The organism is Saccharococcus sp. Marseille-Q5394 (assembly GCF_946901335.1).
Taxonomy (GTDB): domain Bacteria; phylum Bacillota; class Bacilli; order Bacillales_A; family Planococcaceae; genus Sporosarcina; species Sporosarcina luteola_C.
Map to the genome: position 1 here is coordinate 1,295,001 of NZ_CAMPPQ010000002.1, position 115,343 is coordinate 1,410,343.

Annotated in this window: 125 protein-coding genes, 20 tRNA genes, 2 rRNA genes, 1 pseudogene and 1 riboswitch (2 of these 149 cut by a window edge); of the genes and pseudogenes, 110 read left to right on the plus strand and 38 right to left on the minus strand. The window is 43.6% G+C overall.

The genetic code is table 11. The features are described from left to right. The 22 genes from OC538_RS17095 to OC538_RS17200 all read left to right on the plus strand — a co-directional run. Positions 1-544 (plus strand): 23S ribosomal RNA (locus OC538_RS17095) (it extends 2,390 nt beyond the left edge of the window). 160 nt (positions 545-704) lie between these two features. Next, a 5S ribosomal RNA gene (rrf, locus tag OC538_RS17100) occupies positions 705-820 on the plus strand. A gap of 155 nt (positions 821-975) precedes the next feature. Beyond that, positions 976-1,051 (plus strand) — tRNA-Val (locus OC538_RS17105). A 21-nt stretch (positions 1,052-1,072) separates the two neighbouring features. Then, positions 1,073-1,148 (plus strand) — tRNA-Thr (locus tag OC538_RS17110). 6 nt (positions 1,149-1,154) lie between these two features. After that, positions 1,155-1,230, plus strand: a tRNA-Lys gene (locus tag OC538_RS17115). Positions 1,231-1,260: 30 nt separating this feature from the next. Beyond that, positions 1,261-1,342 (plus strand) — tRNA-Leu (locus OC538_RS17120). An 8-nt stretch (positions 1,343-1,350) separates the two neighbouring features. Continuing rightward, positions 1,351-1,425: transfer RNA gene (locus OC538_RS17125), tRNA-Gly, on the plus strand. Between the two features lie 8 nt (positions 1,426-1,433). Next, a tRNA-Leu gene (locus tag OC538_RS17130) sits at positions 1,434-1,522 on the plus strand. A 14-nt stretch (positions 1,523-1,536) separates the two neighbouring features. Then, positions 1,537-1,613, plus strand: a tRNA-Arg gene (locus OC538_RS17135). 15 nt (positions 1,614-1,628) lie between these two features. Further along, a tRNA-Pro gene (locus tag OC538_RS17140) sits at positions 1,629-1,705 on the plus strand. A gap of 8 nt (positions 1,706-1,713) precedes the next feature. Next, positions 1,714-1,789: transfer RNA gene (locus OC538_RS17145), tRNA-Ala, on the plus strand. 24 nt (positions 1,790-1,813) lie between these two features. After that, positions 1,814-1,887, plus strand: a tRNA-Met gene (locus OC538_RS17150). A gap of 7 nt (positions 1,888-1,894) precedes the next feature. Next, positions 1,895-1,971 (plus strand) — tRNA-Ile (locus OC538_RS17155). A gap of 19 nt (positions 1,972-1,990) precedes the next feature. Then, positions 1,991-2,083, plus strand: a tRNA-Ser gene (locus OC538_RS17160). A 117-nt stretch (positions 2,084-2,200) separates the two neighbouring features. Continuing rightward, positions 2,201-2,275 (plus strand) — tRNA-Met (locus OC538_RS17165). Positions 2,276-2,278: 3 nt separating this feature from the next. Then, positions 2,279-2,354: transfer RNA gene (locus OC538_RS17170), tRNA-Asp, on the plus strand. A gap of 88 nt (positions 2,355-2,442) precedes the next feature. Continuing rightward, a tRNA-Phe gene (locus OC538_RS17175) sits at positions 2,443-2,518 on the plus strand. Between the two features lie 6 nt (positions 2,519-2,524). Next, a tRNA-Gly gene (locus OC538_RS17180) sits at positions 2,525-2,598 on the plus strand. 1 nt (position 2,599) lies between these two features. Further along, positions 2,600-2,673: transfer RNA gene (locus OC538_RS17185), tRNA-Ile, on the plus strand. Between the two features lie 6 nt (positions 2,674-2,679). Next, positions 2,680-2,754 (plus strand) — tRNA-Asn (locus tag OC538_RS17190). A gap of 9 nt (positions 2,755-2,763) precedes the next feature. Further along, positions 2,764-2,854, plus strand: a tRNA-Ser gene (locus tag OC538_RS17195). Positions 2,855-2,863: 9 nt separating this feature from the next. Beyond that, positions 2,864-2,935, plus strand: a tRNA-Glu gene (locus OC538_RS17200). 438 nt (positions 2,936-3,373) lie between these two features. Here OC538_RS17200 and OC538_RS17205 read toward each other — a convergent pair. Together OC538_RS17205 and OC538_RS17210 are read right to left on the minus strand one after the other, a co-directional pair. Then, positions 3,374-4,123 carry a TraR/DksA C4-type zinc finger protein gene (locus OC538_RS17205; RefSeq protein WP_262177574.1) on the minus strand — a complete coding sequence of 250 codons (750 nt, stop codon included), beginning with the start codon at positions 4,121-4,123 and terminating at the stop codon, positions 3,374-3,376. 169 nt (positions 4,124-4,292) lie between these two features. Then, positions 4,293-5,204, minus strand: coding sequence for a 1,4-dihydroxy-2-naphthoate polyprenyltransferase (locus tag OC538_RS17210; RefSeq protein WP_262177576.1), 912 nt, complete (start codon positions 5,202-5,204; stop codon positions 4,293-4,295). 194 nt (positions 5,205-5,398) lie between these two features. On the opposite strand from OC538_RS17210, the gene OC538_RS17215 reads away from it, so the two are divergent. The 5 genes from OC538_RS17215 (at position 5,399) to OC538_RS17235 (ending at position 11,662) form a co-directional block, all read left to right on the plus strand. Next, positions 5,399-6,784 carry an isochorismate synthase MenF gene (locus OC538_RS17215; protein ID WP_262177578.1) on the plus strand — a complete coding sequence of 462 codons (1,386 nt, stop codon included), beginning with the start codon at positions 5,399-5,401 and terminating at the stop codon, positions 6,782-6,784. After that, on the plus strand, positions 6,777-8,489 hold the full coding sequence (gene menD / locus OC538_RS17220; protein ID WP_262177579.1) for a 2-succinyl-5-enolpyruvyl-6-hydroxy-3-cyclohexene-1-carboxylic-acid synthase: 1,713 nt from the start codon (positions 6,777-6,779) through the stop codon (positions 8,487-8,489). The genes OC538_RS17215 and menD overlap by 8 nt, the downstream gene beginning before the upstream one ends. Then, positions 8,464-9,357: a 2-succinyl-6-hydroxy-2,4-cyclohexadiene-1-carboxylate synthase gene (gene menH, locus OC538_RS17225; protein ID WP_251695197.1), complete on the plus strand. Its 894-nt coding sequence runs from the start codon at positions 8,464-8,466 to the stop codon at positions 9,355-9,357. Before menD ends, menH begins: the two co-directional genes overlap by 26 nt. Further along, positions 9,323-10,141 (plus strand): 1,4-dihydroxy-2-naphthoyl-CoA synthase, encoded by an 819-nt coding sequence (menB, locus tag OC538_RS17230; RefSeq protein WP_251623560.1) that lies wholly within the window; start codon positions 9,323-9,325, stop codon positions 10,139-10,141. The genes menH and menB overlap by 35 nt, the downstream gene beginning before the upstream one ends. A 75-nt stretch (positions 10,142-10,216) precedes the next feature. Then, positions 10,217-11,662, plus strand: a complete 1,446-nt coding sequence (locus OC538_RS17235) for an o-succinylbenzoate--CoA ligase (RefSeq protein ID WP_262177583.1) — start codon at positions 10,217-10,219, stop codon at positions 11,660-11,662. A gap of 49 nt (positions 11,663-11,711) precedes the next feature. On the opposite strand, the gene OC538_RS17240 is transcribed toward OC538_RS17235, so the two are convergent. Both OC538_RS17240 and yidD read right to left on the minus strand, forming a co-directional pair. Then, on the minus strand, positions 11,712-12,683 hold the full coding sequence (locus OC538_RS17240) for a metal ABC transporter solute-binding protein, Zn/Mn family (RefSeq protein ID WP_262177585.1): 972 nt from the start codon (positions 12,681-12,683) through the stop codon (positions 11,712-11,714). Positions 12,684-12,802: 119 nt separating this feature from the next. Further along, positions 12,803-13,033, minus strand: coding sequence for a membrane protein insertion efficiency factor YidD (gene yidD / locus OC538_RS17245; protein WP_262177586.1), 231 nt, complete (start codon positions 13,031-13,033; stop codon positions 12,803-12,805). Positions 13,034-13,133: 100 nt separating this feature from the next. Between yidD and OC538_RS17250 the strand changes: the two genes are divergently transcribed. From OC538_RS17250 to OC538_RS17275, 6 genes are all read left to right on the plus strand, one after another. Then, entirely contained in the window at positions 13,134-13,583 is a 450-nt protein-coding gene (locus OC538_RS17250; protein ID WP_251695084.1) for a Dps family protein, read from the plus strand. Between the two features lie 62 nt (positions 13,584-13,645). Then, positions 13,646-13,825: a putative motility protein gene (locus OC538_RS17255; RefSeq protein WP_251699252.1), complete on the plus strand. Its 180-nt coding sequence runs from the start codon at positions 13,646-13,648 to the stop codon at positions 13,823-13,825. Between the two features lie 119 nt (positions 13,826-13,944). After that, positions 13,945-15,270 carry an NAD-dependent malic enzyme gene (locus OC538_RS17260; protein ID WP_262177590.1) on the plus strand — a complete coding sequence of 442 codons (1,326 nt, stop codon included), beginning with the start codon at positions 13,945-13,947 and terminating at the stop codon, positions 15,268-15,270. A gap of 58 nt (positions 15,271-15,328) precedes the next feature. Then, entirely contained in the window at positions 15,329-15,688 is a 360-nt protein-coding gene (locus OC538_RS17265) for a transposase (RefSeq protein ID WP_251695081.1), read from the plus strand. 91 nt (positions 15,689-15,779) lie between these two features. Continuing rightward, on the plus strand, positions 15,780-16,175 hold the full coding sequence (locus OC538_RS17270) for an NUDIX hydrolase (RefSeq protein ID WP_251695080.1): 396 nt from the start codon (positions 15,780-15,782) through the stop codon (positions 16,173-16,175). Further along, positions 16,165-16,959 carry an alpha/beta hydrolase family protein gene (locus OC538_RS17275; protein WP_251695079.1) on the plus strand — a complete coding sequence of 265 codons (795 nt, stop codon included), beginning with the start codon at positions 16,165-16,167 and terminating at the stop codon, positions 16,957-16,959. Before OC538_RS17270 ends, OC538_RS17275 begins: the two co-directional genes overlap by 11 nt. Before the next feature lie 48 nt (positions 16,960-17,007). Here OC538_RS17275 and OC538_RS17280 read toward each other — a convergent pair whose 3' ends face one another. Continuing rightward, a complete protein-coding gene (locus tag OC538_RS17280; RefSeq protein WP_262177593.1) occupies positions 17,008-18,393 on the minus strand; it encodes an MFS transporter in 1,386 nt (461 codons plus the stop codon). Between the two features lie 170 nt (positions 18,394-18,563). Continuing rightward, positions 18,564-20,150, minus strand: a complete 1,587-nt coding sequence (pckA, locus tag OC538_RS17285; protein ID WP_251695077.1) for a phosphoenolpyruvate carboxykinase (ATP) — start codon at positions 20,148-20,150, stop codon at positions 18,564-18,566. 172 nt (positions 20,151-20,322) lie between these two features. Then, positions 20,323-20,442, plus strand: a riboswitch (SAM riboswitch). A gap of 186 nt (positions 20,443-20,628) precedes the next feature. Here pckA and metK point away from each other — a divergent pair. Next, complete coding sequence (gene metK, locus OC538_RS17290) at positions 20,629-21,831, plus strand: methionine adenosyltransferase (protein WP_251695076.1); 1,203 nt, start codon at positions 20,629-20,631, stop codon at positions 21,829-21,831. 380 nt (positions 21,832-22,211) lie between these two features. Here the strand turns inward: metK and OC538_RS17295 are convergent, their stop codons facing one another. After that, positions 22,212-22,724: a gamma carbonic anhydrase family protein gene (locus tag OC538_RS17295; RefSeq protein WP_251695075.1), complete on the minus strand. Its 513-nt coding sequence runs from the start codon at positions 22,722-22,724 to the stop codon at positions 22,212-22,214. Positions 22,725-22,805: 81 nt separating this feature from the next. Between OC538_RS17295 and OC538_RS17300 the strand changes: the two genes are divergently transcribed. From OC538_RS17300 to nhaC, 8 genes are all read left to right on the plus strand, one after another. After that, positions 22,806-23,594 carry an alpha/beta hydrolase gene (locus tag OC538_RS17300; protein WP_251695074.1) on the plus strand — a complete coding sequence of 263 codons (789 nt, stop codon included), beginning with the start codon at positions 22,806-22,808 and terminating at the stop codon, positions 23,592-23,594. Between the two features lie 19 nt (positions 23,595-23,613). Then, positions 23,614-24,213 (plus strand): histidine phosphatase family protein, encoded by a 600-nt coding sequence (locus OC538_RS17305; RefSeq protein ID WP_316044321.1) that lies wholly within the window; start codon positions 23,614-23,616, stop codon positions 24,211-24,213. 93 nt (positions 24,214-24,306) lie between these two features. Next, positions 24,307-24,834, plus strand: a complete 528-nt coding sequence (gene lepB / locus OC538_RS17310) for a signal peptidase I (RefSeq protein ID WP_262177600.1) — start codon at positions 24,307-24,309, stop codon at positions 24,832-24,834. Between the two features lie 66 nt (positions 24,835-24,900). Further along, the gene (locus tag OC538_RS17315) at positions 24,901-25,086 is read left to right on the plus strand and encodes a hypothetical protein (protein WP_251695071.1); all 186 of its coding nucleotides are present in this window, start codon (positions 24,901-24,903) and stop codon (positions 25,084-25,086) included. 114 nt (positions 25,087-25,200) lie between these two features. Then, positions 25,201-27,351: an ATP-dependent helicase gene (locus OC538_RS17320; RefSeq protein WP_262177603.1), complete on the plus strand. Its 2,151-nt coding sequence runs from the start codon at positions 25,201-25,203 to the stop codon at positions 27,349-27,351. Beyond that, on the plus strand, positions 27,348-27,725 hold the full coding sequence (locus OC538_RS17325) for a fluoride efflux transporter FluC (RefSeq protein WP_251695069.1): 378 nt from the start codon (positions 27,348-27,350) through the stop codon (positions 27,723-27,725). The genes OC538_RS17320 and OC538_RS17325 overlap by 4 nt, the downstream gene beginning before the upstream one ends. Then, positions 27,722-28,081 (plus strand): fluoride efflux transporter CrcB, encoded by a 360-nt coding sequence (gene crcB, locus OC538_RS17330; protein WP_251695068.1) that lies wholly within the window; start codon positions 27,722-27,724, stop codon positions 28,079-28,081. Before OC538_RS17325 ends, crcB begins: the two co-directional genes overlap by 4 nt. A 562-nt stretch (positions 28,082-28,643) precedes the next feature. After that, positions 28,644-30,023, plus strand: a complete 1,380-nt coding sequence (nhaC, locus tag OC538_RS17335; RefSeq protein ID WP_262177608.1) for a Na+/H+ antiporter NhaC — start codon at positions 28,644-28,646, stop codon at positions 30,021-30,023. A gap of 37 nt (positions 30,024-30,060) precedes the next feature. On the opposite strand, the gene OC538_RS17340 is transcribed toward nhaC, so the two are convergent. From OC538_RS17340 to OC538_RS17350, 3 genes are all read right to left on the minus strand, one after another. After that, complete coding sequence (locus OC538_RS17340) at positions 30,061-30,594, minus strand: isoprenylcysteine carboxyl methyltransferase family protein (protein ID WP_262177610.1); 534 nt, start codon at positions 30,592-30,594, stop codon at positions 30,061-30,063. A gap of 10 nt (positions 30,595-30,604) precedes the next feature. Beyond that, a complete protein-coding gene (locus tag OC538_RS17345) occupies positions 30,605-31,684 on the minus strand; it encodes a type III polyketide synthase (RefSeq protein WP_251695065.1) in 1,080 nt (359 codons plus the stop codon). 150 nt (positions 31,685-31,834) lie between these two features. Next, positions 31,835-32,284 carry a YaiI/YqxD family protein gene (locus OC538_RS17350; RefSeq protein ID WP_251695320.1) on the minus strand — a complete coding sequence of 150 codons (450 nt, stop codon included), beginning with the start codon at positions 32,282-32,284 and terminating at the stop codon, positions 31,835-31,837. A gap of 148 nt (positions 32,285-32,432) precedes the next feature. Here OC538_RS17350 and OC538_RS17355 point away from each other — a divergent pair, with 148 nt between their 5' ends. Next, positions 32,433-32,666, plus strand: a complete 234-nt coding sequence (locus OC538_RS17355; RefSeq protein WP_262177612.1) for a hypothetical protein — start codon at positions 32,433-32,435, stop codon at positions 32,664-32,666. 191 nt (positions 32,667-32,857) lie between these two features. Here the strand turns inward: OC538_RS17355 and OC538_RS17360 are convergent, their stop codons facing one another. Both OC538_RS17360 and OC538_RS17365 read right to left on the minus strand, forming a co-directional pair. Then, positions 32,858-33,889 (minus strand): DUF4097 family beta strand repeat-containing protein, encoded by a 1,032-nt coding sequence (locus OC538_RS17360; protein ID WP_262177614.1) that lies wholly within the window; start codon positions 33,887-33,889, stop codon positions 32,858-32,860. Beyond that, complete coding sequence (locus OC538_RS17365) at positions 33,882-34,205, minus strand: PadR family transcriptional regulator (protein WP_251699216.1); 324 nt, start codon at positions 34,203-34,205, stop codon at positions 33,882-33,884. Before OC538_RS17365 ends, OC538_RS17360 begins: the two co-directional genes overlap by 8 nt. 175 nt (positions 34,206-34,380) lie before the next feature. On the opposite strand from OC538_RS17365, the gene OC538_RS17370 reads away from it, so the two are divergent. The 9 genes from OC538_RS17370 (at position 34,381) to OC538_RS17410 (ending at position 40,496) form a co-directional block, all read left to right on the plus strand. Next, positions 34,381-34,827 (plus strand): hypothetical protein, encoded by a 447-nt coding sequence (locus OC538_RS17370; protein WP_262177618.1) that lies wholly within the window; start codon positions 34,381-34,383, stop codon positions 34,825-34,827. Between the two features lie 20 nt (positions 34,828-34,847). Next, positions 34,848-35,003, plus strand: a complete 156-nt coding sequence (locus OC538_RS17375) for a hypothetical protein (RefSeq protein WP_251623609.1) — start codon at positions 34,848-34,850, stop codon at positions 35,001-35,003. A 72-nt stretch (positions 35,004-35,075) separates the two neighbouring features. After that, complete coding sequence (locus tag OC538_RS17380) at positions 35,076-36,452, plus strand: leucyl aminopeptidase family protein (protein ID WP_262177622.1); 1,377 nt, start codon at positions 35,076-35,078, stop codon at positions 36,450-36,452. A gap of 300 nt (positions 36,453-36,752) precedes the next feature. Further along, positions 36,753-37,706: a phosphotransferase enzyme family protein gene (locus OC538_RS17385; protein WP_262177624.1), complete on the plus strand. Its 954-nt coding sequence runs from the start codon at positions 36,753-36,755 to the stop codon at positions 37,704-37,706. A 32-nt stretch (positions 37,707-37,738) separates the two neighbouring features. Further along, entirely contained in the window at positions 37,739-38,170 is a 432-nt protein-coding gene (locus tag OC538_RS17390; protein WP_262177626.1) for an NUDIX hydrolase, read from the plus strand. Positions 38,171-38,193: 23 nt separating this feature from the next. After that, positions 38,194-38,709, plus strand: coding sequence for a GrpB family protein (locus tag OC538_RS17395; protein ID WP_262177629.1), 516 nt, complete (start codon positions 38,194-38,196; stop codon positions 38,707-38,709). Positions 38,710-38,778: 69 nt separating this feature from the next. Then, a complete protein-coding gene (locus OC538_RS17400) occupies positions 38,779-39,270 on the plus strand; it encodes a GyrI-like domain-containing protein (protein WP_262177631.1) in 492 nt (163 codons plus the stop codon). Between the two features lie 11 nt (positions 39,271-39,281). After that, the gene (locus tag OC538_RS17405) at positions 39,282-40,241 is read left to right on the plus strand and encodes a threonine/serine dehydratase (protein ID WP_262177633.1); all 960 of its coding nucleotides are present in this window, start codon (positions 39,282-39,284) and stop codon (positions 40,239-40,241) included. Between the two features lie 66 nt (positions 40,242-40,307). Then, positions 40,308-40,496, plus strand: coding sequence for a hypothetical protein (locus tag OC538_RS17410; RefSeq protein ID WP_251695054.1), 189 nt, complete (start codon positions 40,308-40,310; stop codon positions 40,494-40,496). A gap of 86 nt (positions 40,497-40,582) precedes the next feature. Here OC538_RS17410 and OC538_RS17415 read toward each other — a convergent pair whose 3' ends face one another. The 5 genes from OC538_RS17415 to OC538_RS17435 are packed head-to-tail and all read right to left on the minus strand — an operon-like array spanning position 40,583 to position 43,661. Then, positions 40,583-40,729 carry a hypothetical protein gene (locus OC538_RS17415; protein WP_262177637.1) on the minus strand — a complete coding sequence of 49 codons (147 nt, stop codon included), beginning with the start codon at positions 40,727-40,729 and terminating at the stop codon, positions 40,583-40,585. A 42-nt stretch (positions 40,730-40,771) separates the two neighbouring features. After that, complete coding sequence (locus tag OC538_RS17420; RefSeq protein ID WP_262177639.1) at positions 40,772-41,149, minus strand: hypothetical protein; 378 nt, start codon at positions 41,147-41,149, stop codon at positions 40,772-40,774. Positions 41,150-41,185: 36 nt separating this feature from the next. After that, positions 41,186-42,142: a TRM11 family SAM-dependent methyltransferase gene (locus OC538_RS17425; RefSeq protein WP_262177641.1), complete on the minus strand. Its 957-nt coding sequence runs from the start codon at positions 42,140-42,142 to the stop codon at positions 41,186-41,188. Beyond that, positions 42,139-42,702, minus strand: a complete 564-nt coding sequence (locus OC538_RS17430) for a branched-chain amino acid aminotransferase (RefSeq protein ID WP_262177643.1) — start codon at positions 42,700-42,702, stop codon at positions 42,139-42,141. The genes OC538_RS17425 and OC538_RS17430 overlap by 4 nt, the downstream gene beginning before the upstream one ends. Positions 42,703-42,758: 56 nt before the next feature. Beyond that, positions 42,759-43,661, minus strand: coding sequence for a cation diffusion facilitator family transporter (locus OC538_RS17435; RefSeq protein WP_262177645.1), 903 nt, complete (start codon positions 43,659-43,661; stop codon positions 42,759-42,761). Positions 43,662-43,950: 289 nt separating this feature from the next. Here OC538_RS17435 and argH point away from each other — a divergent pair, with 289 nt between their 5' ends. After that, positions 43,951-45,279 carry an argininosuccinate lyase gene (argH, locus tag OC538_RS17440; RefSeq protein WP_262177648.1) on the plus strand — a complete coding sequence of 443 codons (1,329 nt, stop codon included), beginning with the start codon at positions 43,951-43,953 and terminating at the stop codon, positions 45,277-45,279. Positions 45,280-45,366: 87 nt separating this feature from the next. On the opposite strand, the gene OC538_RS17445 is transcribed toward argH, so the two are convergent. The 4 genes from OC538_RS17445 to OC538_RS17460 form a co-directional block, all read right to left on the minus strand. After that, complete coding sequence (locus tag OC538_RS17445; protein WP_262177651.1) at positions 45,367-46,929, minus strand: YndJ family protein; 1,563 nt, start codon at positions 46,927-46,929, stop codon at positions 45,367-45,369. Continuing rightward, entirely contained in the window at positions 46,922-47,530 is a 609-nt protein-coding gene (locus OC538_RS17450) for a DUF4166 domain-containing protein (protein ID WP_251695047.1), read from the minus strand. Before OC538_RS17450 ends, OC538_RS17445 begins: the two co-directional genes overlap by 8 nt. A gap of 8 nt (positions 47,531-47,538) precedes the next feature. Then, entirely contained in the window at positions 47,539-48,441 is a 903-nt protein-coding gene (locus OC538_RS17455) for a DoxX-like family protein (protein WP_262177655.1), read from the minus strand. A 259-nt stretch (positions 48,442-48,700) separates the two neighbouring features. After that, the gene (locus OC538_RS17460; RefSeq protein WP_262177658.1) at positions 48,701-49,480 is read right to left on the minus strand and encodes an enoyl-ACP reductase; all 780 of its coding nucleotides are present in this window, start codon (positions 49,478-49,480) and stop codon (positions 48,701-48,703) included. 199 nt (positions 49,481-49,679) lie between these two features. On the opposite strand from OC538_RS17460, the gene argC reads away from it, so the two are divergent. The 7 genes from argC to OC538_RS17495 all read left to right on the plus strand — a co-directional run bounded on the left by argC (position 49,680) and on the right by OC538_RS17495 (position 56,766). Beyond that, positions 49,680-50,714, plus strand: a complete 1,035-nt coding sequence (argC, locus tag OC538_RS17465; protein WP_262177661.1) for an N-acetyl-gamma-glutamyl-phosphate reductase — start codon at positions 49,680-49,682, stop codon at positions 50,712-50,714. 15 nt (positions 50,715-50,729) lie between these two features. After that, complete coding sequence (gene argJ / locus OC538_RS17470; RefSeq protein WP_262177663.1) at positions 50,730-51,956, plus strand: bifunctional ornithine acetyltransferase/N-acetylglutamate synthase; 1,227 nt, start codon at positions 50,730-50,732, stop codon at positions 51,954-51,956. After that, positions 51,919-52,698 (plus strand): acetylglutamate kinase, encoded by a 780-nt coding sequence (gene argB / locus OC538_RS17475; protein ID WP_262177665.1) that lies wholly within the window; start codon positions 51,919-51,921, stop codon positions 52,696-52,698. The genes argJ and argB overlap by 38 nt, the downstream gene beginning before the upstream one ends. Continuing rightward, entirely contained in the window at positions 52,695-53,840 is a 1,146-nt protein-coding gene (locus tag OC538_RS17480) for an acetylornithine transaminase (protein ID WP_262177667.1), read from the plus strand. Before argB ends, OC538_RS17480 begins: the two co-directional genes overlap by 4 nt. A gap of 226 nt (positions 53,841-54,066) precedes the next feature. Beyond that, positions 54,067-55,284: a CynX/NimT family MFS transporter gene (locus OC538_RS17485; RefSeq protein ID WP_262177669.1), complete on the plus strand. Its 1,218-nt coding sequence runs from the start codon at positions 54,067-54,069 to the stop codon at positions 55,282-55,284. A gap of 69 nt (positions 55,285-55,353) precedes the next feature. Then, on the plus strand, positions 55,354-56,316 hold the full coding sequence (locus OC538_RS17490; protein WP_262177670.1) for a copper amine oxidase N-terminal domain-containing protein: 963 nt from the start codon (positions 55,354-55,356) through the stop codon (positions 56,314-56,316). 159 nt (positions 56,317-56,475) lie between these two features. Continuing rightward, the gene (locus OC538_RS17495; RefSeq protein ID WP_251695039.1) at positions 56,476-56,766 is read left to right on the plus strand and encodes a hypothetical protein; all 291 of its coding nucleotides are present in this window, start codon (positions 56,476-56,478) and stop codon (positions 56,764-56,766) included. A 225-nt stretch (positions 56,767-56,991) separates the two neighbouring features. Here OC538_RS17495 and nspC read toward each other — a convergent pair whose 3' ends face one another. The 6 genes from nspC to speD are packed head-to-tail and all read right to left on the minus strand — an operon-like array spanning position 56,992 to position 63,342. Then, on the minus strand, positions 56,992-58,128 hold the full coding sequence (gene nspC / locus OC538_RS17500; RefSeq protein WP_410055891.1) for a carboxynorspermidine decarboxylase: 1,137 nt from the start codon (positions 58,126-58,128) through the stop codon (positions 56,992-56,994). Positions 58,129-58,151: 23 nt separating this feature from the next. Continuing rightward, entirely contained in the window at positions 58,152-59,351 is a 1,200-nt protein-coding gene (locus OC538_RS17505; protein WP_262177673.1) for a saccharopine dehydrogenase family protein, read from the minus strand. An 18-nt stretch (positions 59,352-59,369) separates the two neighbouring features. Further along, positions 59,370-60,221: an agmatinase gene (gene speB / locus OC538_RS17510; RefSeq protein WP_262177675.1), complete on the minus strand. Its 852-nt coding sequence runs from the start codon at positions 60,219-60,221 to the stop codon at positions 59,370-59,372. Beyond that, on the minus strand, positions 60,211-61,062 hold the full coding sequence (gene speE / locus OC538_RS17515; protein ID WP_262177678.1) for a polyamine aminopropyltransferase: 852 nt from the start codon (positions 61,060-61,062) through the stop codon (positions 60,211-60,213). Before speE ends, speB begins: the two co-directional genes overlap by 11 nt. Further along, the gene (locus OC538_RS17520) at positions 61,059-62,540 is read right to left on the minus strand and encodes an aminotransferase class I/II-fold pyridoxal phosphate-dependent enzyme (RefSeq protein ID WP_262177680.1); all 1,482 of its coding nucleotides are present in this window, start codon (positions 62,538-62,540) and stop codon (positions 61,059-61,061) included. Before OC538_RS17520 ends, speE begins: the two co-directional genes overlap by 4 nt. Then, entirely contained in the window at positions 62,530-63,342 is an 813-nt protein-coding gene (gene speD, locus OC538_RS17525) for an adenosylmethionine decarboxylase (RefSeq protein ID WP_251695032.1), read from the minus strand. Before speD ends, OC538_RS17520 begins: the two co-directional genes overlap by 11 nt. Positions 63,343-63,563: 221 nt before the next feature. On the opposite strand from speD, the gene OC538_RS17530 reads away from it, so the two are divergent. From OC538_RS17530 to nadX, 10 genes are all read left to right on the plus strand, one after another. Further along, positions 63,564-63,986, plus strand: a complete 423-nt coding sequence (locus OC538_RS17530; RefSeq protein ID WP_251695031.1) for a DUF1801 domain-containing protein — start codon at positions 63,564-63,566, stop codon at positions 63,984-63,986. Positions 63,987-64,296: 310 nt separating this feature from the next. Beyond that, positions 64,297-66,192, plus strand: coding sequence for a PrkA family serine protein kinase (locus tag OC538_RS17535; RefSeq protein WP_262177683.1), 1,896 nt, complete (start codon positions 64,297-64,299; stop codon positions 66,190-66,192). Between the two features lie 77 nt (positions 66,193-66,269). Then, positions 66,270-67,427, plus strand: coding sequence for a sporulation protein YhbH (gene yhbH, locus OC538_RS17540; protein WP_262177685.1), 1,158 nt, complete (start codon positions 66,270-66,272; stop codon positions 67,425-67,427). Then, a complete protein-coding gene (locus tag OC538_RS17545; protein WP_285847028.1) occupies positions 67,424-68,827 on the plus strand; it encodes a SpoVR family protein in 1,404 nt (467 codons plus the stop codon). The genes yhbH and OC538_RS17545 overlap by 4 nt, the downstream gene beginning before the upstream one ends. 61 nt (positions 68,828-68,888) lie before the next feature. Next, positions 68,889-69,092: a hypothetical protein gene (locus tag OC538_RS17550; protein WP_251695028.1), complete on the plus strand. Its 204-nt coding sequence runs from the start codon at positions 68,889-68,891 to the stop codon at positions 69,090-69,092. Between the two features lie 34 nt (positions 69,093-69,126). Beyond that, the gene (locus OC538_RS17555) at positions 69,127-69,636 is read left to right on the plus strand and encodes a GNAT family N-acetyltransferase (protein WP_251695027.1); all 510 of its coding nucleotides are present in this window, start codon (positions 69,127-69,129) and stop codon (positions 69,634-69,636) included. A 93-nt stretch (positions 69,637-69,729) separates the two neighbouring features. Further along, on the plus strand, positions 69,730-70,224 hold the full coding sequence (locus OC538_RS17560) for a GNAT family N-acetyltransferase (protein WP_251695026.1): 495 nt from the start codon (positions 69,730-69,732) through the stop codon (positions 70,222-70,224). Between the two features lie 12 nt (positions 70,225-70,236). After that, positions 70,237-71,145: an aminoglycoside phosphotransferase family protein gene (locus OC538_RS17565; protein ID WP_262177689.1), complete on the plus strand. Its 909-nt coding sequence runs from the start codon at positions 70,237-70,239 to the stop codon at positions 71,143-71,145. A gap of 179 nt (positions 71,146-71,324) precedes the next feature. Continuing rightward, complete coding sequence (locus OC538_RS17570; RefSeq protein WP_262177691.1) at positions 71,325-72,338, plus strand: YcjF family protein; 1,014 nt, start codon at positions 71,325-71,327, stop codon at positions 72,336-72,338. Between the two features lie 216 nt (positions 72,339-72,554). Further along, a complete protein-coding gene (nadX, locus tag OC538_RS17575) occupies positions 72,555-73,340 on the plus strand; it encodes an aspartate dehydrogenase (protein ID WP_262177861.1) in 786 nt (261 codons plus the stop codon). A 7-nt stretch (positions 73,341-73,347) separates the two neighbouring features. On the opposite strand, the gene OC538_RS17580 is transcribed toward nadX, so the two are convergent. Next, the gene (locus OC538_RS17580) at positions 73,348-74,157 is read right to left on the minus strand and encodes a DUF2935 domain-containing protein (RefSeq protein WP_262177694.1); all 810 of its coding nucleotides are present in this window, start codon (positions 74,155-74,157) and stop codon (positions 73,348-73,350) included. Between the two features lie 179 nt (positions 74,158-74,336). Between OC538_RS17580 and OC538_RS17940 the strand changes: the two genes are divergently transcribed. Beyond that, the gene (locus OC538_RS17940) at positions 74,337-75,245 is read left to right on the plus strand and encodes a PAS domain-containing methyl-accepting chemotaxis protein (RefSeq protein WP_316044322.1); all 909 of its coding nucleotides are present in this window, start codon (positions 74,337-74,339) and stop codon (positions 75,243-75,245) included. Between the two features lie 209 nt (positions 75,246-75,454). Here OC538_RS17940 and OC538_RS17595 read toward each other — a convergent pair whose 3' ends face one another. Then, positions 75,455-76,291, minus strand: coding sequence for a neutral zinc metallopeptidase (locus OC538_RS17595; RefSeq protein ID WP_262177696.1), 837 nt, complete (start codon positions 76,289-76,291; stop codon positions 75,455-75,457). A 127-nt stretch (positions 76,292-76,418) separates the two neighbouring features. Further along, positions 76,419-76,841 carry a YusW family protein gene (locus OC538_RS17600; protein WP_251695021.1) on the minus strand — a complete coding sequence of 141 codons (423 nt, stop codon included), beginning with the start codon at positions 76,839-76,841 and terminating at the stop codon, positions 76,419-76,421. A gap of 124 nt (positions 76,842-76,965) precedes the next feature. Between OC538_RS17600 and OC538_RS17605 the strand changes: the two genes are divergently transcribed. The 24 genes and pseudogenes from OC538_RS17605 to OC538_RS17725 all read left to right on the plus strand — a co-directional run bounded on the left by OC538_RS17605 (position 76,966) and on the right by OC538_RS17725 (position 94,472). Then, a complete protein-coding gene (locus OC538_RS17605; RefSeq protein WP_251695020.1) occupies positions 76,966-77,199 on the plus strand; it encodes a hypothetical protein in 234 nt (77 codons plus the stop codon). 171 nt (positions 77,200-77,370) lie between these two features. Beyond that, a complete protein-coding gene (cyoE, locus tag OC538_RS17610; protein ID WP_251695019.1) occupies positions 77,371-78,303 on the plus strand; it encodes a heme o synthase in 933 nt (310 codons plus the stop codon). A gap of 174 nt (positions 78,304-78,477) precedes the next feature. Then, a complete protein-coding gene (locus tag OC538_RS17615) occupies positions 78,478-79,275 on the plus strand; it encodes a basic amino acid ABC transporter substrate-binding protein (RefSeq protein ID WP_262177701.1) in 798 nt (265 codons plus the stop codon). Positions 79,276-79,322: 47 nt separating this feature from the next. Continuing rightward, positions 79,323-80,066 (plus strand): amino acid ABC transporter permease, encoded by a 744-nt coding sequence (locus OC538_RS17620; RefSeq protein ID WP_262177703.1) that lies wholly within the window; start codon positions 79,323-79,325, stop codon positions 80,064-80,066. After that, on the plus strand, positions 80,063-80,785 hold the full coding sequence (locus tag OC538_RS17625) for an amino acid ABC transporter ATP-binding protein (protein WP_262177705.1): 723 nt from the start codon (positions 80,063-80,065) through the stop codon (positions 80,783-80,785). The genes OC538_RS17620 and OC538_RS17625 overlap by 4 nt, the downstream gene beginning before the upstream one ends. 79 nt (positions 80,786-80,864) lie before the next feature. After that, on the plus strand, positions 80,865-81,515 hold the full coding sequence (locus tag OC538_RS17630) for an SIMPL domain-containing protein (protein ID WP_262177708.1): 651 nt from the start codon (positions 80,865-80,867) through the stop codon (positions 81,513-81,515). 111 nt (positions 81,516-81,626) lie between these two features. Then, positions 81,627-82,076, plus strand: a complete 450-nt coding sequence (locus OC538_RS17635; RefSeq protein WP_262177710.1) for a GNAT family N-acetyltransferase — start codon at positions 81,627-81,629, stop codon at positions 82,074-82,076. Positions 82,077-82,088: 12 nt separating this feature from the next. Further along, a complete protein-coding gene (locus tag OC538_RS17640; RefSeq protein ID WP_262177712.1) occupies positions 82,089-82,853 on the plus strand; it encodes an alpha/beta fold hydrolase in 765 nt (254 codons plus the stop codon). Between the two features lie 14 nt (positions 82,854-82,867). After that, positions 82,868-83,425: an NUDIX hydrolase gene (locus OC538_RS17645; RefSeq protein ID WP_262177713.1), complete on the plus strand. Its 558-nt coding sequence runs from the start codon at positions 82,868-82,870 to the stop codon at positions 83,423-83,425. Continuing rightward, positions 83,422-83,964: a short-chain dehydrogenase gene (locus tag OC538_RS17650; protein WP_262177715.1), complete on the plus strand. Its 543-nt coding sequence runs from the start codon at positions 83,422-83,424 to the stop codon at positions 83,962-83,964. Before OC538_RS17645 ends, OC538_RS17650 begins: the two co-directional genes overlap by 4 nt. Positions 83,965-83,981: 17 nt before the next feature. After that, positions 83,982-84,536 (plus strand): DUF402 domain-containing protein, encoded by a 555-nt coding sequence (locus OC538_RS17655; protein ID WP_262177717.1) that lies wholly within the window; start codon positions 83,982-83,984, stop codon positions 84,534-84,536. 3 nt (positions 84,537-84,539) lie between these two features. Further along, the gene (locus OC538_RS17660) at positions 84,540-84,908 is read left to right on the plus strand and encodes a hypothetical protein (protein WP_262177719.1); all 369 of its coding nucleotides are present in this window, start codon (positions 84,540-84,542) and stop codon (positions 84,906-84,908) included. 15 nt (positions 84,909-84,923) lie between these two features. Further along, on the plus strand, positions 84,924-85,403 hold the full coding sequence (locus OC538_RS17665) for a tetratricopeptide repeat protein (RefSeq protein ID WP_262177720.1): 480 nt from the start codon (positions 84,924-84,926) through the stop codon (positions 85,401-85,403). A 20-nt stretch (positions 85,404-85,423) separates the two neighbouring features. Next, positions 85,424-85,738: a DUF2087 domain-containing protein gene (locus tag OC538_RS17670; RefSeq protein ID WP_262177721.1), complete on the plus strand. Its 315-nt coding sequence runs from the start codon at positions 85,424-85,426 to the stop codon at positions 85,736-85,738. Between the two features lie 4 nt (positions 85,739-85,742). Continuing rightward, positions 85,743-86,315 (plus strand): nucleotidyltransferase family protein, encoded by a 573-nt coding sequence (locus tag OC538_RS17675; RefSeq protein WP_262177863.1) that lies wholly within the window; start codon positions 85,743-85,745, stop codon positions 86,313-86,315. Positions 86,316-86,330: 15 nt separating this feature from the next. Continuing rightward, the gene (gene dnaN, locus OC538_RS17680; protein ID WP_262177722.1) at positions 86,331-87,461 is read left to right on the plus strand and encodes a DNA polymerase III subunit beta; all 1,131 of its coding nucleotides are present in this window, start codon (positions 86,331-86,333) and stop codon (positions 87,459-87,461) included. A 16-nt stretch (positions 87,462-87,477) separates the two neighbouring features. Then, positions 87,478-87,954, plus strand: coding sequence for an NUDIX hydrolase (locus tag OC538_RS17685; RefSeq protein ID WP_251695005.1), 477 nt, complete (start codon positions 87,478-87,480; stop codon positions 87,952-87,954). A gap of 20 nt (positions 87,955-87,974) precedes the next feature. Further along, positions 87,975-88,430: an SRPBCC family protein gene (locus OC538_RS17690; RefSeq protein ID WP_262177723.1), complete on the plus strand. Its 456-nt coding sequence runs from the start codon at positions 87,975-87,977 to the stop codon at positions 88,428-88,430. Further along, a pseudogene (locus OC538_RS17695) lies at positions 88,430-88,870 on the plus strand (ASCH domain-containing protein); the annotation flags it as partial. The gene OC538_RS17690 and the pseudogene OC538_RS17695, both read left to right, overlap by 1 nt. 9 nt (positions 88,871-88,879) lie before the next feature. Further along, complete coding sequence (locus OC538_RS17700) at positions 88,880-89,287, plus strand: VOC family protein (RefSeq protein ID WP_262177865.1); 408 nt, start codon at positions 88,880-88,882, stop codon at positions 89,285-89,287. A 5-nt stretch (positions 89,288-89,292) separates the two neighbouring features. Continuing rightward, positions 89,293-89,751, plus strand: coding sequence for an NUDIX hydrolase (locus OC538_RS17705; protein ID WP_262177724.1), 459 nt, complete (start codon positions 89,293-89,295; stop codon positions 89,749-89,751). 32 nt (positions 89,752-89,783) lie between these two features. After that, a complete protein-coding gene (locus OC538_RS17710) occupies positions 89,784-90,233 on the plus strand; it encodes an HIT family protein (RefSeq protein ID WP_262177725.1) in 450 nt (149 codons plus the stop codon). Then, complete coding sequence (locus OC538_RS17715; protein ID WP_262177726.1) at positions 90,223-91,017, plus strand: protein phosphatase 2C domain-containing protein; 795 nt, start codon at positions 90,223-90,225, stop codon at positions 91,015-91,017. The genes OC538_RS17710 and OC538_RS17715 overlap by 11 nt, the downstream gene beginning before the upstream one ends. Positions 91,018-91,301: 284 nt before the next feature. Further along, entirely contained in the window at positions 91,302-94,472 is a 3,171-nt protein-coding gene (locus OC538_RS17725) for an ATP-binding cassette domain-containing protein (protein WP_262177727.1), read from the plus strand. A gap of 68 nt (positions 94,473-94,540) precedes the next feature. Here the strand turns inward: OC538_RS17725 and OC538_RS17730 are convergent, their stop codons facing one another. After that, a complete protein-coding gene (locus tag OC538_RS17730) occupies positions 94,541-94,699 on the minus strand; it encodes a YfhD family protein (RefSeq protein WP_251695000.1) in 159 nt (52 codons plus the stop codon). Positions 94,700-94,844: 145 nt separating this feature from the next. On the opposite strand from OC538_RS17730, the gene OC538_RS17735 reads away from it, so the two are divergent. The 4 genes from OC538_RS17735 to OC538_RS17750 all read left to right on the plus strand — a co-directional run bounded on the left by OC538_RS17735 (position 94,845) and on the right by OC538_RS17750 (position 97,303). Next, positions 94,845-95,081: a PepSY domain-containing protein gene (locus OC538_RS17735; protein ID WP_262177867.1), complete on the plus strand. Its 237-nt coding sequence runs from the start codon at positions 94,845-94,847 to the stop codon at positions 95,079-95,081. Between the two features lie 92 nt (positions 95,082-95,173). Next, a complete protein-coding gene (locus OC538_RS17740) occupies positions 95,174-95,968 on the plus strand; it encodes a VLRF1 family aeRF1-type release factor (RefSeq protein WP_262177728.1) in 795 nt (264 codons plus the stop codon). A 105-nt stretch (positions 95,969-96,073) separates the two neighbouring features. Further along, positions 96,074-96,784, plus strand: a complete 711-nt coding sequence (locus OC538_RS17745; protein WP_262177729.1) for a hypothetical protein — start codon at positions 96,074-96,076, stop codon at positions 96,782-96,784. 114 nt (positions 96,785-96,898) lie between these two features. Continuing rightward, the gene (locus tag OC538_RS17750) at positions 96,899-97,303 is read left to right on the plus strand and encodes a DUF4870 domain-containing protein (protein WP_262177730.1); all 405 of its coding nucleotides are present in this window, start codon (positions 96,899-96,901) and stop codon (positions 97,301-97,303) included. 50 nt (positions 97,304-97,353) lie between these two features. Here OC538_RS17750 and OC538_RS17755 read toward each other — a convergent pair whose 3' ends face one another. After that, positions 97,354-97,614, minus strand: coding sequence for a DUF4190 domain-containing protein (locus OC538_RS17755; RefSeq protein ID WP_262177731.1), 261 nt, complete (start codon positions 97,612-97,614; stop codon positions 97,354-97,356). Positions 97,615-97,782: 168 nt separating this feature from the next. Here OC538_RS17755 and OC538_RS17760 point away from each other — a divergent pair, with 168 nt between their 5' ends. Further along, the gene (locus OC538_RS17760; RefSeq protein WP_262177732.1) at positions 97,783-99,573 is read left to right on the plus strand and encodes an alpha/beta hydrolase family protein; all 1,791 of its coding nucleotides are present in this window, start codon (positions 97,783-97,785) and stop codon (positions 99,571-99,573) included. 474 nt (positions 99,574-100,047) lie between these two features. On the opposite strand, the gene OC538_RS17765 is transcribed toward OC538_RS17760, so the two are convergent. Both OC538_RS17765 and OC538_RS17770 read right to left on the minus strand, forming a co-directional pair. Next, positions 100,048-100,605, minus strand: a complete 558-nt coding sequence (locus OC538_RS17765; protein ID WP_262177733.1) for a DUF1273 domain-containing protein — start codon at positions 100,603-100,605, stop codon at positions 100,048-100,050. Beyond that, on the minus strand, positions 100,602-101,762 hold the full coding sequence (locus OC538_RS17770; protein ID WP_262177734.1) for an acyl-CoA dehydrogenase family protein: 1,161 nt from the start codon (positions 101,760-101,762) through the stop codon (positions 100,602-100,604). The genes OC538_RS17765 and OC538_RS17770 overlap by 4 nt, the downstream gene beginning before the upstream one ends. A 156-nt stretch (positions 101,763-101,918) precedes the next feature. On the opposite strand from OC538_RS17770, the gene OC538_RS17775 reads away from it, so the two are divergent. From OC538_RS17775 to qoxD, 10 genes are all read left to right on the plus strand, one after another. Then, positions 101,919-102,332, plus strand: a complete 414-nt coding sequence (locus OC538_RS17775; protein ID WP_251694991.1) for a pyridoxamine 5'-phosphate oxidase family protein — start codon at positions 101,919-101,921, stop codon at positions 102,330-102,332. A 380-nt stretch (positions 102,333-102,712) separates the two neighbouring features. Further along, positions 102,713-104,032: a sodium-dependent transporter gene (locus OC538_RS17780; protein WP_262177735.1), complete on the plus strand. Its 1,320-nt coding sequence runs from the start codon at positions 102,713-102,715 to the stop codon at positions 104,030-104,032. A 205-nt stretch (positions 104,033-104,237) separates the two neighbouring features. Next, the gene (locus tag OC538_RS17785; RefSeq protein ID WP_251694989.1) at positions 104,238-104,711 is read left to right on the plus strand and encodes a GyrI-like domain-containing protein; all 474 of its coding nucleotides are present in this window, start codon (positions 104,238-104,240) and stop codon (positions 104,709-104,711) included. 92 nt (positions 104,712-104,803) lie between these two features. Further along, positions 104,804-105,151: an ArsR/SmtB family transcription factor gene (locus OC538_RS17790; RefSeq protein ID WP_251694988.1), complete on the plus strand. Its 348-nt coding sequence runs from the start codon at positions 104,804-104,806 to the stop codon at positions 105,149-105,151. A 12-nt stretch (positions 105,152-105,163) separates the two neighbouring features. Continuing rightward, positions 105,164-106,459 carry an arsenic transporter gene (locus OC538_RS17795; RefSeq protein WP_262177736.1) on the plus strand — a complete coding sequence of 432 codons (1,296 nt, stop codon included), beginning with the start codon at positions 105,164-105,166 and terminating at the stop codon, positions 106,457-106,459. A 24-nt stretch (positions 106,460-106,483) separates the two neighbouring features. Beyond that, positions 106,484-106,903, plus strand: a complete 420-nt coding sequence (arsC, locus tag OC538_RS17800; protein ID WP_262177737.1) for an arsenate reductase (thioredoxin) — start codon at positions 106,484-106,486, stop codon at positions 106,901-106,903. 563 nt (positions 106,904-107,466) lie between these two features. Then, complete coding sequence (gene qoxA / locus OC538_RS17805) at positions 107,467-108,381, plus strand: cytochrome aa3 quinol oxidase subunit II (RefSeq protein ID WP_251699033.1); 915 nt, start codon at positions 107,467-107,469, stop codon at positions 108,379-108,381. Positions 108,382-108,447: 66 nt separating this feature from the next. Next, entirely contained in the window at positions 108,448-110,406 is a 1,959-nt protein-coding gene (gene qoxB / locus OC538_RS17810; protein ID WP_262177740.1) for a cytochrome aa3 quinol oxidase subunit I, read from the plus strand. Then, positions 110,393-110,989, plus strand: coding sequence for a cytochrome aa3 quinol oxidase subunit III (qoxC, locus tag OC538_RS17815; protein ID WP_262177741.1), 597 nt, complete (start codon positions 110,393-110,395; stop codon positions 110,987-110,989). Before qoxB ends, qoxC begins: the two co-directional genes overlap by 14 nt. Position 110,990: 1 nt before the next feature. Further along, positions 110,991-111,272: a cytochrome aa3 quinol oxidase subunit IV gene (gene qoxD, locus OC538_RS17820; RefSeq protein WP_251623711.1), complete on the plus strand. Its 282-nt coding sequence runs from the start codon at positions 110,991-110,993 to the stop codon at positions 111,270-111,272. Positions 111,273-111,438: 166 nt separating this feature from the next. On the opposite strand, the gene OC538_RS17825 is transcribed toward qoxD, so the two are convergent. The 4 genes from OC538_RS17825 to OC538_RS17840 form a co-directional block, all read right to left on the minus strand. Continuing rightward, on the minus strand, positions 111,439-111,672 hold the full coding sequence (locus tag OC538_RS17825; RefSeq protein WP_251694982.1) for a hypothetical protein: 234 nt from the start codon (positions 111,670-111,672) through the stop codon (positions 111,439-111,441). 370 nt (positions 111,673-112,042) lie between these two features. Then, positions 112,043-114,103: a catalase gene (locus tag OC538_RS17830; protein WP_262177744.1), complete on the minus strand. Its 2,061-nt coding sequence runs from the start codon at positions 114,101-114,103 to the stop codon at positions 112,043-112,045. Between the two features lie 411 nt (positions 114,104-114,514). Continuing rightward, a complete protein-coding gene (locus tag OC538_RS17835; protein ID WP_262177745.1) occupies positions 114,515-115,198 on the minus strand; it encodes a hypothetical protein in 684 nt (227 codons plus the stop codon). Positions 115,199-115,336: 138 nt separating this feature from the next. Next, positions 115,337-115,343: the 3' portion of a hypothetical protein gene (locus OC538_RS17840; RefSeq protein WP_262177747.1), read on the minus strand. It continues 638 nt past the right edge of the window; 7 of the gene's 645 nt are visible here — the last part of the coding sequence; its start codon lies off the right edge, out of view; the stop codon is at positions 115,337-115,339.

The following is a 115,343-nucleotide window of genomic DNA, read 5'->3' on the forward strand; positions in this document are numbered from 1 at the left end:
CTACAAGTCGAGCAGGGTCGAAAGACGGGCTTAGTGATCCGGTGGTTCCGCATGGAAGGGCCATCGCTCAACGGATAAAAGCTACCCCGGGGATAACAGGCTTATCTCCCCCAAGAGTCCACATCGACGGGGAGGTTTGGCACCTCGATGTCGGCTCATCGCATCCTGGGGCTGTAGTCGGTCCCAAGGGTTGGGCTGTTCGCCCATTAAAGCGGTACGCGAGCTGGGTTCAGAACGTCGTGAGACAGTTCGGTCCCTATCCGTCGCGGGCGCAGGAAATTTGAGAGGAGCTGTCCTTAGTACGAGAGGACCGGGATGGACATACCGCTGGTGTACCAGTTGTCTTGCCAAAGGCATCGCTGGGTAGCTATGTATGGACGGGATAAATGCTGAAAGCATCTAAGCATGAAGCCCCCCTCAAGATGAGATTTCCCATTACGCAAGTAAGTAAGATCCCTCAAAGAAGATGAGGTGGATAGGTCCGGGGTGGAAGCGTGGCGACACGTGCAGCTGACGGATACTAATCGATCGAGGACTTAACCTTAAGTTATAAAGTACGGTTGAACTTGAAGTTCAGCAACAATGTTGGTTTTATCCGGTTTTGAACGAATAAGTATCGTTCAAATAAGTTTTTTTAAAAAAAGACTTGTAAATATCATCAGAGTTGGTATAATCAATATTGTCTTCATTGAAAGGCGATATAGTCTGGTGACGATGGCGAAGAGGTCACACCCGTTCCCATACCGAACACGGAAGTTAAGCTCTTCAGCGCCGATGGTAGTAGGGGGCTTCCCCCTGTGAGAGTAGGACGTCGCCGGGCCAACCAAATCATTACATAGTAAGCAGACAACGATAAAAAATGTACAAGCTACATAATTGGTCGAGTGAAGCTGACGTAGTAGTGAAAAGTTTATTGCAGCTCTTGGTATAAAGCGAGAGAAGCAAGCAGGTTGCAGAATAGCGCGATTTAAAAACGGAGGATTAGCTCAGCTGGGAGAGCACCTGCCTTACAAGCAGGGGGTCGGCGGTTCGAACCCGTCATCCTCCACCATATATATAAAATTAATGAATTGCCGGTGTAGCTCAGTTGGTAGAGCAACTGACTTGTAATCAGTAGGTCGTGGGTTCGACTCCTATCGCCGGCACCACTTTTTGAGCCATTAGCTCAGTTGGTAGAGCATCTGACTTTTAATCAGAGGGTCGCAGGTTCGAATCCTGCATGGCTCACCATTTCTTGACTCTCTGTCTTGATCTGAATATGCGGGTGTGGTGGAACTGGCAGACACGCTAGACTTAGGATCTAGTGCCGTAAGGCGTGGGGGTTCGACTCCCTTCACCCGCACTTTCAATGCGGAAGTAGTTCAGTGGTAGAATACGACCTTGCCAAGGTCGGGGTCGCGGGTTCGAATCCCGTCTTCCGCTCCATATCATTTGCCGGGGTGGCGGAACTGGCAGACGCACAGGACTTAAAATCCTGCGGTAGGTGACTACCGTACCGGTTCGATTCCGGTTCTCGGCACCAAACAAATATATATTGCGCCCGTAGCTCAATTGGATAGAGCGTCTGACTACGGATCAGAAGGTTGTGGATTCGAATTCTTCCGGGCGCGCCATTACTTTAAAAATATCGGGAAGTAGCTCAGCTTGGTAGAGCACTTGGTTTGGGACCAAGGGGTCGCAGGTTCGAATCCTGTCTTCCCGACCACTTCTTATGGGGCCTTAGCTCAGCTGGGAGAGCGCCTGCCTTGCACGCAGGAGGTCAGCGGTTCGATCCCGCTAGGCTCCACCAATTTACTACTTTAATGCTTTTCCTGGCGGCGTAGCTCAGCTGGCTAGAGCGTACGGTTCATACCCGTAAGGTCGGGGGTTCGATCCCCTCTGCCGCCATCCTAAAGGACCTTTAGCTCAGTTGGTTAGAGCAGACGGCTCATAACCGTCCGGTCGCAGGTTCGAGTCCTGCAAGGTCCACCACTATTTGAATAGTCATCACGGAGGAATACCCAAGCCTGGCTGAAGGGATCGGTCTTGAAAACCGACAGGGGTGTTAAAGCCCGCGGGGGTTCGAATCCCTCTTCCTCCGCCATATATATTTAAAACAGCAATAGTGGTTATCTAGGACAACTGAATTTGAAGAAATTATAACAAAGTCACAAAGCAAAACTGAATGCGTAGGATTTAAACTTCCTACAACTATTATTATCGCGGGGTGGAGCAGTGGCAGCTCGTCGGGCTCATAACCCGAAGGTCGCAGGTTCAAATCCTGCCCCCGCAACCAAATGGTCCCGTGGTGTAGCGGTTAACATGCCTGCCTGTCACGCAGGAGATCGCCGGTTCGATCCCGGTCGGGACCGCCATTTTCTTTAATTACATATCAGTTACGATTTGATGATTGCAGATTTCTAAGTGACTCAACAGAAATTATCAGCTATTCAAGTCAAATGTGGCTCAGTAGCTCAGTCGGTAGAGCAAAGGACTGAAAATCCTTGTGTCGGCGGTTCGATTCCGTCCTGAGCCACCATTCTTTGCGGGTGTAGTTTAGTGGTAAAACCTCAGCCTTCCAAGCTGATGATGAGGGTTCGATTCCCTTCACCCGCTCCATGGGCCTATAGCTCAGCTGGTTAGAGCGCACGCCTGATAAGCGTGAGGTCGGTGGTTCGAGTCCACTTAGGCCCATCATATTCCGCAGTAGCTCAGTGGTAGAGCAATCGGCTGTTAACCGATCGGTCGTAGGTTCGAGTCCTACCTGCGGAGCCAATTTTATACGGGGAAGTACTCAAGTGGCTCAAGAGGCGCCCCTGCTAAGGGCGTAGATCGCGAAAGCGGTGCGAGGGTTCGAATCCCTCCTTCTCCGCCATATTTTATTGGCCCCTTGGTCAAGCGGTTAAGACACCGCCCTTTCACGGCGGTAACACGGGTTCGAATCCCGTAGGGGTCATACTAGTAAGCAAGTGTAGAAGAGAATTTTTTCTTCTACACTTGCTTTTTTATTTGATTAGAATACTCTTGCTGTATAGGTTGAGAAGCGCATAAATGCTATGAACTGCGCATAAATGCTGTTAAAAGTCCATAAACGCCAAGTAAGACGCATAAAAGCAGCCATAGACGCATAAATCCCTGTAAACACGCATAACTCCGTAAAAGCCCGCGTAAAATGCTTTATGCGGGCTTCACTGGATTTATGCGCCGTTCAACTAGACTTATGCGTATATAATGCGATTTATGCGCACTATCCAGACTTTATGCGTCAATCTAAGCGTTTATGCGTGAATTTTCGATTTTATGAGCATTTCCGAATCAATAGGTCGAAAATCTTTAAAAAGGACTGTTGCAGGAAGTCGATTATCTCCGACATCATGCAACAGTCCTTGTTTTCTTATTTATCGTCTGTGTAGCCGTCACTTAGATGATACGGGATATCCCCGATAGGTGATTCCAAGCCTACATCATCTAACTCCTCTTCATATTCCTCTGATATCTCCGACCTTACAAATCCTCTTGTTTCGCCTGTGATATCTGTACTGATGAATTCCTCCACTTCTTCCACCGCGCCGTCCAATATTTTATCATCATAAAGAGTATTATAGTCATCATGATCTCCTATAAAATCGGAAGGTGTTTCCGAAGTGCCCGATTTGGCTATTTCTTGAAAGCTGTCTTCACTGTCTCTTTCATTGCTTTCCCTTCCAGTGCTTTCTCTTCTATCTGCGAAGGTGTTGGGATTGGCCATAATGAGAATATCCTCTTCCGATGGTCGATCGTTCGGAATATCCCTCTCAGGCGTATGATCTATACAGTACGTCGTGTAGGGAAGTGCCTCCAGCCTTTCAAAGGGAATTTCATTTTTACATACTTCACAATATCCGTATGTTCCATTTGTTAAAGCATTCAAAGCATGCTCGACTTTATCTGATTCGTCTCCTGCATGGACATGCAGGGCTAGGTCCTTTTCTCTTTCAAAAAGTTCAGTTCCCATGTCTCCCGGGTGATTATCATAAGTTGATAACTCTCCGACTTCTTCCCGGGCAGAATCTCTAATGTCGGTTGTACTTTCCGTTTTCTGCAATTGTGATTTCATTTCAAGCAAACTTTCTTTAAGTTCGGCTTTCTGTTCATTCGTTAACATGATCAGCACATCCTTTTATGTTAGTTGCATTAGTATGGTCATAGCCCGATGACTTCATAGCAATGAAAGCATTTGTACCTTCTCAATTCCTTTTGAATCGATGAATTAAACATGGAAGACAAATACAGACAAAAAAAGGACTTGCTATAGCGCAAGTCCATCCAAAAAATTATAGATAATGTCCAATTAGGATGCCGATACCTAATAATAAACCGAATAACGTATTTGTGACAGCTGTGTTCTTCATGGCAGGCATGACCTGCAATGGCAGCAGATGTGTGCGGAAGGTGACAACCGCATCTATCGGTTTACGGACACTAAGAAATACGAGCAAAGCCCACGGGGTGAGATAACCTAAAGCTATCAGTATGATTATCCAACAATAAGAGACGATAAAGAATGAAGCAAGGATTGTAATCGCATTGGATCTTCCGACTAGAATGGCTAACGTCTTCCTGCCGCCTTCTTTATCACCTTCCAGGTCACGGATGTTGTTTGCCAACATGATAGCAGCGACAAGGAGCATGCTTGGAATGGAAATGAGCACTGCGTCTGTCGTTACTATGCCCGTTTGGATATAGAAGGCAATCAGAATCAGCAGCATTCCCATGACCACACCTGAAACTAGCTCTCCAAAAGGTGTGTAGGCGATTGGCAGTGGTCCGCCGGTATACAAATAACCGATCAACATTGAGATGGCCCCAACTAAGGCTAGCGTCCAGGAAGTTTCCATGCAAATATAAATCCCGATGAGAACTGAAACTACATATAACGCTAGAGCAATGAGCAATACCGTTATCGGCTTGACGCCATTCCGAACGATTGTCCCGCCGATGCCAACAGAGTTTTCATTGTCCAATCCGCGTTTGAAATCGTAATATTCATTGAACATATTGGTAGCCATCTGTATGAAAAGGCTCGCAATCAGCATGGCGAAAAATAACGGAAAATGCAGTTTTCCGTGAGTCAAAGCAATCATTGTACCTAGAAATACCGGAGCGAAAGCCGCAGTCAACGTATGTGGCCTCGTAAGCTGCCACCATATTCGCCACCCGGAATCAACTTTAATAGTATGTTGCACTGTATTCTCTCCTATCCTCATGTTTCCGATATCCATTGTACTCCAAAACGTCTGAAAGAGGTATCCTTGTTTGCATTATCTATGCGAGGATGACGAATTTCCGGTATAATGGAAGTAAGAAATTCATTCTTCGATAAAAAAATAATTAGCGTCTAATTGCAAGATGATGGTTTGAAGATAAAGGAGAGAAAATGATGGGTCACAAGATGACGGATGTTCGTGAAATGCAAAAAGTGATGATATCTCCAAGTACTCGCTTCTTCACGGAAACTGTCGAAGTTGGAAGGATATCACCTTTGTCTTTTTTTGAAGCAGGCGCTTCGCAATACAAAGACAGTCGGTTCTATTGGCAAAACGCCGATAAGACATTGACAATTGTCGGAATTGGACAAGCTTATACGTTGGCAACCGGGAGAACCGACGGCCGTTATAAAGACATATCAGAGCAATGGAAACAACTTTGCTCCATTCTAATAAAAGAGGAAAAAGATATTGATCCAGTCCTATTTGGAGGATTTTCATTTGATGAGGAAAACAGAAAGGAGTCGGAGTGGAATGAATTCCCGTCCGGGTATTTCGTTGTGCCTTCTTTCCAATTGAGGATCGAGGAAGGAAAGACTTTCATTTCCATCAATATGATTACGGATCATAAAGAAGCCGCTTTGGATTTTGAAAGACTTCGGGAAGAGCGTGACAAACTTATCCATATCGCTCAGGTAGAGGAGTTTGACTTTGCCAATCATAATAAGGTCATCGCAACTACGGAGCGGGGCAAAGAGCAGTATTTGAAAGCCGTCGAAAATGCCACAGAATCAATACAGCAAGGCAATGCGGACAAAGTCGTCATCGCTCGGGCGCTTGAACTTCAATTTGAGCAGGAAGTAAATAGCGTCAAAGCATTGCATGCAATTACAAATGAACAGCAGGAGAGCTATCATTTCGGCCTTCAAAAAGGGGAGTCGCTGTTTTTTGGTGCGACGCCTGAACGTCTAATTGAAATTAAGAATGGGAAAGCCTACTCGGCATGTGTAGCCGGATCGATCCGTCGCGGGAAATCGGCACAGGAAGACCGGGAACTTGGTGAAGCACTATTGGGTGATCGAAAGAACCGCGAAGAGCATCAGCATGTTGTCAGCATGATCTCGAATATCTTTAATAAATACTGCACTGAAGTGCTCATCCCGAAAACGCCAAAACTAATGAAAATCAGGGATATACAACACCTCTATACGTCTGTGGAAGGGGCGCTTGGAGAGGAAAATGATATCTTCTCATTCGTAGAAGCATTGCATCCGACGCCGGCATTGGGAGGAGTCCCAACAGATGTTGCATTGGAAATCATTCGGCACGAGGAAGAAATGGATAGAGGATATTATGCTGCTCCTATAGGTTGGACAGATGCTGCAGGCAACGGAGAATTTGCAGTTGCCATCCGTTCCGGTTTACTCAATTCGGATCGGGCATATTTGTATGCGGGCGGAGGAATCGTTGCGGATTCCGTTCCCGAACTGGAATATGACGAGACGTGGGTGAAATTCAGACCGGTATTGCGGGCGCTAGGGGGAAAGTTGAATGGATGAACAACGAGTGTTGACAGACCATGTTTTACGAATGACTGATACGTTGCTGCAGGCGGGCGTGAAAGAGGCGGTCATAAGTCCGGGTTCCCGTTCAACGCCTCTCGCTTATGCTTTTGCTGCTTCGGATAAAATGGAGACATTTATGCAAGTGGATGAAAGGTCAGCAGCATATTTCGCACTCGGCTTGGCTAAGGCATCCGGCAGACCGGTTATCCTTCTATGCACATCGGGAACGGCAGCGTCAAACTACCACCCTGCAATCACTGAGGCGTTTTACGCTCGCATCCCGCTGATAGTCCTAACGGCTGACCGGCCGCATGAACTGAGGGGCGTGGGCGCGCCACAAGCGATCGATCAATTGAATATGTACGGCAAGCATGTGAAATTCAGTGTCGACCTTCCACTTGCGGAGGACAGTGAAGAGCTGGATTGGTTTTTGGAAAGGCACGTCAATCGTGCCGTTTCCGTTGCGATGACCAAACCGATGGGACCGATTCATTTGAACATTCCATTGCGAGAGCCTTTATTGATTGATTTCGACAGAAAACCGAGGGCATCGACTTTCGTTGAAAGGATCCATGGTGATATTGAACTTTCAATGATCCAGAAACAATCGCTTGCCGCTCTATTTTCGAAGACTGAACATGGGTTGATTGTCGTTGGGGAGTTGCCTATCGGATTTGATAAGGATGCATTCTGGAAGTTTGCAAGTCGATTAAAATGGCCTGTGTTATGTGATCCTTTATCCAACTTGAGATCGGAAGTGCCTGAAGATTGTAGATCATTATGTATCGTTCATTATGATGCCCTGTTGAAAAGTGAAACGTTCCAGTCGAAGGCGGTGCCTGACACGGTCATCCGTTTCGGAGCACAGCCGGTTTCGAAGCCATTGTCTTTATTCTTGAAGAAACACCGGCCGGAAGTGTTCGCCGCTGTGGATGAATCACCAGAATTCCGGGATTCGCTCGGTGTAGTCACACATCACCTGCAGTCATCACCGGAGGCGGTGTATGACGTGCCGGGACAGCAGGAAACGACCGTCTACAGTGAGATGTGGGCTTCAGCGGATAAATTCGCCGAGACCGCAACAAAACGGTATGAAGGCATTGCGGGGGATGAAGGTGTCATTGTAAAAACATTATTCGACATGCTTCCGGACGGCAGTGATTTGATAAGCGGCAGCAGCATGCCAATCCGTGACGTAGACACATTTTTCTGCAAGACTGAGAAAGATGTTGCCATATTTTCCAATAGGGGAACAAACGGCATTGACGGAGTTGTCTCCACGGCGTTCGGTATCGAAGCAGCACGAAAAAGACCTACGTATTTGCTAATTGGCGATTTGTCCTTTTTGCACGATGTCAATGGATTAATCGTATCCAGGTTCCATAAAACGAATTTGACGATTGTTATATTGAATAACGACGGTGGAGGCATTTTTTCATATCTTCCCCAAGCAGGCGTCGCCAACCATTTTGAAGAATTATTTGGGACACCTACAGGTTTGACATTCGAACATATCGGCGCCATGTATGACGCACAATATGCTGCCATACACACAGTTGAAGAGTTCAAGGCTGAAATGGAACTAGAAAAGACGAAAGACGTCCGAATCATTGAAGTGTTTACAAGCAGACCGGTGAATGTAAAGGCCCATCGAGCTTATTGGGCAGACATCATTGAAGGGCTTGAAGGAAATGATTGACCTCCAAGTCCCGGTGCGTGGTCTTTCTATCCATGTCGAGATGGAAGGGGATCCTCATTTGCCCGCCATCGTTTTTCTACACGGTTTTACAGGAACTGCATCCACTTGGAATGAAGTTCGGAAAGAATTAGAAGGAAAGTATCGGACGATTGCTATAGATTTGACGGGGCACGGTAAAACAAGCATTCCTGACAAACCAGAGCGCTACTCAATGGAGGAGCAGATTAAAGACCTGGAAGCCCTTTTTGGGCATTTGAAATTGGACTCCTTTTATTTGGTTGGCTACTCGATGGGCGGGCGCATTTCTCTGGCGTACACAATCAATTATCCCGAACGAGTGAAGGCTTTGATTCTTGAAAGCTCGTCTCCGGGCTTGTCGGAAGAACAAGATAGAGCCGCACGGAAGGCGGCTGACAAGTTGCTCGCAAGTAAGATAATTGAGGAAGGCATCACTACTTTTGTCGATAAATGGGAGAACATTCCCCTGTTTGATTCCCAAAAAAGTCTTCCTGCAGAAAAAAGGAGAGCGATTAGGAAGGAAAGACTGCAGCAAAATGAAATCGGATTGGCCAACAGTCTGTTAGGGATCGGAACGGGCAGCCAGGATTCTTATTGGAAAGCCCTTCATTCGATATCAAATCCTGTATTTCTTACTACGGGTGAATTGGATGCGAAATTTGTAGCAATTGCCCGGGAAATGAACTTACTTTCTCCTACTTGGCGACATGCTGTCGTTCCGGGGGCGGGACATGCAATTCACGTGGAAAAACCACGATTGTTTGCTACAATGGTTATGGAGTATTTGCAAGATCTATATTTGGAGGAGGAAGAAAATGACACGTCAATGGGAAACGATCCGTACATATGAAGATATCAAATATGAGAAGTACAACGGCATTGCAAAAGTGACGATTAACCGTCCTGAAGTGCGTAATGCATTCCGCCCTAAAACTGTAATGGAGTTGATCGATGCGTTTTCTCGTGCGCGAGATGATGAAAGCATCGGCGTCATCATTTTGACAGGAGAAGGCGAGAAAGCATTTTGTTCAGGCGGTGACCAATCCGTACGCGGACATGGAGGATATGTTGGGGATGACGAAATTCCACGTTTGAATGTCCTTGACCTGCAAAGATTGATCCGTGTCATTCCGAAGCCAGTAGTCGCAATGGTTGCAGGATATGCAATCGGTGGCGGGCATGTATTGCATGTCGTATGTGACTTGACGATTGCAGCAGATAATGCTCGTTTCGGACAAACAGGACCGAAAGTCGGTTCATTTGACGCTGGATATGGATCGGGTTATTTGGCTCGTATCATCGGTCATAAGAAAGCAAGGGAAATTTGGTATCTATGCCGCCAATACGATGCACAACAAGCATTGGATATGGGCCTCGTCAACACAGTTGTCCCTTATGAGCAATTGGAAGACGAAACGGTCCAATGGTGTGAAGAAATGCTCGCAATGAGCCCGACTGCGCTTCGTTTCATCAAAGCGGCAATGAATGCCGATACGGACGGACTAGCTGGTCTTCAACAACTGGCTGGAGACGCAACATTGCTTTACTACACAACGGAAGAAGCGAAAGAGGGACGTGACGCTTTCAAAGAGAAGCGTAAGCCTGACTTCGGCCAATTCCCACGTTTCCCTTAATATTGTTAGCATAGTAAATCTCCAAGCTGCCTGTTTAATTAGGCAGCTTTTCTATTCGAGAGGGAGGGTGAGTAAGTGATTCCTAATTGGTTATTGCAAAGGGCGTATTTGACGCCTGATCGGATGGCTCTTTCCTTTGGGGAGAATCAGTGGACATTCAGGCAACTCTCGGAAAAGGCGGCTACTATTGCCAGGAAATTACGATGGAATGGTCTTAACGAAGGGGACCGGATTGCCTTGTTGGGCCGATCGACACCCGAGATGGTTTTTGTCATCCATGGATGTCTGTTGGCGGGGCTCGAAATCGTCATGTTGAACAGCAGGCTATCCTCAAAAGAAATTTCATGGCAATTGAATGATTGCGGTGCCTCGACTTTGATAGCCGATGATGAATTTATTGATCATATTAGAGAGGTCAGCACTCCTAAGCTCTTATTTTCCGCAATTGAAATAAGTGAGACGAAACCTGTCACGTTTACGGAAATGTGGGAACCGTCAAGGACGATTACAATCATGTATACATCAGGGACGACAGGCTTTCCGAAAGGTGTTCGACAGACGGCTGGCAACCATACATCGAGTGCATTATCCTCAGTATTGAATTTAGGATTGTCGGAGGATGATATTTGGCTATGTACGATGCCGTTGTTCCATATAAGCGGGTTTTCAATACTCGCAAGGTCCGTTATTTATGGAATGGGTGTACGGTTGTATGAAAAATTTGATGCGGAATCGATTGTAGAGGAAATTGAAAAGGGGACTGTTACTAGGATTTCCGTTGTTGCGACAGGGCTTCATAGGATCCTGGATGAATTCGAGAAAAATAGGTCGGTTGCTCATCCTTCATTTCAGTCGATGTTAGCGGGCGGCGGCCCAGTACCGGATGATTATTTGCGTCGAGCTGTTCTTTATAGGCTGCCTGTTCTGCAAACATATGGAATGACGGAAACGAGTTCCCAAACTGCAACACTTTCATCTGAGGATGCCTTACGGAAGTCCGGCTCTGCAGGCAAGCCTTTATTCTTCAATCGAATCACGATCAGAGATGCAGAACAACCTGGAGAGTTTGGCGAGGTGCTCGTTATGGGGCCTCACGTTACACCGGGGTATATCGGGCATGCATCCGACAGGGAGCCGTTGGAAGACGGCTGGCTGTCGACGGGGGATATCGGCTATATCGATGAAGAGGGCTATTTATTCATTGTCGATAGACGATCAGATCTGATCATTTCCGGTGGTGAAAATATATATCCTGCTGAAATTGAAAATGTACTTATGTCGCATCCAGACGTAAAAGAAGCAGGTGTATGTGGAGTAACTCATCCTGAATGGGGCAGTGTGCCAGTCGCGTTCATTGTAGGCGACGAACATCTGACAGAATTGGATTTGGAAGAGTATTGTAACCAACAGCTTGGCAGATATAAAGTTCCAAAAGCATTCCATTTTGTAGACGAGCTGCCGCGCAATGCATCAAATAAATTGCTTCGTCGTGAACTGAAAGAATGGGCCTTGGACAAATGAAAAAGTAGGGTTGGAATCCCTCCTGGGAATTCCAACCCTACTTTTTGTATTAGTTACTAAGCGCTTTTTCAAGCACATTCAGATTGCGTTCCATCAATGTAAAGTACGTTTCATTATTTTTAATATCCTCCTGCGTGAGGACTCCCAAATTATGGAGCATCAGAGATTCTGCACCGATTTCCTTTCTAATGACTTCAGTCAACTTTGAGGAAACATTTTGTTCGAACAAAATATAGTTCACATTTTTCTCTTTTGCCTCTTCGACAATGGTAGCAAGCTGCTTTTGGGACGGTTCGCTTTGGGAATTCAATCCGGCAATCGCCACTTGATGTAAACCATATTCATCCGCAATGTAGCCGAACGCTGCATGCGATACGAAGAAGGTCTTAGAACTGGCCCTGTTTGCCATTTCCTTAAATCGCTCATCCAATTCCATCAAATCATCTTCCAAAAGATCGAAATTCTTTTCGAATGCTTCTTGCTGATCGGGCATATTTGAAATGAGCGCTTCTTTTATAGAGGTAGCGAGTTCGATGCTTAATTTTGGAGAAATCCACACATGGGGGTCGAATTGGCCATGGTCATGCCCGTCATGTCCTTCTTCGTCATTCTCTTCAAGCCCCTCTTCATCATGCCCTGCTTCCAGTTGATCTTCCGAAATGGCTTCCCCAGTAGCTACGAATTCCACTTGTTGGTTCTTCAATGTCTTTTGGGCATTTTCCACGAACCCTTCAAGCCCAAGTCCTATGTAAAAGAACAGGTCCGCATCAGAGAGCGCAATCATGTCCTTCTGTGTCGGATCGAATGAATGCTCATCCGCACCTGCCGGGTAGATGGACGTAACATTAATAAAATCCCCGCCGATCCGCTCCGTAAAATATTGTAGGGGATATACCGTAGTGAAGACGGTCAACTTCCCATCATTGCCGGTCTCTATTTTGCTTTTATCATTCTTGTTCCCACAAGCACTAATGAGTAACATCATGATGAGTGCGAGAAGAACGAGTGATTTTTTTTTCATAAGTAAATCCTCCGCTAACTTAATAGTAATGATTACGATTTGAATGCTTTTTAATAATACAAGATATGAACAGTTTCCGCAACTTACAAGTAAAAAAACCGGCCAAGGCCGGGAAGAGTTCATTTTTTTATATCGTTTTTATCAGGAACTGGATCAAAGCCACCTTCATGGAAAGGATGGCATTTCGAAATCCGGCGAATTGTCAGCCATGTCCCTTTTAGCGCGCCATGTTTCTGTAGCGCCTCCACACCGTAATGCGAGCATGTAGGGTAAAACCGGCATGATGGCGGGGTGAGTGGAGAGATGATTTTTTGATATGTTTTTATAATGTAGATCAGTATAGATTTCAATGTAAGAACTCCTTGCTTCCTCTTATATGTTTAGTTTATTGGTTCCAGTGGTAAATTAACAGAGAGAAGCATTATTAAAAAGGTGAAGAGGGGTTTTTTTATGTCCAAGGAATTGATGGAAGAACTAAATGTACAAGTATCCACATGGTCAGTCATGTATGCGAAATTGCATAATTATCATTGGTATGTAAAAGGGAAGCAGTTTTTCACGCTCCATGCAAAATTTGAAGAGCTTTACAATGAGGCGACAGCACATATGGATGAAATCGCTGAAAGAATCTTGACGCTTGGAGGAAATCCGACGGCGACTTTAAAAGAGCATTTGGAGCAATCGGTCGTAAAAGAAGCAAAAGGTGATGAAAAAGCCGAGGATATGGTGAAGACAATCGCCGATGATTTCGATAAAATTATGAAATCCTTGAAAAAAGGAATGGATGCTGCCGCTGAAGACGGCGATGATATGACGGAAGATATATTGAATGCAACGTATCAAAGCATTGAAAAGCACCAATGGATGTTGAATGCATTCCTTGGTGAAGATAATAAATGATGACCTGGTCTTGAATCATTGTTTTTTATTCCGATAAAAGCATTGTAGAGGAGGAATGGGTTATGGACATGAACTCCATTATGGCAAGTCAATTGAGAAGTTTGCAATCTACTGTTCAATTGAGTGTCATGAACAAGGCATTATCGGTGAATGCAAATGCAGTGACGGATATGCTGCAAAGTATGCAGGACCAACCGGCAGCCCATCCTTATAAAGGCTCCGCTGTCGATATGAAAGCATGAAGAATAGAGTGTGGATTTCCTGTTAACCTAGGAAATCCGCACTTTATTTTTGTTGACTCCACTTATTATGTGTAAAATGGGGTACGGGAAGGATAGGGATCATAATAGGAGGCGACATCATGTCACATATCCAATTCATACGGAATTTAATTATTGAAACGCCATCAAAACCTGGAAATTTCGCAAAGGTGGCACTAGCCATCGGTGAATTGAAGGGTGATATTGGAGATATCCAAACAATCAAAGTTGGTACGTTGTCGACAATAAGGGATGTTTCCGTTCAGTGCACGAGCGAGGAGCAGTTGGAGAAAATTGTAGAAGCCATTAATACAATCGGGGATGGAATTCAAGTACATGCTGTAACGGATGATGTTTTGCATGCACATGAAGGCGGCAAGATTGCGATGAAGAGCAGGGTGGAAGTCCGTTCCCTTGGAGATCTCCGAAGAATTTACACGCCAGGAGTCGCTAATGTATGTAAAGTGATTCAAAACGATCCGGTGCAGGCAGAGTATTTCACTGGCATTTCAAACACGGTCGCCATTGTGACGGACGGGACGGCAATTTTAGGTCTTGGAAATATTGGTCCTGTCGCAGGAATGCCTGTCATGGAAGGAAAGGCGGTCCTGTTCGATCAATTCGCAGGTATCAGCGGTATTCCAATATTACTTAACACGAGTGATCCCGATGAAGTTGTGGAAACCGTCAAGCATATCCACCAAAGCTTCGGAGGGATTCTATTGGAGGATATCGGGTCGCCGCATTGTTTCGAAATTGAAGAGCGTCTAAAATCGGAACTACCTATTCCGGTCATGCATGACGACCAACACGGAACAGCTGTCGTCACGCTGGCTTCAGCACTTTCGGCATGCCGACAATCGGGAGTGGAATTATCTCAATCCGTCGTCGGCCAAATTGGATTGGGTGCGGCGGGCCTTGCAATTAGCAGGATGTTCATGGCATATGGTGTGAAGGAAATGCGCGGTGTTGATCCGAATCCTGAAGCCATTGAAAGACTGAAACAGCATGGCGGAACCGCTTTGGGATCAGTCGAAGAGATTATGCAAACTTGTGATATTGTTATTGCAACGACTGGCGTGCAAGGGTTAATCAAACCCGATATGGTCCGTAAAGGTCAAATTATTTTGGCGCTGTCCAATCCGAATGCGGAAATTGATCCGGAAGCTGCATTAGAAGCAGGAGCTGCATTTGCCGCGGATGGCAGGCAAGTGAATAATATACTAGGTTTTCCTGGAATTTTCAGGGGTGCTTTGAATGCGCATGCGAAAGAGATCACATATCCGATGCTCATCACTGCTGCGCTCGCAATTCTGGATAGTACGAAACCGGGTGACCTCGTTCCGCATCCATTGGATCCAGCAGTGCATGAAAATGTCGCGAACGCTGTGGAACGCGTCGCAAATGAAAACGTGAGTTCAATCTAAAGTGCTGTATCGTTTATCCAAAGTGATCCATACTACGACAAAAAAGGATGGGTCACTTATGGAAAACGACAAAGTCAGAATGTACGTATCAATCGCCAATCAACAAATCTATCCACATAAATATGCTTCACCATGGGAATACGAGGTGGAGATGAGCCGGGAGTTTCTGCCGGTTTTCCAACAACTATTCAGTCAGATGGATCGACTGGAATTCCGCAACTTCCTGCGATCCCATTTGCCATACATCCCTTATCATTATGATCGGGACAATCATGATGTCGATCGCAGGACGATGATGCTCTATGCATTGATCCATGAATTTACGGATGTTGAAACGAAGAAGTTCATTGAACAGCTGCCGTATTTCGCAAAAGGCAGGCCCTTGATCACTTCAGCTCCCGTTCAACCATCCAATTGAGCGAGAAAGGACGTGAAGTCAAATAGCAACTACATTTAAGGATTTACGAGGAGCACAAGTTGAGCTGACTTTCGGGGAGAATCGCTTAGGCATGGAAGCTAGACATGTGCTCGTTGTATTGAAGCATGAAGGGAGATGGCTCGTTACTCGCCACTCCATCCGCGGTATCGAATTCCCCGGCGGCAAGGCGGAAGACGGTGAAACGATTTCCGAAGCCGCAATTCGAGAAACGATTGAAGAAACAGGCGTGACAATTACGGATCTTGTCAAATTTGCCGAGTACGTCGTCATGAGCAATGTGACTTTTTGCAAGGCGGTATTTACAGGGAAAGTTTCCAGCATTGATGAAAATCCAAAGTTATTCGAAACGGAAGGCGCATTGTGGATGACCGATGAAGAATTGGCAAATTGCAATGAGCTGAGTTTCCATATGAAAGATGCCGGAATGGTAAAAATCCGAAAGTGGGTGGATGCATATGTTTCCTAACGGGGCGATTTTCCACCGGAGAGCGTATCCATCGCCGAATCCAAGTATCCGTCTTGAAGAAATAACGTATTGGTCGGATGGGCTGAAGGTGAAGGGTTTGCTTGCTGAACCGATAAGTGGAGGCAACTATGAAGGGATCATCTATTTACGCGGGGGCATGCAGCATATCGGCATGGTCCGTCCTGCCCGGATAGCCCAGTTCGCTTCCCAAGGTTTTGTCGTATTTGCTCCTTATTACCGTGGCAACAGGGGCGGAGAAGGGCGTGATGAGTTCGCAGGGGACGATCGCCAAGATGCGGTCTATGCAGTTGAAGTCCTAAAGCAGAGTCCGAAGTTGAACAAGGATCGTATTCATCTGTATGCTTTCTCCCGTGGCGGTATCATGGCACTATGGACAGCGATTTTGCGCGAGGATATCACGTCTGTTGTGACATGGGCGGGTGTCTCGGATGTCATCTTTACATATAATGAACGCGAGGATATGCGCCGGATGATGAAGCGTGTCATTGGCGGCACTCCGAATAGCATGCCCGATGCCTATCGGGAACGGACGGCATTATTCAGGGTGGATGAAATCAATGCTCCTGTTTTGATTATCCACGGGATGAAAGATGAAAATGTTTCTTTTGAGCAGGCGATACTGCTTGAGGATGCATTGCGTGAGAAGGAGAAGCAGTACGAAACTTGGTATTTTCCCGACTATACCCATTATTTCCCGACCGCACATAATGCACAGATCGTACGGGATTTATGTGATTGGATGAGACAGCAAGGGAATGAATAAAATTAATAAAAAAACAACCGTTAATGGTTGTTTTTTTATTTGACATGATTAAGCTTCGCTTTTTTTACCAGCATTATTTGGAACAAGGAAGATAATTGATAACAATGCAATCGCTGCGAAAATGACGTTAGCGATGATACCTCCAGTTGCTGCTGCATGTACCCCGTTATTTTCTGAAATCACAGCATAGACAGTAGCTGAAATTGAGACTCCAAAAGCTCCACCGAGGGAACTTGCCATTTTATAAATTCCTGAAGCGGCCCCTATTTTTTCATCGGGTGCATTCGATACGGCAGTGTCGGTGGAAGGGGTCGCATAAATACCCAACCCAAATCCGAACAAAGCAAAACCTATGAATACTACGACAGTATAGGGGAGATCCGGTAAAAACGTGAGACCCATCACACCAACACCGATGAGTGTAAATATAGTACCCCATACCATCGGTTTTTTTGCACCGACTTTTTGAAGAATCTTTTCACCGACGCGAATCATGGATAGGACAACAACTAAATAACCAATGGAAAGCATACCAGATTGGAAAGATGTAAATCCCCGTCCTTGTTGTACGTACGTATTTGCAACGACAAGCGTTCCAGCCACAGCATTAAGCAAGAAGTTTGAAATAGTTGCCCCTGTATAGGGCATGTTTCTAAATAATTTAAAATCGATTAATGCGTTCTCCTTGCCACTCTCAACTTTAATAAAGGCCAAGGCACCAATAACAGCAACGGCTATCAAAACAATTGTGATCCAGTTAGTCCAACCAAGTTCATCACCTTGTGTGATGAAAATATTCAATGCCAACATTGTGATAACGAATACAATCAGACCGCTCACATCAAACTTGGAAGTACCGGTTTGTTTTGCTTTACTTTCAGGAGTGTCTTTAAGTAACCATAAGGCAAGAATTGCAAAAATGATGGAGAAAATGAAAATCCATTTCCACCCCAAGTATGTTGCAACAGCTCCCCCAAATAATGAACAAACGCCAGAACCACCCCAAGAACCGATTGACCAGTAACTAAGTGCCCGTTGACGTTCTGCCCCTTCAAAATATGCTTTCATCAAGGCAATCGTTGAAGGCATAATACACGCAGCCGATAAACCTTGAATAATCCGGCCAATAATGAGTAAGATTGCTCCATTTGCAAAGACAAGACAAAGGGAGCCAATAATACTTAGAATAAGACCAATATTTGTTATTTTCTTCCGTCCGACTTTATCAGCAAGGCCACCTGCTGCAACAATGAATATTCCTGAAAAAAGTGCGGTTAAACTAATTGCAATGTTTAAAGTCCCAGAAGATACACCTAAATCTTTCTGAACTGCAGGTACAACGTTTACCATTGCCTGCGCAAATAACCAGAATGTCAATACACCAAATACGATCCCTATAATCAATTTGTCTGTCCCTTTGTAGGCAGTTGTCATAAGTTACTCTCCCTCTTTACTCACTTAATTCATTGTCTGCAGAATTAGTGGTTCTATACAAACATATAGTTGAGCAAACTTTATGGGAGAAAATCCACTTGCAGAATGCCGAAATACAAAAAGATCCAGGTGCGGTAACTGCACCTGGATCTTTATCTTTTTTATATTGATTAGGCGATTGGACCGCCTTTTTGAATAATATCTTCAGAAACATGACCGAATTTCGTGAAGTTTTCGCGGAAGAGGTCTGCCAGTTCTTTCGCTTTTTGATCATAAGCCGCTGGATCGCTCCATGCATTGCGAGGGTTCAACACTTCAGTCGGTACACCGGCAATAACTTTTGGCATTGAAAGACCGAAAATAGCATTTTTCTCGAATTCTGTATTGTTCAATTCGCCAGCAAGCGCTGCGCGGACCATAGTGCGGGTATGCTTCAATGCCATACGCTGACCTACGCCGTAAACTCCGCCAGTCCAACCTGTGTTGACGAGGAATACTTGTGCATCATGTTCGTCGATTTTCTTCCCTAGCATTTCTGCGTAAACCGTTGCAGGCAATGGAAGGAAAGGAGCACCAAAGCATGTAGAGAACGTTGCTTCCGGTGAAGTGACGCCGCGTTCAGTTCCTGCAAGCTTCGAAGTGAAGCCGCTAAGGAAGTGATACATCGCTTGTTCCTTCGTCAATTTAGAGATTGGAGGCAATACCCCGAATGCATCCGCAGTCAAGAAGATGATTGTTTTTGGATGTCCCGCCGCCGAAGGCACTGCGATGTTGTCGATATAATGAATTGGATATGCTGCACGCGTGTTTTCAGTCAATGAATTATTATCATAATCTGGCTTGCGCGTCTTTTCATCCAAAACGACGTTTTCCAAGACCGAACCGAAACGGATCGCTCCGTAAATTTCAGGTTCTTTCTCTTGTGAAAGATTGATCGTTTTTGCATAGCAGCCGCCTTCGATATTGAATACACCGTTTTCGGACCAGCCGTGCTCGTCATCACCGATCAGCTTGCGGTCAGCATCTGCGGAAAGCGTCGTTTTTCCTGTGCCGGAAAGGCCGAAGAACAAAGCGACATCCCCTTCTTCACCAACGTTAGCTGAGCAGTGCATTGGAAGAATTCCTCGCTCAGGAAGCAAGTAGTTCATGACGGAGAAAATGGATTTTTTCATTTCTCCTGCATATTCCGTACCGCCGATCAACACAATGCGCTTTTCAAGTGATACAATGATGAAGGTTTCGGATTTCGTTCCGTCCACTTTAGGATCAGCCTTGAACGTCGGAGCAGCAATAACTGTGAATTGTGCTTCATGCGTTTTCAACTCTTCTGCAGTAGGGCGGATGAAGAGATTATGGACAAATAGGTTTTGCCATGCAAATTCGTTAATGACTTGGATGGATAGCTGAGAGTTTTTATCAGCTCCTGCAAAGCCTTTGAATACGAAGAGTTCTTCCTTCGCTTTTAAGTGGGTAAGAACTTTATTATATAATGAATCAAAGATCTCAGATGAAATCGGTCGGTTCACTTTGCCCCAGTCGATTTTGTCTTTTGAAGAGTCTTCTTCGACAATGTATTTGTCCTGAGGAGAACGACCAGTATACTTTCCTGTCTCGGCAGTAAGGGCGCCGTCTGCGGAAAGTTTCGCTTCTCCACGGGAAGTAGCTTTTTCAACCAGTTCCGCCACTGAAGGCTGTATGTTTACGTTGTTGCCTGAAAGTAACTCGTGTAATCCGTTTTCAATTTTAGCTGAAATCATTTTTTGGTACCGTCCTTTGCATGTAATCCCATTAGATGGGTATCATCACATTTCGTAAATAGTATAACACATTTAGAATAATAATCTATACTAATGAAAAACTCAAGTATATATGTGTAAAAATGTTTGACAAAGTGCATACTTTTTCGTAGGATTGTTTATTGAACGGATACTCTTATCCCGAGCTGGCGGAGGGACAGGCCCTATGAAGCCCGGCAACCTGCGTGGACCTTTAGTGGCCGCGAGAAGGTGCCAAACCTGGAGCAAGGTTGAATTCCTTGGACGATAAGAGTGAAAGGTGCTGCTATTGAAATTATGCCTTTCCTCATGTGTATTTACGTGAGAGAAGGGCTTTTTTATTGATTCTAACAGGCCCTTAATCCTTGTGTATGTTGACGTCGACTCTCTAGGCGCTGAACTTACTGGGACAATTAGAGTACCGTATCAATATTTGCAAGACGTTAAGGAGGAAACCACAATGACAAATCGCCGATTATTCACTTCTGAATCGGTAACAGAAGGACATCCGGACAAAATGTGCGATCAGATTTCCGACGCTATATTGGATGCCATTTTAGAGGAAGACCCGAATGCACGCGTAGCCTGTGAAACGACAATCACAACAGGACTCGTACTCGTCATCGGGGAAATCACGACAACAACGTATGTAGACATCCCGAAAGTCGTACGGGATACAGTGAAGGAAATCGGCTATACACGCGCGAAATTCGGCTTCGACTGGGAGACGTCATCCGTATTGACATCCATCGATGAACAGTCCCCAGATATCGCTGCGAGTGTCGACCAGGCACTGGAAGCACGCGAAGGGACAATGAGTGATGAAGAGCTTGAAGCAATCGGAGCGGGTGACCAAGGGCTTATGTTCGGTTACGCTTGCAATGAAACACCTGAGTTAATGCCGATGCCAATTAGCTTATCCCATAAGCTTTCACGCAGACTTGCTGAAGTAAGGAAAGACGACACACTTGACTATTTGCGTCCTGACGGAAAAACACAAGTTACGGTGGAATACGATGAGGATAATAAACCGGTACGGATTGACACCATTGTCATTTCCACTCAACACCATCCTGATATCACTTTGGAGCAAATTCAAAATGACATAAAGGAACATGTAATTTATCCGGTCGTTCCTTCCGAGCTATTGGATGAAGAGACAAAATACTTCATCAACCCATCTGGCCGTTTCGTTATCGGAGGTCCACAAGGGGATGCCGGCTTGACGGGTAGAAAGATTATCGTCGATACATACGGCGGCTATGCGCGTCATGGCGGCGGTGCGTTTTCCGGTAAAGATGCGACAAAAGTCGACCGGTCGGCATCATACGCTGCACGTTATGTAGCGAAGAACATCGTTGCTGCTGGTCTCGCAGATCGTTGTGAAGTCCAGCTTGCATATGCAATCGGTGTTGCAAAACCGGTATCGATTTCTATCGATACATTCGGAACAGGCAAAGTCGAGGAAAGCAAGCTTGTGGAAATTGTGCGCGAGCTGTTCGATCTACGCCCGGCAGGCATTATTAAGATGCTCGACCTGCGCCGTCCAATTTATAAGCAGACTGCGGCATACGGACATTTCGGACGTACCGACGTTGAACTCCCTTGGGAGCAGACGGACAAAGCAGCTGAATTGATTGAAAAAGCTGGAATGACTGTTTAATAATTGAAATATGGAAGCAAAGGAGAAATCCTTGCTTCCTTTTTTATTGTAGAATGAGAAGTTTTTGGGGAGAACGAGAACTATTTGCCGTGGAATGAGAAGTTATTGGCGGAAAACGAGAACTCTTTCGAGAAGAACGAGAAGTTAGCGGGGGAGAACGAGAACTCAGAGAATGGTGGATACAAAGGGAACCTAACTAGATTCATAGCGTTTATATTATAGCAAGAAAAGTGAGGCAGGCGATTCCAAAATGGCGTTCAGCTTATTATTAATTGTGGCTCTCATAGGTATAGTGGCTTTTGTTGCGTTGGTGAGTATTATCATCTTAGTCGTTTCTAAAAATAAATAAAGGTGCCGCTCGACATCGAGCAGCACCAATTTTATTTCTCCATTTCCTTATAAACCTGTCCTTTTTCAACATAGCTGTTCAAGATACGATCCATATCTGCACGGTCCTCGTCATTCAACTCGCGGACCACTTTTGCGGGTGAACCGAGAGCGAGGCAGCCAGGCGGAATTTTCTTACCGGGCGGGACAAGGCTGCCCGCGCCGATGAACGCTCCCTCACCGATTTCCGCACCATCCAAAATGATCGAGCCCATTCCGATGAGCGCACCTTTACGTACAACACAACTATGTAAGAGTGCCTTATGGCCAACTGTCACGTCGTCCTCAATTACTAACGTCTTTCCAGGGCTTTGATGCAAACAGCTTAAATCTTGGATGCTGACCCGTTCACCGATTATCGTCGGGGCGACATCTCCCCTAATGACGGTATTGAACCAGATGGAACTGTCTGCCCCGATTGTTACATCGCCCGTAATCGTCACATAATCCGCGACATAGACAGATGGATCGATTTGCGGCGTCTTTCCGTTGTATGAATAAATCATGAAACGTCTCCTCTTTTCTTAAAATCATGTATAATTTATCGTAACATAAAATTTTCATTTACATAAAGGGGAGGTGAGTCCATGTGGAAATGGGAAGCGGAAGGACAGCCGAAAGCAGTGATTGTGATTGTCCATAATGCTTACGAACATCATCGTAGGTATGCGTGGCTCATTCAAAAGCTGCGGAACGGCGGTTTCCATGTCGTAACAAGCGACTTGCCGGGGCATGGTTCTGAAAGCGGAAGAAGAACCCATGATGAACCGTTCGAGTCGTATGTGGACCATGTGAAGAAAATGATCGACATTGCGCTAGAGGATAACTTGCCGTTATTCGTGCTTGGCCACGGACTTGGCGCCACGATTGTCATGCATATCCTGCAACGTGAAAAGCTGGAGTGCGCAGGCTTTGTGTTCAGCTCCCCTTGGCTCTCCTTGAAGCACCAACCCTCCAAGTTTTCAGGAGTGCTGACGAAGCTTTCAAGTTCCATGAAATTGAATCATGACATTACAATTGAATTACTGACGCAGAACTATGACATGTACATAGAGTTCCAGAACGATCGGGATTATAGCTCCGCGATCGTCGCGTCTTGGTATCGTGAGCTGCATGCTATGATGAAATCGATCATATATCATGAAGAAAGTATATTCGATACACCTGTCCTGATTCACACGGGAGAACATGATAAAATCACTGATACTTCATTTGCAAAAAGATGGCTGTTGAACCAGCATCTATCGGAATTTCAATACAAGGAATGGAAAAGACTGTACCATGATCTTTATCAAGAACCTGAGAGAGAGGAAGTATATTTGTACATTGAATCATTCATGAACAATGTCCTTCGCTCACTCGGTTATATTGTATAACTCAAAACCATAAAGGGGAGTGGTTATTTTGACGGTTATCGGGTTTGTCAGGCACGGCGTTACGGCGTGGAATAAGGAAGGAAGAGCGCAAGGCAATTCGGACGTGCCTTTGGACGATGAAGGAATCGAAATGGCGAAGAGTGTGGCCGAAAGATTGTCCAAGGAGCAGTGGGATGTCATTTACACAAGCCATTTAATCAGAGCAAAGAAGACGGCAGAAATTATTGCGGAACAAATGCCTGATGTTGAGCTTGTGGAGGATGCCCGATTACGTGAATTCAGCGGTGGGCTAATTGAGGGGACGACCGAGGCGGAGCGCATCGAGAAGTGGGGGAAGGATTGGAAAGAACAGGACATGGGCTTTGAACCGCATGAATCCATCGTTTTCCGCGGAATGGAATCCATTGCGGACATCAAAAACAAGCATGCAGGCAAACGGGTATTGGTCGTCAGCCATGGTGGATTAATCAAAAGGCTTTTAAATGAGCTGATTACGGATACGATATATGAAACGCATCTGGACAACACCTCACTGACAATCGTCGAACTGAATGACGACAAAAATCTTTGCCAACTATTCAACTGCACTGCCCATTTGCAACAGAAGGTTGAGTCTTAATCAAAGCACATCAGGTTCTTTGAAAATAAACCATTCATACCTTCACTGGTCTATACTATATACTAAATAAATAGTGAAATCGGGGGCTTTCATATGAAAAAAGAAACCACTACTGAAATCTTGTCTTGGATAAAAGCCATTGTAGTCGCTTGCGTACTCGTATACGCGATCAGGCACTTCCTATTTTCACCGGTCATTGTATCCGGTCAATCGATGGAGCCGACATTCGAATCGGAAAACCGAGTCATCATTTCAAAAATCCACAAGCTAGATCATTTTGATTTGGTCGTCTTCCATGCACCGGGATCGCAAGAGGATTATATTAAACGGGTGATCGGCTTGCCGGGCGACACGGTTGTCATGAAGGACGACAAGCTCTTCATCAACGGAATAGAGTATGAAGAAAACTATATTCAAGAGAATAAGGAAAGACTTTTCGAGGATCAAAAATTAACGGAGGACTTTGAAGTTACCGTCCCGGATGGGCAGCTTTTTGTGTTGGGTGATAATCGCAGGAACAGCACTGATAGCCGCATAATTGGCTGTATCGATCAAGATTCTGTTGTCGGCAAGGTCGGCTTCAGATTTTATCCACTCAACTCAATCGGCATTCCAAAGTAAATGATGAGTAACACTCCTTCTTTCGGGTATTCCTATATATAGACTACCTATAAAGGAGCGATGACAATGTCCAAAGAAAATATGAAAAAAGAAACCGGCAACAGAGAACATACGAACAGGGCCCAATTGGCGGGAACCGAGTATACTGATGAACAACGGCATACGAACGAAGTCGCCTCCACAGCTTATCAAGGCAGCAAGAAGGAGAAAGTGGATATTCAAAACGATAAACTAGAATCAGGCGGCTTTTAGTCAACAACCTCTGCGGAAATGCAGAGGTTGTTTCTTTTTCAAGGACACCGACTCTACAAAAAAGCGCTCGTATGGTAAATTAAGTTCATCGTAAGAAGAAGGAGTACGTATGCAATGACTGATTTTTTTACAAGAAAAAAGAATGAACTACAAATAGAACTAAACGATATACAAAAAAATGCCGTTTTGCAGACGGAAGGTCCGCTGCTGTTATTAGCATGTCCCGGATCGGGGAAAACAACAACAATGATCATGCGGATCGGCTATCTGATCGAGGAGAAGAATGTTAACCCGAATCGCATTAAAGCAATCACATTCAGCCGGGCATCAGCACGCGATATGACAGAGCGCTTTCAACGTTTTTTCCCGCAGTATCCTCCAGTTGATTTCTCGACCATTCATAGCCTCGCATTCACAATCACACGCACATACTTGCAAAAGACGGGCGTCGCATTCGAATTGATTGAAGGCGGCGGGAAAGGGAAACAGGTGCTCACAAAAACGGCTTTGCTGAAACGCCTCTACAAAGAAGCGCTTCGGGAAGACGGCACGGAAGAGGAAATGGCCTCGTTATCAACATTCATCAGTTATTTGAAAAACAGGATGATTCCTTTCAACGAGTGGGATCAAGTAGAGGCACCGTTTGAGAAGGCGGGCAACATCGCACTGAACTATGAACAATTCAAATCGAAGACGGAAGGGCATCTCCTCCTCGATTTTGATGATATGTTGTCCATCGCGGAACAGGCGCTGCGTATGGATGAACAACTTGCCGAACAGTTCCGCTCGCGATATGACTATATTTTGACAGATGAGAGCCAGGACACATCGCTCGTTCAACATCGGATAGTCGAACATCTCGTTGCGCACCACGGCAATCTTTGCGTCGTGGCGGATGACGATCAATCCATCTACACATGGCGCGGAGCGGATCCCGCTTATTTACTGAACTTTAAACTAGTATATCCGGATGCAAAATTGCTCAGGATGGAGCAGAATTACCGCTCCTCCAAAGAGATAGTTGATACGGCGGCCCAATTCATTACTCGCAATAAGCAAAGATATATAAAAGAGATGAGGACGGAAAATAAAGAGTCGGGACCGATTGTCATAAAGCAATTCGAAGACCCGAAACGGCTTCTGGAGTATGTCACATATGAATTATTGGATGAGCAGAATCTTGAGGAAGTCGCTATTTTATTCAGGAACAATTCTTCTTCCACTATGTATGTCAACGAACTGCATAGAAGGGGGATCCCTTTCTATATGAAAGATGCGGATGACCGATTCTTTTCCCATTGGGTTGTAGAAGATATTTTAAATTTCATGCGCCTCAGCTTCAATACGGAACGAAAGGATATCTTCGCAAAAGTCGCCATGAAAATGAACTTGTTCATTTCACGCGATATGTTGTCGAAGTTCATGAATCAATCGACATCTGGAAATGTTTTTGAGGCATTTGTCCAAACTGTCCAATTAAAAGGGAGTCAAATCGAAAAATTGGATACTTGCATTGATGTCTATAAACGGATCCCTGACATGCGTCCAGTTCAAATAATCCGGATGATCCGATATGAGCTCGAATATGAAGAAGCTTTAAAAAGCCGGGCAGCAAAATTCGGTTACCGGATCGATCATCTTCTAGGCATCCTTGATACACTCGAAGGAATCGCTTCACAAGTGCGAACAATGGTCGATTTCGCGAATCGTTTGAAGGAATTGGAACAAGCTGTCCAACAGGCAAAATTTAATCCCCCTGAAAATGCCTTGACGTTGTCTACATTTCATAGTGCCAAAGGATTGGAATTCAGGCGCGTATTCATGATTGATTTAGTGAAAGGGATCATTCCTTCTGAAGAGGATGAAATGGACCTGCCGATGCTAGAAGAGGCAAGACGATTATTTTATGTCGGGATGACACGTGCAAAGGAACGGTTGGAATTGCTTTCCTACAGGGAGGCGAACGGGAAATCTAAAGAGGATTCAAGATTTATGAATGAAGTGCGGGGGATCTTGATGAAGCCTGAAGAACGGAAATTGGAGAAATTCAAACAACCCGATTTGTCGACACTGCCCGATCCGGATGGCATCAGCGATAGAACTGCATTATCGGTAGGAATGCACGTCACGCATCGCGTGTTTGGCAGAGGGGTCATCAACGGAATCGGCGAGGAAAATATCCGTATTCAATTCGGAGAGACTGAAAAGCAGCTATTGCTGGAGACAATTTTATCTCGCCGTTTATTGAAAGAGGTTGAGCTATGAAGCAGGCCCTTTATGTCGGAATTGCAGGAGCGATCGGAGCGATTTGCCGTATAGGGATCGGACAACTGCTTGAAGGGTCAACGGATTTTCCGATAAAGACGTTGTCAGTCAATTTGCTCGGAACATTCATCCTTTGTCTTCTTAGTGCAGGCGTCATTCACCGCCTCACCACTGATGAGCGACTTCAGACTTCGATAACGACTGGATTTTTAGGTTCCTTTACAACGTTTTCCGCGTTCAGCATGGAAACGGTCAGCCTTTTTCAAAATGGACAATTGGTGCTATCCATCCTGTATTTCAGTAGCAGCATTATTGGAGGACTTGTCGTCGGAATCATCGGCTTACGAATTGGTAACAGGATGGTGAGTGTATGACAGCAGCTGAAGCGGTTGTCATCGGGCTAGGAGGATTTGTAGGGGCAGTTCTACGATATTTCATTTCGACAAAGATGAACAAAGAGAATAGACTTCCGATGGGGACATTAGCTGTCAATTTGATGGGCTCCTTTCTGATCGGTCTTATTTTCGGCTTGGAATTACCGAAGCTATGGACGGTCTTTCTGGCGTCGGGAGTGATGGGTGCTCTTACGACTTTTTCAACTCTACTAAAAGAATTGCTACAGTTATGGAGGAGCGGCCACAGAAGGGAAGCCTTGTTGTATAGCATGTGGACATTCGGATTTGGAGCCGTGTTAGCGTATGCAGGTTTTACCATCGGCCAATTATCGTAATATCGGACTGAAGGACTGTTGACTTCTCCGACAGGACTGGTAATATACAAACATAATCATTCAACATTTGAAACGAATATATACGGAGAGTCGACATAGTAATCCTGTTGTGGGCAGCAAGTAGAGACTGAATGGATAGTGCAAATTCAGGCAGCAGCAGGCATGAAGTACACCGACAGTTTTTCTCCGATTGAAATGAAGTGGACTGCAGGTTTGCCTGTCGTCAATCAGGGTGGTATCGCGGAGAACTCCTTCGTCCCTTATCCAAGGGATGGAAGGGGTTTTTTTCGTCTAGACTTCGGGTGGCAGAAAGGCTGCCTTAATTTCTGCAAAAACCGCAGAAATACGGCAAAGCGAACCCTTCGCAGTTCGATTTGCTCGGGACATAAGTCAGCTCCGCTGCACGGCAAAAGGCGCCGTTTCGCAGATCCGCCTTATGCCTGTCGCAGTGAAAGCCGTCACGAAGCACGGCTTTTGCGAGTAAAAGCGTAGCGTTAGGAGCAACGGTCCCGCCACCCTCCGCTTTTGTAGTGTTTATGCTAGTTACTAGGAGGAGTTCAATATGTTTCAAATAAAAGCGATTCATTCGCCAAAGATCTGGGAATCGGCACTGCTCGTATTCGGCATCGTGGCGATGATCAGTGTCAGTATAATAAAATTCGATTCCGTTCCCCATTTGCCAATTCTATTTTCGATTTTATTATTAATCGGATATGGACTTTTGAGGGGGATCTCTTTCCGTAAACTTGAGAAGGGATTGGTGGAAGGGGCTGGAGCAGGCATGGGGGCAGTCTTCCTCTTTTTCTTCATCGGCATTCTCATCAGCAGCTGGATGATGAGTGGAACGATTCCTTCATTGATTTACGCAGGGTTCCATTTAATAACCCCTACATTCTTTTTTGCAATCGTCTTCGCCGTCACAGCCATCGTCGGCATCTCGATCGGCAGTTCCTTGACAACAGTGGCAACGGTCGGCGTGGCGTTCATCGGAATGGCGAGTGTACTTGAACTGTCACTGCCGATTGCGGCGGGAGCTATCGTTTCAGGTGCGTTCTTTGGCGATAAAATGTCGCCGTTGTCGGACACGACGAACCTCGCGTCTTCGATAGTGGGGGTCGATCTGTTTGAGCATATCCGCAACATGGGGTGGACGACGGTGCCTGCATTCATCTTGTCATTTGTTTTGTTTGGAGTGATATCACCGGACGTGACGACAGGGGAGTTCGATAAGATTGCAATGTTCCAGGAAACGTTGCTGGAAACAGGGATGATCCATTGGTATACAGTCATTCCGCTCGTTGCTTTATTTATCTTGACGATTTTAAAGGTTCCTGCATTCCTTACATTGGCAATCAGCTCCGCAGTGGCGGTCGTACTTTCTTTTCTCCATCAAAGCATTGGATTTTCACAAGTGCTTGGAATCCTGTTTAGCGGATACGTCTCCACTACCGGAGTTGGGGACGTTGATGCCTTACTGACGCGAGGCGGCATGGAGAGCATGATGTTCACAGTTGCTCTCGTATTGCTAGCGTTAAGCATGGGCGGCTTGCTGTTCACGTTAGGGATTGTCCAAAGTTTGTTGGCGCAGGTTGAAATGCTGTTGAAGAAAGTGTCTTCTGTCATCATGGCATCCGCGATGACAGCGATCGGCATAAATGTATTGATCGGTGAACAGTATTTATCTATATTATTGACGGGGCAGGCGTTCCGAACTCAATACGAGAAGGTCGGCCTTGCAAATAAAAACTTGAGTCGCGTCATGGAAGATGCGGGAACAGTTGTGAATCCACTCGTACCATGGAGTGTATGCGGGATTTTCATAACGAATGTATTAGGTGTTTCGACAGTCGACTATTTGCCTTTCGCATTCTTCTGCCTGTTATCGCCGATATTGACAATTCTATTCGGGTATATGGGGAAGACGTTGACACGCACGACATGATAAAAGAAACACCGAGGTTGTAGACCTCGGTGTTTTGTCATTTATACAACTGAAATTCCTCGGTATAATTCGTCGCTTTCCGAAGTGCTCGTTCCTCGGCTGGAATCCGGACTGACATCATCCAAATGTTGAGTAAGGAAAAGACCACTGCAGTAATAAAGGCATTGAATAATAACGGCAATACAAGCAGCTCTGTAGCGACGATGATGTAATTTGGATGTCGAAGCCATTTGTACGGTCCTTTCCGCACGACCTGCGCATTTGGGAGGACAATGATTTTTGTGTTCCAGAACTTCCCTAATGTAGCGAGGCACCAAACTCTCAGGATTTGCGCCGCCAAGAATATCGCCAACCACATCGGCCATATTGCAGAGAGCTGGCGTTGGAACAATAAAACCTCGGAAATGAGTGCGATAAAAAAGAATACATGCATAGCTACCATAAATGGATAATGGGATGCGCCTGCTTCAAAGGCGCCTTGGTCTTTCATCCATTTTTCGTTTCGCTTCGCAATGAACAATTCAAGAATCCGCTGCAAAATGATCAAGGATACGATAATACCGATCATCATCTATGACACCTCAATCCCATTTCAACAACAGCAATTCACCGCAAAATCCTGGGCCGAGCGCGGCCATCAATCCATAATCGCCTGCCGCCGGTTCGGATTCCATGAATTGCTTGAGTACGTAAAGGACTGTAGGGGAGGACATATTTCCGTGATTCCTTAGAACGTCTCTCGAAATATCGGTTTTAGAACTGTCGAATCCCAAGGAATCCTCGTACGCCGTCAACACTTTTTTGCCGCCAGGATGTGCGACGAAATGAGTGACATCATCTTTATCAAGATTATAGGAACCAAGAAATTCATGCACGAATGGCCCGAGCCAATTGGTAATAATGGATGGAATGCTCTTCGAGAAGATGACATATAAGCCATTGTTTTTAATGTCCCAGCCCATGACATCTTCAGAGTCAGGCATCCACTTTGAAGTGGTGCCGATGATGGACGGTACAGGGATGGATGCAGCAATTTCGGATTGATCCCCCGAAATGAGCGCACAGGCGACGCCGTCAGAGAATAAGGACACCCCGACGAGATTGCTCTTCGAATAGTCATCCTTTTGGAATGTCAAACTGCAAAGCTCTACGGAAAGCACCAATACGTTAGCTTTAGGAAAGGCTTTGCAATATTCGAAAGCCCGGCTTACTCCCGCAGCCCCTCCAGCGCAACCGAGTCCCCAAATCGGAATCCGCTTTACATCGTCGCGAAAAGGCAGCCTGTTCATAATGCGGGCATCTATGCTCGGTGTAGCAATGCCTGTACTGGAAATGAAGAAAATTGCATCGATCTCCGAAGGGGCCACAGCTTCAGCCAATGTAGTGGATTCTTGCAGGCAAGCTTGTACAGCCTGCACACCGAAATCGATTGCTTGGCGGATGTATAAATCATTCCGCTCTTCAAAATCATGCGGCTGTCCATACCACTCAAGTGGCATGCAAACATCCCGCTTCTCGATATCTCCGTTTTGAAAGACTTTCAACAGCCGTTCGATATCTTTAAATTCTCGGCTGAAAAGGGAGCGTGTCAATTGGACAGCTTCCTCCTGTTTCACCTCATGAGGAGGCAGGACAGTACTGACGGAAAGTATTTTTGGCATGGATAGACCTCCGATATCTTTATCAATCTGTTACCTAGAAAGCTAGTTACTAAACATTATCTAATTGTGATGGATGGAAAATGGAATTGCAGTTACAGTAGTTTATGAAGAGGGGGAAACGAATATGAAAGCCCGGCTGACATGCGGGCTTCAATCGGTTGGAGATAGTAGTTTGCACAACCTACGGAAATTCAATTTAAATTTGTCATTGCTTTCTTTCGATCGCTTCTTAGGACCGCGAAGACGTCCTCCCGCCATCCTGATTTTCTGTGCTGCATGTCGCGCGTATAATAGTTGATCGATATTTTCATTTGTATACAGTCTGCCGTTCTGATCAATTGGATGTCCTTGCTTCGCCAACACCATGGCGGCTAATCCATAATCCTGGGTTACGACAATATCCCCTTTTTGAACCTTATTGACGAGAACAAAGTCGACAGCGTCCGCCCCTTTGGAAACGATTATCGTCTCCGCCCCTTCACGATGCATTTCATGGGCTGTGTCGCAAATGAGCGTGCAGGGCAGATTGAATTGCTTTGCAATGGAAATTGTTTCATTGACGACTGGACAGCCATCTGCATCCACAAAAATCATCATGATTGTCTTGACCTCTTTTCAATTGATATGTAAGCGGTTTTAATCATCATACTATATATGAATAGATGCCTCACTATATCATATTCATTCGTTTTCATTTCATTCAATAAGGGTATGTGAATGGAAATATGGGAGAAGGAGCGGGGTAAGCATGAAGAAAGAAGAAGAAGTCAGAATGACGATCGAGGAGTCAGAAAGCTATGGTCGAGCGATAAACGCCCGAAATGCAGCAGTTGAAAGAATTCAAGTGTATGAAGAGGAAGAGATTATTCCTGCCGATCAGCTTCCGCCGCCATTGAGTGAGGACGAAATTAAAAAACGTGTCGGTGAATCAAATTATAACTATATGAAAGACGATAATGTGATGAATTCCATAAACAGTTGAAGAGGGCGGAGGATCGCCCTCTATTTTTATGTTGTTGATTAGTTTTCGGTTGGATTCGAATAGTTATCTATTGAATATGGAAAGTTATCTATTGAAAAACTTGAGTTATCTATTGAATAATAAGTTATCTATTGAATAGCAGGAGTTATCTATCGAATCCGTTCATTTATCACCAAATAGGGACTAACGAATCATTTAACAGTTATTCTTCCGTTATCCGATTTCAGCCGGATTTGGTGCAATTCCTCGCCGAAGCGGCTGCGTGAATTCCGCTCGCCGTAAATATCGATTCGTCCGTGCCCGGTTTTCGCTAGGATGGTCGCATTCGTCGCCTTGTGCGTCGTCGCAATTTCAATGCTTCCATTATCGGTCTGGAAATCGATGTTGCGATCCAAATTTTCACCTGCAAGAACGATTCGGCCATTGTCCGTAATTGCTGTCAGCTCTCCATCGACTTGGTCGAACTCTATACGTCCATTATCAGATTCGGCATAGATCGATTCTGCTTCGACATGTCTCATCGTCACCCGGCCGTTATCGGTTTTTGCCTTCAAGCGGTCCGTTTGCACTTTCAAAATTTCAATGCGGCCGTTATCCGTCTCCGCTTCGAGCGAAGTGGCTGCAAGTTCTGTCAATTCAATGCGTCCGTTATCTGTGCGGCACTCGATTTGTTTCCCAATCAGTTTTTCGGCTTGGATCCTTCCATTATCCGATTTCATGGAAATGGATTGATACAATTTCTTTGGAATGAACACTTTCAATGCCACACCCTTCGTATTGAAATTGAACATGAACAACCAATGCGCTTTGTTTTTCAATTTGATCTTAAGTGTATCTCCGAGGACTTCCGCGGTGAGCTCCAGTTTTTCTTTCGTCCCTGTCAGCTCGATTCTCGTACCAGCCGAGTCGGAAGGGAGGACGGTAAGTGAGCCATGCTGGACTTCGATATCCACCTTTGTGAAACTGTCATCCTGGATCGTGATTACTTCACTCGTTGGACTCGCACTACTATCATCTGCTTCTGCAAATGGATAGGCTTCCAACAGCTCAGCTGCGATCTTTGCAGGCGAGCCAAGGGATGCTGCAATTTCCTCTTCCGCTTTTCCATCATCGCGGCCATTCAAGAAGTATTCACGGATATCCTGGAGAATATCGTTTCTTTCATCTGCAGGCAAACGTTTTAAAGCTTGTTCCAGCTCACTAATAAATCGGTTTTCAGTCATGGCGAACGCCCTCCTCAATCAAAGTATTAACCCCTTCAGTAAAACTGCGCCATTCATCCAATTGTTCGTGCAAATAGTCCCGCCCTACATCTGTCAGTTTGTAATACTTGCGGGGAGGTCCTTCTGTCGATTCCTGAAGGTAAGTCGTGAAATAACCTTCTTTCGTCAGGCGCCGCAGCAATGGATAGACAGAGCCTTCGGAAATGGAAATCTGGTCCGAAATCTTCTGTACAAGTTCATAGCCGTATCGATCTTGTTTATCCAATAGAACGAGGACACACAAATTCAACACGCCTTTTTTGAATTGGATATTCATGAATCATTCTCCTTTCCGGTATTGTTCATTGAACACTACTGACTAATCAAATATACTGATTGGGTACAATATAGCACACGGTATTATTCATTGCAAGGTACTGTGGAAAAATAATTTATCCGAAACTTTTTCATTGACCGCACGTATAGGAGTTATGAAGTAGGAGGTGCACAACATGTTCGGAAGAAAAAAGTCGAAAACAGAAGAAGCAAGGACAACGTATTTCAGCGTCGGCATCATTTCGGTCAATGAACTGAACGATGACCAGTATGAAGCGTGGACAGACGAGTTGATGGATGCCGCTGAGAATGTAGGATCTACGACTTCTCTAATTCAAGCCAGCTGGGATGAAGAGCAATTGAAGATTCTTATAAAGCGTTTTCCGGAAGTAGAAATGAACGAGACATTTTTTATAATAAATGAAATTATTCATGAAGATATTGAGAAGGAAATCAAATTACTCGAGCAAAAGCATAAATGGAAGAAGTTCTTTAATACGATTCCGCTGACGGATTATATTGACGCGGAGGATCGTGTAGTGTTGGACGCAAGTAAAACGCTTTTCTGTACAAATGATGTGCAGGAAGCAGCGAGATTCTTAAAAAACAGGCTGGAAGGGTAGTCAACTAAGGAGGAAACGGTATGGAAGGAAGTTATTTCGTTGGATGGGGAACGCTTGCGTTAATTAATGCGGGGATTGCACAAGGGAAAAATAGGAGCGGGCTGAATTGGTTTTTCCTATCATTGCTGTTAGGTCCATTCGCAACATTCTGCCTCGTCATTGCTGATAAAAGATAACTTTTTCAAAAATGTTGACATATGGTAAACTATTTTTGTACTCGAAATAAATAGTTGTAGGGGGAATTGGTAATGGCAGAAGTGAAGATCATCTTTGCAAAGGATGAATTGATTAGCGGAAGCGAAGCACGGAAAAATTTCGTTGAGCAGCAGAAGGCTGGTTATTGTTCGGTCTTGATTGAAGACACGCATTACGTCGTCATCAAGGAAGCCGAAAAGGCAAATGTTGAAAAAGTCCGGGTGATGGCAGGAAACATTGCACGTGATTTGGCGACGCAAAAAGTGGATAAGGCGACTGTACAGCAAGGCGTCTTAGGGAATGTGTTTGCAGGATTGCAAAAAGAGGATGTCCATACTGCTTTCGCGGAAGGTTGGGATCTAGGTTCCTACCAATTCCTGTCTTATAAATCAGAGGCGGAACGATTCAACACAGAACTTGAAGTCGATGAAAGCGATATGCAAGCAGCCATTCAAACAGGCAAAATACGTGCAGCTGCAACCGCCTTCTCACGTGACTTGATGAATGAATTGTCGGACGTCTTGAACCCTGAAACGTATCCTGAAGTATTGAAGCAAAAGTTCGAAGGCAAAGATGTTGAAGTAACAGTACACGGCAAAGAGCAGCTAGAAGAGATGGAAATGAACGGTCTACTGACGGTTTGCCGGGGAAGCAAATACAACCCATCATTTGTGGAAATCCGATATGAAGGGGATGCCACTAAACCGCTTGTCGCGCTCGTCGGAAAAGGCGTTACATTCGATACAGGTGGCATCAGCCTGAAGAGCGGCAAAGATTTAAGTGATATGCGTATGGATATGGGCGGTTCCGCGGCAGTTGCTGGAGCAATGCAGCTGCTCGTCGATTCACAGGCGAAAGTGAATGTCATCGCGTTGATTCCGATGGTTGAAAACACGCCGGATGCCAATTCCGTATTCCCTGGCGAAGTCATCCGTTTTAAAAACGGCAAAACAGTCCAAGTTGGGAATACAGACGCAGAAGGACGCCTCATCTTAGTAGACGCACTAATCCGTGCGGGCGAACTGAATGCTGAATATATTGTTGACATTGCGACGTTAACAGGTGCCATTGTTAATGCATTAGGCTCGGAAATTGGCGGCGTTTTCGGCGATGAAGAATTGTCCTTCATCATGAAAAAAGTAGGCGATCAAAACGGTGACTTCGTCTGGCCAATGCCATTGGTCGAAGCATACGACAAGTCGCTGGCAAGCGATTATGCGGACATGAATAATATCAGTTCATTGAACTTTGCAGGTTCCATTACAGCAGGCCTATTCCTACGCCGCTTCGTGCCTGAAAACAGCAAATGGCTTCACGTTGACATGGCGGGCATGATGAGCAAGTCAAGTGCATCCGGGTATTATGCAAAATCTGCAACCGGCTATGGTGCTAGATTGCTGGCCGACTACACTGTTGAAATTTCGAAGTAATATAGCGCGAAGAGGGAGCTGTCCAGGATAAGCCAGGACAGCTCTTTTTATTACGCTTGGAAAGAAGTCGGCCAGCACCCAAAACAGGGCATCCCGCGTCCAAAGTGGGGTGTTGCGCGTCCAAAACCAGCCTCGCTACGTCCAAAGTACGTTGTTCAGTGTCCCAAGCCAGACATCCTATCTTATTAGATTCTCTTCCTTTATCATGTTCGTTAAAAATTTTGACTATAATTTGGTAATGTAGTGTAATATATTGTGTATATAAAGAAATATCTGTTTTCAGGGAAGGTGATCTCTCAAATGATTAATAACGAAAACCCGATACAATTACTTCCTATACTCAACGAATTATACCCAGTAGAGTTACTTACGGTTCAAGCAGTAACAAATGAGATATTCCGATGTACTGCCAAACAGGATGTTTACTTCGCCAGAATCACCAATTACAAGTCTTACGAAGAACAGCTTGAAGAAGTTACATATACAAACTTCTTGAAAAAAGAAGGATTGGCAGTATCGCCAACAATTTCTTCATTGAATCGGAATGTAGTAGAAAAAATAATACTTGGCAGCAAAGAAGCATTAACCGTTCTATATAAAGCAGCCCCTGGTATCCATTTACCAAGAGATCAGTGGAACGCCGATGTATTAAAAGAATTTGGCCGACAAATCGGTAGATTACATTGTTTTTCAAAGAAATTTGAAGAGATCCATCCAGTGAAGCATATTAAAAATTGGTATGAGAATGAGGAATATGCTTTTCACAAATATATCCCTGAAGGGGAAAGTGCGATTAGGGATATTGCGCAAGACGTTTTATCATCGATTAAAGCGTTGCCACAAAACCGTTCGAACTACGGATTGCTCCATGGAGATTTGTGGTTAGAAAACGTATTGGTTGATGAAGGTTCGAAATTATCAATAGTCGATTTTCAAGACTGCGAGAAAAATTTCTATATTTTCGATTTGGTTGTCCCCATTTACAGCGCGATTGAATATTCTTTCGTAGGGGGAGGCAATATAGTCGATTATGGACGAGACGTCGCAAAAGCGGTTATTGACGGATACCAAGAGGAGAATGACCTTCCTGCTGAAATGCTTGAACACCTTCCATTGTTCATTAAACTAAAGGAAGTCTTCGAATACAGCATGATGCATATGTACTGGAATAAAGAAAAGCTAACAGAAGAGCAAATTCGAATCATGAACCATTATAGGATGAGAATTGAACGGAATCAGTCGCTACTAAGTTAAAACTACTGGTGAGTTGTAGAGGGGGAATATCTATGGAACAAAATACTACACAAGCTTACACACCACCTAAACATTTCGTTTCAGCAGCAACAATAGTACTTAATGACAAAAATGAAATTTTATTAATTAAAGGACCTTTGAGAGGCTGGGAGATGCCAGGTGGAATCGTTGAAGAAGGTGAGTCTTTGAAAGAGGCAGCAATTAGGGAAACAAAGGAGGAGTCAGGTATTGAAATTGAAGTTCTTAAATTCTGTGGAATATTTCAGAATGTGAACAAATCAATTTGTAATACGCTATTTTTAGCTAAGCCAATCGGAGGCGAATTAACAACTTCACCAGAGAGTTTGGAAGTTGGTTTCTATCCTGTCAAACAAGCTTTGGAAATGGTGACCCTGGGGAATTTCAGGCAAAGAATAGAATACTGTCTTGATAACAGTATTCAACCATTTTATGTGGAATTTTAGGACCTATGGCTAGGGGGATTAATTTGAAAATCAGGCTGTCGAAATACGATGAAAATTGGGTTCAAATGTTCAATGCTGAAGCTCTAATTTTAAGAGGAATATTCGGGGATGAAATCATCAAATTCGAACATTTTGGGAGTACCGCTGTTCCGGGGATGAAGGCAAAGCCTGTCATCGATATGATGTGTCTCGTGAAAGACATCAAGAAGATCGATTCGTTTAATGAACAGATGCTTTCGCTTGGATATAACGTTGTTGGTGAATGGGGAATCGAAGGCAGACGATTATTTCGCAAAGGTGGGGAAAAGAGAACCCATCATATTCATGTCTATCAGCAGGATAACATACATATTCAAAGACATCTGGTATTGCGAGATTATTTGAGAGCGCACCCTGACGAAGCCGCACGATATACATATTTAAAAGAAGAATTGGCTCAACGATATGATGACACAGCTTTTTACAGCAAAGCAAAAAAGCCTTTCGTAGAGGAATTGGAACAGCTTGCGTTGAATTGGAATAATAACCTGCAAGTATGAGCCCTCCATAATGAGGGATGGGATACATGAGTTGGTTGGGATGTAACGAAACTACAAAGGGGATTATTAATGAAAAACTTCCGCTATGAAATAGTAAAGATACCTGCGTATCGAGGAGTCGGATTAAAGTGGGATGGTCCGTACACAGAAATTACTATTCTGAAAGAACTTATTGCTAATGTGAGTAGTAGAGTTCACGAGTTAGATCATACAATCAATCCAAAAGTGCAATTAGGATTGTCCTATCATCTTAGACCCGATGGATTTGTACATTATTCTGTATATGAAGTTAGTGAAGAACAAGAGTTCCCTGAAGGAATGATGGAAATAAACGTACCAGAAATGACATATTTAATGACACATCATACAAGAGAGCAAGACATCGGTCAAACTTATGGGAAAATATTGGAGTGGCTAAAAATAAGTGATTATGAACCTTACATTGAGCCGAATGTTGATTATTATGATGATTTACCAATAAAGCACGAAAGGTATCCGAGTGATCGTGATGTAAATAACCCCCATTTTGATATTTATATACCTATACAGCGTAATAAGTGAGGGATAGAACAATGATTTCATTAAAAGATGTAAAGGATGCCAAAGAACGAATTAGCGCTATAGCGCATGTTACGCCGATTCTACAATCAGAGCAACTCTCCAAAATATGTGGAAATCAGATGTTTTTAAAATCGGAGCATTTCCAAAAGACAGGTTCATTTAAAATACGAGGAGCAAGCAACAAAGTCATACATGCTATTGAAAATGGAGCGAAGTATGTAACAGCGGCATCATCAGGCAATCACGGCCAAGCCGTCGCCTATATTGCAAATAAATATGGAGTTCCGGCAACAATTGTCGTTCCTGAAAACGTCAGTACGTGTAAAGTTAACGCAATACAAGCATACAATGGCAAGGTGGAAATGTGCGGTACTACTTCTGGAGAGCGATTGCCAAGAGCACAGGCGATTGCCGATCAAGAAAAAGGCGTATTCATTCCTCCGTATGACGACCCATTCATAATGGCAGGGCAAGGAACGATTGGATTGGAAATTTTAAACCAGGTGGAAAATGTCGACGTAATCATTGTCCCCATCGGAGGCGGGGGGCTCATATCCGGAATTCTGACTGCAATTAAAGAAACGAATCCGAACATCAAAGTGATTGGTGTAGAGCCTGAGCTTGCCAATGATACATACCTTTCTTTGCAAAATAAGAAAATTACCGCAATCAATGCTGCCGCTACCATTGCAGATGGATTAAGAACCAACCAGCCAGGTGACCTAACCTTCCCTGTTCTTGAGAAATATCTGGACGATATGGTCGTTGTTAGCGAAGACGAAATCCGTCAGGCATTCAGTTTCATTTTGGAACGCACGAAGCAACTAATAGAACCGTCAAGCGCCACAACAGTAGCAGCCGCTATGTTCAATAAACTGAACATCCAAGGTAAAAACATTGTAACCGTCATCTCTGGTGGAAACGTAGATTTAGATAAAGTTCATCAGTATATTGTTACTACTACGAGGTGACTGATTCTAATACATTGTCCGTTTCGTAAAGGGTTTTAGGAAGTAGCTAAATTGGGGGTGAGTTATATGTTATTGGTATATATTGTTATTGGACTATTTATTTTGTATTTAGTCATCTTTGCAGCAGTAAAGGATGCGATTGATAAGTCGGAAGTTGGAAAGTTACTAATAATGAAGTATAGAGTTAACAATAAAACTCTTCCGGTCAGTGACGAGGAAATAGAAAAGGAGTTAGAAGACGATTTTAAGGATTAGAAATAGGGGATGATAAATAGTAAACTAAAGGTCACGTTAGTAGGGAAATAAAGGACATAACGCTAAATACGTTATGTCCTTTATTGCTAGTTAATGAATTTCTCAATTTCATCCTTATGATCATCCACGAACGTATCTAACAACTGATTTATTTTTTTGTCGAATTCTTCTACTTCATCAGCTTCAACAGATTCAAATGTCTGCCCAAGCATCTCTTCAATGTAAGCAATCATATAAACGCTTGTTTCACTCATTATTTCATAATGTTTAACGAGCTACTCATTTAGATCCATTCCCAGTTTTTTAGCTTGGGATTCTGGGAATTGACGTCTTTCTTTTGCCATTTCACTGTCGTCGTCCTTTGGTGGATAAAGCTCTACTACTGAACTTTTCGTTTCCTGAATTTCTTGGAGTTTGTCAGACACATCGAGATTCAATCTCTTTGCTTCTTGGACGGCTAATTTCGCTTTTATCATCCCATCTAGATTCTCTAAAACTTTATCATCCTCATATAAAAAGCGCAGTTCACCGACTGTAATTTCATCCCCTCTTACAATGGCCGCAACGTCGTCATCCTCATACTTGGAAATAGAATTGCATCCAGCCAGGATTAGTATACAGCTAAGAAACATGACACTTGTAATTCTTTTCATTCATCCCACCCCTTTGTTTACATGAACACTCCTCATTCATTCACAAACAATAATTTGCCGCTCGAAGGTCCCCTTTTTCGCAACACAGCGATCAACGATTTCGAAGCCTGCTTCAGTAATCATATGATCCATTGGTTCAATCGTGACAACGACCAGTCTCGAAGTAATTCGTCTAGCGTCTTTTAAGATTTCCTGTTGTCCTTCAGCGGTGATGTGCGTGAAGAGATTATAGGGCATGTCAATAATCGCAGCATCATATGTATCCGTCACATCGGAAATAGGGCCGATGACAACTTCCCCCTCCAACCCGAAGTGGGCGAGGTTCTTCCTCGAGCCGAGACAGACGAGAGGGTTGATGTCTCTGCCGACAATGTCAATGCCCATGGAGCGCGCTTCTACCAAGACCGTGCCGATTCCGCAACAAGGATCGATTGCCCGAATCCCTTCCGGATGCGGTACGGCGATGTTTGCGACAGCCCGGGCAACGCGTGTACTCAGCGCAGTGGAATACATATGAGGCTTTTGCATATGAAACCGCCAGATCGGCTCGCTCTCCACTAAAATGCCGAAATGCCAAATTTCATCCAGTGAGACAATCCCGAAATTGACCTTCGGCTCCAGTAAATCCGCTTCCCCTTGGATAACTTCACCGATCTTCCGCTCAATGCTGCGCCGCTCCGGATGATGGAGTTTTGCAGTCGTGTCAAGGGCGATCGAGTTCAGGCAAGTCACTTTGAATGATTTATGGGTGACAAATTCAGATGCCTGCTCGATTAGTTCGTCCAAATTGTTCCCGGAGAATAGTACTTCAAGTCGCTCCTTCATGAAAGGGCTCCTGCTCGGATCGATCTTTACACTGCTCTTGATGAGATTCGATGGCCCGTCAAAACCGAAAAAGGCCCTCATTTCCAACCGACAAAGATCATGTTCGTCAGTTTGCCTTACATATGTGTAGATGAATTCTTTGTTTTCAACTTCAAATGCATGTTTCAATTTGCCGCCTCGATCCCTTCAAGCAATTTGAAGAGGAACTGATAGGCGAGGTCAATGGCATCTTTTATTGCCATGTCCTTTTGGAAGCCGTCAAGTTGGTCGAGAGGAATATTTACATCCCAAAGACCGTCCTTGTCTGAGAACATTGCGCTATAAGTTTTTAAACCGAGATTTTCATCCAAATAGTCCTTCAGGAAAGCACCCCATTTTTTCTGGACTTTCAAACCGAAGAGGACAGTGAACGTCCTGAAGACATCATCCATTTCAATAGCGATACCATCGATACCGATTGTTTCGAATGCATCCGATTCAACATACAAGAATTCCTCGGCATTTTTGGAGAAATAAGAGACAGGCTCTTGCATGAATGAATCCTGTTCTTCCTTGAGCACATCTTCTGTCTCTTTCAAGCATCTTTCAATGACTGGAAAACTCCATTCTTTATTTTCAACTTCAATGTTTTCAGTAAGTAAACCTTGTTTAACAGCGTACTCTCTTTCAATCGGGAACAATGAAGTACCGTCTTGAGCGACTAATTTTGCGATTTTATCTTTCAACATGGAAGACACTCCTTTTCACTCACAAGTATACATCACTTCATAACTCTTATGCCGGGTTATTCATCCGGATACCAAGGATTCAAATGGATGAGCACTTCATCCACATCTGCATGTTCATTGATGATTAAATTTCGGATTTCACTCGAAATGTCATGGCCTTCCTGGATCGTCAACGTTCCGGAAATGCCGATCCGTAAATCGACAAGTACATAATGCCCGTGCTCGCGCGCACGTAGTCTGTCAATCCTTTTCACTTCAGGGACCGTACGAATCAACGCGGCAAATTCCCGGAGCCGCTCTTCGGACACATTTTTTTCCATCAGGATGTCCATCGAGTCTTTCCCTATCTCATAAGCAAGTCTGAGGACAAGCACAGAGACGATTACCCCTGCAAAAGGGTCTCCGTATAACAGGAAAGGGATATGATAAGCGTCGCCGATCAATGCCAAGCCGATACCGACAACAGCTGCGAGCGATGCATAGACGTCTGCCAAATGGTCATACGCCGTAGCAATCAAACCTTTACTGTTCACTTTCTTGCCAATGCGCATCGTGTAGATATAGAGGGCCTGCTTCCAGATGAGGGATATGATGGCTGTGAGTAGGGCGATGACACTCGCTTTCGCCGGCTCCTCAAAAAAAGCTTTGACAGCTTCGTATCCGATATAAATGGCTGCAATCCCTAAAATGATCGCAACAATGCCAGACCCAATGACTTCAGCTTTTCCATGACCGTAAGGATGATCGTCATCAGCAGGACGTTGTGAATATCGCATGGACGTCAATGCGGCAGCTGATGCGACGACATCTCCCGCGTTATGGAAGCCATCCGCCAGTAAAACGGGACTGTTGAACAGCACCCCAACGAGGATTTTCAGGACGGTTAATACGATATTACTCATCAAGCTGATCCATATCGCAAAAACTGAAGCGATGGAATGGTTTTGGTTAGTTGACATTAATCTGGCCTCCAAGCATTTTTTCCCTAGGGAAACAAAAACCCTTGACATATTGTTGTCAAGGGTTGGGCAAAATATAATCTATTGGTGCAATCATCATATACATTTATCATGGTCATCACTCTTTTTTCGTCAGTCAATAAAGCATAGCACTAACCACCAGTGTGGGCAAGGAATCGGCAAAGAATGACAAAGGTTGCAACCTGAATCGGATTTCATTGCAATTGCTAGATCGATTTATTATAATACAATATAATGAATAAAAATACATATGAGAGGTTGATACTATATGAAACTTTGGGGAGGCCGTTTTACAAGCCGCGCTGATGAAATTATGGAGCAGTTCAACACGTCATTGCCTGTTGATTATAGATTATACAAGGAAGATATAGCAGGAAGCTTGGCACACGTCGCGATGCTTGTCCATACCGATTTACTGACTCCTGAAGAAGGGGACTTGCTCGTACAAGGATTGGAATCGATAAAGCATGATATTGAAAACGGTGACCTCGACATTGAAGGTGATTATGAAGATATCCACTCTTTCGTAGAGATGAATTTGACAGAACGAATCGGGGAAACGGGGAAGAAGCTCCATACCGCGCGCAGCAGGAACGACCAAGTGGCGGTCGATATGCGCCTGTATGCAAAGAATAAAGCGGTCGAAGTCATAGACGGCTTGCAGACTCTGATCGATTCCTTGCATGCAAAAGCTGCAGCGAATAATGTCATCATGCCAGGATATACACATTTGCAACGAGCACAAGTCGTCACATTCGGCCATCATTTAGGAGCCTATGAGCAAATGTTCAAGCGTGATAAAAAACGTGTCGGCAATGCGCTGGATTTATTGGATGAAAACCCGTTAGGATGCGGAGCGCTTGCAGGTACTACACATAATATCGACAGAAACGTGACGACTACACTATTAGGCTTTTCGAAACCGGTCGATAACTTTCTTGACGGTGTGAGCGACCGGGATTATATGCTGGAACTCATGTCCGACTTCTCCATTATCATGATGCATTTGAGCCGTTTAAGCGAAGAGCTGATTTTATGGAGCAGCCAGGAATTTAAATTTATCTCGATGGCAGATGCATACTCCACGGGCAGCAGCATCATGCCGCAGAAGAAAAATCCGGACGCAGCGGAACTCATCCGCGGTAAAACTGGAAGAGTGTACGGCTCCTTATTCGCTTTATTGACGACATTGAAAGGTTTGCCTCTAACGTATAACAAAGACATGCAAGAGGATAAAGAGCAGTTTTTTGACGCACTCGATACTGTCCTTGATTGCATGGAGGTCATGTCGAAGATGATCGACACATTGACGGTGAATGCAGACAATATGAAAGCGGCCATCAAAGCCGGCTTCCTGAATGCAACTGAAGTCGCCGATTATTTGGTAGCGAAAGGTACACCGTTCCGTGACGCCCATGAAATCGTCGGTAAAATCATCATTTATTGCGAAGCGGAGAAGAAAGCGATTGAAGATTTGACTGTGCAGGAGCTTGCTAAGTTCAGTGAGAAAATCGAAGATGACATTTACGACTATATCGACTACGAAAATATCTTGACGAAGGGGAATAAGGGGTTGATGAGGGAAGTCGGCGAGTAAGCGAATACGCCGGGAAACCGTGTGCTCATAAAAGTCGTTTTTGAGCTCATAAAACCAGAAAGCCAGAGGGATTTCCTCTGGCTTTTCTCATACGCTCTGAATTCTATAATGAATCGTCAAAAACGGTATCGAAAAAATCCACATTTCATGCCTTGCGGTCAGCGAGCCGTCTCCTTCTTCGCGAACAACGAAATTTTCCTCTAGCGGCAGTCTAAAATACTTTCCTAATTTCGTTGTCAAATAGATACCCGCGTCTGAATCAGGAAAAATTTTCATGCTCGTCAGCTGCAAGTCATTTCCATGTTCGATCAACTCCAAGACGCCTGTCATCGTGGAACAAGGGAGCGGCAATGCGATATTCATGAAATACTGTCCTTCATTCGTTTGATGTGAGGAATAAAGGGCGATGAATGCATAGTGTTCATCCACCTTTCGGATCCAAGCGCGGACATCCTCCCGTCCATCCACGCCATTATGTAATGTAAGTATATCGCCCGTCATTTCAACCTCATTCCGATGGAGCGGCAAATTGATCTGCTCCGTTCTCCGGCTAATGAATGAATAAAAAAATGCAAATGGCTTGAACCATCGATGCCAATGGACAGTGGCGAACAGGCGGTAATCGATCGTGTTTTCGTAAAAATCCAGGATACGAGGCGAAACCTTGTTTATTCCATAAAGATTCATGTTATCAACAAGACCTCTATGCTTACCCGGCTCGCCAAGCTGAGCGATACGCTGCTTTCCTTTTACTCTACTAATCGGGAAATTTGGTTCTTTATAAACGGAAGAGGGAACGGACAACGCCCATCCAACAATGCCAAATAGCGCAAAGACAATGCAATTCAAGACGCCATGGAAGCGAAGCATGAAGTCAATCGTAATGGAAGTGAGACCGAAACCATTTCCTAGTACGTAAAGGAGCGAGAAGACTATTGTGAGACCGAGCGACGTGAATGAAGTGACGATGAGCCATTTTTGCATACGGGTCGGAAAGCGCGTACGCCATGCAATTGCGATTAATCCAGCCAATCCGACGATGTAAAGGAGTACAGAAAACAACTCGATCCATCTTGAAAAGGTAATGCCGATTGCGACGACCATCGGTGCTGCCAATAAGAGTCCTGTGAAAAACGAAAAGGACTTCGGCTTATACAGCCTTCCCAGAAGTCCAATGAAAATAGGCAATAAAAATGCGGAGTAATGGAAATGAATGCCGGTCAGCCAAGTTAATAATGGGGTGAAGCCCGTATCAATATCCGCTATATAGGCAAAATACCAACCACCGCCGAGTGCTATGTACATCATCCCGAGATCGATTGAAAACTCCTCGATATTTGTGAATCCGCGGCGCGAAAACCGGGTCAGTCCATACAATGCAATGATAACTGTGAACGCCAAATAGATGATGGCAGGAATCGCGGACCATTCAGGTGAAAATAGTTGGATGATAGCAATCGATATATAGGCTGGAATCGCAAAAAAAGAATAGAACCTCGAAAACCAATCCCCACGCTTCATTACTGAACGAAGTGCTATCGGTACATAAACGATCTGCGCAATTGTCAGCAATAAAAATGGCCACGGCTCCTTACTGAAAACTGCTATGATCATAAAGAATAGAAAGTGGATAAGCACGAATTTACGCATCTTGGACAAACTCCCCTTCATAGGAAAAGACATGGCCGATCAGCGGATTCCGTACGTTTACGTTTATACGATAAACCGCGGCCGCTTCATCATAACATTCCGTCACCGTCGCTAAACCTTGCAAGAGCTTTGGTAAAGGCAACTCGACTTTGCCGAGGACGAGGCGTTGATTCAAAGAATGGATCGTCAGCGAACCATCATCCGAAACGTCGAAAGCCAAATCGGAATAGACTAGTGGCGGCTCCCCGAGATAATCTTTTATGACAAGGCGTTTTTCATCCAAGCTCATCAACGCATTGAAATAGCGCTTTGTCGTACCGAAATGAAAGATGCGCTCCCAATGAATTTGACTTTCGCCATTGGAGCCAAGAAAGGCTGTGTTCTTGATTGAAAATGGAACGTTTATTCCTCGTTCCGGGAATAGCAGTTTCCAGTTGACACCAATCTTGAAAAGGGGATATAGCCACTTAGGGCCTCCTTTAATTTCCTTCATTGTTCCCGTCGCTTCAAAAACATTGCCATCTGCAAGGTCATAACGTTTTTGCAGCATCGGATGCAACCGTTTGAAATTTTCTCCGAGAACCGTTCTATAAATTGACACTTGTCCATTCACCTTTTCCTTTTGCAACTTTTTGCTGTAGGGACGTCTTCACTCGTCCAATAACCGATAAGTGATAGAACAAACAATGACAGATTGAATGTCACTGGGTTAAAGGGGTGCATAGCCACGTCAGGAGCCGCAATGATCGCTGCAACGGTGAGTAAAGGAAAGACTGCTATCTGAATGGCGAATAAATGCTTTTTCTTCTGATAAAAGAACCAAAGAATCCCTAACAGCACCTCAGCGATGCCAATGCCGATTATCATTGCAGTTAGTTTTGAATCCTCCAGGGGTAATGCGCTCGCCAACATCCGTTTCTCCTCGGGGTGGTTCCCGATGATTTTTGGAATAAGTCCATGATAAATCCATATGAAGGAAAACAGTATGGCAAGTCCATATGTCGAGAAAAAGCGGAAGTATTGGGAACGGGGAGCTTCCCCTTTCTCAAGCCATCGTTTCAACACATCGAAACTGAGGGCAGTGCCCCATCCAATGATAGGGCGGAAGATGAATGTATCAAACGCTTTGCCGAACTTACCAAAATTCGGATCATAATCATATTGCGTTAAAAATCTCGTCCCTTCTTGCCGGAGCTCATATTTCCAGTATCCTTTTCCTTCCTTAATTGGCGAAAACCATTGATCAGTTCCGAAATGAAGAGAGGAAGACCGCGTGCCATCTCCTTTATTGAATGTCCCTGTACTTTTCCCCCAGCCTTCAACGGTGAATAGGGGAGTGACGCTCCGTTTGTACGTGAACTTCTGCGGCTCGCCATCTTTTTTCGGCAAATAGGTGATGGAGGAGAACCTCAGATCCCACTGCGAATGCAAGTCCGGATCTTGAGAAGCATTCCATACATTATCTATATTTGAATCAATCTCTATTTCAACGTAAATAGGCTTTTTATTCATCAAGTTTCACCTCATAGCAATGACGATTTTGGAAAAGATAGGTTGCCAAACTAGAGTACGAAAAGTTATCGATCATTTCCCATATTTTATCGATCATTTCCCGAAAGTTATCGGTCAATCTGGAGAAGATATCGATTATTTCCCAACGTATATCGATCATTTCCCGGAAGTTATTGTCGTTTTAGGACTAATGGCCCGCCAGTTTCCAACGCTTCCAACCTCACAACACAAAAAAAAGGAGCCGCTAAGCTCCTTTTTTTCATCCCATTATATTGTAGCCACCATCGACGTAAATAATTTCGCCGGTTACACCGCTTGAAAGATCGCTTAACATCGCAATCGACATCTTCGCGACTTCCTCATTTGTAATATTGCGTTTCAACGGAGCTTTTTCTTCGATTTGCCCCAAAATCGTGTTGAAGGAAGGAACGCCTTTCGCGGAAAGGGTCCGGACTGCGCCTGCTGAAATCGCATTGACGCGGATTGCTTCTTTCCCTAAATCATTTGCCAAGTAGCGGACAGATGCTTCAAGCGCAGCCTTTGCCACACCCATTACATTGTATCCGTCAAGCACCCGTTCAGCACCTAAATAGCTCATTGTGATGATCGAGCCGCCTTCTGTCATGAAGCGACGCGCTTCCCTAGCTGTTGCAACGAGGGAATAAGCGCTTGAATCTTGTGCGAATGCATAGCCGCTCCTTGTTGTTTCGACAAAATCATTGCGTAAATCTTCTGCATGCGCAAATGCGATCGAATGGACAATTCCGTGTATTGTACCTAGTGTTTCGCCGATCAATGTAAATGCATGTTGAATGCTTTCATCTTCATTCACATCACATTGGACGATCATTTTCGGCTCCAGTCCATTGCTTTCCAATGCTTTCTCCAGCTTGGCAAGGGAACGTTCTTTACGGTACGTGAAAATAACATTCGCACCTACTTCAAAAAGGGACTTCGCTACACCCCAAGCAATGCTTCGCTCGTTTGCAACACCCATAACGACAATGTTCTTTCCTTTAAGCTTCAATAAATCTTCCATAATGGCCTCCTCAATCGGTAGAAAACTATCACCTAATATTAGTACCTGATAATAACAATAGTATAGCATATTCTCCTTTAATTCAAAACTCCAATCATAAAGCCGGGAATAAAAAATAAGTACAAAATTTATAATAATACAGTTGACTTTATATTTATGCATACGTATACTAATCCTAACGATAAAAGGGGTGGGGGACATGAAGATAGGAATCATCGGTGCTACCGGGTATGGCGGGCTTGAATTGATTCGATTGTTGCACAATCATCCGGAAGTGGAACAAATCGATTTATTCACATCATCTGATGAAGGGACATCGTTTTCCGCCAAATTTCCACATGTCACGAACTTGTATGATCAGTCTCTTCTGAAAATAGATCATGCACAATTGAAGAATTATGATGTCCTGTTTGCGAGTACACCGGCGGGAGTGACGAGCCATTTACTGCCACCGCTCATCGGAAATGGACCTAAATTGATAGATTTGTCCGGAGAATTCCGTTTGAAAGATACGGCGGAGTATGAACAATGGTATAAGAAAACTCCTGCACCAGCTGAAGCGGTCGAGCTAAGCGCCTACGGATTGACGGAATGGAATTACGAAACGATTAAAAACGCACAGCTCATTGCGAACCCGGGCTGCTATCCGACTGCAGTGCTACTTTCTTTACTGCCGTTACTTAAAGAGAGACTGATAGATCCCTCGGCACTTATCATCGATGCGAAAAGTGGCGTGTCAGGAGCCGGGAATACACCGGGGCCGATGACGCATTTCAGTGAAACAAATGAAAACTTTTCGATCTATAAAATAAATGAGCACCAGCATATTCCCGAAATTGAACAAGGGATTGCCCAGTTTAGTAATCAAAAAGTACCAGTGACGTTCACAACACATCTCGTTCCGATGACGAGGGGGATAATGGCTACGAGCTATGCACCCGTGAATGCGGGCGTCACGGAAGAACAGCTTGTCAACTGTTTGAAAGATACCTATGAGGGCCGACCTTTTGTAAGGATCATGAATGAATCGAAGAAATTTTGTACGAAGCAAGTGGCCGGTTCAAACTTCTGTGATATTCACGTGAAAGTGGATCCGAGGACGAACCGGGCAACAATCGTCTCGGTCATCGACAACTTGGTGAAAGGCGCTGCCGGGCAGGCAGTGCAAAATATGAATGTGCAATTCGGTTTGGATGAAACGTCAGGATTGACACAAGTTCCATTATTCATTTAAAGAGGAGGAATTGGTATGGCGGTAGCTGTTCAACAATTGAAACCCGTATCAGGCAAAAATATAGCAACACCTAAAGGGTTCAAAGCGGTCGGCATCCATTGCGGACTGAAGCACAAGAAATATGATTTGGCGGTATTGCTCAGCGACGTCCCGGCGAGTGTGGCGGGTGTTTTTACAACGAACGCCATCCAGGCGGCCCCTCTTGTAGTGACGAAAGAAGTTGTGCACAAAAACGGTAAGATGCAGGCGGTCATCGTCAATTCAGGCAATGCGAATGCATGCACCGGGAAACAGGGCATGATCGATGCGCTCCTGATGCAGGAGAAGACGGCCGAGCAATTCGGCATTGCTCCGGACTTGGTAGGAGTGGCGTCAACAGGCGTCATCGGCGAGAAACTGAATATGGAACCTTTGCTGAAAGGGATTGAACAGCTGAAGCCGACAAATACTCTCGAAGGGTCCATTCAGTTTTCCCAAGCAATCTTGACAACGGATACGGTCACGAAGAACACTGCCTACCGAACTGAAGTGGATGGCAAGGAAGTCATCGTCGCGGGTACAGCGAAAGGTTCAGGGATGATTGAACCGAATATGGCCACGATGCTTGGCTTTATTACGACGGATGCGAAAATCGACTCTGTCCATTTACAGGAAGCTTTGAAGTCAGTGACTGATGTGACATTCAACTCGATTACGGTTGATGGAGATACGTCCACGAACGACATGGTCCTCGTGCTGGCGAACGGCATGGCGGAAAACGAGCCATTATCTCCTGCGCATCCTGACTGGGACTCCTTCATCCAGACTTTGCATGCAGTCGCACAAGACCTTGCAAAAATGATTGCAAAGGACGGGGAAGGGGCGACAAAGCTCATCGAAGTTGAAGTGGATGGTGCCGTGACAGACGCTGAAGCGAGAAAAATCGCCAAGACGGTTGTCGGCTCTCCACTCGTTAAGACAGCAGTGTTCGGCTGCGACGCAAACTGGGGAAGGGTCATTGCAGCGGTCGGGTATAGCGGTGCGTCCGTCGATCCTCTAGGAATTACAATAAAGATTGGTGACACACCAGTCGTCAAGGACGGCGAGCCGGTCATCTTCTCTGAAGAGCAGCTGCTACATTACTTGAAACAGCCTGAAGTGAAGATTCATGTCGGGTTGAATAAAGGAAATGGCCACGGAATAGCATGGGGGTGCGATTTGACATATGACTACGTTCAAATCAATGCTTCTTACCGATCGTAAACGGATTGTCATTAAGCTCGGAGGCAGTATGCTCGAAGGGTTGCAAAGCGGTTTTTTTACGAAATTTCACGAAATGAAAAGTGCCGGCTACGAAATTGTCATTGTCCATGGAGGCGGGCCTTCCATCAATACAGCGTTAAAGAAGAATGCGATTGCGTCGAACATCGACAATGGCATTCGGGTCACTTGCGATCAATCCATCGCAATCGTGAGGGATGTCTTGATCGGTGAAGTGAATCCATCACTAGTCCATCAGTTGAATCGTGAAGGCATCGATGCAATCGGACTGAGCGGATTCGACGGGAAACTATTGTCGTGTACATTGCTCGATAAAGAACGCTATGGCTTTGTTGGTGACATTCAGCAGGTGAATGACCGTTTGCTTGTAAAATTACTAGCCAGTGGAATTGTTCCTGTCGTCTCTTGTATCGGTGCAACGGAATGCGGTAAACCCCTCAATATAAACGCGGATACAGTTGCTAGCAAAATTGCGCTAGCGATTGGTGCGGAGAGTCTCCTGTTTGTGACGGATACACCTGGAATAAAGATCGGAAATGAAATTCAATCAACCGTTTCGCCAAGCGATATCGCAAAATGGATTGAGGCTGGAGATATATACGGTGGGATGATCCCAAAAGTGAATGCTGCAATCGACTGCTTGGATGCCGGCGTGCCATCCGTCCAAATTGCAGATCAGCATTTGTCAGGCACAACAATCGGTTTTGAGGAGGTTTTCAGTTGAGTACGTTATTCAAAAATTATGCACGGCGACCGGTGCATCTCGTAAAAGGCGAGGGGACAGTCGTTGAAGATGCAGATGGCAAGCAATATCTCGATTTCACGAGCGGCATTGCTGTTGTCAGCCTAGGTCATGCGCATCCTGCAATCGTCAATGCGATTCAAGTTCAAAGTGAAAAGCTGTGGCATGTATCGAATTTATTCGAAAGCCCAGAGCAGGAAAATCTCGCTGCTTCATTAATCAATGACACGCATTTCTCTCATGCTTTCTTCTGCAACAGCGGAGCGGAAGCGAATGAAGCGGCGATAAAGCTCGCGAGGAAGCATACAGGCAAATCGACGATCATCACTTTCGACCAATCATTTCATGGGCGAACATTCGGAGCGATGTCGGCGACAGGCCAGGATAAAATCAAGCAAGGATTCGGCCCGATGCTTGAAACGTTCAAGACTGTGCCGTTCAATGACCCTGCAGCTTTGGAAGCGGTTATCGATGACGATGTGGCGGCGATTATGCTTGAAGTGATTCAAGGGGAAGGTGGAATCCACGCAGTAACTCCCGAGTTCGCTACTGTCATTTCTGACATTTGCAAGTCGAAGGGGATTTTATGCATTGTCGATGAAGTCCAAACCGGCATCGGTAGAACTGGCACACGCTACGCCTACGAGCAGTCGGGTTTAAAACCCGACATTATGACACTAGCCAAAGGATTGGGCGGGGGCTTCCCGATCGGGGCGATGCTCGGAACAGCTGAACAATTCGATTCGTTCGGACCTGGAACGCATGGCACCACATTCGGAGGGAACCCGCTTGCTGTCGCAGTTGCGCAGACAGTAGTGGATCATGTTTTCGACAAAAATTTTCTGAAGGATGTCCAGGAGAAATCCGAAGCTTTGATTCAGAGATTGAAAGAGAGCCTGCCGCCTGAACAATTCGACATCCGCGGAAAGGGATTGCTCATTGGCATCGATTGCAAGGGAGACGTTTCTCCTTACATCCGCCAAGCGGAAGAAGCAGGGCTCCTTGTCGTGCAGGCCGGTTCCGATGTAATTCGCTTGCTGCCACCGTTGACTGTCACTGAGGAGGAAATCGACCAGGCAGTCGACATCTTGACTTCCATTGTACTCGTGCCATCTACTATATGATAAAAAAAGCGGATCTCCCGGACTGGGGAAATCCGTTTTTCTCTGGTTTGGAATAGGTGATTAGTCCTGAGAGGAGCATAACTCACCTCAACTCGCGAAAACCTCGCAAAGATTGCGCCAAAACGCCACTCAACTCGCTCAAACCTTCTGCTAACACCGTCTCTTTAGAAAGATCTCCCATTATGATATGCTCAAATTGCATTTATCACGAAAGAGAGGCGATAGGATGAAGCTCGAAGAAACACAAAGCTACACTAAGCAACTTAGCTTCGGGAAAAAAACTTGGTTATTGATTATCGGTATTATCTTTATCGCTTCAACGTTACGTTCACCTTTGACGTCCGTTGGCCCAATTATCGGTCCGATACGGGATGGGCTGGGAATGTCGAATGTACTGGCGGGCTTAGTGACGACAATCCCTCTTTTGGCGTTCGCCTTCATATCGCCAATAGCTCCTAAACTATCGAAGAGGTTCGGTATGGAGTTGACTCTATTCATCTCTCTATGTTTATTGACGGTCGGCATCTTAATCCGTTCGGCTGGATCCATATTGTTTTTAGTCGCTGGGACGTTCCTTATCGGTGTCGCTATCGCGTTCGGGAATGTATTGTTGCCAGCCTTGTTGAAATTAAGCTTTCCATTACATATTGGGTTAATGACGGGAATCTACTCGGTCGCCATGAACATATCAGCGACAACGGCTTCGGGCATCAGCGCACCGATTGTACTCAATACACAACTCGGTTGGCAAGGTGCATTGGGGATATGGGCTGCCTTATCCGCGCTAGCGTTGCTATTATGGATACCTCAGCTGAAAAACAGAGTATCCTTGCAAACGGTAGATGAAAAAGCATCTATAGAGAAATCACCTATCTTATGGCGCTCACCGATTGCTTGGGCGGTCACGTTTTTCATGGGGCTGCAGTCATTGCTATTTTATTGTACAGCTGCATGGCTGCCTGAAATACTCATATCTGAGGGCATGACGGCCGAGAAAGCGGGCTGGATGTTTTCCCTTTTACAATTATCACAGTTGCCGATGACATTCATCATTCCAATTCTCGCAGGAAAATTGAAGGATCAGCGGATGATCGTAGTCGGCGTAGCGGCTTTATATTTGATTGGCTATGGCGGCGTTCTCGCAGGGGGATTATCGTGGACTCCATTATGGATGATTGCAATTGGGATTGCCGGCGGTGCTTCCTTTGGACTCGCGATGATGTTTTTCACACTGCGGACGGAGACCCATACAGAGGCCGCTGAGTTATCAGGAATGGCCCAATCATCAGGCTATCTGCTAGCAGCTATCGGACCTGTGCTTTTTGGGTTTCTTCATGATGCGACGGGTTCTTGGAAAAGTCCGTTGTTGATTTTTATTTTAGCTTCATTGCTCTTCCTTATTTTTGGATTGAAAGCAGGTCGAGATGAAAAGGTGACAGTTTAAAATGAATGTAACTTTTACCAATCCACTCCGTCTGATTCATTGAATAGCCGAAGTAAGGAGAGAGAGATTATGAAAAAAATTGGAGCAGTTGCATTAACCGCATTATTGGCAGGAAGCGCGTGGACACCTTTTGCAGTTCAGGCAAACGAAGACGTGATTCAAATGGAAAAAGAAGAAGTGAAGGATGCTTCGGAGTATGTGAGAGCGATAGGGGTTATTACGAATATCGAGGACAGGGATAACGATCTGATGGTAACTGTCGAAAATGAACAAGGTCTTATCACGATTTTCCGCATTCAAGACAAGACACTTCTATTCAATAGCGGTACGACAAATGACATGAAGCCGACCGACTTGAAAAAGGACATGAAAGTGGAAGCGTATTACGATAAAAACAAGCCGATGATCTTGATTTATCCAGCGCAAATAACACCGGAACTTTTCTTTGTCATCGATAAAGAAAAACAGGGCAGCGTCAAAGTCGGTAAATTCGATGAAGATTTCCTCAGCTTGGATAAAGAACTGAAGCTGAACATTGGGGAAGAGACGACAATCGTTAACGAAGAGGGCAAGAAAATTAGTAAAGCTGAGTTGAAAGGCAAGGAATTGGTCGTGTTTTATTCAATTACGACAAGAAGCTTGCCGCCACAAACGCCCCCTACTAAAATTATCGCACTTGACCCATTGACCGGTGAGGGCACGGGTGAAGGAGTAGAGGAAAATCCTGTAACTCCGGAGATCCCAGAATCCATAAGTGACATAATTGAAAGCGACCATTACATGAAAGACGGCGTGAAGATGATTCCGTTGCGCAAAGTTGCGGAAGAGCTCGGGTATTATGTGCTCTCCCAGTCAAAAATCAATGGAGCACTTCTCACAAAAGGGAATGTCTCTTTTACAATCACTCGCGGTGAGAAAATGTACGGCTACAATAAAAGCCTCCAACAATTCACCATTGCGCCTGAGTTGATCGGCGGCAATAAAACATACGTGTCTGAAGACATTCTTGAATTGCTGCTTAGCAACGATTAATTACGACATAGCCCGGATCTGCTTATGATAGCAGAATTCCGGGCTGTTTTTTGTACAAACGAGAGGGTGACCTATAAGTGTACACACTTCTTTGACAGTCTTCTCATACAATGAAATAGGATGGGGAATGTCACTCACACTTAGAAGGAAGTGTTTGAGTTGTATAAAAAAAATAATAATGGAAATCAAAATCCTGCGTATACACTAAATGATTTATTAAAAGGGAAAGACTTAGAAATCATTGCAGCATCACTTCTATTATTAGGCAAGCTAAGAGTGGATTCTGTCATACTTTTCCGTAATAGCCCAACTGTTACGGTGACATTACTCGGTGCTTTCCAAGATGAAGCGAAAAATGGTAATAAAATGGCTGATTTCTTAAGTGAAAATGGAGATATTACAATCGATGAAATTTTTGAAGGCATTCAAAGTCGTATGAATAGAGGATAGGGGAGATAAGAATGGTCGGCAACACGACAGGTAACAATACGACCGGTTTTTCAGGGACTTCATTCATAAACATAGTCATTCTAATTATTTTATTGTTATTAGTCATCTTTGGTTCTGCTGATTTAAGCAAACTCACTGGTGCACCTTAATGGTGAAAAACGAGTATCAACAGCATAGTAAAAGGGCTGCCAGCCTTAATTTCAAGTCATGGGCAACCCTTTTATTTTATGACAAACGTTCTTTGAAATCCTCATAACCAAATTCCTTGATGACTTTCGGACCGTCTGCAATAGTATTCAGTACGATTGCAGGTAACTCCATCCCGTTGAATGTGTTGTTCTTCACCATGGAATAATGGGCCATGTCACAGAAGACAAGCCTATCTCCGGCAGTTAACGGGTGATCAAACGAGTAATCTCCGATAACATCCCCCGCCAGGCAAGTTGGTCCGCCAAACCGGTATGTGATTGTTTTTTCGTTAGGCAGCCCTGCACCGACGATTTCTGGCCGGTATGGCATCTCCAAAACGTCAGGCATATGGCATGAAGCCGACGTATCCAAAATGGCAAGCGGCATTCCGTTATGCAACGTATCCAATACAGTCGTTACAAGGAAGCCTGTGTTCAATGCGATTGCTTCGCCGGGTTCCAAATACACATCAAGTCCATATTTCTCCTTCATGAATAGAATCGATTCGACTAGTGTCTCAATGTCATAGTCGGGACGGGTAATATGGTGACCGCCGCCGAAATTGATCCATTTCATGTTTTTTAAATACTTGCCGAACTTTTCATCAACGACTTGAATCGTACGGGCAAGCGTGTCGGAATTCTGTTCGCACATCGTATGGAAATGCAAGCCGCTGATCCCTTCCAACTCATCCGGTTCGAAATTCTCTAGCGTTACGCCGAATCGGGAGAAAGTGAAGCACGGATTATACATATCCACATCAATTTCCGAGTACTCGGGATTGATCCGAATGCCGCATTCAATCGGTTTTGGATAGTTTTTCACTTGATCTCTGAAACGTCTCCATTGATCAAACGAGTTGAACACGAGATGATCGGAGTACGATAGGATTTCCTCAAAATCAGATTCTGTGAATGCAGGGGAGTACGTATGGACTTCTTTCCCCATCTCTTCATATCCTAATTTCGCTTCCAATAACCCGCTTGATGTCACTCCGTTTAAATATTGCCCAATGAGCGGGTAGACGGAGAACATTGAAAACCCTTTTTGGGCCAATAAAATTTTACAGCCTGTCCGGTCGATAATCGACTTCAGTAGTTCCAAGTTTTTGATTAATAATCCTTCATCGACTACATACGAAGGGGAGGGGACTGCTTGTGGATCGAAATTCAACTTCATTTGTTGCGTACCTCCTATCAATCGATCAGCTCTGGGTTGAAATCTTCCTGCCAAGGCAGACCGTATTCGTTCAATGCTTCCATGAATGGATCCGGATTGAACTCTTCAACATTATAAACGCCAGGTTTTTTCCATTCACCTTTAAGGAAGAGCATCGCGCCTATCATTGCTGGAACGCCCGTTGTGTACGAAATTGCTTGGGATCCAACTTCGCGATAACATTCTTGGTGGTCGGATACGTTGTAGACGTAATACGTCTTCTCTTCGCCATCTTTTGTTCCTTGGAAAATACAGCCGATGTTCGTTTTACCTTTTGTGCGAGGTCCTAGGGAAGCAGGGTCAGGAAGAACCGCCTTCAGGAACTGTAAAGGCACGATTTGCTGGCCTTCGAATTCAATTGGTTCAATCGATGTCAAGCCGACATTTTCAAGCACTTTCAAATGCGTCAAGTATTTTTCAGAGAATGTCATCCAGAAACGGATTTTCTTGATGCCTTTAATGTTTTGTGCAAGTGACTCCAATTCTTCGTGATAGAGAAGGTATACATCTTTGGGACCGATTTCAGGCAGATCGTATACGCGTTTTTCGGATAGTGGCGGAGTTTCGATGAACTCCCCATTTTCCCAGTAACGGCCATTTGCTGTAATTTCGCGGATGTTGATCTCCGGGTTGAAGTTAGTTGCAAATGGATAGCCGTGGTCTCCAGCATTCGCGTCCACGATATCGATCGTATGGATTTCATCGAAATAGTGCTTTTGCGCATAAGCGGAGAAAACGCCTGTGACGCCTGGGTCGAAGCCGCAGCCTAGGATAGCAGTAAGGCCTGCTTCCTCGAATTTTTCGCGGTATGCCCATTGCCATTTATATTCGAATTTCGCCGTATCGAGAGGCTCATAGTTCGCTGTATCCAAATAGTGGACGCCCGTTTCTAGGCACGCATCCATGATTGTCAAGTCTTGGTATGGCAATGCGACGTTGATGACGATGTCCGGCTTGAAGCTGTTAATCAGTTCAACCAATTCTTCGACATTGTCCGCGTCTACTTGAGCTGTCTGGATTTTTGTGCGGCCGCCGTCCAGCTTTTCCTTCAACGCATCACATTTCGATTTTGTACGGCTCGCGATGCAAATTTCTTCAAACACGTCAGGTACCTGTACACATTTATGCACAACAACACTTGCTACTCCACCTGCTCCGATGATTAACGCTTTACCCAATCAAAACACCACCCATAATTATTTTTGAATTGCCAATAAAAGTTCGCGCAGCACTTTACAAGCAACTGCAGTAGAAACACCGCTTTGATCATAAATCGGTGATAGCTCATTGACATCGCAGCCTACAATATTCAGGTCGCTCACTGTCAAAATGGCTTGTAATAATTCCATGAAACTGACTCCGCCAGCTTCGGGAGTTCCAGTACCAGGGAAGACGGAAGGATCTAACACATCTAAGTCAATCGTCAGATATACCGGTTTCCCTTGTAATCTATTAACGATATCTTCCAGTCCATTAAAATTGAACTTATTCGTGTAGACATGGCCCTTGCCCCATTGGAACTCGCTGCGGTCTCCGGAACGTATGCCGAATTGGAAAATCCGATCGTCCCCGAGGATGTCCCAAACACGGTGGATAACCGTCGCGTGCGATAATTTCTCATCGAGGTAATCGTCCCGCAAATCCGCGTGGGCATCGAATTGAATAATATGCAAATCAGGGAATTGCTCAGCGACAGCACGGACCGATCCGAGCGTCACTAAATGCTCGCCGCCGATCATGCAAGGGATTTTGCCGTCTTGCACGACTTTCCGCGTGTATTCTTCGATTTGTCCTAAAGCCCTTTCCGTGTTCCCGAAACTTAACTCAAGATCTCCGCCGTCATACACGGGGATGTCTTCCAAATCTTTATCCTGATATGGACTGTATGTCTCAATTCCGAAAGATTCACCGCGCATCACCTTGCTTGCGAATCTTGTACCCGGGCGGAATGACGTTGTCGAATCAAAAGGGGCGCCGAAAACGACGATGCCTGATTCGTTATATTCGTTGTCGCAACCAATGAACGTTTCGATATTTTTATTCAACATCTTTCAATTGCTCCTTTACGTAGTTCGGCAAGGCAAATGAGCCGACGTGGATATCGGTGTTGTAGTACTTTGTTTCCAAGCCGAGCTGATTCCAAGCATCTGCATTCAAATCTTTGATTGGATCATATTTTTTGGAGGCGAAACCGAACAGCCAATGACCCGAAGGATATGTCGGAATATGCAATTGGTACACTTCGCATACCGGGAAGAACCCGATGATCCGCTTATGTGCCCGCTGCATGCCTAACGCGTCTTCTTCATAGAAAGGGCTTTCGTGTTGATTGACAAGAATGCCTTCATCGTTCAATGCCTTATAGCAGTTGCCGTAAAATTCCCTTGTGAACAAGCCTTCTCCCGGTCCGAATGGATCCGTCGAGTCGACGATGATCAAATCATATTCATCATTTCGGGAACGGACAAATTTCAAGCCGTCCTCGAAATGAAGATGAACGCGGGGATCTTCGAGTTTGCTAGCGGTTTGAGGGATGAATTCCCGGCATACGTCAACGACCATTTCGTCGATTTCAACCATATCAATATGCTCGATCGAATCATATTTCGTCAGTTCCCGGATCGTGCCGCCATCTCCAGCTCCGATGACGAGCACTTTCTTAATGTCGGGATTCGTTGCCATCGGAACGTGAGTGATCATGTCGTGATAAATGAATTCATCCTTCTCAGTGACCATGACGTAGCCGTCCAATGTGAGAACTCGGCCGAATTCAGCTGTTTCAAAAACATCGATTTTCTGGAACTCGCTTTTCCCGGTATATAGGTGCTCAATGACTCTCATCGAAAATTGGACGTCCGGCGAATGGTTTTCCCTATACCATAAATTCATTGCTCAGCCTCCTTCAAAACGTTGATATACTCGATTTTGCTATCTTCCGTACCTGTCATGAAGCTGCCCTTGTCCTTGCAATATTGGATGTATTGCAAAATCTCGGGAGTGATCCGTTCCCCAGGCGCCAAAATCGGTATGCCGGGCGGGTAGGCCATGACGAATTCGCTGGCAATGCGGCCGGCGCTATCGTTTATAGGAAGCGTCTCCTTCGGCGCATAAAACGCTTTTTGAGGCGTATAGACGACCTGAGGAGTTATATATTCATGGTCGAACAAGCCGCCTTTGTCCTTGCTGTAGCGTCTCTTGATTTCAGCGAGCGCCGAGACGAGGCGTTCGAGATCCAATCGGCGGTCTCCGACTGATATGTACGCCAAGATGTTGCCGATGTCCCCGAACTCGATTTGAATATCATATTCATCCCGCAGAATGTCATACACTTCGACACCTGCCAATCCTAGCTCAAGTGTATGGACGGAAAGCTTTGTCGTATCGAAATCAAAAATTGTATCGCCGTTCTTCAACTCATCCGAAAAAGCGTAGTAACCGCTAATCTTATTGATTTCCTCGCGGGTATACTGTGCCATTTCTCCAACTTTCCGGAAGATCTCCTGCCCATTCAAAGCGAGATTTTTCCGTGAAATATCAAGGGAGGAGAGGAGCAGATACGAGCCGCTCGTCGTTTGCGTTAGATTGATAATTTGTCTTGTGTATCCTTCGCTCACTTCATTATTAATCAACAACAATGAGCTCTGGGTCAATGAACCGCCCGATTTATGCATGCTCACTGAAGCCATATCGGCGCCCACAGACATCGCGGAAGCAGGCAGGTCGTCACTAAAATAAAAATGCGTTCCATGCGCCTCGTCAACAAGGACGAGCATTCCGTGGCGATGGGCAAGATCAGTAATCGCCTGCATATTCGAACAGATGCCGTAATACGTCGGGTTGTTGATAAGGATCGCTTTAGCGTCAGGATGTTCGAGGATTGCCCTTTCGACATCCTTCACCGCCATACCCAGAGGGATTCCAAGTTCATTGTTCACGCCTGGATTGACATAGACAGGGATAGCTCCGCTCAGGATGAGTGCATTGATGGCGCTGCGGTGCACATTTCGGGGCATGATGATCTTTTCGCCCGCCTTGCACGCCGTCATGACCATCGCTTGTACAGCGGAAGTCGTCCCGTTCACCATGAAAAAGGCGTGCTTCGCTCCGAAAGCTTCGGCTGCCAGCTCCTCAGCTTCCCGGATGACGGAAACGGGGTGAATCAAATTATCCAACGGCTTCATAGAATTGACATCCACCGTCATGCAATTTTCACCTAAAAAAGCGGTCAGCTCCTCGTTTCCTCTGCCACGTTTATGGCCGGGGACATCGAAAGGAACGACCCGCATCTTTTTGTAATTGTTTAGAGCCTCCATAATCGGGGCTTTCTGTTGTGAAAGAATGTCCAACACCGTCCTCTCACTCTTCATATATATTGGAACCGCTGAAAATTTCAATCATCTCTTTACGTAGGTTGTTTGTGATATTCAGCCTTTCTTTCGGAGGTATTTCATACACATCCGTATTGAAAAGGTAATTTTGTAAATTGATGTCCTTGATCAGCAGCTTTGTATGAAAAATATTTGATTGATATACATTAACATCGATGGCGTCATACTTCTGCAACGTCTCACTGTCGATATAATCCTGAATCGACGTCATTTTATGGTCCATAAATAATTTCTTCCCTTTATCATCACGGGTAAAACCGCGTACGCGATAATCCGTCGTAATGATATCAGAGTCGAAGCTGCCAATCAGATAATCCAGTGCGTTCAAAGGGGAAATTTCACCACAAGTTGATACTTCGATATCGACACGGAACGTGGCGATCGAATTATCCGGGTGATATTCAGGATACGTATGGACGGTGACATGGCTTTTATCCAAATGGCCAACAACCGAATCCCGGGTCTTCAAAATATCGATTTCCCCGCGGTTGCACGATTCATCGATCACAGCGACAGGGAGTGTCTCCTCCGTAATCAGGATGGTGACACTTGCACCTTGTGGATCATAGTCCTGTTTGCTCACATTCAATACATGGGCTCCAACGATCTCGGTCACATCATAAAGAATGTTCGTCAACCGTTCCGAATTGTATTGCTCATCGATGTAGGCAATATAATCTTTTTGTTCCCGCTCACTTTTTGCATAGCTCACATCATAGATGTTGAAGCTAAGTGTTTTGGTGAGGTTGTTAAAGCCGTATAACTTCAGCTTATTTTCCAACCCGAATATCCCTCCTTTATTCGACAAAATCGACAAAATCATTCTAATTATAAAGTAAAAAACTTCCTAGTCAAGATAATTTATTTCCGCTTTGCACTAGGTTCCGATAAGCTTTAAAGTAGTAGGAAAATAAAGGAGCTACCTTGCTTCCAACGTTAGTATAAGTTCGGTACAATATCAAGCATTTGAATCATTCAGACTTATGAGAAGGGGATAAAACAATGTACAAGCTAAAAACGAAGGAAACGGACGCCAGTGTCATTGAATTCATCGAAGCGGTGGATAGTCCTAAAAAGCGGGAGGACGCTTATCGATTATTAGACATCTTCACGGAGACGGCGGGCTATGAGGCAAAGATGTGGGGACCGAGCATCATTGGCTTCGGGTCGTATCATTATGTCTATAATACGGGCCATGAAGGGGACGCGCCGCTCGTCGGCTTTTCACCTCGCAAAGCGAAGACCAGCCTCTATTTCGCTCCAGGTGATTCTGAACGCGAAGCGCTGTTAGCCAAATTCGGGAAGCATACATCAGGCAAAGCGTGTGTGTACATTAATAAAGTGGACGATATCGACACCGAAGTTTTGCAGCAGCTCATCAAACAATCCATTACATTTCTGAGAAAAACATATCCGGAAAACTGATCCATAGGTTGTTATATATGTCTATTAAGTGAGACTGGCGTAGGAATTAATTTGTTCCTTTGCCGGTTTTTATTTTGACAAATATCTAGAAAATCGCAAGAATAGGCGACACTCCTGCGGGAACAGCGTTGACCGAAGACCCCGCAGTAGCGAAGAATGAGCGACGAGGAGGCTGAGGCGACGCCCGCGGAAAGGGAGCCGTTCTTGCGATTTTCGTTTTTTCAAGACAGCCGCTTGTTTTATATGTCTCATTTTACTCAGCCTCCTCGCATACAATAAATGAAACCAGGCCCTGAATGGAGGGAAATGAATGGACATTTTACGAAAGTTAGAACATTTCCGTGAAGAAGAAAACAAGCTAAAGTGGGAAGGTACCTTTGCCGAGTATTTAAACATCCTACAGGAACGTAAAGAAGTTGCACAAACGGCACATTCCAGAGTGTATGAAATGATCAAAAGCCATGGCCAAACGAAAGAACACGGGTATACAAAATTCCGCTTTTTTGAAAATGAGATTTTCGGTCTCGAAGATACGGTCGAGCGGCTAGTTAACGAATATTTCCACCCAGCAGCAAAACGTCTTGATGTGCGAAAAAGGATCTTATTGCTCATGGGTCCTGTCAGTGGAGGAAAATCCACTCTCGTCACCTTGTTGAAACGTGGATTGGAACAATATTCGAGGACGGATGATGGTGCGGTATATGCCATTAAAGGATGTCCGATGCATGAGGACCCATTGCACTTGATTCCGGAATATCTGCGAGATGATTTCTATGCGGAATTTGGAATCCGGATTGAAGGAAGCCTTTCCCCGTTGAATACGATGCGCCTTGAAACAGAATACGGCGGCCGGATTGAAGATGTACTCGTTGAGAGAATCTTCTTTTCAGAAGACAAACGGGTGGGAATCGGAACGTTCACCCCATCCGATCCAAAATCCCAGGATATCGCGGATTTGACCGGTAGCATCGACTTTTCGACAATTGCCCAATATGGCTCCGAATCCGATCCCCGCGCTTACCGTTTTGACGGGGAGTTGAATAAGGCAAACCGCGGAATGATGGAATTTCAGGAGATGCTTAAGCTCGATGAAAAATTCCTCTGGCACCTTTTGTCGCTGACGCAAGAAGGGAACTTCAAAGCAGGCAGATTTGCATTGATCAGTGCGGATGAATTGATCGTCGCGCATACGAATGAAACCGAATATCGGGCCTTCATTTCCAATAAGAAAAATGAAGCGCTGCATTCCCGGATCATTGTCATGCCGATCCCTTATAACTTGAAAGTGAGTCAGGAAGAAAAAATCTACGAAAAAATGATACGGGAAAGTGATATGGCACATGTGCATATTGCCCCACATGCCCTCAGGGTCGCTGCTATCTTCTCTGTCCTCACGCGTTTAAAAATATCGAAAAAGCAAGGAATCGATATTGTGAAGAAGATGCGATTGTATGACGGTGAAAATGTGGAAGGATTTAACTCTGTGGATCTGGAAGAGCTGAAAAAAGAGTTTCCGAATGAAGGCATGGACGGCATCGACCCGAGATATGTCATCAACCGGATCTCGTCGGCAATTATCCGAAAAGAAGTGGATGCCATCAATGCGCTCGATGTGCTGCGTTCCTTAAAAGAAGGATTGGATCAGCATGCATCCATTTCGAAGGACGACAAAGAGGAATATTTGAATTATATATCGATTGCACGTAAGGAATTTGATGAAATTGCGAAGAAAGAAGTGCAGAAGGCATTCGTCTATTCGTACGAAGAATCTGCACGGACGTTGATGGATAACTATTTGGATAATGTTGAAGCCTTCTGCAATAAGCACAAAATGAAAGATCCCCTCACTGGTGAAGAAATGAATCCTGATGAAAAGCTAATGCGTTCCATTGAAGAGCAAATCGGAATCTCAGAAAATGCGAAAAGGGCCTTCCGTGAAGAAATCCTCATCCGGATTTCCGCATACGCAAGGAAAGGCAAGCGGTTTGATTACAAATCCCACGAAAGACTGCGAGAGGCGATTCAGAAAAAGCTGTTCGCGGACTTGAAGGATGTTGTCAAAATCACGACTTCGTCAGCGACTCCTGATGAAAATCATTTGAAGAAAATAAATGAGGTCGTAGCAAGGCTCATTGATGAATATGGCTATAATTCAATCTCTGCAAATGAATTACTACGGTACGTCGGCAGTCTGTTGAACCGCTAAGAGAATCCTCCCATATCAAAAACCGCCATTCGTTGCATATACTAAAAAAATGAGTGGACTGGAGTAGGTGAATAGAAATGCATGAAGAGCAGAGCGAATCATTTGTCGTCTCCCAGGAAAACTGGTCGCTTCACCGAAAAGGATATCAGGATCAGAAACGACATTCGGATAAAGTGAAGAAAGCGATCCACAATAATCTGCCCGAATTGATCAGTGAAGAAAGCATCGTCATGTCGGATGGCAGGGACGTCATAAAAATACCGATACGATCTTTGGATGAATACAAAATCCGTTATAACCATAGTAAATCGAAGCATGTTGGCCAAGGCGGCGGGGATAGTCAAGTGGGAGACGTAGTTGCAAGCGATGGCAGTCAGAGTGCAGGAAAAGGCAAACAGGCGGGCGATCAGCCAGGCCAGGATTATTATGAAGCGGAAGTGTCGCTCGCCGAAATCGAAGAGACATTATTTAAAGAACTTGAATTGCCGAATCTCGAAAAACGGGAACAAGCAGAAATCACAGATGAAGACATCACATTCAATGACATCAGGAAGAAAGGGCTCATTGGAAACATTGATAAAAAGCGGACGATCATCGCAGCGTTCAAACGAAATGCCATGGAAGGTCATGCTGAAATCATGCCAATCTACAATGATGATCTCCGTTTCAAGACGTGGGATGAAGTCGTCAAGCCTCAATCGAAGGCGGTCGTGTTCATGATGATGGATACGAGTGCTTCTATGGGCAGTTTTGAAAAATACATGGCGAGAAGCTTTTATTTCTGGATGACGAAGTTCTTGCGGACGAAATATGAAAAAGTGGATATAGAGTTCATTGCCCATCATACGATTGCGAAAGTCGTATCGGAAGTGGATTTTTTCTCGAAGGGGGAGAGCGGGGGGACGATTTGTTCGACTGCCTATGAAAAGGCGCTTGACCTCATTTCAAAAAAATACAATCCATCCCGTTACAATATTTATCCTTTCCACTTCTCAGATGGGGAAAATATGTCGTCGGATAACGGAAAATGCATGTCATTAGTCGAAGAACTCATGGAAGTTTCAAATATGTTCGGCTACGGAGAAGTAAATGCGCATAGCAGGTATTCGACGCTGATGAATACGTATCAAAAAATCGAAGATCCGAAATTCCGGCATTATGTACTAAAGGAAAACAAGGATGTGTACTATGCTTTGAAAAAGTTCTTCCATAAACGCCTGGAGGGATCCGTATGACGGAGCACAAGGCGCTGCAATATGCAGTAGAGGAAATTACAGAGATTGCGAAAGGATTCGGGTTGGATTTTTATCCGATGCGCTATGAAATCTGTCCTGCGGATATCATATATACATTTGGCGCTTATGGAATGCCGACACGTTTCTCACATTGGAGCTTCGGTAAACAGTTCCATAAGATGAAGCTTCAATATGATTTAGGGCTCAGTCAAATATACGAACTCGTCATCAACTCCAATCCTTGTTACGCTTTTCTATTGGAAACCAATACGTTGATACAGAACAAATTGATCATTGCCCACGTTCTGGCACATTGCGATTTCTTCAAAAATAACTCCCGCTTTTCGAATACGAGGCGGGACATGGTAGAAAGCATGACGGCAACCGCCGAACGGATTGCCGAATATGAAAAGGTTTATGGGAATGAAGAGGTAGAACGTTTCTTGGACGCGGTGCTCGCCATCCAGGAGCATGTCGACCCCTCCCTTGTCCGATGGCGTCATGGAAATGAAGAGGTGGAGCAGGTAGAAGATGTGCCGTTTATCCGGAAAACGGTCTATGATGATTTATGGGAAATGGATCATAAGAAGCTGAAGCCGCCAGCGGAAACAAAGCGGAAAAAGACGCCTGCATCCCCGGAGAAGGATCTATTGTTGTTCCTCTTGGAAAATAGTCGGGAATTGGAAGAATGGCAACGAGATATATTGACAATGATCCGTGAAGAAATGCTTTACTTCTGGCCGCAAATGGAAACGAAGATCATGAATGAAGGATGGGCGACATACTGGCATCAACGGATTCTACGGGAAATGGACTTGACGGCCGACGAAACGATTGAGTTTGCAAAGTTGAATGCGAATGTCATCCAGCCGTCCAGAACGTCCATCAATCCGTATTATTTAGGCTTGAAAATCTTTGAAGACATCGAACAGCGATATGATCATCCGACGGGAGAGATGATCGAATTAGGGGTGAAGCCCGGGTCCGGCAGGGAGAAAATGTTTGAAGTGAGGGAGATGGATTCCGACATTTCCTTCATCCGCAACTATTTAACGAAAGAACTCGTACAAAAAGAAGACTTATATATCTTCGAGAAAAAAGGAAGCCATTATAAAATTTCGGATAAGGAATATCGAAATGTGCAAGACCGTCTTATTGCGCAGAGGGTGAACGGGGGCTTTCCTTATCTAGTCGTGCATGACGGGGATTATGTGCGCAACGGAGAGCTCTACTTAGTGCATAAATACGAAGAAACCGAGCTGGATGTACCGTATTTGGAACACGTCCTCCCATATATCCACCAACTATGGGGCCGTATCGTGCATTTGGAGACGTATGTCGATAATAAACAAGTCGTGTTTTCATATGATGGAAAGAAAGTTCATAGGAGATTTGCATAAGGAGTGACGGGCCGCCGCATTGCATTGTGGCGGTTTTTTGGTGTGATGATGGTGGAAAAGAGTGGGTCTTAAGTCACGAAATGACGATAATCATCGGGATTTGACCGATAACTTTGTGAAAGAGACCGATAACTTCTTGCAATTGATCGATAACTCTCGGGAAGTGATCGATAAAAATGTGAAAATGATCGATAACTTTATTTGCAGCCAGACAAAAGCCTGTTCTGTTCTCCTGTTTGGAAGATTAATTCTATTCTTTCATTAATTACTGTAAACTAGAGCTAATGGGAGGGATATATATGAGAATTAGAGAAGCCATGCCAGGCGATGAGGATGGTATAGCACGAGTTCATGTGGACAGCTGGAGGACGACTTACAAGGGGATCGTTTCCGAGTCCGTTCTGCAAAATCTTTCGTACGAGCAGCGTGCCGAAAATTGGCGCAGGGGAATTGGGAGGAGCACTTTATATGTTGCTGAAGTCGACAGTGGTGAGATTGTTGGTTTTGCAACAGGGGGCAAAGAACGGACGGGCAACTATGATGCAGATGGGGAGTTATATGCAATTTATTTATTGAATGAAATGCAAGGTCAGGGGATTGGGAAGAAGCTGATGCAAACAATCGCAAAGAACCTGAAAGAACAAGGATTTTCCTCCATGCTTGTATGGGTGCTTGAACGCAATCCATCAAAAACATTCTATGAATCACTGGGCGGAAAAGCGATTGATAAGACAATGATTGACATAGGGGGAGAAGAATACAAGGAGATTGCTTATTACTGGGAAAACATCGAGGAGATTAGGGAATAATTCAATGTTTCTTCATATAAAGGTTATCGGGAAGGGGGAACGGTAATCTTCTTGCTATTCTTTCATTGAATAAAGTAAAGGTGCGTGTTTCAAATGATTACTAGACAAGTTCAATGCACGGATGCAAGTCAGCTAGTCCAGCTCATTGAAGAAGTTGAAAGAACTTCGGATACGATGCTCTATGAAGCGCGGGAAAGAAATTTGTCCGGAGAACAATTGAGAGAGCGTATTGAGTCATTTGGGACTGATGCCTCGACTATTATCGTGGCTGAACTAAAAGGTTCATTGGTGGGTTATTTAATGGTGATTGCTGGGACTGCGAAACGAAATAAGCATTCGGCTTACATAGTCATCGGCATATCCGAGAAGTATCGTGGACAAGGAGTGGGAAAGGCCCTTTTTACTTCATTGGACAAATGGGCAATTGAAAACAAGCTTCACCGCCTTGAATTGACTGTTATGACCACTAATACAGCAGCAATCGTCCTCTATGAAAAATCAGGTTTTAGTAAAGAAGGCGTGAAAAAAGACTCGTTGTTCGTCAACGGTAAATATGTTGATGAATATTATATGGCCAAATTACTGTAAGGGGAACTATGTATGGACATACCAACTTCATTCCAGGAAAAAATCAGAAACTGTTTCGGAAAACCGGGAGAAGAATGGCTTCAGTCATTAGAGAGTAATGTAAATCACATGGCGGAAGTCTGGGGATTAACACTGAAGAGCCCAGTCACCAATCTCTCCTATAACTATGTCATGAATGTAATGGATAAGAACAACCACCCGTACATCTTAAAAATGGGCTTGCCGGGATTCGATTTTGAAAACGAAAGTCGCACATTGCAGCTCTACAATGGACAAGGATGTGCAAAATTGATGAAAGCTGACCTCGAACGGGGAGCCATGCTGCTCGAAAGCCTTCAACCCGGAACGATGCTCTGCACGGAAACAGATGAAACAGTCGTCGTTCAACAGTTCTGCCGCGTTTGGAAACAGATCCGTCGACCATTGCCGGAAGATGCCGACTTCCCAACTGTTCTTCATTGGGCAAGCGCCTTCTCGAAATATCAAAGCAATTACCCTAAGAACAATGGACCAATTCCAAATGAATGGGTTATGATGGCGGCAGAGTTTCTAAATGAAATTCGGCAAACTACAACGGAAAACAGACTGCTGCATGGCGATTTGCATCACGAAAACATCTTGTTTTCAAATGAGAGAGGTTGGCTTGCGATTGATCCGAAAGGCGTTGTCGGTGATCCATACTTCGACGTAGTTTCCTTCATGATTAATCACCTTTTCAAAAACCCGGATCCGGAAAATTTGCTCAAGCTAAGGGTCGACCTGATAAGTGAACTTTTGCAAATGGATTGCGTTAAGCTATTGAAAGCTGCAATTTCAATGTCAACTCTATATGCTTGCTGGGCGGTGGAAGATAATGATCCCTATTGGAAAGAAACCTATCAATGCGCGAAATGGTTCAATAAGTTTTTAATTGAAAATTAGCAGGTGTAGTAAATGGTAGCCAGCTAATTGACAATAAAACCTGCATCTCTTCGGAGGTGCAGGTTTTTAGGCATGTTATACAAACGGATAGGGTATTGAATAAGAAAGTGAATCTTATAGTCATACTATCCGTATGAATAGGAAGCGGCCATTACAAAATGTAAGAGGATGTGATCCTGATGAATAAACAATGGATGTCAGATGAGGAATTCGACAAAATATTTGAAGAAAAGTCATCAGAAATCAATGAGCAATTGGAAAGTGAAATCCTAATTGCCATGATCGGTGATGTAAATGCCGGCAAATCATCGACAATCAATCGTCTCATGGGAGATAACGTAGCGCAGGTCGGTGCAAAACCAGGTGAAACGCAGGAAATCAAGAAGTTTTCTTATAAGGATAAAATAATCTTTGTCGATACACCTGGCCTGGATGACATTTACAGTGAACATTCCGAGGAAACGATGAAGTTTTATAAGCAGGCGGACCTAATTTTATTTTTCCTGAATGCAGCAGGGACGGTTTTATCCGAAACGGAACTTAAGTCATTAAAAAGAATTGCCAAGGTGAATAAAGATCTGATTCTTGTGTTGAATAAAATCGATGCAGCCGAAGATATACCGAGCCTTGTAAAATATGTCCAGGATCATACAGGATATGAATATCCGGTCACGCCAATCTCTTCTCGTACAGGGGAGAATATCGGGATGCTACAGAAAGAAGTTCTATCCTTATTAGAAGTCAAAAAAAAAGACATTCTAATGGCAGCAAACATGGCCGATAAATCTGCCATTGCAAATCGTTGGATTTTAGCAGCAGGAGCTTCCGCCGCAACAATCGGTGCCATTCCGATTCCGGGATCGGATTTCGTACCTTTGACTGCTTTACAAGTCAGTCTCATGCTAAAGCTTTCAACATTGTATGGGAAACCAATAACGAAGGACAATGCAAAAGAATTGATCATCGCGACGATTGTCGGAAATATCGGTAAGACGGTTTTCAGGCAAATTGTGAAATTCGTTCCCGGTGCTGGCATGGTGGCCGGCGCAAGCGTAGCAGGCGGAATGACCATCGCATTAGGACATGCCATCAAGTATGCGCATGAAAATGATATAGAATTGACGCCAAAATCATTAAAACCGATCTATCAAATGTTTTTGAAAAAAGCGAATAAAAAAGACATAGGGAAGTGATGTGACCAGGCAAACACTTGATACCATGAGGTTATAACCTATTAACCTTCCTGGTCTAGAAAGATAAACGGGGAATGGGGCTGAAGTGGAAAAGCAGTCACTATTTATATGCTAAGTAAATAGTAAATAAATTGTAATTGAAACCTGGTACGTTTAACGTTGTCCAGGTTTATATATAATAATATATATTCATGAAAAGGACTGATTCTAATCAAAATAGGTTTAATAGGAAAAGGAAATCTAGGTACATATCTCCTCCAAACAATAAACATAGAACAACTCCTACCAAACACCAAAATCACTGCTATTTTGGATGAACGAGAGAAAGCTAGAAATGAGCTGCCTTCATTAGCCGCGGAATACGGATGCAAAGCATTCCATGACATCCACTCATTCTTGCAATCCGACATCGACATCGTAGTCGAATGTTCCACCATTGAATCAGCCAAAACATATGCGATTGAAACGATCAAACAGAAAGATCTATTGTTAATCAGCATTGGAGCATTTGCTGATTCTTCCTTCGGTAGTCTAGTAGAGCAGGCGGCTAAAGCCAGTGGACGCCGAATCTACTTACCATCCGGCGCGATTGGCGGGTTGGATGTTATAAAGGCTGCCAAATTAGATGGACGATTGGATTCCGTCACTCTGACGACCCGAAAGCCTGCCCATTCGTTAACAGCTGACCGAATTACTGCGGAGCAAATTGTATTTGAAGGCGCTGCCCGGGACGCGATTCAACAATTCCCTAAAAATGCGAATGTCGCAATCGTGTTGTCGTTGGCGGGCATTGGTGTCGAGAAAACACATGTACGAATCATTGCCGATCCGAATGTAACGCAAAACATTCACCATATCCAAGCAAGTGGAGCTTTCGGCGAGTTCGATATGACAATTAAAAATAACCCGTCTCCGGACAATCCGAAGACGAGCCATATTACGGGAGCGAGTATTTTAGCCGCGCTTGCGGACATTGATAGTGCAGTGGTAGTAGGTTCATAGGTGCCTACTACCACTGCACTCTTTCCTTTGCGGGATTGCAATTTGGGTCGGGAGTTCCTGCCGACTCTGCGAGTTTCATTAAATAATAGCATTCCTCGCGCGCCATATGATCGGCCATGAGTGGTGTGAGCACTCCTAAGTTCTCTTTTTTCAATCCCATTTCTTCAAGTTCATTTAAGAAGGTTTTAAAAATGGTCATTTCCAGGTACACATCGTTATGGAATTTTTCCAAAGCAGGGAATCTTGACACGTTCGTCCGCAAAAACCCTACCATTTCTATCGCTTTTAAATAGAAAGCTTCCCATTCTTTGACGAATTTCCTGCTTTTTTTCTTTAGCTGTTTTTCCACGCGGTCCATTGTCGCATCAATTGCTCCTGCATGGCCTGCCGCATCGAGCAGCCATAATAGATCATGGTGAAGCGGGTGGACAAGAGGAGGCGATTCGCCCTTTTCTAAATAGGAAAGAATCCGGATCGCTTCTTCGACTTCATTGACCATATGATTGATGAATGGGGGAGTCAATGAAATTTTGATGTTGCCGACCAATTGTTCCTTAATAATGGCCAATTTCAATTCCCGTATCGCTTCACTTTCCGTTTTTGAAAGGCTTACTAACGACAACAATTCGGTCTCATTTAACGTTTGTTTCGAGCGGTCCAATAGTTTATCGAACCGTTCTATGAAAGCTGCGGCAGTGTCAATCCAATCTGTTTGCCCTGGGGCTAGTGAATCATGAATAAAGCGGCTATGATCCCCTAAAATTTGAAGCCAAAACTGTAATTCGTTCGATGCCTGTTGCTGAAAAGAATTATCCAAAACTTCACCTCCTGGTATACTACTTACCATTCTATGAAGGGAAGATTATTTTAGAATGCCATAATTACAATTATCCAGGGTATTCCACTTTAACGCCGACTATGGTTAAATAGTAATAGGTTCTGATTTTCCGAATTATAAAGAAAAGTCAGTATGATGAGTTGGAGGGGGATAAATTGGTGAAACAGGTGGTTGAACAAGTAACGGACGATCATGTCGTGAAGGCCCTTGAGAAGAATCTTGCGATTATCCGATATGATTTGGACCATAAAATTGCGTACGTGAACGATATTTTTGCAAATGCAATGGGGTATTCAAAAGATGAAATGATCGGTGTCCGCCATGACGATCTTTGTTTTGATGAGTATGTGAGGAGTGCTGCGTATGACAAGTTCTGGCGGGAGTTGCTGCGCGGCATCAGTCAACATGGGAAGATTGAAATGAAGGATAAGAATGGCGATAAAGTATGGCTTGAAGCAACGTATATGCCGGTATTCAGCCACGACGGCAGGAAGGTCATCAGCATCTCCAAAGTTGCATCTAATATTACGAAACGGCAAACTTCCATCACGTCTGTTGTCGAAGAGCTGAGACAGATGGCGGAAGGATTGACAGAACGTGCAGATATCGGGATGGAGCGGAGCAAGGAATTATTAGTGATAATCGAAGATATCGCAGCGCTCTCCCATGATAATACGAAAACACTTGGAAATTTGCAGTTGCATGCCGAAAGCATCCAACACATTGTGAAGACGATTCGGGAAATTGCAGCTCAAACGAACTTGCTCGCTTTGAATGCGGCAATTGAAGCGGCCAGGGCGGGGGAGCATGGAAGAGGCTTCGATGTCGTTGCAAAAGAGGTTCGTAAATTGTCCGCTAATGTGGAGAAATCGATAGTGGAAGTCCGTGAAGGCGTGGAAGCGATCACGACGGAAATTAAGAATATTTCCAAAGGGACGGCCTTGGCACAGGAAAACGTGGACCGTTGTCAACAGCGGATTGAAGTTGCGATGGACGATTTCCTCGCGATTGCTTCGTCGGCGTCTGAATTGGACAATCAGTCGAGGAAAGTCTCGAGTATCGTGTGAGGCAAAAATAACAGGTGAGGGAGAATCACTCCTTCACCTGTTATTTCGTATATTCAAGGGCTCATTCTATTCACTTCAAGGTCCATTCTATCCGTTCGAAGCTCCATTCATTCAAACAAGGGCTCATTCTTTCCGTTCGAAGGTCCATTCTTTCGAGCAAGGACCCATTCTTTTCGCATCAGGGTCCATTCTTAGCACGATAAACCATGTCAAAGTCCACCCGTGCCAAATGTATCTCCCTCTTTCAAATTGCCTGCCTCAAATCCTCGATAAAACCAGTTCTTCCGCTGTTCGGAAGTTCCGTGTGTGAAGCTTTCCGGCACTACATAGCCGCGGGCACGTTTCTGGATCGTATCATCCCCGACGGCACTTGCTGCGTTCAGAGCCTCCTCCAGATCACCTTTCTCGAGGACGCCCATTCCTTGTGCATGGTGCGCCCAGACACCTGCGAGATAATCCGCTTGTAGTTCCAGCCGAACGGAGTATTTATTGTACTCTTCCTCACTGACTTGACTGCGTATTCTCGCCATTTCGTCGGTGATGCCCAACAGCTTTTGGACGTGATGCCCGACTTCATGTGCCACAACATAGGCCATCGCGAAATCACCGGGTGCTTTGAACTGCGTCTGTAGTTCGTCATAAAAACTCAGATCGATATACAATTTCTCGTCAGCCGGGCAATAGAACGGTCCGACAGCTGCGCCGGCCATTCCGCATGCCGACTGGACACTCCCTGAATAGAGCACAAGAATCGGTTCACGATAAACCATGCCTTCCTTCTCAAAGACTTCTGTCCACACATCTTCCGTATCCGCCAAAACGACTGAAACGAATTCAGCCAGTTCCTTATCTTGTTCTGTTTCAACATATTCCGTATTCGAAGGGGACGTCGTCATGTTGTTAATGATATCACCAGGGTCGCCGCCTAGGAACATGACGATGAGCAACATGACGATGCCGCCGATTCCGCCGCCGACGAGCGTTTTTCCTCCCATCCCTCTCCGGTCTTCCACATTTCTGCTGCCTCTTCTACCTTTCCATTCCATTTAAATTGCCTCCTTGAAAACGTCGATGAAAATGCAAGTGGTTACCATATGCTTTACCCCATTTCATTGACTTATAGGCCGACATAAAAAAGATATCGAAAGCCTTTCGGAATCCGATATCCTTGCGTTATTTGGAGAACATGATCTCTTTGCTGTCATATCCTTTGAATTTCACTTCCAACCGTATCATTTTATACTCTTTGAATCCGAAAGCTTCCGCAGCGCTTTTGATCATTTCCGTCTCTTCAGATTCAGGGTCAGGTTGCATTTTTTCGAACGCTTCCATTATTTTTTTCAGCGCCTTTTTGCCATGCAAAGCGACTTCTTCTTTTTTATTAGTGTATTCTGCTTCGGATCGTTCCTTTTTTTCACTAAAACTTGCGGTCAGCGCCTCTTGCTCTTCATTCGTATCGATGGTAACAGTAAATGAGGTGATGCCATATGTATCGACGACGTCGCTCGCTTCAGTCTTTGGAACAAGATTTTGATTGCTGCATCCACTCACTACAATGAAACAACATGCCAAAATAATAGAAGTCAATTTCTTCATATCCGATCATTCATCCTTTCGCTTCCACTATTTCTAACATAACCGGCAATCCAGCCAGATATACTATGGTAGGATGGAATGGAACCAATATTGCTATATAGAGAACATAAGTGGAGTGAGACGTATGGAGACAGAAAAACAGATGTCATTGAAAGATTGGATTTTAACGTTGGTACTTGTATGTTTGCCGATTGTCGGGCTTGTCATGCTCATTATATGGGCGACGGATAAGCAAGATCCACGGAATACATTTTCAAAAGCATACTTAATTGTTATGGGAAGTATCTTTGCTCTCATCCTATTAATGTATATTTTCATTTTCATTTTTATATTATTCATTGGCATTATGGCTTCCTAACCGGGGGCCTCTTTTAATTCCCCGGGAGTTTTGAATAAATTGTGTCAAACTATAAAGGAATTCTTTGAAATTCCAAAGAAAAAACCGTAAACCTTTAATTTATTGCAAATGAAATGATATGATGGAAGGGATGAAACTTTGCAGAAATACCTCCGAGGAGCGTATATAGATATGACTAAAGATATTGAAATTACTTATACTGAAAACGGCACGATCATAGATGAAGAAAGATCGAGCACTATAATTGCGGACTTGAAATCGCTTTTTAAAGCGCCTGTTTTGCTTGCCAATGCACTGCCCGTGTTTGTCGGCTTTTGGCTTGCCCTTCATTTCACGGGAGATTCCCTGCTTGCGAACAGCAAATTGTTTTGGTTGACAATTATCGGGAGCACGATATTAATGGGTGGGGCGCTTGTCCTGAACAACTGGTATGACGTAGATATCGACACGGTGATGAAGAGGACTCAAAAACGTCCGACCGTAACGGGGAACATCTCCTTGAAGACCGTGTTGGGAATCGGCATATCCTTGTCGGCAATAGGAATGGTCATGCTGATGTTTACAACGATGGAGGCGGCGATTTACGCATTCATCGGCTGGTTCACCTACGTGGTCATGTACACGATGTGGACAAAGCGGAAGTACACACTGAATACAGTCATTGGAAGTGTATCAGGAGCTGTAACGCCGATGATCGGGTGGGCGGCAATCGCACCATCTTGGCATATTGTTCCGATCTTGCTTTTCATCATTTTATTTATCTGGCAAATGCCTCACACGTTTGCAATCGCGATGAGGAAGTACAATGAATACAAAGCGGCCAACGTAGCAATGCTTCCGGTCGTTCGCGGGTTCAGAATGACGAAGCGTCAAATGTTTGTATACATTGCCTGCTTGCTTCCGTTGCCGTTTTACCTAGGATCACTTGGAATGGTATTTATCGTGCTAGCTACGATATTGAATATTGGTTTCTTAATTGTCTCCATCCGTGGTTTTTTCACGAAAGATGATGATAGATGGGCTTATGTAATGTTTATGTACTCCGTCAATTATATTGCGATTTTATTTTTACTAATGGTAGCTGTCACGCTGCCTAGTTTCTAAGAGGGAACTGCTCCGTTTGTCGAAAGTTGACAACGGGGCAGTTTTTTTGTTTTGCCTATACAGTCTCGACGACCAATTGGAAATATTCAGTTGTGAATGAAAACGTTTTCGTTTATAATCAATTAAAGTATCAATTAATTCTGCAAATTAGTAGAAACTCTAGGGGGAGTCATTATGGGGAAATCAGTTAAACGTTTTATGATAGGCATCGCACTAGTATGCACATCCATTTTTCTAATCGGATGCGGCGCTGGTTCTACAAAGACGAGTGGTTCAGGCGGGGATGAAACAAGTGGGAAACGGAAATTGGTCGTCGGAACCGATGCAACATATGCACCGATGGAATATATGGACGAAAAAGGGAATATCGTCGGAATCGATATCGATATTGTAAACGCAATCGCGGAAGCTGCTGGATTCGAAGTAGAATATAAAAACTATGGTTGGGAGCCGTTATTTCCGGCAGTTGATAATGGAGAAGTCGATTTTGCGGTTTCTTCCATTACAATCACTCCGGAAAGGGAGCAATCATATGATTTCTCCGATCCGTATTTCGTGGCAAATCAATTGATTCTCGTGCCGGAAGATTCGGATGTCGATTCATTCGATGATTTGGCGGATAAGCGGGTTTCGGTTCAAATCAATACAACAGGGCATATTGTCGTTGCGGATCTATTAGGAAAGACAAGTTCAAAAATCGTTGCAGCTGAAACAATGCCACTTGCAATCAGTGAAATGATCAATGGAAATGCGGATGCATCTGTCGGGGATAATGCAGTCATTATTGATTACAAAGCGAATAACCCGAAAGTGAAAGTGAAAACGATCGAAGATGACAGCTTTGAAAAAGAATATTATGGGTTAATGGTGAAAAAAGGGAATCAAGAAATAATCGATTTGTTGAATGAAGGGATTAAGAAAATCAAGGAAAACGGGAAGCTGAAAGAAATCACCGGCTTTGATGTGGAGTGATTGTTGACCTATAAACAATAGCTATACACATCTTGGAGGTGATGATCATGGATTTTTTAGGCTTGCGAATTGACATGTTCGAAAACATTTGGAGTTACCGTGAACTGTTCATCCGGGGGATTTGGGTTACCCTCGGATTGACGGCGGTAGGTTATATTGGAGGATTTGTTTTAGGATTATTCGTCGGTATGGGGAAACTCTCGAAGCGTAAGTGGATTTACTATCCTGCAAAGTATTATGTAGACTTTTTCCGGGGAACTCCATTATTAGTACAAATCCTATTAATTCATACCGCATTAATCCCAAGTATTTTTGGGCATTCTTTAGGATTCTTTGTCTCAGGATCACTCGCCCTTATGCTGAACAGTGCCGCCTATAATGCTGAAATTATTCGTGCAGGGATTCAATCTCTTGATAAAGGGCAAATGGAAGCAGCACGTTCACTCGGCATGCCGCATAACACTGCCATGAAATTAATCATTCTTCCGCAAGCTTTCAGGCGGATGATACCACCGCTTGGCAATGAATTGATCGCTTTGCTCAAGGATTCCTCTCTTGTCACAGTCATTGCGGCTAGCGATCTGCTCTATGCCGGGAAAGTGGTCGCAGGGGCATACTCGAGGTTCTGGGAGCCGTATTTAACGGTCGCTGTCCTTTATCTCGTTTTGACATTTATCTGCGGGAAGCTCATCAATTATATCGAAAACAGGTTCAGCAATAGTTACGTCCCGTCCTCAAGAAAGTCTGTTTTTTCAATGAGACGTTCGGAACCAGGAGGGGGCTTACGATGATACAAGTAAGAAACTTGCATAAATCGTTTGGGCAGTTAGATGTGCTAAAGGGTATTGATTATGACATTAAAGAGAAAGAAGTCATCTGTGTCATCGGTCCAAGTGGATCAGGGAAGAGTACTTTTTTAAGATGTATCAACCTTCTTGAGGAGATTACTGCGGGCGAAGTGTATATAGATGGTGTGAAAATCAATGACCCGGAAACGGATATTAATGATATCCGGCGGGAAGTCGGAATGGTCTTCCAGCAATTCAACTTGTTTCCTCATATGCGTGTCATCGATAATATAACGATTTCACCGATTAAGATCCGAAAAATGAGCCAACAAGATGCGGAAGCCTTAGCCCGGCAACTTCTGGAAAAGGTAGGGCTTTCCGATAAAGCAAACGCCTACCCCGAACAATTATCAGGCGGGCAAATGCAACGTGTAGCCATCGCAAGGGCGCTTGCGATGAAGCCAAAGGTTATGTTGTTCGATGAGCCAACGTCTGCATTGGATCCGGAAATGGTGAAGGAAGTGCTGGATGTCATGAAACAGCTTGCCATGGAAGGGATGACGATGGTAGTTGTCACTCACGAAATGGGCTTTGCGAAAGAAATGGGAGATCGGGTGTTGTTCTTAGATCAAGGTTTGCTAGTCGAAGAAGGTACGCCTGATGAAATCTTTTCGAATCCAAAACATGAAAGGACAAAAGCATTCTTCAGTAAAATTTTATAAATTGCAGGCATCTATGGCTCGGTATGTCATAGATGCCTTTTTGCATACAATTAACAGAAGTGAAGGGAGGAGGGAAACAATGATCTATCCTTATATGCATCACCAAGTGAATCGCTCTTCAAGGAAAATTATTGTGATCGGCAATGGTGAAGTTGCAGTTGAACCAGACATCGCCACGGTCCAATTGGAAGTCGTCACGGAGAATGAACAATTAAGTGCAGCGCAACAGGAAAATGCCACTGCTATGAACAATGTCATTCAATCTCTTTTACGCTTAGGTGTTCCGCGAGAAAATATCCAAACAGTTTCGTACACCATTTTTCCTAAATATGATTATGTGAATGGCGAACAGATTTTCAGAGGATATGAAGTTACCAATGCCATCTCTGTAAAGATTACAGAGATTCAACAAGTGGGAAGTATTATTGATACAGCAGTGGAAAACGGGGCGAATCGGGTTTCGAACATACAATTCAGTGTGGAGGACACCGAACGTTATAAGCAGGAAGCGATCGTCCGAGCTCTACGGAATGCACAAATGAAAGCCCGCACAATTGCAACTGCTTTGCAATTGCCAGTTGAGCCGCAACCGGTAAAAATAGTTGAAGAACAACAGGCCGGACAGCCGGTTCCGTTTCAAACGTTTGCGAAATCCGAACAAATGACTACCCCGATAGAGAGCGGACAGATTATTATTAGCGCAACGGTAAGAGTTGAGTTTCAATATTGATGGAAAAGCCGAATCCGATGAAGGGATATCGGCTTTTCTTGTAAGTTTGCAGGTTTTTTAAATATTTTGTTGAATTTACTATATATAACGAAAATTGAGGGGGAGAAGCATATGGCATACTTGGTTGAACGGGTAGAAAACTTGAATTCATTGGATATTACAGAACTTGTACAAGAAAGTGAAAAGGAAGGATATCGTTTCGTCACCCGCCTTGTGAATGAATTTGAGGACGGCACCAATACATTCAATAAGCCGGGGGAAGTGTTATTCTGTGTCAGAAAAAATGCAGGCTCCATAGTTGCCATTGGTGGCATCAATCAATCACCTTTTTCACAAGAAATCGATGAAGGACGTCTCCGAAGATTTTACGTACTTGATGAAGTACGACGGAATGGGGTCGGTACGTTATTGCTGCAATCAATTATTGATCATGCGAAACATCATTTTAAAGAAATTACGGTTCGGACAGATTCAGCGAAAGCTGATGCATTCTATCGCGCCGGCGGTTTTTCATTCGACGATTCCGCTTCTGAAACCACGCATATTTTACGGTTCGGTTAGGAGGGAATCGAATTGCATAAAGATTACATGGAACATGGAAATAAAGAAGGTCCGCTCCTCGTGTTCATTCACGGGGGCGGTGTTGGGGGATGGATGTGGGATAAGCAAATAGCCTATTTTAAGGACTACCATTGTCTTGTTCCCACTTTGCAAGGTCATGGGGATAGAAGTAATGAAACTTCCTTCTCTATTCGCGAAAATGCATTAGAAATAATTCAGTTAATTGAACAAAAGAAAGGTAAGAAAGACGTACATATTATCGGTTTTTCAATAGGGGCTCAAATCTGTTTGGAAATCGTTAGTCTTGCACCGACCCTAATTAATTCCGCAATGATTAACAGTGCGGTTGTCATTCCAATGAAGTACATGATCCCCTTACTTGCCCCAACGTTAAAGATGACATTTCCACTAATCAAAAATAAGACATTTGCGAAAGCTCAAGCGAAACAACTGTATATGGATGGCGAGCATTTCGAGAAATATTATGAAGAAAGCCTGAAAATGAAGTCCTCCACGCTTATTAATATTCTCAAGGAAAATATGTCGTACTCACTTCCTGCCCACTTTCCGAAAAGCACTGCCCGAGTATTAGTAACTGCCGGAGAAAAAGAGAAAGGACTTGTGAAAAAGTCCATTTGGGAAATCGTTAAGGGGAATGAACATTTTGAATCTTTATTCGTCAAAGATATTGGACACGGTTTTCCTGTAGCTAAACCGGAATTGTTCAATCAGATATTGGAAGAATGGATTGTGTATCAAAAAGTACATAAGTTGTAGTGGAGGGAAAACAGTTGGGGAAATGGAAAGTATTGAACAGCGAATATACATATAAATCGCCGTTCGGAAATTTGAGGAACGACACTTGTCAAATGCCAGACGGAACGGTTATTGAAAATTATTACGTGAATGAGTATGCCGACTGGGCGAACGCAATCGTATTGACGGAAGAAGAAGAAATCGTTCTTGTACAGCAATATCGCCATCCTGGAAACGATTTTTATTTAGAAATACCTGCAGGGAAAGTTGAGGAAGGCGAAACGTATGAGGATGCAATTCGACGTGAAGTGTGTGAAGAGACTGGATATGTTTCGGAGCAAAAGCTGATTCCTTTAGGGGAGTTCATGGTCAATCCCGCAACACAGACGAATAAGGTCATAACTTTTTTAATGCTTGGCGCAAAACGTACATATGAACAAGTGTTGGATGAAACGGAAGTTCTGGAAGTAAAACATTTCCCATTTGCTAGCATAGGAGAAATGATTCGAAACAAGGAAATCACACAGTTGTTTACAGTAACCGCCTACCAGTTAGCAAAAGAATTTATTAGAAATGGTAGGGATAAAGATTGAAAAAGAAATATACTCACGCACTCGTCATTGGTGGAACAGGTATGCTCGCGGGTGTATCCATCTTCTTAGCAAAGGAAGGGTATTCAGTTTCTGTCATTGGTCGATCAGATACAAAGTTTAAACGATTGAAAGCAGATAGTCCTCCTGAATCGATTTTTCCAATCCAAGTTGACTATCACTCAGAAGATCTATACACAGAAGTCGAAGAAGCAATTGCCGACCGAGGACCATTTGATTTGATTGTAAGCTGGACACCTAATTACCGAGCGCTTGAACAGATATGCGAAATGAATGATCAAGCGACATCGTTCCGCCTCATTCATGTAAAAGGAAGTCGGCGCTATTTTGAAGATGAGGAAATCCATACCCCGACAAATTGTACATATGAAAAAGTGTTCTTAGGCTTTGTTATCGAAGGGGAAACATCCAGATGGCTGACAAATGATGAAATTTCAAACGGTGTCATTCAACAAATAATGAGTATGGGTGATGAAAGTATTGTCGGCCAGCTCATACCCTATAGCGCAAGGCCCAGGTAGAACGGAGAGTGTAGCAAATGCTAAAACGTAAATACGGCAGTCGGTATGATTGGAAGCGGATTGTGGAGAAAGGATATGCAGAAAAATATATTTCCACATCGCAATTCACAGGATATGTCACTCTGCTAGAAATGAATAATGTAGCTGCACCACTGTTCATGACATATAAGGGAAGGGAAGTCTGCATCGCGGATAAGGGATACAGTTGGCTGCAGCATTTTCCGGATGGAAAGCATTTTTCCATGACGACGGTTTTTGATTCAACCAGACAAGTTGTCCAATGGTATATCGATATTTGCAGAGAGAATGGCTATTGTCTCACGAATGGTACATGGATGGATGATTTGTTTTTGGATCTGATCGTACTGCCAAATGGGGAAATAATAGAGAAAGATATTGACGAATTAGAAGAAGCGCTCAACAGCGAAGTCATATCAGAGGCCGGATTTGCACTTGCGTGGACAGAGTTCGATCGCATTAAAAAGTTGGTAGCTGAAAACAGCTTCAATCTTCTTGAACTATCAAAAGTTCACTTCGATGTTATTTCTACTAGCAATGCATTGGAGGGCTAAGTATTGAACCGACTTTTGCTCATAACCATTTTTGTATTTCTTAGCCTAACTGGCTGCTCCAGCATACAAGAGGCCTACAAGGGAAATCCGACACCGAAGGATTTTCTATCTCATGACAATGCCGATATTTTTATGTATGAAGGAATTGTTTATTCCAATGTTGAAGGAGTCGAATGGGTGCTCGAGTTGGATTATACAATTGGTGAGCAGGTACTGGAGATAAAAAAACAGAAAAAGAAGGCTTTCGGCTTCCGAAATGGAACTGCAAATAAGCTTCCTATTGGTACCGTTATCTATGAGACAAATACACCAGTCTATATTGTAATTATTAATGGCGAGGAAATTCCTTATTTAGCAATGGTTGAAGGATAAGAAAGGGAATGAAAGATGGAGAAACTTAACAAAGCTATTTTAATGAGAAGTGAAGGAAAACTCACTGAATCGAATGAAATACTACAGACAATGGCAAAAGACGATCCGAAAAGTGCCGAGATCAACTACCAATGTGCATGGAGTTTTGACGTCTTGGGAAAGGAAGCAGAAGCTGTTCCCTATTATGAAAAAGCGCTTCAATTGGGGTTGAACGACGAAGATGCCTTAGGTGCAATTATCGGACTTGGCAGTACATATCGGACATTGGGGAGTTATAAAAAATCAAGGGCTGTCTTTGAAAGGGGACTTGCGCGTTTTCCTGAAAACAATGCGTTGAAGACGTTCTATGCAATGACCTTATATAACGTAGGAGAACATGTAAAAGCAATGGAGATTCTGCTCACTTGCCTTGTCCAAACTTCAAACGATCCGGACATCGCCTCTTACAATAGGGCGATTGGTTTCTATGCGGACAAGCTTGATAAGACATGGTAGAGATATTCAAATAAAAAGGAATGATTACATTGGAAGAGAGATTTCAAGTTACAGAGATAGAACGAGAAAAAGTGTTGAGAAATTATTTTAGAAAAGGATTGGGCGGTCCGCTTGAAACGTTTCCAAGCAGAGACAAAAGGAAGTACATCATTGCCCAAGAAATAATTAAGCGGTTTGAAGTTGGAAAAGTGTATTTGGAAAAAGAAATAAACGTGATTCTTAAAGAGATTCATCCTGATTTTGCGACCATTCGACGTTTCTTTATCGACTATGGGTTCATGAATCGTAGTGATGATGGGAAGGAGTATTGGATTGGAAATAAGGAAGCCGGATAATAGAATGATTCAGACTAATGATGGCATCATCCGTATTATTCAGGAGGACAAATGGATGATGGATATTTTATGGAGTGCACAGTCTTTAAATTTACCCGATTGGTGGGTGTGTGCGGGTTTCGTGCGATCGAAAATCTGGGATGTGCTTCATGAATTCAATGAAAGAACACTTTTGCCAGATATTGATGTAATTTATTTTGATGAATCAAATGTAAATGAAGCAATAGAAAAACACTATGAAAATAGATTAAAACAGCGTCATCCTGGTATTCCGTGGTCTGTGAAAAACCAAGCCAGAATGCATACTGTGAACAATGATTTTCCCTATTCGTCATCCACCGAAGCAATAGCCAAGTTCCCTGAAACAGCCACTGCATTAGGCGTGCAACTCGATGAAGACGGAAGGGTAGTGATGACTGCACCGCATGGAATTGAAGATGTCGTCAACTTCCACATACGGCCAACACCATACTTTAGTGAAACAAAAGAGCAGATGGAATATTATCATCACCGAGTTCGAAAGAAGAATTGGCAGTCGGTATGGCATAAGGTTGAACTATTACAAATGGAAAAGTAGTAAGGGGAGTATTCCATGAAATTCACTATAAAGAATTCATTGTTTACAGCAATCGTGTCAGAGCTACATAAAATATGTTCGAGTAAAAGTCTGCTTCCAATCCTGTCTGGAATTAAAATCGAAGCAACGCTAGACGGGATAGTGCTAACAGGCGGCAATTCGGAATTATTCATTGAAAAGAAAATCCCGTTTCACATAAATGAGGAAACAGTCGTTGAAGTTCATGAATTAGGGAGTGTAGTCGTATTGTCCAAGCACTTTTTGAACCTCTTAAAGAAAATGCCAGACGACATCGAAATATCGTCTAGTAATATGGAATCAGTACTCATCAGGTCCGGTGATATTGTAACGAGACTGAATGGCTTACGTGCAGCCGATTATCCAAAACTGCCGGAGATCAAAATCCTTCACTATGGTGATGTTGCTATTACTTCATTAAAAGAAGTGATCAAGCAAACGATATTTGCTGTCTCTAAAAGTGAAACGAAGCCGGTGCTTACAGGTGTTGAGATGCGGTTTGAAAAGAACAAACTTATTTGCACCGCAACTGACTCCCACCGCCTATCGCGAAAAGAGATACCAATCACTTTTACCGAAGGAGTTCATTCAATCGTTGTTCCAAGTAAAAGCTTGATTGAAATTCTACAGTTGAAAGAATCCAGCCTTGCCACTGTACATATTTGGATAGCGAATAATATGATTGTATTTTCCACAGAAAACACGGTTTTGTATTCCGTATTAATTGAAGGGAACTATCCGAACACCCAATCATTAATCCCGACAGATTTTGTGACACAGATCACGATGAAAACGAAAACATTGATAGCTGGGATAGACCGTGCTTGCGTTTTCTCCGAAGAATGGAAGCATAACAATGTACACTTGGCTCTGATCGACAATGGTATTTTAAAAATATCAACAAACTCGGCAGGAATCGGAGTGATTGAAGAGCAACAAAGAATTAGCAATTTGGATGGAGTACCGACTATTGATATGACTTTTGACGGTCGGTTTTTTCTTGAAGCCATAAAAGGGATACAGGAAGAACAGGTGACAATCAGTTTTTGCGGAGTGATGAAACCGGCGGTCATTCAGCCGGAAAATGATGCATCATATATGCAATTGATTTCACCGCTGCGAACATAATACAGGGGGCTTGGACATGGGCTATATTGAAGAATTGCGGAAGTTAGTTGGACACAGGCCATTGATATTCGTCGGTTCGGTTGTAATTGTTATAGATGAAGAGGGTCGGTTATTGCTGCAACAGCGGAAGTTTCCGGAGGGAGCTTGGGGAATTCCAGGCGGGCTAATGGAATTAGGTGAGTCTACGGAGGACGTGGCGAGGCGTGAACTTTTTGAGGAGACTAGACTGCAAGTGGATGAACTGACATTGATCAATGTTTACTCTGGCCCTGAACATTTTATTCGAGCAGCAAACGGGGATGAATTTTATGTCGTGACAACCGCTTATTATGCAGAAAATGCAATAGGGGATTTAGTGGTCGATCAGGTTGAGTCCATTACATTTAACTATTTTCATCCTCATGAGTTGCCCGACACCATCGTTACAAGTCATAAGGACATATTGGATGAATTTTTATCAAAGCATTATTCATTTTTGACTGCAGTTAACTAAAGTATAAAGGAGATGTATGAATGAAGCAGTGGACGAAGGAAATTGAGATTGATGCGCCGATTGATCATGTTTGGAAGTACCTTGATGGCTCGCTGGAAAACATGCAAAAGATTATGCCGCAAGTTGTTTCGAATGAACCCGTCACCGTTACTGAAGGAATGGTTGGGAGTATTTATTTGCAGAAATACAAAGAAGGCAAGCGAGTAATGGAGTATGAAGTCGAAACTCTCGATTATTTAGATACACCAAATGAAAAAAAGATGAAAGTCGGCTTTACGCTTGGTGGGATGTTTGAAATAACGGCGGGATATGAGTTGGTAAAGTTGGATGATGATAAAACTAGATTTATTTACACAACATCCAACAGGCCGCTGAAATGGTTTGTGAAGTTGCTTTTGCTATTTGGCAATGATAAAGTCGTTGTCGATTTTGTTGAACGAGTGAAAAGGGTTGCGGAAAATGAGGAGGACAAGTGATGAATCAAACTGCCAGGGAATATTGGGATCGATTTTGGGTTGATAGTGATCGTCCTGCAGTAGTCAGTGCGTGGAAGTTTGGCGAAGCGGCGGATGAGCTAGCTCAATCTGTAATTGAAGGAAAGAAGACGGCGACTTGTTCAGCGCATGTATTATATGAACTGGAGAATGAACCAATTCCGGTAATTGAGGAATACAGTATTATCCTGAATAGCCGAGAAGAGCCTGTCGCAATTATTAAAACGATAGATGTATCCGTCATGCCGATGAATGAAGTGACGGAAGAGTTTGCTTTGGCGGAAGGAGATGGGTCGTACCGGAATTGGAGGGAGATCCATGAACGCTACTTCAAAAGAGAACTGGACAAAGTTGGACTGGAGTTCACCGATGATTTACTGCTTGTCTGTGAACGATTTGAGTTAGTAGACGTAAATGATAAGAGCGGACGAATGAATAGTAGATTACTAAAGGTTGGGACCTCGTATATTCCTGTGTCTAATGTTGAACGGGCTGCTGAGTGGTATGTAGACAAGCTGGATGCGGAATTAACTTATCAGGACGAAGACAAGGTGATCATGAATTTGGCTGATCAAAGTTTCTTTCTCGTTATGGCGAAAGAAAATGAGACGGCCAACTTTTTAGATGCATATGGGAATGAGCGGTTTTCTCTAACATTTGAAGTTGATGGGGAAGAGTCTTTAAAAATGCTGCATGAAGAATTATTGGGTCGCGATGTGAAGGTCGGAGAAATTGAAAAACGGGGACATGCAGGTATCAATTTTGTGTTTTCGGATATAGACGGGAATCAATTTGATGTATGGAGTGAATTGAGTCCAACTTATAATAAGGATAGATAATGGCTATGGGGTATATTAGCGAATTGCGAGAACTAGTCGGATCTCGACCACTCATAATGGTAGGGGCGAATGTAATAGTAGTTAATTCAGAGAATCAAATCCTTTTACAACTACGGACGGATAACAAATGCTGGGGATTGCCGGGAGGTTCTATGGACCTCGGAGAATCCTTGGAAGATGTGGCAAAGCGAGAGCTCTATGAGGAAACGAATCTAATTGCAAACGAGCTTTCTTTTTTCAACGTCTATTCCGGTAAGGAATTTTATTATCGTTATCCACATGGCGATGAAGTGTACAACTTTGTAGCCACATATATTTGTGATAAATATAATGGTGAATTAATGGCGGAGAAAAATGAAGTATCGTTTTTGCAATTCTTTTCGATATATGATTTACCTAGTAACATAAGCCCGCCCGATTTGCCGATTCTCACTGAATATAATCAGATCCAGAGGGTGCAATAGAGTGCTTAGTTACGATAATGGGGGATAAGAAAATGGAATGTTTCATTTGTAAAAAACACCTGGGAGAATTAAAAACGGATGGTATCACCATCTATGAAGATGATTTCGTATTCGTAGGCCATATTGATAATAATGGAGAACCCGGTTATTTGGGACATCTAATAATTGATCTGAAAAGGCATGTCCCGACACTTGGTGATATGACGGAAGAAGAAGCAGTTGTCTTTGGGCGTATGATGGCACGAGTAAGCAAGGCACTTATGGTGACTGAAGGGGCGGAGCATATTTACTCTCTCGTCTCCGGAAATTCTGTCCCTCACTTGCATATGCATATCGTTCCACGCTATCCAGGCACTCCTGAGCAATATTGGGGCCCGATGTCGGTCCGGGACTGGTCCGATGCACCAATAGGGGGGAATCATGAAATAATCGCGCTGTGTGAACGGGTGCGCTCGTGCTTGGAGAAAACCAATGCGCAATAGGTTTTCTTGGGTTGGTAGTGAAAGGGATTTTATCGACGAGAAAAATGTTTGCTCGATAGATCGTGTGAAGGTCGGACGATTCGGTGGAAATTCTTCCGCTGGACAGTATAAGAATGAAGATGGCTGCATTGTTTGGGTAGGAGAGAACTGGGAATTTGCAGCGATTTTAGATGCGCATTACAGTGCTGAGAGTGCCGAACTGATCATCCGTACATTAGATGAGTTTCATCATGAGCTTATAAGATTGATAGCTAAGCCGGGATTTCACGATTTGCAAGAAAAACTTCTATCCATCTTCCAAAGTGACAAATTTCTTGATCAATGCAAGAAGGTTAAAGGCGAGACGGCTTGTCTAATCTGTATTCGAAAAGATAACTATCTATGGTGGTTTTCTGTCGGAGATTGCGTAGTGTACGTTTTTCATCCTGATTTCATTGCGCTCGACCAATTTCAATTGAATCAGAGGCAGTTCTATGAGTGGATTGGTCAAGTGAATACGTTCGATAAAGCCGTGCCATGCTTCTCTTCAGGAATTCGGGAATTAAGGAAAGGTGTAAATCGCATCTTCATGACGACGGATGGCTTACTTGAATGTCCGGGGGAGCCCTATTCGAATCCGATTGATTTAGTGAAAAAAATGGATGGGGAACAACTTGAAGACGCGTTTTCTTTAATTCTGACTAAAATTGAAAAGAATAATGTAAGAGACAGCACGACTATGATTGGTTGGACAGTTAATATCTCGCAGCAAGGTAGCATACCAAGTGATGTTGTTGAAAATTAATAAAATATAATAAAAGCCTAATTTCTTTAGTAACTAAGAAATTAGGCTTTTGTTTGATGTTTCGCTCTATGATACAAGTTTAAGACAAACGGCTGCACCTAACACCATGCCTATAAAAACAAGTCTTTTCCAGTCTCTTGCTTCCCAGAAAAACACATAGATTTTCAGAGCTGGATATAGTATGGCACATAGTATCAGATTCGGTTATGCTTGGTTTACAAGTTTTGTATTGAAGTCTAAAACAGTTGGCAATAGTGAAGGTAACGAATAGAAAGGGTGGCAAAATGAAAATAAATCAATTAATCGCGAATAATATTAAACGATTGGATGCAGATCTTCCGGAAGATAAATCGTTAGGCATTGCAGGATTATCCGGATCTGGAAAAACAACGTTCAGTCAAACAATTGGAGAAGAATCGAAGAAGCGACTTGTCTCCTTATTACCAAAGGCCGAATATCAGTATTTATTCCCAAATATTATGGAAACGAATTTCAGTGCAATCAGGATGGAAGAGATGCCTCTAGTGCTGTTTCTCGGAAGATCATCCATATCTTCAAATCCACGTTCAACGATCGGTACACATACTGGCGTTTTTACGGAAATCCGTGCCTGTCTTGCTGATAAATTTAATCTTTCACCGGAAACATTTTCATTCAATAATGAATTAGGCTGGTGTCCCAAATGTAAAGGACGCGGAAGTACGAGTAATGTCGAATGTAAAACATGTTCCGGTAAACGGTATAATAAAGAAGTTGAGCAATATACAATTGAATTATCGAATCAACCACATACAATTTCAGATATTAATAACTTGAGCGTTGAAAACATTCTCTCTCTAGCCGAAGAATTACATATTAGTGAAGCGAAACAACTGATCCTCGAAAACATTATCAATATGAATATTGGATACTTAACGATAAATCGGATTATGGGTACATTGTCTGGCGGTGAATTAACACGTCTATACTTGGCTGAGTTCATGGCAGCAAGTGAAAATACCGTTATTATCATTGACGAAATATCAGTCGGTCTTGACCGCCAAACGCTATTGAAAATCTTAGAACAGATTAAGAAGCTGGGCTATAAAAATCAAATTTGGCTCATCGATCATTCTGACACTGTGCTCGATATAACGGATGATCAATTGTTCTTTGGACCGGGCAGTGGTAAATACGGCGGAAAAATTGTAGAAGAATCACCGCGTCCACAACCTGTTTTTCAAGAGTTGAATGAGGAAAAACCTACGGAAACTTATGTATTTAAAGATCTTTACTGCCGTAATATTCAAATGGCTGAATTTGAGATTCCGAAAAATAGACTTGTGACGGTCACTGGTGAGTCTGGCTGCGGTAAATCTACACTTATTAATGAATGTGTAGCGACAGATTTTGTAAAGCGATATCCGAAAGATAAATTGGTCGTGGTAGGGCAAGACCGGAACCAATCGATTACGAGCAGGTCGACTGTTGCAACGTTTCTTGAAATTAAACAGAAACTCAACAAGTACAGTGACGAAATTGATGATATTTTTGAACGGTCGATTGAAGATATTATTGATGAACTGCCAAAAGAAGACATCGCGCATAAACGTTTGAGCTTATTGATCAAACTCGGACTCGGTTATTTGACGTTGGAAAGAAAGACACAGACGTTATCGACTGGTGAATTTCAATGTGTTCACTTAGTTTCGGAGCTGTTTGCCAACTCAAGAAAACCGCATACGCTTTTTATCTTTGACGAGCCATCAAAAGGTTTATCCCAAAATATTTTAAACCAATTCATTGATAGCATTAGACTAATTCTGCAAGATGAAACCGTTTCAATCATCATGATTGAACATAATGAATATATGATGGAAAGCTCGGATTTTATCGTGGATTTTGGGAAGAGGAAGAGTGACCCTGTCACGCATTTAGATGTTGTTAGTCATAATGACTATTACAAGAATAAAAACAAGGATGATATTGAGCTGCCATCGCATATTTCATCTACTCTTAAACAGCAAAAGGGTATCTCTTATTTAACAAAAAACAATATCGCCTATTTTAAAAACGCAGAGAACATCTATAAAGGCGGCATTCTAAAAAGCTTGTCATCAATGGCTCGGTTGATTTACGGTGAATATGAATCAGAACAAATCGCACCTGTCATAGCCATTGATCTTGAAAGACATTTATATAGCCAATATAGTTTTCTCTATGAGTTGGGCGGTCTCATCAATCATATCGTGGCGGCGCATCCGACGAATAAGGATACGAGAAGCTTCGACTTCTATAATAAGGACAATCATTGTCCATCATGTTCGGGGCGCTTGCAGATTGAAGTATTTGATAAAGATCTTGTCATTCAGGATGAAGCTGTTCCATTCTGGGATGGATTGTTCCATCCAGATGTAATGGAAGTATTAAAGTTTTATAAATACGAAAAGCTGGAATTTCTGTTTGAGGAAATTAATAATGAGTTAGGACATGACCTGACAAAAAGCTATAAAGAGATGTCAGATGAAGAAAAGCATACATTTTGGTACGGGTATTTTGAGAGTTCGTTTTATGATAGGGAAGGCAAGACACGGAGAACATGGGTAGGCTTTAACACGATTCTTGGGATGTATATGGTCGTATCAAAATCTGAGATTAAAGAACAAATGAAAGCTTCAAAAGAAATGATTACATGTCCAATTTGTGAGGGGACAGTTTTAAACCACCATAAGCGGCTTACATTTGGAGGCATGGATATTCGTGAATTAATTAGACAGCCGATCGAGGAAGTGTTGAAAGTTGTAGGAGAGTTGCCTGTCCTCATCAAATTGAAATCGATTGTAGGCGGCGACATGATTTTGACTGAAGATGTCTCCTTGCTGCCACGAGAAACCCAAGTTGCTCTGAAAATGTTCGAATTGGAACAGGCAAGCTTTACTGGTTATGAAATGGTATTGCAAAATGTATTGCCATTTTGGGACACGATCAAAGGTACTATCGAATCGATCAGCAGCACTAATCAAGTGACGATCTGTGACTTCCCAAATGTGAAGGAAACAAGAGAAACGATCATCGATAAGTATTTCACAAATGGTAAATATAAAAAACTGACCTATGTCTATGAGGCTTTCGGTTACAAAAAGTTAATTACCCAAATAAATAAAATCAGGAAGGCCAATCCGTGTGCTTTCTGTAAAGGTAAAAAAGTCATTTCAGAAGATAATTTGCACGATGGTGTCTTTAAATTAACCATTCCTTGTGTAAGCTGCCATGCAACTGGCATCAATGAGGAAGGTCTTAGTGAAGTCGTCGAAGGAACAGACGTACAAACATGGCTTTTAGGCAAAGTAAGTGATGTATTGGATGAAAACCTATATACAGAAGCTGTTGCAGACATCCCCATTTTTAATCGTATCCGCGAGTTAGATAAACGGGATATGATGGCGGTTTATGAATGCTTGGAACATAATAATTAATTTTACTTCGATCAATAAAAATGACGCCCCTACACCAGACTATCTGGTGTAGGGGCATTCTGTTACGATCACAAATTTTTCTTCTTTTTAGCTTTTCGCAGCTCTGCGAATTCCTTGGCAATCTCCTCAGTCATATTACTGGGTTTTATTTTCTGGTTTTTAGGTGTCTGTGGTAAGGAACTGGTATTATTTCCGCCTGTTTTATTATTATGGTTATCTCTTCCCACAATGATCGCTCCTTTCAATTTGACATCCTACATACTATGGCTTTCCGACTTTGTTTTATGCCGGAACGGGCACATTTAACATCCCGTTGAATATGCTGAACATGAACGCCAATAAAGACTTGGAGGCAAGAGTTGAGTGAATAACATGACTAATGGTTATTGGGAAGGCCATTGGCAAAATCCTAGGTATCGTAGCATTTCATTGGATCAAGCAATTGATATCGCCTTGAAACGTGTGCCGGGTGAGGTCGTCAAGGCTGAATTGGATTTCGATGATGGAGTATTGCTCTATGAAATCGACATCCGTACAAATCAAGGACTCAAATACGAAGTGAAAGTAGATGCAGTGTCCGGGCAGGTCCTGAGGGTGAAATTGGATTAATTCAAGCTGATGTATTACCGAACCTCCCGTTTTAGATCGGAATGGATTGGGTATGTTAAGTAACAGCATACGTATGAGGAGGTTCGGGATATATGTCACTTAGTGAAGAACTGCAAAAGTTGAAGGAATTTAAATGTGATTCCCGTTGTGTGTTGAGTGTGTACTTGAATACGAACCCTGCAGATCCGGAACAGCAAAATGGAGCATGGAAAATCCATCTGAAAAACGGTTTAAAACGTATCTCCGAGTATTTGGAAGCTTCCCAAGATGAAAAAGAGATCAAAGCGTATAAAAAACTGAAAGAAAAAGTGACGAAGGAAATTGAAAATAATCAAAACGACTTGAATAAAGGGGTCGTTATTTTTGCGTCTCTAGATCCAGAATTATGGTCCGTCCATTATGTGCAAGTTCAAGTGAAGACGAGCTTCCACTGGGAAGACCATCCTGTAGTAGAAGAAATGGAGTATATGTTAAAGGCCTATCCTGAGGCAGGCATCATCTTGACGAGCTTTGGAGATGTGCGTATTTTGGATACAGCGATGGGCTTTGTCAACGACGAGAAAACGTATGAATTCGACTCGGGTCTGGAAGTATGGAAAGAACAACAAAGCGTGCGCTCATCTTTGCAACGCGGGTCTGGAGGAGGCCAAGGTGATGGCCTTGATGATCGTCTAAGAGAAAACCTTGAACGCTTTTACAAAGAACTCGGCGTAACTGTAGAAAAGATGAGGAAAGAACGTGACTGGAAGGAATTATACGTAGTTGGCGAAGCCGAACTGGCAAACTCATTTGCGAAAACGCTTCGAACCAAGCCGAACAACTGTATTTATAAAAACCTGAACAACGTCGAATCGAAAAAAGTGCTCCATCAAGTATTTGAAAAATAATATCATTCTAAAGCCGTTCCTTTTAGAGGGACGGTTTTTTCTTTTTCGTACAGATACATATGATTGAACATATCATAGAGAAAACGATTGATGGGAGGTTGAACTATGGGTTTATTTTTTAATAAAAAGAGCCATTCAGAGCTATATAAAGGCGAAAATATTGCCGAAAGGAACCAGTCCATTTATCGGACCGATTCCATATCGGAGTCGATGATAGAACAGAAGAAGTCTTTCGACATGATGAATGAAAAATATAGCGAAATGGAAAAGCAACTACAGAAACAAAGAAGGATTCAATCCGATAGATGGAGAATGACAGGAATCCGGTTCGAGGAAATTCTGGATCATCAATCTCAGCAACGTCAGTTTGAACAAGAAGCGATTGGAACATTGGAACGTTTGGATCAAAAACATAAAGAGCTTCAAAAAATGCTCGAAAGCAAGAGGAAGATGAATGAAGATCTCGTTGAACAAATCAATATGCTGAACCATTCGAACGCGGAAATTGCTGAGCGGTTAGAGAAATTTGATATCGATCAAGAGAAGCTTCTAACGAAGATGAATGCACAACTTGAAAAACAAGATCAATTCTCCCTCTCGTTGGAAGAGCAAAAGACGGTACAGACTCAAATGGTGGAGCGGATGGAACAGCATGAAGGGGTGATCGATAAAATGATCAGGCAAGTGGATTTTTTGAGGTCAGTCATTTTTGAAAGATCACACTTCATAGCTGAAAAAATCGACAAGAGCTACCAGCTCACAACAACTTATATGAGTAATTTGAGAGGGAAATCCAATCATACTGGATCGAACTGAATTGACTAAATTCCTCTTTCCCCTTGTGGCGGTTGATATGAATAAAGGGCCTGCCTACAACAGGCATCATTCTAACACCTGTTCAATATAATAAAGGGGAAAGGGGGACGGAAAATGAATGAAAAAGACAAGGAAGGACTGGCTGCAAATGAGCAAGCAGCAGAAGAGGCCAAGCTGCATGCTAAAGCGGAAGGAGATAAGACATCAATCGGACTAACAGAGAATGTGGGAGGGCTTCTCTGTTACATCTTTATTATCGGTCTTATTTTTCTTTTCATGGAAAAAGAAAACCGGTTCATCCGATTCCATGCCTTGCAATCCGTTTTTACGGCGGTTGCCATCTTCCTGATCAGCATCATATTGGGATTCATCCCTATATTCGGAGTTATTGCAAGCCTGGTGTTAAGCCCGCTCGCATTCGCACTGATGATCTTTATGATGTACCAAGCATATCAAGGCAACTATTTTAAACTACCATTCATTGGGAATTTGGTAGAAAGTCAATTGGAAAAGCCGTGATCAAAAAGCCGCTCCGAAAAAATTACCCGGTGCGGCATTTTTGTATTCACTTAATAGCCCGACCCACCCAAAAGAATGATGAATATCCAAAAGAAGACTTTCATTCCCAGGGTGATGCACCCTAAAACGATGCCGGCAACCGCCATCCCTTTGCCATTTTGCATTTTATTCCCCGAGACACCGAAGATGATAGCTAGGATGCCCAAGAGGTAAGGAATGATAGGAATCAGGTTCAATACGACTCCCAAAATCCCTAAAACAAGTGAACTGATTGCCATGCCATTTTGCTGCTGGTGTTCATTTTCCGTCATTTTCACCCCCACTAAGATAGCGTATGCAATGGGTAATGCGAATTTGAATGAAACAAATGATTAAATATTCAAACGAGATAGTGAAATGGCATTCTTTCATAAGTATTGAAATGTTATACTATAATGTGGATGGGAAATAGATTAGTAGCCTAGGAGGAATAATAAAGTATGATACCTTTTTCAAAACCGACAGTGGAGCAATTTTTCCGGACGTATACGATTACGAATTTCGCTGTGAACAACGATGAAACGAAGCTTATCTTTAATACGAATTTGAATGGAAAAATGAACTTATGGGCATTGGACTTGCCTGATTCATTCCCGTATTTGTTTGCTCATCGGGACGAGTCGTGTAATTTTATCAAGTTTGATCCTGAAAATCGGTATGTTTTAGCTGGGTTTGATAGTGACGGTGATGAAAATTTTCAAATCTATTCGATTCCGTTTGAAGGTGGTTTGCCCCAGCCGTTGATCACTGGAGGGTCGGATGAGAAGTTCTACTTCAGTCATTTGAGCGATGACGGAGAAAGAATCTACTATGTGACATCGTTGGATAATCCGATGTATTTTAATACGCATATGCGCAATTTGGAAAGTGGTGTGGATACCCTATTAAATATCGGGGAAATATCACCTACGCAACTTGCTGCAGTTTCGGATGATGAGGAGAAATTCGTCTTTTCGAGGGCCTTCGCAAACACGTATGTTATTAGCTTCGTGAAAATTGGCGAAGACACATTCAATTTAACGCCGGATGCTTCGAAAGTGCATGTCGCGGGTGATCCAGTGTTCACGGATGACAACACGATTTATTTTGTGACAGATTTTGAAAGTGACTTTACCTATATTGCCAAGTTTGATTTGATGACAAAATCCTTTTCAAAAGTGTTGGAAGTAGAGGGGGAAAGCGTACAGACGATCAAGTTCAATAAGGACAACGGGGAATTTTATTTCATCACTTCTAAAGGTGTTGGAGATAAGTTATATCGCTTCTACCTTGAGAATGGAAAGCTCGAAGAAAGCACATTGCCAGTCGATGTAATTGATCAAATGCGATTTGCCAAGTCAGGAAATCTATATATTTTAGGTCGCAGTGCGACAGTTCCTCATAACATTTTCAAATCAACTGATGGACAAACGTGGGAGCAATTAACGGAAAATAGGGTGTTAGGTGTCAGCCAGGAGGGGATGGTGGAACCTGATATTGTATCCTATAAATCTTTCGATGGATTGGAAATCGAGGCCCTTTTATTTAAAGCAAAAGAGGAAACTGCGAATGGCTACACAATCTTCTGGCCGCATGGAGGTCCTCAGTCGTCTGAACGCAAAATGTTCCGTTCGATGTTTCAGTGCTTCTTGAATAGGGGTTATACTATTTTCGCACCGAACTTCCGAGGAAGCACAGGCTATGGCTCGGAATTTACGAAAATGGTTGAACAGGATTGGGGAGAGGGACCACGCCTAGACTGCTTGGCGGGAATTGAGTGGCTCTTTGATAATGGCATCACGGATCGTGATCGTCTATTCCTTGTTGGTGGCAGCTACGGCGGCTATATGGCATTGCTGCTGCACGGAAGACATGCCGAGTACTTCAAAGCGGTTGTGGACATTTTTGGCGTATCCGATTTATTCACATTCGTCAATTCCGTTCCGCCCCACTGGAAGCCAATCATGGAGCGCTGGTTAGGAGATCCGGAGCGTGATAAGGAGCGATTCATCAAAGATTCACCAGTCACGTATCTCGACGGAATGGTAAAGCCAATGCTTGTCATCCAAGGCGCGAAGGACCCGCGCGTCGTGAAAGAGGAATCCGATCAGATTGTTGCGAAGTTGACAGAACTTGGCCGCGATGTTGAATATCTCGTTTTGGATGACGAAGGACATGGCTTCTCGAAGAAGGAAAATGAAATTAAAGTATACAGCCAGATGTTGGAGTTTTTGGAGAAGCATCAGAATTGATTTGCAGAAAAGCTGTCCGCAGTCGCTTGACTGACGGACAGCTTTTACTATGGAGAGGGAAGTCTACAATCAAACTAAGCTAATATACAAATGATCGTAAATCGTTGCCAGTGATCATAAAGCGTTGCGAGTGATCATAAATCGCTGTGAGTGATCATAAAACCTTGCGAGTGATCATAAATCGTTGCCAGTGATCATTAACCGTTGCAAGTGATCATAAATCGCTGCGAGTGATCATAAACCGTTGCAAGTGATCATAAAACCTTGCGAGTGATCATAAACCGTTGCCAGTGATCATAAATCGCTGCAAGTGATCATAAAACCTTGCGAGTGATCATAAATCGCTGCAAGTGATCATAAAACCTTGCGAGTGATCATAAATCGCTGCAAGTGATCATAAAACCTTGCGAGTGATCATAAATCGCTGCAAGTGATCATAAAACCGTGCAAGTGATCATAAACCCAGAAAAGTGTTTAATCCCAATCCCGTCTCTGCAAATCCTCAGCAACAAGCTGTAAATCATCAGCAGAAATCGACAGCACTTCATAATCGCTCGTCTCCGCAAATTTCAACGCCATTTTCTTCATGAATTTCGGGGAACCGTCATTCTCCTCATCGTATACGATTAAGATCCCATCCGAATTCCGAAGTAAAAACTTATCCCGTTCAATGAATTGCCAAGGGGCTTCGTAAGGACGTTTCGTTAAACTGACGGAGTAATCCGCATGGGCAAGGATGAATTGATACGCTTCCTTTTTCGCCTCGTTCCAATTCTTCTCCTGTTCCTGAAAGGGAGTAATAATCGCGAACTTCAAGTCCGGATAAGTATCTTGTAAGTCGATCACCGTTTCAGCAGCCCACGTCTCAACTCCTGGCTGTCCGCTGACGATTACCCATTCCAGGCCACTATCAAGTAGGGGAGTCAATCGGTTTTCCAACGCCTTTTTTATAATGCCAATGCCCGGATGCTTATCATTGAAGATGCCTAATTCATGCGCTTTATAGCCTGTAATGACAAGTCTTTTGATCATTTATTCATACCTTCAATCGCGGATTGCGCCAACTTTGAAATGACCATATCATCCATTGGGGGATTATGTAATCCAGCGCGGACATCCCGATAATAGCGTTGCAATGGATTCGACAGCTCCAAGCTTTTCGCACCGACAAGACGCATCGCTTGATCGACAATACTGATGGCCGCGTTAGTAACGATGTGCTTCGCTGCGCCTAATTCCTGATTCATCGACTTACGCCGTTCCGGGTTATCGTAAGCGGCTGCTACACTGTATAAAAAATGCCTTGCTTTCATCAAATCCAAATCAATGTGGCCGATATGACTTTGTACATTCGGCAGTTCCGAAATCGTCCCTGCAATGCTGTTCGGACTATATTCGACAGCAAACTTCACTGCATAATCACGTGCTGCTTGCGCAATTCCTAAATAGCAGGCTGGTATATGAAGAAGCCAACCGTTCAATTTGTCTCCGCGTCGGCCTTTACTGAACTCAACGAAATCCTCCTCACTTACTTTTACATTATCCAAAACGAGATCATGACTTTCCGTACCTCGCATCCCAACCATATTCCAAGTCTCTTTGATTGATACACCTTCACTTGATTGATCAACGAGGAAGAAGCCGATCCCTTCCCGTTCTTCTACCCAGGCAGAAACGAGGGAATGAGTGAGGACAGGCGACATGGAAGTGAAGTTTTTCTGGCCGTTAATGACCCAATGCCCATCTTTTTTGACTGCCGTCGTTTGTGGACGACCACCGCGAGTCGGGCTGCCTGTTTGCGCTTCACTTGCTGCACGGTTCACTAATGCCCCTTTCAAAATTTCTTTTGCAAACCGTTCCAAATTGTTCTTATCCCATAGCTCATTCGCATAAAGGTCGCCGACAACGCCTTGATGCCAACCGATGGATAGACCGGTTGCTCCATCAAAGGAAGCGATCGTCTCCTGCATCAATATCATGTCGGTCACGGTCATTCCACCTCCGCTATATTCCTTCGGAAGTGCGAGGGTTGTATAGCCCATTCCAACAAGGGATTGTATATTTTCTTTAGGAAATTTAGCAAGTCGGTCCGTCTGTTCAGCCGAGTTTCGAAATTGTTGTTCAAGTTTGCTTAATTTATCCATCCATTCCCTTTGCAAATCCGTTGTTATGAAAAGCTCCTTTGCCATATAGACACATCCTTTATTGACATTGTCATTAATGTCTATTATACGTGACACATGATAGTTTGTTTGGAAATTGATTTGATAGGTTTCTTGCCGAATGTTTAGTTTCCCCTCATTTTAGGAACAGTTATGAGAGACGATAAATGAGGAGTGATTGAAATGGATGCGAAAAAAACCGCTCGTAAAATCCTGGATGAAAGCTATGTCGGAACGATGGCGACTGTACAACAGGGCAAGCCTTTCAGCAGGTATATGACATTTTTCACCGAGGATTTTACGCTCTACACGGCAACTTCAAAAAAGACCGACAAAGTGGATGAACTTGAGCAGAATCCGAATACGCATATTTTGATCGGCTATGATGGGGAAGGTTTTGGAGACGAGTACCTCGAAATTATGGGAACCGTAACGATTTCCGACGAGGAAAGCATGAAAAAGAAAGTCTGGAATGAGCATATGAAACCGTATTTTACTGGACCTGAAGATCCGGACCTTGTCATATTGAAAGTAACCCCTGATTCCATGCGTCTGATGAATAAAAAGGGAGAAGACCCCCAAGATATTCAATTTTAAAAAGATGAACCCCTTTCCAATATTTGGCAAGGGGTTTGTCTTCAATCATTCAATTTCAAGATTGCATAATTCAACAGGTAATTAAGACCGATTTGCAATTCAGAAATGGGCATTGCCTTTGTATCCTTATAGCTTAGCTCCTTTTTCTTCTCTCCCCGGTACTTTGCGAGTCCCATCAAGCCGTTTACGATCCATCTGGCTATATACAATAAACTATTATACCACTTCCTGTTACAGTACATAGTTCCCTTTAACTATATATTAAAACAAAATAACAGACGGTAGTATACGGAATAATAAAAAAAGTATTGATTGTATTCATGATACGGTATAATGATACAAAATTCAGTGGTGACACTAGGAACGAAGTGAGTGATTGAATGAAACAACGTGAGCAATGGACCTCGAAAATTGGTTTTGTATTAGCGGCAGCCGGGAGCGCCATCGGGCTGGGCGCTATTTGGAAGTTTCCTTATATGGCAGGCACGAACGGCGGAAGCGTTTTTGTATTGCTATTCATTATTTGTACATTGGCGATCGGATTGCCAATTCTGCTGGCTGAATTTGTAATCGGGAGAAGGGGACAGAAAGATGCTGTCACTTCATTAAAGAAACTGGCACCAGGTAAGCCGTGGTTTTTAATTGGGTGGATGGGGTTACTCAGTTCTTTCATCCTATTATCATTTTACAGTGTAGTAGGTGGGTGGATCCTATCCTATTTGGCAAGAGCATTATTGTTTACTCTTGATGTTGCCGATTATGGAGGACTCTTCGATGCGATCATAGCGAATCCAGGTGAAGTGCTCATTGCACAGGCAGTGTTCATGATTTTGACTATATGGATTGTCCAAAGCGGCATTAAGGGCGGAATAGAGCGCGCGAGCCGCTGGATGATGCCTTTGCTTTTCATTTTCTTCATCATCTTGGCGATTCGTTCATTGACATTAGAAGGGGCAATGGAAGGCATCCGCTTCCTATTCGTGCCGGATTGGTCGTATTTGACCGGAAAAACATTGTTGCTTGCACTTGGACAGGCATTCTTTTCGTTAAGCGTAGGAGTTACAGCGATGATGACGTACGCGTCCTATTTGCCGAAAGAGGAGCGCCTTGGCCAATCTGCTTTCAATGTGTCCATTTTGAATATTTTCATCTCGCTGCTCGCGGGCATTGTCATTTTTCCGGCCGTATTTGCACTCGGGCACTCTCCGGCAGAAGGGCCGGGATTGATCTTTGTCGTATTGCCGGCAATCTTCAATGAGATCCCGTTCGGTGGATTCTTTTTGATTCTGTTCTTTATTTTATTATTATTCGCGACGTTGACATCATCCATCTCCATGTTGGAAATTGTTGTTTCAACGGGGATTAGAGAGAAGTTGGAACGGAGACGGACGGCAGCTTGGGTATTTGGATTATTAATTTTCATCGTCGGTATTCCGAGCGCGTTATCATTTGGAGTATTATCCGATGTGAAACTGCCTGGGGGAACTTTCTTCGACTTTGCAGATATCTTAACAAGCCGAATCGGATTACCGATAGGAGCATTGCTCATTTCTTACTTTGCCGGCCATGTGTTGACAACGACGGAAACCGATGATGAGCTGCGAATGAACCCATTCATGAATCATACATGGAAGTTTATCGTACGTTTTATCGCACCGCTTGCCATCGTCGTTATTTTTATCGCATCATTTATAGGATAAAACCCTTAAAAGCATCTCTTCGTACTGAAGAATGCTTTTTTCTTTTGAGGAGAATTGGTTTTTAGTTTAAGTAGTATAAAAATAATCAGATGATGGGGAAAGTATCAAAACTACAAAGACGAAGACCGAGGATGGAGGTTCAAACGAAGGAAAATCAATATCAAATGGAGAACTAAATAGGAAATAGACTTGGAGGAGAGATTTCATGGAAGTAAAAACGATTGCCACATTTGAATATGAAGTTGTTCAAAGGGAGTACGAATTGATTGGACAAAGTATAACAGCGAATTTTCCAGAATCATTCCCGGATGCGGCTATGAAGGTTCATATGGAGTTTGAAAAGCGGTTACATGAAGTCGTGAATTGCAAGGATAGGAATGTTTTAATCAGTCCGTATATGAGCAATGACATCGTTGCAACCTATTTTGCATGTGTAGAAGTCGATTCGCTTACTGACATTCCAGAAGGCATGATCGGATTAAAACTTCCGATGATGAAGTATGCAAAAATCAGCTGTTCCAATAAAACGATCGATCAAGGGTATTCAAAGTTATTTGCGTGGATGGGGGAGAATGGATATAAGCCAAATTTGTATGACCGATCGTTTCCTATTGAGGTATTCTACCTCGAAGAAAATGCAGAGGAAGAAGTCGTAGAAATTCTAATACCAATGCAATGATTACAAAACCGGCTATCTTTTAAGGTTGCCGGTTTTTTACACTTGTATATATAAGCATATAATTATATGATACTGACGAGGAGTGATGATAAATGAAAACAACAGAGTCGATTGATTTACAAAAAGCATCGCAAATATTTAAGCTTCTCGGGGATAAAACGAGGCTGACGATGATGAAATTGCTTGAATCACATGATTGCTGTGTGTGTGAATTTGTCGCAATCTTTAAGATGAGTCAGCCGGCGATAAGTCAACATCTACGTAAATTAAGGGATATCGAATTGGTGAAAGAAGAACGTAGGGGACAGTGGATCTTTTATTCAATCAATCAGGAACACGAAGATTATCCATTGATTTCTAGCGTCCTTAAACACTTGCCAGATCAAGGAAGTTCCATTGAAGAGTTGGAGGCGCAAGGATTACGTATTTGTTGTGAATAAGGAGGAAGTCATTTGTATTTAGTAATAACTGCGTCACTGATTTTTATCATTACGCTCATTTTCGTTATTTGGCAGCCTCGAAACCTTTCGATTGGATGGTCTGCATGTGCCGGGGCAATTATTGCATTGCTGCTCGGCGTTGTTGACTTCGGGGATGTGCTCGATGTCACGGGCATTGTTTGGAATGCAACACTCGCTTTCATTGCAATCATCATCATCTCTTTAATACTCGATGAAATCGGCTTTTTTGAATGGTCTGCCTTACATATGGCCCGGTTAGCCAAGGGGAGCGGGCTGCGCATGTTCGTTTATGTCAGCCTTCTCGGTGCGATTGTGGCTGCGTTGTTCGCGAATGATGGTGCGGCACTCATCTTGACGCCGATAGTTTTAGCGATGGTTCGGAATTTGAAGTTCAGCGATAAAATGATATTCCCATTTATCATTGCAAGCGGATTTATCGCAGATACGACATCATTACCTTTAGTTGTGAGCAACTTGGTCAATATTGTTTCAGCCGACTTTTTCGGCATCGGTTTTGCCGAATATGCTTCAAGGATGATTGTTCCGAACTTATTTTCATTAGTCGCGAGCATTCTTGTCTTGTATTTGTTTTTCAGAAAGAGTATTCCTGGAAAGTATGATGTCGCCGAATTGAAAGAGCCGATACAAGCAATCAAAGACCACAAGATGTTCCGGCTTTCTTGGGGAGTCCTCGGCATATTGCTCGTCGGTTACTTCTCAAGTGAATTCATTGGGCTTCCGGTGTCTTTTATCGCAGGAATAGTAGCCATCTTCTTCTTAGTCATGGCGAAGAGAAGCCCAGCAGTTCACACGAAACAAGTGTTGAAAGGGGCACCTTGGGCGATCGTTTTCTTCTCAATCGGCATGTATGTTGTTGTCTATGGGTTGAAAAATGCCGGTTTGACAAGTGTCTTGGCGAATGTCATTCAACTGGCGGCTGATCAAGGTCTCTTTGCCGCTACGATAACAATGGGCTTCATAGCAGCATTTTTATCATCCATCATGAACAATATGCCGACAGTCATGATTGATGCACTCGCAATAGCGGAAACGAATACGACAGGAACGATTCGGGAAGCGCTTATCTACGCGAACGTCATCGGGTCGGATTTAGGCCCTAAAATTACGCCGATCGGTTCACTCGCAACGTTGCTATGGCTGCATGTCCTTTCACAAAAAGGTGTGAAAATCGGGTGGGGGACTTATTTTAAAGTCGGAATCATTCTGACGATCCCTACACTTTTCATCACCCTAGTCGGATTGTACGTATGGTTATTGATTATCTAATCTTGGAAAAGGAAGTGTGTACACGTGGAGAAAAAAACTATTTATTTCCTATGTACCGGCAACTCTTGCCGTAGCCAGATGGCTGAAGGATGGGGAAAAAAGATCCTCGGTGAGGAATGGGATGTTATGAGCGCCGGGATTGAAGCGCACGGTGTCAATCCGAACGCCATAAAAGCGATGAATGAAGTAGGAATCGACATTTCGGGTCAAACGTCAGATCTTATTGATATGCACATACTGAACAATGCTGATTTCATCGTCACTCTATGCGGTGATGCCGATGACAATTGCCCGGTGACGCCTCCTCAGACAAAACGTGCTCACTGGGGATTCGATGATCCGGCAAAAGCGACGGGAACGGAAGAGGAAAAGTGGGCATTCTTCCAGCGGGTACGGGATGAAATCGGACAGAGGATTGAACAATTTAACGAAACAGATGAATGATTATGTTTGGTTTATTTTTCAATTGAATTCAGTTTTTATCAGGATTTGATAACCTTTCCACTTGAAAGTCATCGATTATTTCTATCATACTAAAACGTCACAAAAACTGTATAAACATAGGAAGAACAATTGCCTAAAATGGGCAAGGTTCTTCCTATTTTTGTTATAAAATGCTTAATGAAGAAGAGGTGTGAAAAGCAGTTCGTCCCTTTTATCGATAGGGAAATGACAAGTTGGAAAGCTCCAATCAAATTACTATGAAAATAATAACATCTTAAGTTGGTGATAAAATGCAATAAGCTTATTTCAATAATGTATTTTATTATTTATTAATAAAATATGTCCAAGCGATATTAAGAGTGTGACAGTTATATAGATGTTTATTGAAAGGTTTGTGACAGTATTCTTCTTTTTTTAGTGAAGTTTTTGTGAAGTGTACACCTGCTGATTGTTTTTGGCGATTTATTATATTAAGATAAGCACCTAGCTCAAAGAACTGCTAAATTACTATAATTTCAAATGCTGTTTCTATAGCTTATAGAACACAAGAAAGGGGTACTTCCATGAAAAGGAAATTGACGCTTTTAAGTCTGGTTATCGGTATTCTTGCCGTGTTGGCAGGTTGTGAACCGGTAATGGTCCTGGATCCGAAAGGACCTCAAGCTGAAACAATATCCAATGTTATTTGGATTTCGATTGCGACGATGGCGATTGTTGTCATTGCTGTTTTCGCTCTGTTGGTGTATGTGATTGTGAAATATAGAGCTTCGAAACAAGATGAGGATTATGAACCTCCGCATATCGAAGGCAATCCGATTGTAGAGTCGATAATTGTCGGGATACCGATAATTATCATCATCTTCCTATCTATCGTCACAGTAAGGTCCACTTATGAAGTGGAGGCGACACCAAAAGGATATGAAGATCAGAAACCATTGGTCGTTTACGCTTCTTCCTCTGACTGGAAATGGCATTTCAGTTATCCGGAAGAAAATATTGAGACGGTGAATTATCTATATATCCCGACCGACCGAGCATTGGAATTTAGACTTTACTCATACGGTCCGATTACTAGCTTCTGGATTCCGCAGCTTGGCGGACAGAAGTATGCAATGTCGGATATGATCACCACATTACATTTAGCAGCTGATGTTCCTGGAGAATATATGGGGAGAAATGCAAACTTCAGCGGGAAAGGCTTCGCCGAAAACATCTTCCATGTAGAGGCAATGCCAGCAGACGAGTTCGATAAATGGGTCGAGGAAGTGAGAGCGACTGCCGAGCCTTTAACAGAAGACAAGTTTGCTGAGTTGCTGGAACCGGGTCATCTTGGTCAAATGACGTTCAGTGGAACTCATTTGGAATTCTTGCCACCGCCTGAAGGTCACAATCATGGAACAAAGCACTCCCATGAGGGAGAACATGACACAGATGACGCACACGGCGATGTAGATACGGATCATTCGGCACACAAATAAATCTACTAGAATTCTCTTTATAGTTAATTTGCCACGAAATAAATTTTCGGAAGGAGTACAACAAGTATGGATTACTTTGATCGATTCGCCATACCTCATCCTAGCCCTGCAATTTACGCATCTATGGTTGCCATCGGTCTAACCGTTATTGCGATTTTAATAGGCTTAACATATTTTAAAAAATGGAGTTATTTATGGCGCGAGTGGTTGACAACTGTTGATCATAAGCGTATCGGCATCATGTATATCATTGCTGCATTGCTCATGCTATTCCGGGGCGGTGTTGATGCGTTGATGATGCGGGCGCAAACTGCCGTGCCAGATAACAAATTGTTGGATGCCCAACATTACAATGAAGTATTCACGACCCATGGAGTTGTAATGATTATCTTCATGGCGATGCCGTTCATTTATGCGTTAATGAACTTCGTTGTACCTTTACAAATCGGAGCGCGCGATGTAGCGTTTCCACGTTTGAATGCGCTTAGTTTCTGGTTGTTCTTTATGGGTGCAATGTTATTCAATATCTCATTCGTTATCGGGGGTTCTCCTGATGCTGGTTGGACTTCGTATTTCCCGCTTGCAGGGAATGACTTCAGTCAATCCGTCGGAACGAATTATTATTTGATGTCGATTCAAATAGCCGGTATTGGTACATTGATCTCGGGTATTAACTTCGTTACGACAATCTTTAAGATGAGAGCACCTGGTATGAAATTGATGAAAATGCCAATGTTCACTTGGACTGCTTTAATCACGAACGCGATTGTAGTTTTCGCATTCCCAGTCCTCACAGTTACACTTTTGTTGGGAACGATGGACCGTCTATTTGGCACCCATATCTTCTCGATGACTAATGGCGGAATGGATATGCTTTGGGCGAACCTTTTCTGGGTTTGGGGACATCCGGAAGTATATATCCTCATTTTGCCGGCATTCGGTATATATAGTGAAATTATTTCCACGTTTTCACGCCGTAATCTTTACGGGTATACATCGATGGTCGCTTCAATTGTGATCATTTCCTTCTTCTCATTCTTAGTCTGGACTCACCACTTCTATACAATGGGGCAAGGACCTCTAACCAATAGTATCTTCTCCATTACGACAATGGCGATTGCGATTCCAACAGGAATTAAGATATTCAACTGGCTGTTGACAATGCGGAAAGGAAAAATCGAATTTACAGTTCCGATGTTGTATTCAGTAGGGTTCATCCCGATCTTCACAATCGGTGGAGTGACAGGAGTTATGCTCGGAATGGCGAGTGCCGATTACCAATACCATAATACGATGTTCTTGGTTGCGCATTTCCACTACACGATCATTCCGGGTGTCGTATTCGCGATGCTGGCCGGTCTTACGTATTGGTGGCCGAAAATGTTCGGCTTCATGCTCAATGAACGAATTGGAAAATGGGCGTTCTGGTTTATCGCAATCGGCTTTAACGTCACATTCTTCCCGATGTTCTTCACTGGGTTGGATGGACAAGCGCGCCGACTGTACACGTATTCTGAAGCAACTGGATATGGTCCGTTGAACATGCTTTCCTTCGTGGGAGCGGTAGGTCTGGCGATCGGATTCGCGTTAATCGTCTATAACGTCTATTACAGCACGCGCCATTCTTCAAGAAATATCGGTTCAGATCCGTGGAATGCTCGTACGCTTGAATGGGCGACACAGACTCCTGTTCAATCGTATAACTTTGCGAGAACGCCACATGTCGATTCAATCGAAGCATTCTGGGATTATAAGAAAAAAGGTCAGCCTTTATTCAAAGGGAGCATTGAAAAGATTCATATGCCGAATAACAGCGGAGTACCATTCATCATGAGTTGCATCTTCTTTGTTTGGGGCTTCTCATTCATATTCAGTATGTGGATTCCGGCGATTATTACGACCATTGCAATCTTTGCATGCATGGCTCACCGTTCATTTGAAAAAGACGACGGATATTACATTCCTGTCGAAGAAATAGAAGCAACAGAAAAAGATAGCGAGGTGTTAGCTGATGAAAACCGATAACTCGCTTCCGCTCGAATATGGTACAGAACAGAATAAGTTGAACATATTAGGTTTCTGGATTTTCCTAGGGGCTGAAGTGATGTTGTTTGCGACGCTCTTTGCAACCTATTTTACATTGGAACATCGTACGGGGAGCGGACCGGCTGGCGCAGAGATTTTCGAAATAACGCCGGTGCTCATTGAAACGATTTTACTGTTAACAAGTAGTTTTACAATCGGTCTTGGCGTTCATGCCATGAGGATCGGTAGGAAAAATGCAATGATGACGTTCTTTGCCATCACATTACTCCTCGGACTGGCATTCTTGGGCGTCGAAATTTATGAGTTCACACATTATGTCCATGTTGGCGCAGGCCTTCAAGTGAGTGCATTCACAGGCATCCTTTTGACGACATTAGGGACGCACGGTGCGCACGTGACAGTAGGTCTCTTCTGGGGACTCTTCATTATCATGCAGGTGAAAAAACGTGGCTTGACGCCCGAAACGGCAAATAAATCATTCATCTTCTCACTTTACTGGCATTTCTTAGATGTTGTCTGGATTTTCATCTTCAGCTTCATCTACTTGAAAGGAATGATGTAATATGAGCGAATTATTCCCGCGTAAACAAGTAATGGGATTTGTCTTTTCGTTAGTTCTGACTGCTGCAGCATTGACGGTCTACTTCTTAGATGTGTCATTTGCAGTAGGGATGACGATTCTTTTGGCCACGGCATTCATACAAGCTGCAGTGCAACTTGTCGGCTTTATGCATGCAGGTGAGTCGGAAGACAAAGTGGCGATTTACGCAAATATTTATTACGGAATTGCGATAGCGCTCGTCACCATCTTCGGAACGTTGTTAATATTGGTTTGGGATATGTGATAGAACAAAAGCGAAGGGCGCCTGCTTAGATGCTACACGCATAAGCCAACCCTGCGAAGAGGCGTTCTTTGCCTCGCAGCAGGGATGGCTTATGACCCGAGCATCTGGCGCCCGGAGTCTAGACGTAACAGGAAAGGAGCGCCACTTTGGGCGCTCCTTTCTTTTTTTATTGAATACTGCGCATCCCTTTATCCGTCTTCTCGAGCATTTCTTCCGTTGCAACAAAGAAGACCCCCATTAGGAAGATGAAAATAGCTCCCATCACAGTTCCAATTCCGATGCCGGTGATCGCACTGTAATCGCTTACAAAGAACCCGTACGAGAAAACGAAGATTCCGATCGCTAGTACTGTAAGTCCGACAATCTTAACGGCATTTAACATCTTCAATTTGGATTCCATTACCAACACCCCTTTTCTATATTATTTACCTTGTTCACAAAGTTGTCAAACTTTTTTATGTAATGATATCCAGCTAACAGTTGTCTTGTAAGCAAAAAAGAACGCCTTTTAAGACGTTCCAGACCAGCTAGACATATGTCGATGCTCTAAGGGACATCCAGTTGATTGGATTGCAGGGCGGCGACTTTTCGAGGAGGCTGAGGGTAAGCCCCTCGGAAAGCGTCCGCCCGGAACGGAAATCAACGTTGCGTTAGTCTAACGTTTGGCGTCAATGCGTCTAATAAGACAAAAGGGATGGAAATCAATTCGATTTCCATCCCTTTTGTCGACACTCTGGATCGTATTTTTAAGACGTTCCAAAAGGTTTGCTTCATTTTCTATTCCAAAAACGCTGCTGCGCGATGGCAGTGACGAAATCTTCTCCGAAGTTTGGGTTATTTGCGGCAAAGACGACTCCAACTAAATTGTTATCATCTGTTGCCTGCATAAATGACTGTCCAGTGGAAGCGATGCCAATAGGTTTGTAATGCTTATAGGCGACTTGCGTAAAGTAAGTGACTTCATAGTTGAACTTAGCTTGGTTCCTGTGACTTCCGCCTACAACGTAGATCGAATCTAGGAGGTAAGGACTGAAGGTCAGGAATGTTTCGTCGACTTTCAATTTCGTGCCATCATCCCCTGTGACGGTTCCAAGCTTTTCACTTATGATGACGACAAAAGTCCCGGCCTCTTGTAACGCACGGAGCGCGCTTGTCACTTCGCTGCTGTTGAATCCGTTGCCGATTAGCACACCGACCTTTAATGAATATGCATACCTAGGAGTGCTTTCCTGGCTAAGGGAAGAGAATTTAGTTGAGACAGTGACATTTGTTCCGCTTGGACGATTAACGCCAATATTATCCGCGATGATGTTGGCGAGCTCTTTATCCACATTTACCAATAAATCGACATTTTGCTGGCGAACAGATTCACTTTTGACTTTTCCGAGCTGATAGCTAAATCCTTCAATGGTGTGTTGCTTCTCTACAGGCGTCAAGCTATTCCAAAAAATTCTCGGTTGCGAGAAAAAATCATTGAATGAAGGGCTTCGTCCACGAATGATGTGACCCTCAACTTTTCGAGGGTAATGTATAAAGATCTCTTCCTCAGGTGGCGCCGTATAGGGGGTATTATTAGCGAGGGAGTTATTATGATAGTTCACTTGATCCACATCAATCCGCATCCTCATAACGCCTCTTCGTGTATTGTTGTGGAACGGGCAGAGAGGCCTGTTGACTGGCAGTTGTTCATAATTGGCGCTTCCGAGTCGGTATTGCTGTGTATCCCTGTAAGCAAGTAATCTTCCTTGTAAAACAGGATCATTCGAGAAACCGATCCCCGGAACAACATTCGCAGGGTTGAATGCTACTTGCTCCAATTCAGCAAAGTAATTATCCACGTTCCGATTTAACGTCATTTTACCGATGATCTGGACAGGGATAAGCTCTTCCGGCCAGAACTTGGCAGGATCCAGAACATCGAAATCATACTTGAATTCATCTTCCATTGGAATGAGTTGGACGCCTAGTTCATATTCGGGATATGCCCCACGGTCAATTGCTTCCCGTAAATCTTTCCGATGGAAGTCCGGGTCAAGCCCGCCTATTTTGAGCGCCTCTTCCTGTAGCAGGGAGTGGACTCCAAGGACAGGCTTCCAAACAAAACGGACAAAGGTTGCCACACCTTCTCCATTAATGAATAAATAGGTGTTGATCGACCATGATTCCATCATCCGATAACTTCTTATGATGCCTCGATCGGACATAATCCACGTAACCATATGAATGGATTCCGGGTTGTTTGCAACAAAATCCCAGAATCTATCGTGTGCTCCGCTGGCCGTCGGTATCCCGTCATCCTGCTTGTTTTGGTAGGCGTGCATTGAATCCGGAAACTTCATCGGGTCTTGAATGATGAGAACAGGCATGGCAATTGTCGTTAGATCGTAGTTGCCCTCGTCGGTATAGAGCTTGACTCCCAAGCAGCGCAAATCCCTAGCCGTATCATAAGACCCTTTCGGCCCTTGTACGGTGGAAAAACGGCATATCAAAGGAGTCTTTTTGCCAGGTTCCTGTAAGAATCCCGCTCTCGTGACATGGGACATCGATTGGTAGCATTCAAACTCGCCGTATGCTCCATAACCTCTTGCATGGACCACTCTTTCGGGGATTTCTTCGTGGTTGAAGTGGGACATTTTCTCTAAAAACCAATAATCCTCATGAAGGGAAGGACCACGCACACCTGCTTTTAAGGTCTGTTCGTCGTTCGGAATCACTCTGCCTTCGTTTGTCGTCATCTGTTTTCCTGTGTTTTGCACACGGAATTGATCCAATTGATCTTGCTTAGGATTTTGACCGACTGGCTTTTGGTTTTTTGAAGACTTGCTATCCATTCATCCATCCTTTAACTATTATTTGAAACATACATACTAGCCTATGCGGGCTTTTCAGGAAATAACACATTTTTACTGTTTCTCGTTGTATGTAGATTCTCAACTGGAATTTCAATTAAAAGTAAGCACAAAAAAACAGCCCCTAGGCATCCGGCCTAATAGGACTGTTTATGCGGGCTCAACCGTTGTTCCGACGGTTGTCCCAATAGGTTTGGCACCTAATGATTCCGACTGGGCTCGAACCAGCGACCTCTACCCTGTCAAGGTAAGGAATCGAAACCTAACTGTATCAATGGTCATTACAACGTTACTAACGCCCGACCACTTCACAAATAGTATTTGCATTTTTTATTATAAGGTGGTCAGACGTAAAAGTAAAGTGTTTTTTTCGTAACTGTCAATATCTATAATTTAAACTCTTGTTTTCAATCTGTTTTTCAGTGCTTTATGAATATCTGTTGTAGTAATTTCTAGAGAAGGGAACTCAACACTATTCACTCCAATTTCATAAGCACGTAACAATTTATTATCATAATGAAGTCCTACAATGCGGTTATATTTCCGAAGCGTGGTATCTGTCTGCATTGCGTGGTTATTCAGGTCTGCAATGTCAGCTACCATCTTCAAATAATCCTGACGTATCTGCTGTAATTTATGGGCTGTATCTTCCATAGCGACTGCCAAATCATTAATATAAGCGTCCTGCAGGGCTTCAATTTCTGCAAGTAATCGCTGCATCTTTTCCTTCTTAACTTCTTCGGCATTTTCTAGTTCAGCTTTTGCCTTCTCCATTGCTTCTGTGAAGGGCTGTAGCTTCTTTGACGCTGTTTGATATTCTTCTTCTGATAAACGCCCCATATCGTATTTGTGACGCTTTTCAGCGTACTCTCGATACTCCCTATCGTATTGGAATAGTTCAGCATGATAGGTCTGCTTCAGACCTTCAATCTCCACTGAAAACTTATGGTCTAAATGCGGTAACATATCCCGAAGTTGTTCAATCCTTTTAATCGTCCGGCTTACCTTTTGCTTATTATTTTTCTTCTTGAATAATCTTACAAAAAACTGCTTTAGCTTCTTCATCTTCTTCATCATGGTTTATAATCCCCCTGTAGGTATTTAGGTATTTTAAGTACAAAAAAAGTAGACTGATGAAGGAAGTCACCACCCTCACCAGTCTTGAATATTAATAATCAGTTTCAATACAATGACACAAGTAACAAGTGCATTAACTTATTTG

Bases quoted from the DNA above. Each gene is read 5' to 3' on its own strand.
- OC538_RS17205 (WP_262177574.1), bottom strand. From the start codon at position 4,123: ATGTTAACGAATGAACAGAAAGCCGAACTTAAAGAAAGTTTGCTTGAA.
- OC538_RS17215 (WP_262177578.1), top strand. From the start codon at position 5,399: ATGGGTCACAAGATGACGGATGTTCGTGAAATGCAAAAAGTGATGATA.
- menD (WP_262177579.1), top strand. From the start codon at position 6,777: ATGGATGAACAACGAGTGTTGACAGACCATGTTTTACGAATGACTGAT.
- menB (WP_251623560.1), top strand. From the start codon at position 9,323: ATGACACGTCAATGGGAAACGATCCGTACATATGAAGATATCAAATAT.
- OC538_RS17240 (WP_262177585.1), bottom strand. From the start codon at position 12,683: ATGAAAAAAAAATCACTCGTTCTTCTCGCACTCATCATGATGTTACTC.
- OC538_RS17250 (WP_251695084.1), top strand. From the start codon at position 13,134: ATGTCCAAGGAATTGATGGAAGAACTAAATGTACAAGTATCCACATGG.
- OC538_RS17255 (WP_251699252.1), top strand. From the start codon at position 13,646: ATGGACATGAACTCCATTATGGCAAGTCAATTGAGAAGTTTGCAATCT.
- OC538_RS17260 (WP_262177590.1), top strand. From the start codon at position 13,945: ATGTCACATATCCAATTCATACGGAATTTAATTATTGAAACGCCATCA.
- OC538_RS17265 (WP_251695081.1), top strand. From the start codon at position 15,329: ATGGAAAACGACAAAGTCAGAATGTACGTATCAATCGCCAATCAACAA.
- OC538_RS17270 (WP_251695080.1), top strand. From the start codon at position 15,780: ATGGAAGCTAGACATGTGCTCGTTGTATTGAAGCATGAAGGGAGATGG.
- OC538_RS17275 (WP_251695079.1), top strand. From the start codon at position 16,165: ATGTTTCCTAACGGGGCGATTTTCCACCGGAGAGCGTATCCATCGCCG.
- OC538_RS17280 (WP_262177593.1), bottom strand. From the start codon at position 18,393: ATGACAACTGCCTACAAAGGGACAGACAAATTGATTATAGGGATCGTA.
- pckA (WP_251695077.1), bottom strand. From the start codon at position 20,150: ATGATTTCAGCTAAAATTGAAAACGGATTACACGAGTTACTTTCAGGC.
- metK (WP_251695076.1), top strand. From the start codon at position 20,629: ATGACAAATCGCCGATTATTCACTTCTGAATCGGTAACAGAAGGACAT.
- OC538_RS17295 (WP_251695075.1), bottom strand. From the start codon at position 22,724: ATGATTTATTCATACAACGGAAAGACGCCGCAAATCGATCCATCTGTC.
- OC538_RS17300 (WP_251695074.1), top strand. From the start codon at position 22,806: ATGTGGAAATGGGAAGCGGAAGGACAGCCGAAAGCAGTGATTGTGATT.
- lepB (WP_262177600.1), top strand. From the start codon at position 24,307: ATGAAAAAAGAAACCACTACTGAAATCTTGTCTTGGATAAAAGCCATT.
- OC538_RS17315 (WP_251695071.1), top strand. From the start codon at position 24,901: ATGTCCAAAGAAAATATGAAAAAAGAAACCGGCAACAGAGAACATACG.
- OC538_RS17320 (WP_262177603.1), top strand. From the start codon at position 25,201: ATGACTGATTTTTTTACAAGAAAAAAGAATGAACTACAAATAGAACTA.
- OC538_RS17325 (WP_251695069.1), top strand. From the start codon at position 27,348: ATGAAGCAGGCCCTTTATGTCGGAATTGCAGGAGCGATCGGAGCGATT.
- crcB (WP_251695068.1), top strand. From the start codon at position 27,722: ATGACAGCAGCTGAAGCGGTTGTCATCGGGCTAGGAGGATTTGTAGGG.
- nhaC (WP_262177608.1), top strand. From the start codon at position 28,644: ATGTTTCAAATAAAAGCGATTCATTCGCCAAAGATCTGGGAATCGGCA.
- OC538_RS17340 (WP_262177610.1), bottom strand. From the start codon at position 30,594: ATGATGATCGGTATTATCGTATCCTTGATCATTTTGCAGCGGATTCTT.
- OC538_RS17345 (WP_251695065.1), bottom strand. From the start codon at position 31,684: ATGCCAAAAATACTTTCCGTCAGTACTGTCCTGCCTCCTCATGAGGTG.
- OC538_RS17355 (WP_262177612.1), top strand. From the start codon at position 32,433: ATGAAGAAAGAAGAAGAAGTCAGAATGACGATCGAGGAGTCAGAAAGC.
- OC538_RS17360 (WP_262177614.1), bottom strand. From the start codon at position 33,889: ATGACTGAAAACCGATTTATTAGTGAGCTGGAACAAGCTTTAAAACGT.
- OC538_RS17365 (WP_251699216.1), bottom strand. From the start codon at position 34,205: ATGAATATCCAATTCAAAAAAGGCGTGTTGAATTTGTGTGTCCTCGTT.
- OC538_RS17370 (WP_262177618.1), top strand. From the start codon at position 34,381: ATGTTCGGAAGAAAAAAGTCGAAAACAGAAGAAGCAAGGACAACGTAT.
- OC538_RS17375 (WP_251623609.1), top strand. From the start codon at position 34,848: ATGGAAGGAAGTTATTTCGTTGGATGGGGAACGCTTGCGTTAATTAAT.
- OC538_RS17380 (WP_262177622.1), top strand. From the start codon at position 35,076: ATGGCAGAAGTGAAGATCATCTTTGCAAAGGATGAATTGATTAGCGGA.
- OC538_RS17385 (WP_262177624.1), top strand. From the start codon at position 36,753: ATGATTAATAACGAAAACCCGATACAATTACTTCCTATACTCAACGAA.
- OC538_RS17390 (WP_262177626.1), top strand. From the start codon at position 37,739: ATGGAACAAAATACTACACAAGCTTACACACCACCTAAACATTTCGTT.
- OC538_RS17400 (WP_262177631.1), top strand. From the start codon at position 38,779: ATGAAAAACTTCCGCTATGAAATAGTAAAGATACCTGCGTATCGAGGA.
- OC538_RS17405 (WP_262177633.1), top strand. From the start codon at position 39,282: ATGATTTCATTAAAAGATGTAAAGGATGCCAAAGAACGAATTAGCGCT.
- OC538_RS17410 (WP_251695054.1), top strand. From the start codon at position 40,308: ATGTTATTGGTATATATTGTTATTGGACTATTTATTTTGTATTTAGTC.
- OC538_RS17415 (WP_262177637.1), bottom strand. From the start codon at position 40,729: ATGATTGCTTACATTGAAGAGATGCTTGGGCAGACATTTGAATCTGTT.
- OC538_RS17420 (WP_262177639.1), bottom strand. From the start codon at position 41,149: ATGAAAAGAATTACAAGTGTCATGTTTCTTAGCTGTATACTAATCCTG.
- OC538_RS17430 (WP_262177643.1), bottom strand. From the start codon at position 42,702: ATGTTGAAAGATAAAATCGCAAAATTAGTCGCTCAAGACGGTACTTCA.
- OC538_RS17435 (WP_262177645.1), bottom strand. From the start codon at position 43,661: ATGTCAACTAACCAAAACCATTCCATCGCTTCAGTTTTTGCGATATGG.
- argH (WP_262177648.1), top strand. From the start codon at position 43,951: ATGAAACTTTGGGGAGGCCGTTTTACAAGCCGCGCTGATGAAATTATG.
- OC538_RS17445 (WP_262177651.1), bottom strand. From the start codon at position 46,929: ATGCGTAAATTCGTGCTTATCCACTTTCTATTCTTTATGATCATAGCA.
- OC538_RS17455 (WP_262177655.1), bottom strand. From the start codon at position 48,441: ATGAATAAAAAGCCTATTTACGTTGAAATAGAGATTGATTCAAATATA.
- OC538_RS17460 (WP_262177658.1), bottom strand. From the start codon at position 49,480: ATGGAAGATTTATTGAAGCTTAAAGGAAAGAACATTGTCGTTATGGGT.
- argC (WP_262177661.1), top strand. From the start codon at position 49,680: ATGAAGATAGGAATCATCGGTGCTACCGGGTATGGCGGGCTTGAATTG.
- argJ (WP_262177663.1), top strand. From the start codon at position 50,730: ATGGCGGTAGCTGTTCAACAATTGAAACCCGTATCAGGCAAAAATATA.
- argB (WP_262177665.1), top strand. From the start codon at position 51,919: ATGACTACGTTCAAATCAATGCTTCTTACCGATCGTAAACGGATTGTC.
- OC538_RS17485 (WP_262177669.1), top strand. From the start codon at position 54,067: ATGAAGCTCGAAGAAACACAAAGCTACACTAAGCAACTTAGCTTCGGG.
- OC538_RS17490 (WP_262177670.1), top strand. From the start codon at position 55,354: ATGAAAAAAATTGGAGCAGTTGCATTAACCGCATTATTGGCAGGAAGC.
- speB (WP_262177675.1), bottom strand. From the start codon at position 60,221: ATGTTGAATAAAAATATCGAAACGTTCATTGGTTGCGACAACGAATAT.
- speE (WP_262177678.1), bottom strand. From the start codon at position 61,062: ATGAATTTATGGTATAGGGAAAACCATTCGCCGGACGTCCAATTTTCG.
- OC538_RS17520 (WP_262177680.1), bottom strand. From the start codon at position 62,540: ATGAAGAGTGAGAGGACGGTGTTGGACATTCTTTCACAACAGAAAGCC.
- OC538_RS17530 (WP_251695031.1), top strand. From the start codon at position 63,564: ATGTACAAGCTAAAAACGAAGGAAACGGACGCCAGTGTCATTGAATTC.
- OC538_RS17535 (WP_262177683.1), top strand. From the start codon at position 64,297: ATGGACATTTTACGAAAGTTAGAACATTTCCGTGAAGAAGAAAACAAG.
- yhbH (WP_262177685.1), top strand. From the start codon at position 66,270: ATGCATGAAGAGCAGAGCGAATCATTTGTCGTCTCCCAGGAAAACTGG.
- OC538_RS17545 (WP_285847028.1), top strand. From the start codon at position 67,424: ATGACGGAGCACAAGGCGCTGCAATATGCAGTAGAGGAAATTACAGAG.
- OC538_RS17555 (WP_251695027.1), top strand. From the start codon at position 69,127: ATGAGAATTAGAGAAGCCATGCCAGGCGATGAGGATGGTATAGCACGA.
- OC538_RS17560 (WP_251695026.1), top strand. From the start codon at position 69,730: ATGATTACTAGACAAGTTCAATGCACGGATGCAAGTCAGCTAGTCCAG.
- OC538_RS17565 (WP_262177689.1), top strand. From the start codon at position 70,237: ATGGACATACCAACTTCATTCCAGGAAAAAATCAGAAACTGTTTCGGA.
- OC538_RS17570 (WP_262177691.1), top strand. From the start codon at position 71,325: ATGAATAAACAATGGATGTCAGATGAGGAATTCGACAAAATATTTGAA.
- OC538_RS17595 (WP_262177696.1), bottom strand. From the start codon at position 76,291: ATGGAATGGAAAGGTAGAAGAGGCAGCAGAAATGTGGAAGACCGGAGA.
- OC538_RS17600 (WP_251695021.1), bottom strand. From the start codon at position 76,841: ATGAAGAAATTGACTTCTATTATTTTGGCATGTTGTTTCATTGTAGTG.
- OC538_RS17605 (WP_251695020.1), top strand. From the start codon at position 76,966: ATGGAGACAGAAAAACAGATGTCATTGAAAGATTGGATTTTAACGTTG.
- cyoE (WP_251695019.1), top strand. From the start codon at position 77,371: ATGACTAAAGATATTGAAATTACTTATACTGAAAACGGCACGATCATA.
- OC538_RS17615 (WP_262177701.1), top strand. From the start codon at position 78,478: ATGGGGAAATCAGTTAAACGTTTTATGATAGGCATCGCACTAGTATGC.
- OC538_RS17620 (WP_262177703.1), top strand. From the start codon at position 79,323: ATGGATTTTTTAGGCTTGCGAATTGACATGTTCGAAAACATTTGGAGT.
- OC538_RS17625 (WP_262177705.1), top strand. From the start codon at position 80,063: ATGATACAAGTAAGAAACTTGCATAAATCGTTTGGGCAGTTAGATGTG.
- OC538_RS17630 (WP_262177708.1), top strand. From the start codon at position 80,865: ATGATCTATCCTTATATGCATCACCAAGTGAATCGCTCTTCAAGGAAA.
- OC538_RS17635 (WP_262177710.1), top strand. From the start codon at position 81,627: ATGGCATACTTGGTTGAACGGGTAGAAAACTTGAATTCATTGGATATT.
- OC538_RS17655 (WP_262177717.1), top strand. From the start codon at position 83,982: ATGCTAAAACGTAAATACGGCAGTCGGTATGATTGGAAGCGGATTGTG.
- OC538_RS17665 (WP_262177720.1), top strand. From the start codon at position 84,924: ATGGAGAAACTTAACAAAGCTATTTTAATGAGAAGTGAAGGAAAACTC.
- OC538_RS17670 (WP_262177721.1), top strand. From the start codon at position 85,424: ATGATTACATTGGAAGAGAGATTTCAAGTTACAGAGATAGAACGAGAA.
- OC538_RS17675 (WP_262177863.1), top strand. From the start codon at position 85,743: ATGATTCAGACTAATGATGGCATCATCCGTATTATTCAGGAGGACAAA.
- dnaN (WP_262177722.1), top strand. From the start codon at position 86,331: ATGAAATTCACTATAAAGAATTCATTGTTTACAGCAATCGTGTCAGAG.
- OC538_RS17685 (WP_251695005.1), top strand. From the start codon at position 87,478: ATGGGCTATATTGAAGAATTGCGGAAGTTAGTTGGACACAGGCCATTG.
- OC538_RS17690 (WP_262177723.1), top strand. From the start codon at position 87,975: ATGAAGCAGTGGACGAAGGAAATTGAGATTGATGCGCCGATTGATCAT.
- OC538_RS17700 (WP_262177865.1), top strand. From the start codon at position 88,880: ATGAATAGTAGATTACTAAAGGTTGGGACCTCGTATATTCCTGTGTCT.
- OC538_RS17705 (WP_262177724.1), top strand. From the start codon at position 89,293: ATGGGGTATATTAGCGAATTGCGAGAACTAGTCGGATCTCGACCACTC.
- OC538_RS17710 (WP_262177725.1), top strand. From the start codon at position 89,784: ATGGAATGTTTCATTTGTAAAAAACACCTGGGAGAATTAAAAACGGAT.
- OC538_RS17715 (WP_262177726.1), top strand. From the start codon at position 90,223: ATGCGCAATAGGTTTTCTTGGGTTGGTAGTGAAAGGGATTTTATCGAC.
- OC538_RS17725 (WP_262177727.1), top strand. From the start codon at position 91,302: ATGAAAATAAATCAATTAATCGCGAATAATATTAAACGATTGGATGCA.
- OC538_RS17735 (WP_262177867.1), top strand. From the start codon at position 94,845: ATGACTAATGGTTATTGGGAAGGCCATTGGCAAAATCCTAGGTATCGT.
- OC538_RS17740 (WP_262177728.1), top strand. From the start codon at position 95,174: ATGTCACTTAGTGAAGAACTGCAAAAGTTGAAGGAATTTAAATGTGAT.
- OC538_RS17745 (WP_262177729.1), top strand. From the start codon at position 96,074: ATGGGTTTATTTTTTAATAAAAAGAGCCATTCAGAGCTATATAAAGGC.
- OC538_RS17750 (WP_262177730.1), top strand. From the start codon at position 96,899: ATGAATGAAAAAGACAAGGAAGGACTGGCTGCAAATGAGCAAGCAGCA.
- OC538_RS17755 (WP_262177731.1), bottom strand. From the start codon at position 97,614: ATGACGGAAAATGAACACCAGCAGCAAAATGGCATGGCAATCAGTTCA.
- OC538_RS17760 (WP_262177732.1), top strand. From the start codon at position 97,783: ATGATACCTTTTTCAAAACCGACAGTGGAGCAATTTTTCCGGACGTAT.
- OC538_RS17765 (WP_262177733.1), bottom strand. From the start codon at position 100,605: ATGATCAAAAGACTTGTCATTACAGGCTATAAAGCGCATGAATTAGGC.
- OC538_RS17770 (WP_262177734.1), bottom strand. From the start codon at position 101,762: ATGGCAAAGGAGCTTTTCATAACAACGGATTTGCAAAGGGAATGGATG.
- OC538_RS17775 (WP_251694991.1), top strand. From the start codon at position 101,919: ATGGATGCGAAAAAAACCGCTCGTAAAATCCTGGATGAAAGCTATGTC.
- OC538_RS17780 (WP_262177735.1), top strand. From the start codon at position 102,713: ATGAAACAACGTGAGCAATGGACCTCGAAAATTGGTTTTGTATTAGCG.
- OC538_RS17785 (WP_251694989.1), top strand. From the start codon at position 104,238: ATGGAAGTAAAAACGATTGCCACATTTGAATATGAAGTTGTTCAAAGG.
- OC538_RS17790 (WP_251694988.1), top strand. From the start codon at position 104,804: ATGAAAACAACAGAGTCGATTGATTTACAAAAAGCATCGCAAATATTT.
- qoxA (WP_251699033.1), top strand. From the start codon at position 107,467: ATGAAAAGGAAATTGACGCTTTTAAGTCTGGTTATCGGTATTCTTGCC.
- qoxB (WP_262177740.1), top strand. From the start codon at position 108,448: ATGGATTACTTTGATCGATTCGCCATACCTCATCCTAGCCCTGCAATT.
- qoxC (WP_262177741.1), top strand. From the start codon at position 110,393: ATGAAAACCGATAACTCGCTTCCGCTCGAATATGGTACAGAACAGAAT.
- qoxD (WP_251623711.1), top strand. From the start codon at position 110,991: ATGAGCGAATTATTCCCGCGTAAACAAGTAATGGGATTTGTCTTTTCG.
- OC538_RS17825 (WP_251694982.1), bottom strand. From the start codon at position 111,672: ATGGAATCCAAATTGAAGATGTTAAATGCCGTTAAGATTGTCGGACTT.
- OC538_RS17830 (WP_262177744.1), bottom strand. From the start codon at position 114,103: ATGGATAGCAAGTCTTCAAAAAACCAAAAGCCAGTCGGTCAAAATCCT.
- OC538_RS17835 (WP_262177745.1), bottom strand. From the start codon at position 115,198: ATGATGAAGAAGATGAAGAAGCTAAAGCAGTTTTTTGTAAGATTATTC.